Raw genomic sequence first — 115,343 nt, 5'->3', positions numbered from 1 at the left:
CCATGACGATGGCAAGAGGTGTGACCGCGCTGCGACAAAACCTGAACAGAATCCCCGCCAGACTTAGGCCATCGCGGCAAATGCCCTGACGATGGCATCCATGACCGCCCTGACCCGCGCGGCATGCTGCACATCCTGATGGGTCACCAGCCACACATCGTAGGATTGCTGTAACTGCCGCTCGGGCCAGACCCGCACCAACCCGGCTTGCTCGGCAAGCGGAACCGCCACCTCGCCAAGCCCCAGCCCCATCAGCAGGGCCTGACGCAGCATCAGGCTGGTATTGACCCCCGCGGCGACCGTGGCCCCCTCGGCCGCCTCTTCGAGCATCATTGGCGAGCGAGCGCTCTGCCAGTGGGGCTCATACACCACCAGCGAATGGCCCGCAAAACCGGTGCCCGCTTCGGGAATGCCATGGCGAGCCAGATAGTCGGCGGAGGCATACAACCCGACCGGCCAGGAGGCCAGCTTGCGAATAATCAGGTCGGGATTGTCCGGCTTCACCGTCCGGATCGCGATATCCGCTTCCCGCAGGGACAGATTGACCACCTGGGTCGAGGTATTGAGGATGACCCTGATATCGGGATAACGCTGATGCAGCTCGGTCAGGGCCGGTATCAGAAAATCCATCCCCAGGGTGTCTGTGGTCGCCACACTGACCTCCCCAACCAGGCGGTTGTCGACCCCTTGCGCCGCCCGCACAAAATCAATGGCTGCCAGCTCCATCTGCTGGGCGCTGGCCAGCACTATCTCTCCGACATGAGTCAGCACATACCCTTTGGATGTGCGGAGAAACAGCGTGGCCGCCAGACGATGCTCCAGTGCGGCAATCCGCCTGCCAATGGTGGCCTGATCGACCCCGACCACACGGGCGGCGCCCCTCAGGCTCCCTTCCCGATGCAACGCCAGAAAAATTTTCGCATCATCCCAGTTCATCACGACTCCCGGTTGAAATGCATTTTTGCATTACAGGTGAGGGATAATACTGCGTTTATTCATCAGCAATCTCCACTATCTTGGTGCTCATCCCATCCGGGGAACCTCATATCACCTCGTTACAAGGAGCCGCTGATGCATAACGCCTATTCCATTCCCGCCACCATGAGCGCGGTAGAAATTACCCAGCCCGGTGGCCCCGATGTCTTGCAACTGACCACCCGCGCCACACCGGCGCCCAAGCCCGATGAGGTTTTGATCCGGCACTATGCGACCGGCATCAATGGGCCGGATGTGATGCAGCGCAAGGGGCTCTACCCGCCTCCGGCAGGAGCATCGGATATTCCCGGGCTGGAGGTTGCCGGGGTCGTGGTCGCCAAGGGGGAGCAGGTTACCCATCTCAAGGTTGGCGACAAGGTCGCCGCGCTGATTTCGGGTGGCGGCTATGCCGAGTACAGCGTCGCCCACCAGAGCAATGTCCTGCCCCTGCCGCCCGGATTGAGCTTTGTCGAAGCCGCGGCGCTGCCGGAAACCTTTATGACGGTCTGGTCAAATATGTTTGAACGGGGTCAGTTTAAAAAAGGGGACATTATCTTGATCCATGGCGGTGCCTCCGGTATCGGCACGACAGCCACCATGCTGGCCAAGGCATTTGGCGCCGCCAAAATCATCACCACGGTCGGCTCACCCGAGCAGCAGACCGCCAGCATCAAGCTGGGCGCGGATGTGGCCGTACTCTACAAGGAGGAAGATTTTGTCGAGGTCGTGCATGCCGCCACCGATGGGCATGGCGCCGACATCATTCTCGATATCATTGGCGGGGAGTATGTCGCGCGCAACTATGCGGCGGCCGCCATCAATGGCCGCATAGTCCAGATCGGCATTATTGCGGGCGCCGCCCCCAATCTGGATCTGTTTCCCATGCTGCAAAAGCGGCTGACCCATATCGGCTCTACCCTGCGCTCGCGTACTCCTCAGGAAAAAGCCGAACTGATTGCCCAACTGCAAACTCATGTCTGGCCATTTATCGAACGCGGCGAGGTCAAACCGCAGGTTTACCAGACCTTCCCGCTGGATGAGGCCGCTGCCGCTCACCATTTGCTGGATTCAGGCCGTCATATCGGCAAGCTGGTATTAACCATGGCGCCGTTGTCGTCAGATTGATAAAGCCCATCGTGAAGCAGGCCGAGGTGGATGCGGTGATGTCCAACGCGGAAAGCACCCCGCCGCAGGTGTAAGGGTTGCAATAAATAGAGACCGGCTATATGTCGGTCTCTTTTTTGGTAACAGGAGGGAGCATTATTTTTATGGCATCATCTTAATGAACGTGAACGTTCGATTACGCTTCGCTAATTTAACCTACGAACTACGAGCTAGCTCAAATTGATATCGTAACCTTCGATGCGTAAAACAACATGATTCTGTCGTAAGGTTTTCATGATTAACTATCAATCGTCACCCATCATTACATCCTATTTATATTGATGCATTGACAACAATTGTTTAGCAACCCCATCATAACCAGGGAATATACGTGCGGAGTCATAGCCCAACTTATCTAAAATACGACTCCCTTTAGCTGCTTCGCTACACGGTAAAATAAATCTCTTAAAAATATTAGGCACTCTAGTATCATGCTTAATTTGAGAAATTATTAGTTCATCTAATGGTCTTCTATCTGTTAGCGCAGCGACCTGACCCAACATCATAGCTTGTAGCTCTGAAGTATGAGGCTGAACCATAATAGGCCAATGTGTAAATAATCCTTTTTGTGCACTGATATTGGGGTTCGCGGCATAATGAGGGGTTACGAAATTGACATTAATCGAATTAACTGTAGGTTTTAAAAAAGAAAGGTACTCTTTATTTAAAGCCCAAACGCATAACTTTGTATTTTTATTTAATGCTCCTCTAAATGCAAAATATAATGCAACATAAATATCATATGTCCAGTCGAGTAAACGAGTTGGTATCCCATAATGTTGAGCAAGCCCTGCAGTTTCTAATAAATCACTGGGAATCCATGTTTCACTATAATTATTATTTGTCATCCCCATAAAATCAAAATCCTGAGACAAATTTTCTCGAACTCTTGATGATACTGGAACGTCTAAACCACGTTGGTCTGCCAGTCGATAAAATGAACGCAACAGATGATATTCAGCAGAAATTTGCCACCTTTGCCATAGATGCTGTGGCTCTATAGGCTTACCCAAACCGCAAACATGCCAGAATTGATCAATATATTCTAGCCGCAATGCAGTCGGAATTAGTTTATAGTGTTCTTGCCCATGCCCTCGAAAAATATAGCCATTAATATCAGTTTCATTTCCCCAAGGGGATATAAATTCAAAAAGTTCCTCTACCTTTCCAAATTCAACTGTTTCTATCATAGAAAGTCACCACAATCGTATTTTTCACATAACAACCATTCATTGACACTCAATGCAATATAAGTAACTAATTTATTTTTAACAGTTTCCATATTTGTAGGCATCGCAACGATTTTATAAAAAAAGCGCCTCCCGAAGGAGGCGCTTTTCAGTTCTATACACAGCAATTAGCTATTAAAGGGACTCTGCGGTCGCAACCACGTTTTCCACGGTAAAGCCGAATTCCTTGAACAGCAGCTCGGCCGGTGCAGACTCACCGAAGGTGGTCATACCGATGATCTTGCCGCCGAAACCGACGTACTTGTACCAGTAGTCAGCGATGCCGGCTTCGATGGCCACACGCTTGGTGACGGAGGCCGGCAGGACGGACTCTTTGTACTCGGCAGACTGGGCGTCGAACACGTCGGTAGACGGCAGAGAGACCACACGCACGGCACGGCCCTTGGCAGTCAGCTGCTCATAGGCGGCAACGGCCAGTTCCACTTCGGAACCGGTGGCGATCAGGATCAGCTCCGGCGTACCGGCGCAATCCTTCAGCACGTAACCACCCTTGGCGGTATCAGCCAGCTGCTGGGCAGTACGGTCCATCTGAGCCAGGTTCTGACGAGAGAAGATCAGAGAGGTCGGGCCGTCGGTACGCTCGATGGCGTGTTTCCAGGCGATGGCAGATTCAACTTGGTCACACGGACGCCAGGTGCTCATGTTCGGAGTCAGACGCAGGGAGGCGATCTGCTCAACCGGCTGGTGAGTCGGGCCATCTTCACCCAGACCGATGGAGTCGTGGGTGTAAACGAAGATAGCGCGCTGCTTCATCAGGGCGGCCATGCGCAGGGCGTTGCGAGCGTACTCCATGAACATCAGGAAGGTAGCGCCGTAGGGGATGAAACCACCGTGCAGGGCGATACCGTTCATGATGGCGGACATGCCGAACTCGCGTACACCGTAGTGGATGTAGTTGCCGGAGGCATCGTCGTTGGTCAGGGACTTGGAGCCGGACCACATGGTCAGGTTGGACGGAGCCAGGTCAGCAGAGCCGCCCATGAACTCCGGCAGCAGCTTGCCGAAGGCTTCCAGAGAGTTCTGGGACGCTTTACGGGTCGCAATCTTGGCCGGGTTGGCTTGCAGGGTTTCGATGATCTTGGCGGATTCGGCAGCCCAGTTGGCCGGCAGTTCGCCAGCGGTGCGGCGCTTGAATTCGGCAGCCAGCGTCGGGTGAGCGGCTTCATAGGCGGCGAACTTGGCAGCCCAGTCGGCTTCCAGTGCAGCGCCCTTCTCCTGAGCGTTCCACTCGGCAGCGATATCGGCCGGGATAACGAACGGCGCGTGGTCCCACTTCAGGAAGGCACGAGCAGCGGCGATCTCGTCGTTGCCCAGCGGTGAGCCGTGGCAGTCGTGAGAACCGGATTTGTTCGGGGAGCCGTAACCGATGATGGTGCGGCAGCAGATCAGGGTCGGCTTGCCGGTCTCGGCCTTGGCGGCTTCGATGGCGGCATTGATGGCTTCCGGGCTGTGACCGTCAACAGCCGGGATAACGTGCCAGCCGTAAGCTTCGAAACGCTTGACGGTGTCGTCGGTGAACCAGCCTTCTACGTGACCGTCGATGGAGATACCGTTGTCATCCCAGAACGCGATCAGTTTGCCCAGTTGCAGGGTACCTGCCAGGGAGCACGCTTCGTGGGAGATACCTTCCATCAGGCAGCCGTCGCCCATAAAGGCGTAGGTGTAGTGGTCAACGATGTCGTGGCCCGGCTGGTTGAACTGCTCAGCCATGGCTTTCTCGGCGATCGCCATACCAACGGCGTTGGTGATGCCCTGACCCAGCGGGCCAGTGGTGGTTTCCACGCCCGGTGCATAGCCGTACTCCGGGTGACCCGGGGTGCGAGAGTGCAGTTGGCGGAAGTTTTTCAGATCGTCGATGGAGAGGTCATAACCGGAGAGGTGCAGCAGGGAGTACAGCAGCATGGAGCCGTGGCCGTTGGAGAGAATGAAACGGTCGCGGTCGGCCCACTTGGGGTTGTTCGGGTTATGTCTGAGGTGGCTACGCCACAGCACTTCGGCGATATCCGCCATTCCCATGGGGGCGCCCGGGTGACCGGAGTTGGCTTTTTGAACGGCATCCATACTCAATGCACGAATGGCATTGGCAAGCTCTTTACGAGAAGGCATCTGAATCTCCTGCGATTGCTTCATTTGATGGCCAAGATTAAGGCGCGTTATTGTCCCAGCAGGGCGCGCGGCGTGCAAATATTATCTGGATGAATAAAGTGGCTTTGGGAGGACAATCGCTTTTCTTGCCCTCTATTGGCCAAAGCAACCAGAGAAAAACGTTTGATTTCCATCCCTTTCGGGATAGGAGAGCACCGCTTGTGACCCATTGGACACTGCGCGACAAAATAGTGCTGGCAATCGCGGGGGGCGCTAATTAATATAGACGTCCAGATGTAGATACCTCTACACCATCCCATTCACCCGGTTATTGCTGTGGCGATAACCCAGACAAGCTGAGATTCATATCATGGCAAAGCTGTTTACTTCCGAGTCGGTCTCCGAAGGCCATCCAGACAAGATTGCGGACCAGATCTCCGATGCGGTACTGGACGCCATCCTCAAGCAAGATACCAAGGCCCGTGTCGCCTGCGAGACCCTGGTCAAGACCGGTATGGTCATGGTGGCCGGCGAAGTAACCACCTCTGCCTGGGTTGATATCGAAGAGATCGTGCGTGATACCGTGCGTGAAATCGGCTACACCCACTCCGACATGGGCTTCGACGCTGACTCCTGCGCCGTGCTGAACGCCATCGGCAAGCAGTCCCCGGACATCAACCAAGGTGTTGACCGCAGCGATCCGCTGGAGCAGGGCGCTGGCGACCAGGGCCTGATGTTCGGCTACGCCACCAACGAAACCGACGTGCTGATGCCGGCCCCCATCACCTACTCTCACCTGCTGGTGAAGCGTCAGGCTGAAGTGCGCAAGAACGGCACCCTGCCGTGGCTGCGTCCGGATGCCAAGAGCCAGCTGACCTTTGCCTACGACGACGCAGGCAAGATCATCGGTGTCGATGCCGTTGTACTGTCTACCCAGCACGCTGAATCCATCAGCCACAAGGATCTGGTTGAAGCGGTACGCGAAGAGATCATCAAGCCGGTGCTGCCGGCCGAGTGGGTCAACAAGGACACCAAATACTTCATCAACCCGACCGGCCGTTTCGTTATCGGCGGCCCGATGGGTGACTGCGGTCTTACCGGTCGCAAGATCATCGTCGACACCTACGGCGGCATGGCTCGTCACGGTGGTGGCGCCTTCTCCGGTAAGGATCCGTCCAAGGTTGACCGCTCCGCTGCCTACGCCGCCCGCTACGTTGCCAAAAACATCGTGGCCGCCGGTCTGGCCGATCGCTGTGAAATCCAGATCTCCTACGCCATCGGTGTGGCCGAGCCGACCTCCATCAGCGTCGAGACCTTCGGTACTGCCAAGGTTGCCGAGGATCTGCTGGTCAAGCTGGTACGCGAGCACTTCGAACTGCGCCCGTATGGTCTGATCGAAATGCTGGATCTGAAGCGCCCAATCTATCAGGCCACCGCTGCCTACGGTCACTTCGGTCGCGACGAGTTCCCGTGGGAGCAGACTGACAAGGCCGAACTGCTGCGTTCCGCCGCTGGCCTGTAAGGCTCGCTGTTGTGATAAAAGGGGAGCCTGGCTCCCCTTTTGCTTATCCGCCATTTGACGAGATGTTGATGTCTGCCACCCCTGCCCAGCTTGTCGCCCTGCTGCAACAACGCGTAGAAGCCTGCTTTGTGCAAGCCGAGGCGCGCCTTGGCCGCACCTTCCCCCGCCCGCGGATCTACTGCAATATGCGGGGCCGGGCGGCAGGATCGGCGCGGCTGCAAACCTGGGAGCTGCGCTTCAATCCTGCCCTCTATCAGGCCAACCAGCAGGCGTTTCTGGATGAGGTGGTGCCCCACGAGGTGGCCCATCTGCTGGTCTATGCCCTATGGGGTGACGGGCACGGCAAAAACCGGGTGCTACCCCACGGCCGCCAGTGGCAGTCGGTGATGCGGGAGGTATTCGGCCTTGAGCCCAGAACCACCCACAGCTTCGATCTGGCGGTATTGGCCCAGCGCACCGTGCCCTATCGCTGTCACTGCCAGCAGCATCAACTCTCTATTCGCCGTCACAACAAGGTGGTGCGTGGCGAGGCCCGCTATCACTGCCGCCGCTGCAAGCAGCCGCTGGAGCGGGAACGGCCGGAGCCAGAGCAGTAAGCCAGCTTGTGTCGCGCCCCTGTGGTAGGGTGCCCGCCATCGTTCGTCAATCACCCCGTTTGCAAGGAATCCCATGCGTTTCATCTCCTCCCTCGCCCTGACCCTGCTGGCCGGTTTACCGCTGCTCAGCTCCCCCCTGCACGCCCAGACCTTTCGCGAAGCCAAGCAAGATCTGGTGAAGCTCTATCGCAGCCAACCTGCGGTCACCACCTTCTACTGCGGCTGTGACATCGACTATCAGGGCAAGAAAATGAGCCCGGATCTCGCCAGTTGCGGCTATGAGCCGCGCAAGCAGGCCAAGCGCGCCGCCCGCATCGAGTGGGAACACGTGGTCCCCGCCTGGGAGTTCGGCCACCAGCTGCAGTGCTGGCAGGATGGCGGTCGCAAGAACTGCGAAAAAGCGAGCCCCGAGTTCAACAAGATGGAGGGGGACATGCACAACCTCTTCCCCGCCATTGGCGAAGTGAACGGCGATCGGGCCAACTACCGCTTCTCCGACTGGAACGGCAAGCCGGATCAGTACGGCCAGTGTCAGATGCTGGTGGATTTCAAGGATCGTCGGGTGCAGCCGCCCAAGGGGCAGGTACGGGGCCAGATTGCCCGCGCCTACCTCTACATGAGCCAGCAGTATGGGCTGCGTCTGGCAGCGCAACAGCGTAAACTGTTTGAAGCTTGGGACAGGCAGTACCCGGCAGAGGGCTGGGAGTGCGAGCGCAACCGCCGCATCGGCAAGCTGCAGGGCAACACTAATCCCTTTATTGAAAAGCAGTGCCAATAACCCCATTTGACCAGGGAGGGGATCACCCCTCCTATCATGAAGCCCTTCCCTTCTGCCGCGTGAGCCTTGCTCACCGCAGGATATAAAGGGTTTCCAAGCAAGAGACTGACAAGCAGCCATGCGCATTCCACGTATCTATGAACCGGCCACCCTGCAAGTTGGCCAGACCATCGCCCTGTCGGAAGACGGCGCCAACCATATCGGCCGGGTACTGCGCATGCAGCCGGGCCAGCAGCTCGAGCTGTTCAATGGCGATGGCAATCAATATCCCGCCACCATCGCCAACGTCGGCAAGAAGTCGGTGGACGTGACCATCGACAGTTGTGACGCCCAATCGGTGGAGTCACCGCTGGCCATCCACCTCGGTCAGGTGATCAGCCGTGGCGACAAGATGGACTTCACCATCCAGAAATCGGTGGAGCTGGGCGTCACCTGTATCACCCCGCTCTTCTCCGAGCGCTGCGGCGTCAAGCTGCCAGCCGATCGACTGGAGAAGAAGCGCGAGCAGTGGCAGAAGGTGGTGATCAGCGCCTGCGAACAGTGCGGCCGCAACGTGGTGCCCGAAGTGCGTATGCCAATGGAGCTGGACGCCTGGCTGGCGGAAGAGACCAAAGAGCTCAAGCTCAACCTGCACCCGCGCGCCGAGTACAGCATCAACACCCTGCCCGTTCCCGAGCATGGCGTGCGCCTGCTGATTGGCCCGGAAGGGGGATTGTCGAGCGACGAGATCGCCCGTACCGTGCAGGAAGATTTCAAAGAGATGCTGCTGGGGCCGCGGGTGCTGCGCACCGAAACCGCCGCCCTGACTGCGATCACTGCGCTGCAGTGCCGCTTTGGCGATCTCGCTTGAAACCAGTCCAATGTCTTACTGCGAGGTCGTGATCAAGGCTCATGCGCTGCTCGCTTATGTGGAACCAAGAGGCTCACGTATGTCTATACGCTCCGGTTCCTGCGCTGCTCTTTACCTTGCTGACGACCTCTCGTGACAGACTTTGAACAGGTTTTAAGAATCTCACTCGCAATCGAGCCACAAGAAGGATATTCGGATGACCATTAAACTCGGCATCGTGATGGACCCCATCTCGGCCATCAACATCAAGAAAGATTCCAGCTTTGCCATGCTCGAAGAGGCGCAAAAGCGCGGCTATGAGCTCTTCTATCTGGAGATGAAGGATCTCTACATGGAAGCCGGTCGCGCCTTTGGCACCATGCGCCCGCTCACCGTCAAATATGACTATGCCGACTGGTATACGCTGGGCGAGGTGGTGGATCACCCCCTCTCCAACCTCGATGTGATCCTGATGCGAAAGGATCCGCCGTTCGACACCGAATTTATCTACGCCACCTACATGCTGGAGCGGGCCGAGGATGAGGGTTGCCTTATCGTCAACAAGCCGCAGAGCCTGCGCGACGCCAACGAGAAGCTCTACACCGCCTGGTTTGCCGAGCACACCCCGACCACGCTGGTGACCCGCCGCGCCGACAAGCTGCGTGCCTTCCACGCCAAGCACAAAGACGTCATCCTCAAACCGCTGGACGGCATGGGCGGCGCCTCCATCTTCCGCATGAAGGAGGATGACGCCAACGTCGGTGTGATTATCGAGACCCTGACCGCCCACGGTAGCCAGTACTGTATGGCGCAGACCTATCTGCCCGCCATCAAGGATGGCGACAAGCGGGTGTTGGTGGTGGACGGTGAGCCGGTTCCCTACTGCTTGGCGCGCATTCCGGCGCAAGGTGAGACCCGTGGCAATCTGGCGGCCGGTGGCCGTGGTGAAGCGCGTCCCCTGAGCGAAGCCGACTGGGCCATCGCCCGCGCGGTGGGCCCGACGTTGAAAGAGAAAGGCCTCATCTTCGTCGGTCTCGACATCATCGGCGATCGCCTGACCGAGATTAACGTCACCAGCCCGACCTGCATTCGCGAGATTGAAGCGGCCTTCGATGTACACATCACCGGCATGCTGATGGATGCCATCGAGCGTCGGCTGGGCAAATAATCGCCTGGCAGGCTAACCGGCCTGTTCAGGGGTAACCCGCCCCTGACAAGCCCGGAAACAGAGAGGGTGGCCCGGCGCCACCCTCTCTGTTTAAAGGCAATCCGGAAAGGGGCAGGATCTCGCCCTGCCCAAAAAGCGGTTTTTCCCATGGGGATCAACTGCCATAATTGACCTCAAATACCTTTGCACTATTTGGCCTCTATGCAAACACTGCAAAATCACTTCCTGCTTGCCATGCCAAGCCTGACGGATCCCTACTTCGAGCGCTCGCTGGTCTATCTGTGCGAGCACAACGAAGAGGGTGCCATGGGACTGGTAGTCAACATTCCGGTCGAGATGTCGCTGGAAACCATGCTGACCCAACTCAAGCTCAATCCGCCCAACAACCCGGAGCTCAAGCAGCCGGTACTGCAAGGGGGGCCGGTTCACGCCGATCGCGGCTTCGTGCTGCACAGCTTCCGCCCCGGTTTCAACTCCACCCTGCAGGTGGGGGATGAGATGATGGTAACCACCTCCAAGGATATTCTGGAAACTCTGGGTACGAGCGAGGCCCCTGCCCATTGGCTGGTGGCCCTTGGCTATGCCGGCTGGAGCGCCGGGCAGCTGGAGCAGGAGCTGGTGGATGGCGCCTGGCTGGTGATCCCCCCCAATCCGGCTCTGGTGTTCAAGACCCCCATTCACAAACGTTGGCAGCAAGCTGCCGCCAGCATAGGGGTGAACCCGGTTCACCTCTCCAGCGACGTCGGCCACAGCTGATCGGCTGGCCCGCTCCGCTCTCTATTTCGAGGATTTATCAGTTATGTCATCACGCAGCATCATGGGCTTTGACTATGGCACCAAGAGCATTGGCGTCGCCATCGGTCAGGAGCTGACTGGCACTGCCCAGCCTCTGCGCGCCCTCAAGGCCAACGACGGCATCCCCAACTGGGACGAGATTGAGAAGCTGCTCAAGGAGTGGCAACCGGACCTGCTGGTGGTCGGTCTGCCGCTGAACATGGATGGCACAGATCAGGAGATCACGGTACGGGCCCGCAAATTCGGCAACCGGCTGCATGGCCGCTTCGGCAAGCCGGTGGAGTTCAAGGATGAGCGACTCACCACCACAGATGCCCGCGCCCGCCTGTTTGAGCGAGGCGGCTATCGCGCGCTGGAAAAAGGCAGTGTGGACGGGGTCTCGGCGCAGTTGATCGTCGAAGCCTGGATGGAAGAGCAGTACAACTAAACCATCAACAAAAAGGCAAGGGTCGCCGCCCTTGCCTTGTCTCGCACTATCCTCTCATTACGCCTGTGACTGACCTGGCACCAGCCCTTCGGCCTCTGTCGGGTTCGCATTCATCATCCGGTTCAGCCAGGGCACCATCAGCCCCATCACTACCGCAATCAGCAGGGTCGCCATCCCGATCTTGCCAAATACGCCGGTGTAAATGGGCAAAGTTTGCATCGGATCCGTCATCCCTTGCGGCACGGCGGTAAAGGTCGCCACATAGCCACCCAGCAGGGACGCCATCGCCTGAGTCAGGAACCACATTCCGAGAATGAAGCCCATCAGGCGTTGTGGCACCAGCGCGGCGACCATCGCCAGTCCCAGCGCACTGATCATCAGCTCGCCCAGACTCTGGAACAGGTAGATAAGCACCATAAACCAGGGGGAGGTCAGCCCCTGCTCATCGGCAAACCACCAGCCGGATGCCGCCGCCGTCAGAAAGCCCAGCGAGCAGAAGAACATCCCGAGAGTGAACTTGAGCGGCATGGTGAGATCCCGCCCCTTGCTGCCCATCCGGGTATAGATCATCGCGAGTACCGGGCTACCCACCACCACCCAGAAGGGGTTGAGCGCCTGGAAGCTGACCGGGTTAACGCTCATGCCCAGCATTTCGTGGTGCATGTTGTTGATGGCAAAGAAGTTGAGAGACGTCGGCATCTGGGCATACAGCACATAGAAGAGCACCGCCTCCAGCATCAGCACGAAGGCCACATACATCTTGTTGCGGCCCACGGTATCGAGCCTGAATGCCTCGCGAAAAAAGAATATCACCACGGCGATGGTCACCGTCATCAGCACCATGTTGGCGATCACCACGTGGTGCATCAGCCAGGCGCAGAAGAAGACCATGGCTACCGAGCCCAATATAACCAGCAGCAGCTTGCTGTAATTCAGTGGCAGGTGATCCGGCTCGGAGCCAATATCCTTGACCATATTGCGGCAGGCAAAGAAGGTGAGCAGCGCAATAATCAGTCCCACCCCGCACAGGTTATAGGTCACGGTATAGCCGTAGTGATCGGCAATCACCGGAGCGAGCGAGAGGGAAATAAGGGAGCCGATATTGATCGACATATAGAACAGGGTAAAAGCCCCATCCAGCCGCGGATCTTTTGGCTGGTAGCATTTTGAAAGCAGGCTGGCCGGATTGGCCTTGAACAGGCAGTTACCAACTGCAATGGTGCCCAGCGCATAGAAAATCAGGTCGGGATTGTAGATAGAGAGGCCGGTCATAAAGTAGCCTATCACCAGCGCCACGGCCCCCAGCACCATGGTGCGCTTGGTGCCGAGCACATGGTCACCGACATAGCCACCGACCGAGATCAGGCCATATACCAGCGCCGAGAAGGCACCGAAGGTAATAAAGGATTGCTCTTGGGAAAATCCCAGTTGTTGCACAAAGAAGACCGCCAGGATCCCCTGCACGCCGTAATAACCGAAGCGCTCCCAGAGTTCGACGAAAAATATCATAAAGAAGGGTTTGGGCTGTTGTAACAACCCTGTGGGTGCTGTTGCTGGACGCATATCAACCTGCCTTTGCTGAGATTTATTTTTATTAATCTGGTGGTGGCTACCGCACTATTTTTTTGCCCGCCATTGCTATAACGGGGAGCACAGTCAGCCTGCCAATCTGGCTATTTTCGGGTGCACACGCCCCGTTCGATGAAAGGTGTTTTTCATCTAGCCGGTTTCAATTACGGGTTATCGGGGGATGGTGAGTGGCGTCTCCCAGTACAGTTACCGGCTCCAGGTGCTACCTTTGCTGCATCCCTTCACTCAAGCCGGTTTTGCTTATTCCCCTCTGCTCCGTCACTCATGGCTGGTGGCCAGATAGCTGGGGCATGACACGGCCACAGACGACCTGTGGGGCTGGCTCACGCCGCGCTCTACTGGCAGTCACCTACGCAGGCGCTATCTAACCCCGCCACTCCAAGGGGTGTCATGCTATATCACTGCAAATACAGGAACTTAATGGTCGATCACACTTTAAAAGTGACCATCAGTGAAGTTTTCTAATGAAACCACATGAATTTTTTTCGTGAAAAGAGCTTCACTCGAGACGTGCAACCAAGGCCAATCTGTGCATAAAGAGAGTTGAATGGCACACAGTTGAACCCGAACTCGGCACTTAAGTCGTGCAAAAGCCCACTCATCCGGACGCTGCGACAACAAAAAGCCGGAGCAGATGGCTCCGGCTGATCGATGGGCACCGTCACGGCCACATTAGCGTGGCGATTCATCGTTGTAGAGTCGCCGGATCTCGTTGCGCAGCCACATCACCTTGGCATCCTGATTGTGCCGCTTGTGCCACAGCAAGATGAAGGCGATCTCCAGCTGGGCGTAGAGCTTCTCGGGGAGCGGCAGCGGCATGGCGATCAGATTGCCGTGATGCCGACTGGCATAACCACCACAGTAAGAGGGCGCCACCGCTATCAGCTCGTGGCTCGACTGGGAGGCAATATGCAGCGCCTGCTCGAAGCTTGAGACCATGATGGGCACCTCCCGCTTCAGCCCCTCGTCCTCCAGCAGACTGTCGAGGGCCCAGGTATCGTTCGCTTCCCACACCATGCTGATCTGGGGGCAGGCCAGAAAGTTCTCCAGCGACCACTTCTGCTGGAGCAAGGGGTGATCCTTGCGCAGAAAAACCACCGGGCGATCGGTGAACAGCACCTCGTGATCGATGTAGTAGGGCAAGCGGTTGACCTTGGCCCGGGAACGGCCATGGGTCTCGCGGGCACAAAAGCCGAGATCCGCATCGCCATTGACGATATCGTTGAGGGAGTGGTGATCCCACCCCAGCATCCTGACCACCGAGTTGGGGTACTTCTGGTAGATGGTCATGGGCAGATCGCTCAGGAAGCTGATGTAGAAGGGGGACTCCATCACCAGCGTGAAGCGGGCACCGTCGGGGATCGCCTCGCTATTGAGCGAGGTGATGCTGTCGGTGAGCTGGAACCAGACCTTCAGCTCCTCCTCCAGGGTCAGGGAGAGGTTGGTGGGCTGCAATCCCTGCCGCACCCGCACAAACAGGGGATCGTCAAACCACTCCCGCAATTTGGCGAGGGACTTGCTCACCGCCGACGGGGTGACACAGAGCTTTTTGGCCGCCCCTGCCACACTGCGCTCCTGCATCAGGTACTTGAAGACCACCAACAGGTTCAAATCGAGTTCACCCAGATTGCGCATATCCCCTCTCATCTTCCATCAGCCCTGCGACTGCGCTTCACGAAGCGCGAGCCATGGTAACAGCCCTTTGACAGCCAGGTAACTGAGCAGTGCCAGCAGCAAGGCGCAGATCAGCATCTCGGTCGGGGCAAAGCCAAGTTGACCCAGCAGCCAGATGTAGAGGCCGGAGAGGCTGATCTGCATGATGCAGAGCACCGCGCTGGCAAAGGCCACATTGTGCTGACAACCATCGAGCGCCTCCCCCATCGCCACCCCGAAGCCACAGGAGAACCCGACACAGACCAGCGCAAACCCCGACAGCAACAGATGGATATCGCCCCCCGCCTGCCAGCTGCCGATCAGTGAGCAGGCCGCCAGCAGATAGGAGAGATGAGCCACCGCCAGCACCTTCTTTTTGCCCAGCCAGCGCAACAGCAGGGGCGTCAGGAAGGAGGTAGACATGCTCACCCCGGCCATCACCATCATCACGATAGAATACTGCTCGGTGGTGAAACCAAACTCCTTCATCAGGATCAGCGGCGAGACGCTGACATAGACCAGAATGGAGGTCACGCTGGCACTGCTCAGCAGGGAGAGCAGCATAAAGCGCGGCGAGCGCAGCAGGGCAAAGGGCAGCGCAGCGCCACTCCCCGGTTGCCGGGCCGGACGGGTCTCCTTGAGCAGCAACAAATTCACCAGACCGCTGACGGCAGCCACCAGCGCCATCGCCACGAAGATCCCGCGCCAGTCAAAATGGGACAGGATGAGGTAACCGAGCACCGGCGCCAGCACCGGGATCACGCAGATCACCCCGTTAATCATCGAGAGCGCCATCGCCAACCGCTCCTCACTCAGCACATCCCGCAGCACGGTAAAGGTCATGATATAGAGCGCCCCCGCCCCGACTCCCTGCCAGAAACGGCCGAAATAGAACTGGCCAATCCCCTCCGCATTGCCTGCCACCAGCGAGGCGAGGACAAAAATCAGCGCGCCCCCGAGCACCACCCAGCGCCGCCCGAAGTGATCGGCAATCATCCCCCCCAGTAGCACGGTCGCTGCCATGCCAAACAGATAGATAGAGAAGGCGGTGTGGATCTGCGCCTCGCTCGCCTGCAGGGTATCGGCAATCTGGGGCACAGCGACCAGATAGAGATCGATCCCGACCGGATAGAGAATGATCATCAGAAAAGTGCACAACAGGAATACAGGCATGAACGCTCCATAACAGATTGGCGTGCCGATGCCTGCCAGATCACAGTGACAGGCGAACAATGGCGGGGCCAAGGTGGTGACAAAGCTAGCAACGCAGCGCGTCGCAATGGGGCAACTATATGGGTGACCACCACCCTCACCTAGTGAAGAGATGGCGATCGGTACATTCCAATCAGGAAATATTGTATTGAGTTACGTGCCATAGCGGCCATATTGAATCAAGCAGACTCAGCAATAAACCGGGTCACCTCCCGCTCATTACCATCCCTGCGCTGCACTTTACCGCCCGTCTGTTATCTGCCTTCGCCCTTGCGGGCGTATAAGCTGTAGGTGCGACGCAATACAGGGAATGTGTATGAAGGGAATGAAGAGAGAAGAGCAGATTGCCGGGCTGCTGGCGGCACTGGAGCAAGTCATTCTGGGCAAGCCGCTACAGCTGAAAATCGCGCTGGTGACCCTGCTGGCGCGCGGTCATTTGCTGATCGAAGATCTGCCCGGCATGGGCAAAACCACCCTGGCCCACGCCCTGGCGCAGGTGCTGGGGCTGGCATGCAGGCGGATGCAGTTCACCGCCGATCTGCTCCCCGCCGACCTGCTGGGGCTTCAGATTTTTGACCCCCAGCAACAAACATTTCGCTTTCACCCCGGCCCCATCTTCACCCAGGTGTTGCTGGCGGACGAGATCAACCGCGCCAGCCCCAAAGTACAGAGCGCCCTGCTGGAGGCGATGGCCGAAGGCAAGGTGAGCATCGAGGGCCACACGCACCCACTCCCCGATCCGTTTTTCGTCATCGCCACCCAGAATCCGGCGGATCAGGCGGGCACCTATCCACTGCCGGAATCCCAACTCGACCGCTTCGCCGTGCGACTCTCTTTGGGTTTTCCGCCGCGAGAGGCGGAACGCCAGCTACTGCGCGGCCACCAGCCGACGGGCCCTTTGCCCGCCATGCTGGATGCTGCCGGACTCGCCACCTTGCAAAGCGAAGGGGATGCCATCCATGTTTCCGATGCCACCCTCGACTACCTGCTGGCGCTAGTGCACCAGAGCCGCTTTGATGGGGATCTGCCACAGCCCCTCTCCCCTCGGGCAGCCCAGACCTTGCTGGCGGTGAGCCGGGCCTGGGCGATGGTAGCCGGGCGGCGCTTTGTCACGGTAGAGGATGTGCAGGCGGTCTTCCCCTATGTGGCCGAGCATCGGCTGCGGGGCAGCTTTGGCGTACAGCACGGCGAAGCCTGTCCCCTGAGCCAGCGGCTGCTGGCCCGGGTCGATCCGGACAATCCCTGATGAGCGCCTTGCTCACCCGCTGGCGGCAAAAGAGAGAAAAGTGGCAGCGGCGCTGGCTCGATCGCCGTATACCCCCGGCGCGCCAGATCACGCTGGGTACCCGCAGCCTCTTTATTCTCCCTACCCGCATGGGGCTGCTCTATCTGCTGGTGCTGCTCGTCATCTATCTGCTCGGCACCAACTACCAGAACAATCTGGTACTGCTGCTGGCCTACTGCCTCGGCAGCCTGTTTATGGCCGCCATGTGGCTTACCCACCGCAACCTGCTGGGGCTGGAACTGCTGGGTGGCCAGCTGGTACTGGGGGAAGCGGGTAGCCAGCTGCCGATCCGTATCTTGGTGCAGAGCCCTCGCCCGGTGCAGGCGCTCCGGTTTAGCCTCAACGAAGGCACCCTCTGGCTGGCACAGGCCGACGCTGTGCCCAGCACAGTTATCCTGCCAGTATCGGGCTCGCGCCGTGGGCCACTGCCCCTTGGCCGATTGCGGGTCGAGAGCCGCTACCCCCTCGGTCTGTTTCGCTGCTGGTCCCTGCTGGACTTGCAGTTGGAGGGCTGGCTCGCCCCCAAACCGGCGTTCGGGGCGCTAAGAGGGGAACATGCGACCGAAAGCGAGGGGCATCAGGGCCAGCCCGCTCCGGCCACTCTCGGTGACTTTGACTCTCTGCGGACACATCAGGCCGGTGAACCACTGAGCCGGGTCGCTTGGAAGCAACTTGCCCAAGGGCGCGGCCTGCTGACCAAGCAGTTCCATGAACCGCAGCAGGATGAGACTCACCTCACCTTGCAGCGGGTCGCGGGCGGGGATCTGGAGCAGCGGCTGGCGGTGCTGGCCTGGTGGTGCGCCGATTACGGCAAGCGGGGCATCCCCTTTACCCTGACACTGGCAAACCAGACGCTGGGGCCCGATAGCGGTGCCGCCTTTGTGCAGCGCTGCCTGCTGGCACTGGCCCAATTCGATGCAACACCACCGAAGATCACGCCAGATGCTGCTCGATAACCGCCGCCTGCTGCCACTCATCGCCCTGCAACAGCTGCTGCTGGTCGCGGCGCTCTGGCCCCAGTTGCAACTCTGGGTAGTGGCAGTGGGCGCCATCACTCTCGGCGTCCGGGCCATGATGCTGTGGCGCGGCTTGCCGCCCCTGCCTGCCCGCTGGTTGGCGCTGCTGGCCATCACAACCGTGGTGTTGCTGGGGTTGCAGTGGCGCACATTGGGCACCCTGCCCGCCCTGATCAATCTGCTCTGGCTCGGCTATAGCCTCAAGATGATCGAGGTACGGCGCGAGCGGGATATCGAGCAGGTGCTGCTGCTCGCCTTCTTCCTCATCGCGCTGGCGCTGGTACAACGCCAAAGCATCGGCTGGACAGCCGGGATGGCAGTGGCACTCTGGCTGGCAGTGACCGCGCTGGTGACCGCCGTCGTCCCCGAGCAGAAACGGCCTTGGCGCAGTGCGGGGAGCGCCCTGCTGCTGGCGCTGCCCTTGCTTATCACCCTGTTTATACTACTGCCAAGGCTGCCGCCCCTCTGGCAGATGCCCACCACCAGCCGTGCCCTGTCCGGCCTCTCGGAAGAGCTGGCCCCCGGCGATATCAGCGAACTGGTCAACTCCTCCGAACTCGCGTTTCGGGTCACCTTTGCCGATGGCCCGCCCCCTGTCCGCGAGCGCTATTTTCCGGTGATGCGCCAAGAAGTTTTCGATGGTCAGCGCTGGTTGCTGAGCCCCGAGGTCAAAGCATGGCAGCAGACAGTGCCGGTGCAAACCGGGCTCACCCTTCTGGCATCATCTTCACGTGCAAGCAATCAGCTGGCAGATAGTCCATTACCCGCCGGGAGCTACGAGGTGATCGCCGAGCCCCAGCGCCACCGCTGGGCCTTTGCCCTGAGTGAACCGCGCCTGCTGGCGGGTCCGGTGCTGCTTACCCCTCTCGACACCCTCTATCGGCAGGGGAGCGGCGAGGTGGCGATCCGCTATCGCATTGGCCGCGGCGAAGCGCAACCAGAGGACGACAGCCAAGCCGCTCAGCGCAACCTGCAACTGCCTGGCGGGGGCAACCCAAGAGCGCGCGCCCATGGCCAAGAGCTTGCGGCACGCTATCCGGATCGCAGCGCGCTGGTCGCCGCCCTGCTCGCGCAGTTTCGCAGCCAATCCTATTACTACACCCTGACACCGCCACGGCTTGGCAGTGACGGGGTGGATGAGTTCCTGTTCGATACCAGGCGCGGCTTTTGCGGCCACTACGCCATGGCGACTGCCTTCGTGCTGCGCGCCGCCGGTATTCCGGCACGGCTGGTCACCGGTTATCTCGGCGGCGAGTGGAATCCCAGAGGCAACTATCTGACGGTACACCAGTTCGATGCTCACGCCTGGGTGGAGTATCTCGATGAAGGGGGCTTATGGCGGCGAGTTGACCCCACGGCGGCAGTGGCACCGGAGCGCATTGAAGGCGGCGTGAGGGAGGCCCTGAGCGACGAGTTTACCGCCGCCGACCCCCTCGCTCTGCAGCGTTATCGCAACTGGGCCCTGCTCAATCAGCTGCGCTGGTGGGGCAACAATATCGACTACCAGTGGAGTCGCTGGGTGATTGGTTACGATGCGGGCCAGCTCTGGCAGCAAATCGGTCTGCGCTGGCCTGCACTGGCGGGATACACTCCCTGGTTGATCCTCGCCAGCCTGATGCTGGTCGCCCTGCTGGTGAGCTTGCCCCTGCTGTTGCCCGCCCGTCTGCCGCCAGAGCGGCGCATCTGGCAACCCCTGCTCAAACGGGGCAAACGCAGCGGCTATTCCCCAGAGCCTGCCGAGAGCATGGGAGCATGGTGCGAGCGGCTGGCGCGGCTGCGCCCCGACCTTGCCCATCCCCTGCTAAAGAGTGCGTGGCTCTATCGCCGCTGGCGTTATGCCCCCCTCAACGACCGGCAACAAGGGCGCTGCTGGCGCCAGTTGCAACGGCGTGTCAGACAGCTCGCCCAGCGCTGGGATCAGCCGCAGAAGAGCGGCTCATAAAAGAAGGGGGAGCCACCGGCTCCCCCTTCAGGTTTTAATCAAGAGGTTTGACTCACCGCTTGTTATTTTTTGGTCGGATTGTCCCAGATCCCCTCTTCCAGCTGGGAGCGGATCTCGGGGTACTTGTTGGCATCAAAGGTAGGCACCTTGCCCAGCCTGAGCTGGTCGTTGTAATCCTTGGCCAGCTTGATGGCGACGCCGGAGAGCAGCAGGATAGCCACCAGGTTGACGATGGCCATCAACCCCATGGAGACATCAGCCATTGCCCAGACGGTCGGCAACTCGCCCACAGAGCCGAACATCACCATGCCCAGCACAAACATCCGGAACAGCATCAGGCCGCCCTTGTGGTTGTGCTCGAGGAACACCAGATTCGTTTCGGCATAGGAGTAGTTCGCCACGATAGAGGTGAAGGCGAAGAAGAAGATGGCCGCCGCGATAAAGATGTTGCCACCGCTGCCAATCTGGGAGGAGAGCGCCCGCTGGGTCAGCTCGACACCGGTCACGCCGGAGCCCGGCTCAAACTGACCTGACATCAGGATGATGGCGGCGGTACAGCTGCAGATGACGATGGTGTCCATAAAGACCCCCAGCATCTGCACATAACCCTGGGAGGCCGGGTGCGGCGGATAGGGAGTGGCAGTCGCCGCAGCGTTGGGCGCAGAGCCCATCCCCGCTTCGTTGGAGAAGAGACCGCGCTTGATACCGTTGATCATCGCTTGGGAGATGGCATAACCCAGCGCACCTGAGCCTGCCTGCTCAATCCCGAAGGCGGACTTGATGATCAGCATGAAGACATGGGGCAACTCGGTGATGTTCATCGCCACGATCACCAGCGCCAGCAGGATGTAGGCCAGTGCCATAAAGGGCACCACCAGCTCGGCAAAACGGGCGATGCCACGAATGCCGCCGAAGATAATCAGGCCGGAGAGCGCCACCAGCGCCAGACCGCTGACCCAGTCAGGAATGCCAAACGCCACCTTCATCGCCAGACTGATGGAGTTGGCCTGCACCGCGTTGAACACCAGACCAAATGCCAGGATCAGGCAGAGCGAAAACACCACCCCCATCCAGCGCATGCCAAGGCCTTTCTCCATGTAGTAGGCCGGGCCACCACGGTAGTTGCCATCCTCATCCTTGACCTTGTAGAGCTGGGCCAGGGTGCTTTCGACGAAGGCGGTCGCCATGCCGATAAAGGCAATCAGCCACATCCAGAAGATGGCGCCGGGGCCACCCAGATAGATGGCGACAGCCACACCGGCCAGGTTGCCGGTGCCGACACGGGCGGCAAGGCTGGTACAGAGGGCCTGGAAGGAGGAGATGCCCGCGTTGTCCGATTTACGGCTGTTTTTCAGCACGGAAAACATGTGGCCAAAGTGACGGATCTGGATAAAACCCAGGCGGAAGGTGAAAAAGATACCGACCCCGATGAGCAGGTAGATGAGCACGGCTCCCCACATCAGGTCGTTTAGCATCGCAATCAAGGTGTCCATAATTCTCTCGTTGTTATTCACATCCATGGTCAGTCTGCGCTGACCGTTTTCTGTCTGTCGTTTAATTAGCGTTTCGCTAAAGGGGCGGAATCTAGCACAGCGGGAGAGCCCGGAATAGTGATCCCGGTCACGCGAGACACAAAAAACGAACGGTAAAAGCCCATAAAGCTCCATTTAAATCGCAAACTTTCAACAAACTCAATAATTCAATCAGACAGGCCACCATTAAGCCCCATAAGAGAACCATTTTGATATATCCCTGATGAGCTATCCGAAAACGCAAACGCTTGCATGAAATGGCTTTCAAACGGAGATATTTCGCCAAACGTTTTCGCTGTAATTAAATTTCAAGTACGTAGCGAGATAATTTATGTGATCGACGACACAAATATGGATATTGGCTAAAAAAGTTCAACTGAAAGCAAACCGGAGCGAGGTCGGGAGGAAATGTAAAAAACCTTACTAATCATATAGTTTCAAGCCATAAAACGGGATAACTCAACAGCCTGAATGTTTAACAACCAAGCGCCCCTATTGCAGGATGCAGCACATCAGTATTAATTAGGCAGGCAATGACGATGGGCCGCCCCCATCGCGCTTTTCTGAGCCTGAGGCACCAAGATCCTGTAATTTTATTTCAGAACCACCGTCTCAAGCCCGCAACCCAGGGATTACTCCCTCATTAAGAGATGATATTCGCTATGGCCGATAAATTAACCCAGCTGAAAGCCCTGACCACTGTTGTTGCCGACACCGGTGATATCGAAGCCATCAAACGCTATCAGCCCATCGATGCCACCACCAACCCCTCTCTGGTTCTGAAGGCCTCCGAGATCCCCGAGTACGCTCCGCTGATCGAAGACGCCATCAACTGGGCCAAAGCCCAGAGCCAGGACAAGGCACAGCAAATCATCGACGCGGGCGACAAGCTGGCCGTCAATATCGGTCTGGAAGTGCTGAAGATCGTTCCGGGCCGTATCTCCACCGAAGTGGATGCTCGTCTCTCCTTCGATACCGAGGCCAGCATCGCCAAGGCGCGCAAGCTGATCCGTCTCTACAACGAAGCGGGTATCAGCAACGACCGCATTCTGATCAAGCTGGCCTCCACCTGGGAAGGGATCCGTGCCGCCGAGGTACTGGAGAAAGAGGGCATCCAGTGCAACCTGACCCTGCTGTTCTCCTTCGCCCAGGCCCGTGCCTGTGCCGAAGCCGGTGCCTTCCTGATCTCCCCGTTCGTGGGTCGTATCCTCGACTGGTACAAGGCCAAGCACAACCGTGATTACACCGCCAGCGAAGATCCGGGCGTGGTCTCCGTCACCTCCATCTACAACTACTACAAGCAGCACGACTACCCAACCGTCGTGATGGGGGCCAGCTTCCGCAACACCGGCGAGATCCTGGAACTGGCCGGTTGCGACCGCCTGACCATTGGCCCGGCCCTGCTGGAAGAGCTGAGCAAGACCGAAGGCGCCGTGGTACGCAAACTGGACTACACCGGTGAGCGCAAGGCCAAACCGACTCCGATGACCGAAGCCGAATTCCGCTGGGAACTGAACCAGGACGCCATGGCTCACGAGAAGCTGGGCGAAGGCATCCGCATGTTCGCCATCGACCAGGGCAAGCTGGAAACCATGCTGGCAAGCCGCCTGTAATCGGTTCTTTTTTCTGATAAAAACCGGGCCCCTAACAAGGGGCCCGGTTTTTTTTCATGGGCTTTTTTAGCGCTGTCATAGAGTCGTCACGAAAACGTTTTAATTTCAGATTCGTTATGTTATACGGGTGGTGAAAACGATAAAAACCAAGGAGGGAGCCATGGAAATGTTCAACTTCGATTATGACGAGGTGGTTGAACTCGGTTCGCGTAGCCGCGGGACAACGGGAAAAAAACGTAAATGGCGTGAAATCGAGGCGTTGAAAGACAAACATCGCCTGCAGAAGGAGCTGCAATCCATCGATATCGCCTATGAAGGTCTTACAGACGAGATTGAACTGTAATACCGCCAGACACCTGTAAAAGCGCTCCGCACAGTCGGGGCGCTTTTTTATGCCGCAATCGGATGATCACGTGGCTTGTCATGCCATCGCTAGCGATGCCACAGGATGCAGCGGGCAGGCGACAGACAACGCGTTGCCACAGTCCCTGACAGCCCTCACCAACAGCGTGGCATACCAACCCCTGCCCCTCACCCGCGAAGACTGAGCAGTGCCGTTTCAGGGCGCATTGGGGCAATCACCGCAAGACAAGTCATCAGCAATAAAAAGCCCCCGTCGCTGACGGGGGCCTGAATACTCGGGGCAGACGGCTGCTCTTAGCAGTAGCCGTAGCCCAGCAGACGCTGGTAGCGCTGCTCCAGCAGTTGCTCGGTATCGAGCGGACGCAGGGCGTCCAGATCCTGCTTGATGCGAGCCTTGAGGTTTTTGGCCATCTTCTCCACATCGCGGTGGGCACCGCCGAGCGGCTCCTCGACAATATTGTCGATGAGTTTCAGCTCTTTCAGACGCTGGGCAGTGATCCCCATCGCTTCGGCAGCCACAGAAGCCTTATCGGCACTCTTCCACAGGATGGAGGCACACCCTTCCGGCGAGATGACGGAGTAGGTGGAGTACTGCAGCATGTTGACGCGGTCACCCACGCCGATTGCCAGCGCACCACCTGAACCACCCTCACCGATCACGGTGCAGACCACCGGCACGGTCAGACCGGCCATCACTTTCAGGTTGCGGGCAATCGCTTCGGACTGGCCACGCTCTTCGGCACCGACGCCGGGGTAAGCACCCGGGGTGTCGATAAAGGTGATGATCGGCATCTTGAAGCGCTCGGCCATCTCCATCAGACGCAAGGCCTTGCGGTACCCTTCCGGACGCGGCATACCAAAGTTGCGCTTGATTTTCTCTTTGGTCTCGCGACCCTTCTGGTGACCAATCACCATCACAGGCTCACCGTCGAGACGGGCGATGCCGCCGACGATAGCCTTGTCATCGGCATAGGCGCGATCGCCAGCCAACTCGTCAAAATCGGTGAAGATATGCTCGATATAGTCAAAGGTGTAGGGGCGCTGGGGATGACGCGCCATCTGGGATACCTGCCAGGCACCCAGATCACCGAAGATCTTCTTGGTCAGCTCTTCGTTTTTCTTCTCCAGCCGGCGGATCTCGTCTTTCAGATCCACGGCGTGATTGCCTTCACTCACATGTTTGAGTTCATCAATCTGCGCCTGCAACTCGGCAATCGGCTGTTCAAAATCCAGAAAAAGACTCATAGGGCCTTAGAACCTCTAATCAAAAACCAATTCAACCCGCTCTCGTCCAAGCAGGACTCGCAAGTCATCTATCAGTTGATCGGTGGGCGTCACCCGCCACTCGGTACCGAGCGTCAATCGCACCCGGGAGCCGGGGCGACGATAGTTTACCTGAACCGGACAAACTCCGGCACGGGCGGGCTCCAAAATCTCGCACAAACGCGGGAAAAAGCGATCATCAATCCGCTGTTCATCGAGGGAGATGCGAATTGCTCTGGCAAAACGCTCCCTCGCATCGTTGATATCCAGTATTTCACGGGCCGACATTTTAAGGCCACCGGAGAAGTCATCAAAGCTGACCTGTCCAGAAACCACCAAAATACGGTCTTTTTGCATCAACTCTTCGTACTTTTCCAGCGCTTCGCTGAAAAGTGTCACATCGAGACGGCCGGAGCGGTCGTCCAGAGTGAAGATCCCCATCTTGTTGCCGCGCTTGGTCACCATGCTGCGGGCCGCAATCACCAGCCCCGCCGCCGTGGTCACGGTATCGCGGGAGGTGGGATGCAGATCGCACAGGCGACCCGAGGTATAACGACGCAATTCGCTGCTGTACTGGTTGATGGGGTGGCCAGTGAGATAGAGCCCAAGGGTCTCGCGCTCCCCTTCCAGCCACACCTTGTCAGGCCAGTGCGGCACGTTGGCAAACGCCTTCTTGACGTCGTCAATCTCTTCGGTGAGCACGCCGAACATGTCGACCTGCCCCACCGCCTGCGCCTTGGCGTGCTGCTCGGCGGCCCGCATCGCCTCCTCCAGCGTCGCCATCAGGGCGGCGCGGTGGGGGCCGAGCCGATCCATGGCGCCGGAGAGGATCAGCTTCTCCATCACCCGCTTGTTGAGCTTCTTGATGTCGACCCGGTTGCAGAAGTCGAACAGATCGCGGAACGGGCCGTCCTGATCCCGGGCGCTGAGGATAGCATCGATAGGGCCTTCACCCACCCCTTTCACCGCCCCAATCCCGTAGACAATATGACCATCTTCGTTGACCGAGAAGCGATAGCGGCCAGTGTTCACATCCGGCGGGATCACGGTGAGCCCCATCCGCTGGCACTCGTCCACCAGAGTCACGATCTTGTCGGTGTTGTCCATATCGGCGGTCATCACCGCCGCCATGAACTCGGCCGGGAAGTGGGTCTTGAGCCAGAGGGTCTGGTAGGAGACCAGCGCATAGGCGGCGGAGTGGGATTTGTTGAAGCCGTAGCCCGCAAACTTCTCCACCAGATCGAAGATCTTCATCGCCAGTTCGCCGTCGACGCCATTCTTGACGGCGCCCTCCTCGAAACCGGCCCGCTGCTTGGCCATCTCCTCGGGCTTTTTCTTACCCATCGCCCGGCGCAGCATATCCGCGCCACCCAGCGTATAACCCGCCAGGGTCTGGGCGATCTGCATCACCTGCTCCTGATAGAGGATGATGCCGTAGGTGGGCTCCAGAATCGGTTTCAGGCTCTCGTGCTGCCACTTCTCGTCCGGATAGGAGATCGCTTCATTACCGTGCTTGCGGTCGATGAAGTTATCCACCATGCCTGACTGGAGCGGGCCCGGTCGGAACAGGGCCACCAGTGCGATCATGTCTTCGAAGCAGTCGGGGCGCAGCCGCTTGATGAGATCCTTCATGCCGCGGGATTCCAGCTGGAATACCGCTGTGGTCTCATAGCGTTGCAGTAGGTCGAACGACTTCTTGTCATCGATAGGGATGGCGGCGATATCCACCGGCGGCTTGCCCTCTTTGGCAAGACGCGGGTTTATCATGCCGAGCGCCCAGTCGATGATGGTGAGGGTGCGCAGACCCAGGAAGTCGAACTTCACCAGACCTGCGTATTCCACATCGTTCTTGTCGAACTGGGTGACCGGGTGATGGCCTTCGTCATCGCAATAGAGCGGCGCAAAGTCGGTGATCTTGGTGGGCGCGATCACCACGCCACCTGCGTGTTTACCGGCGTTGCGCACCACCCCTTCCAAGCGGCGGGCCATGTCGATGAGGTCTTTGACCTCCTCATCCTGCTCGTAGAGCTCGGGCAGCTTGGGCTCAGCCTCGAATGCCTTGGCGAGCGTCATGCCCGGATCCGGCGGGATCAGCTTGGAGATGCGATCTACAAAGCCGTAAGCGTGGCCCAGCACCCGGCCTACGTCCCGCACCACCGCCTTGGCAGCCATGCTGCCGAAGGTGATGATCTGCGACACCGCCTCCCGACCATACATGTCGGAAACGTGCTCGATCACCTCGTCGCGCCTGTCCATGCAGAAGTCGACGTCGAAGTCGGGCATGGATACCCGCTCGGGGTTCAGGAAACGTTCGAACAGCAGGTCAAATTCCAGCGGGTCGAGGTCGGTGATCTTGAGGGCGTAGGCCACCAGAGAGCCAGCCCCCGAGCCCCGGCCCGGGCCAACGGGGATGCCGTTGTCCTTGGACCACTGGATAAACTCCATCACGATGAGGAAGTAACCCGGGAAGCCCATCTGGTTGATCACTTTGAGCTCGATGTCGAGACGCTCGTCATACTCGGGACGGCGCTCGGCCCGCACCGCCGGATCCGGGAACAGGAATTCCAGCCGCTCCTCCAACCCCTCTTTCGACTTCATGACCAGGAAGTCTTCGGTGGTCATGTCACCGGTCGGGAAGTTGGGCAGGAAGTATTCGCCGAGGCGCACCGTCACGTTGCAGCGCTTGGCGATCTCCACCGTGTTCTCCAGCGCCTCGGGGATGTCGGCAAACAGCTCCGCCATCTCCTCCTGGCTGCGCAGGTACTGCTGCGGGCTGTAGCGGCGCGGCCGGCGCTTGTCCATCAGGGTGTAGCCGTCGTGGATGGCGACCCGGATCTCGTGGGCATCGAAGTCATCGGCGGTGAGGAACACCACCTCGTTGGTGGCCACCACCGGCAGCGCAAACTCGGTGGCAATCGCCACCGCCATGTGCAGGTAGACCTCTTCGTCGGGTCGACCGGTACGCAGCAGTTCGAGGTAGTAGGCATCGGGGAAGTGGGTCTGATAGAAGGCGACACACTGCTCGGTCATCTGCCGGTTGCCCTTGAGCAGGAACTTGCCCACATCCCCCTCGCGGCCGCCGGAGAGGACGATCACCCCCTTGGCATGCTCGGCGAGCCAGCTCTTGTCGATGACCGGCCGCCCCTGCACGTGGCCGCGCTGGTAACCACGGGAAATAAGCAGGGTGATGTTCTGGTAGCCGTCGTTATCCATGGCGAGCAGGGTGAGACGGAACTGCTCGTCGCCGAGCTCATCGCTCTGCACCCAGAAGTCGGCCCCGACGATGGGCTTGATCCCCTTGCCGTGGGCCGCGCCATAGAAGCGCACCAGACCGCACATGTTCATCTGATCGGTCAGCGCCAGCGCCGGCATGTTGTTGGCCGCAGCCGCCCCGACGATGGGGTTGATCTTCTGCAGGCCATCGACCATGGAGAAGTCGGAGTGGACTCGCAGGTGGATAAAACGGGGGTCAGCCATCGTCATCTCCTCTCGCTGCTCAAACTAAATGGCATGGTCTACTCGATCCCCAGTGCGCGGCGCACCGGTTTGAAGCTCTTGCGATATTCGGGCAACGGGCCACGCTCGGCCAGAATGGCGAGGTGATCCGCAGTCGGATAACCCTTGTGACGGGCAAAACCATATTCGGGATGACGGCTGTCCAGCTCGGTCATCTCCGCATCGCGGGTCACCTTGGCGAGGATCGAGGCGGCGCTGATGGCGGCCACCAGGCTATCGCCCTTGACCACGGCACGCGCTTCCATCGGCAATGCAGGGCAGCGGTTGCCATCGATAAAGACCAGCTCGGGGGTGACCTTCAGTCCCGCCACGGCTCGCTGCATCGCCAGCATGGTGGCATGCAGGATGTTGAGCTCGTCGATCTCCTCCGGAGTTGCACGACCGATGGCCCAGGCGAGCGCTTTCTCTTTGATCTCGTCAAACAGGGCGAGGCGCTTCTTCTCGGAGAGCTTCTTGGAGTCGTTGAGCCCTGCGATCGGATTGGCGGGATCGAGAATGACCGCAGCGGTGACCACGTCACCCACCAGGGGGCCACGACCCACTTCGTCCACACCGGCAACCAGCTTGTCGTCAGGAATATCGATCATCATCTTGTAGCCTTGAATCAAAACAGGCCCCGTGGGGCCTGACAGGGGTCGACTGGCGCAGCATTACCGCTCGAAAAGGATGAACGGGTAGCGCGGCGCAATCGACGGTCCGAAATAGCGTTATCTGCCGAGCAGATCCGCCACCGCATCGGCGGCCTGCGAGTCGGCATTGCAGCGGATCAGCTGGTGCAGCTCGGTGAAGGTATTGACCAGCGCACTGTTGTCGTGCTCGAAGTACTTGCTCACCTCTTCCACCAGATTCTCCGGGGTGCACTCGTGCTGGATGAGTTCCGGCACCAGCATGCGACCGGCGAGCAGGTTGGGCAGAGAGACAAATTCGGTCTTCACCAGTCGCTGGGCCAGCCAGTAGCTGAAGGGCTTGAGCTTGTAGCCCACCACCATCGGCTTTTTCACCAGCATGGCTTCGAGCGCTGCGGTGCCAGAGGCCAGCATCACCACGTCGGCGGCGATCATCGCCTCGCGGCCCTGCCCTTCCAGCAGCACCATGTCGAGACCCGGCGCTACCTCGGCCTTGATGGCCATAAACTGCTCACGCCGTTTCTGGTTGACCAGCGGCACGATGAAGCCGAGATCCGGATAGCGCACCGTCAGGTGTTTGCATGCCTCGAGAAACAGGGGAGACATAAAGCCCACTTCTGCGGTGCGGCTGCCCGGCAGCACTGCCAGCCAGCGGCGATTGGCATTGATACCGAGATTGCGACGTACGGCTGCCTGATCCGGCACCAACGGAATATCATCCGCCATGGTGTGACCGACAAAACGGCAAGGGGCGTCGAAGCGGTCGTAGAAGGCTTTCTCGAAGGGCAGGAAGGCGAGCACCATGTCGGTGGCGGCCTTGATCTTGTGAATGCGGTTCTGGCGCCAGGCCCACACAGAGGGGCTGACATAGTGAACCGTCTTGATACCGGCGCGGCGCAGTTTCAGCTCCACTCCGATATTGAAATCTGGTGCATCCACGCCGATGAAGATATCGGGCGGATTGGCAATAAAGTGGCGCAGCAGTTCGCGACGAACCTTGAGGATGCGCGGCAGACGCCCCAGCACCTCGGTGATCCCCATGACGGAGAGCTCTTCCATCTCGAACAGGGCCTTGACGCCCAGAGCCTGCATGCGCGGCCCGGCGATCCCTTCGAACTGCGCGTCCGGGTAACGGACTTGCAGCTCGCGCACCAGACCGGCAGCCAGAATGTCGCCGGAGACCTCTCCGGCGACGATACCGATACGAACCGGATCAGGCACGGATGATCCCGCGCTCGTTGTCTTTGAGGAAGTCCACATAGAGCTGGACGGCCGGCTCGGCTTGCGCCATCTCGATCAGCACCGGCAGCACCTCTTCGATGGTCTTGCCGGAGCGGAAGATCTCTTTGTAGGCACGCTTGACGGCAGAGATGGCCTCGGCGCTGAAACCGCGGCGACGCAGACCTTCGGAGTTCACCCCGAACGGCTTGGCGTAGTTGCCGGCAGCCATCACGTAAGGCGGTACGTCCTTGTTCAGGGCGGCGCAGCCACCGACGAAGGCGTGGGAACCGACGCGGCCGAACTGGTGAATGGCGGAGAGACCACCAAAGATCACGAAGTCACCGATCACCACGTGGCCAGCCAGGGTCGCGTTGTTGGCGAAGATGCAGTTGTCACCAATGATGCAGTCGTGGGCAACGTGGACGTTGACCATGAACAGGTTGCCGCTGCCCACCTTGGTCAGGGATTGATCCTGAATGGTACCGCGGTGGAAGGTGCAGTTCTCGCGAATGACGTTGTTGTCGCCAATCTCGAGGAAAGTGCGCTCACCGGCGTACTTCTTGTCCTGGCAATCCTCACCGATGGAGGTGTGCTGGAAGATCTTGTTGCCGCGACCAATCTTGGTCGGGCCCTTGATCACCACATGGGAACCTACCCAGGTGTTGTCACCGATTTCCACCTCGGCGCCGATGACAGAAAAGGGGCCGATTTCAACCCCTTTACCGATCACGGCAGACTCATGGACGATGGCTGTATCGTGAATGATGGCAGTCTGGTCGATCACGTGTGTTAAACCTCGCGTTTGGCGCACATCAGCTCGGCGGTACAGACCACTTCACCGTCGACGGTAGCGACACCGGTGAACTTGGCAATACCGCGACGCTCTTTCAGGAACTCCACGTCGAGCACCAGTTGATCACCGGGGCCGACCGGACGCTTGAAGCGAGCGTTGTCGATTGAGGCAAAATAGTAGAGTTCATTGGGAGACGGTTTGCCCACCATGGTAAATGCCAGGATACCGGTGGCCTGTGCCATCGCTTCCAGGATCAGTACCCCTGGGAACACCGGCTTGGCCGGGAAGTGCCCCTGGAAGATCGGCTCGTTGAACGAGACGTTCTTGATGGCGCGCAGAGTTTTGCGCTCATCGCTGATCTCGTAGTTTTCCACCCGATCCACCATCAGGAACGGATAACGGTGGGGCAGCAGATCCATGATTTCCTGGATACCCAGGCTCTTCTTTTCAGTAGTCAAAACAGTACCCTATACCAATCGTGATTATTCTTGATCCAGCTTCTTCTCAAGCTTGCTTAACCGCTTGTGCATCTCTTCGATACGCATCACCCGGGCGGCGGTCTTGCGCCACTCTTTATTGGTTTGCAGAGGGATGCCGGAAGAGTAGACACCGGGCTCGGTAATGGGTCGCATCACCATGGCCATACCGGTAACGGTGGCCTGGTCGCAGATCTCCATATGCCCGTTAAAGACGGAAGCGCCGCCAATGATACAGTATTTGCCGACCTTGAGACTACCAGCCATCACGGTGGAACCCGCCACGGCGGTGCCGTAACCGATCTCCACGTTGTGGGCGATCTGGCACTGGTTGTCGATGATGACGTTGTCAGCGATGCGGGTATCTTCCAGCGCACCGCGGTCAATGGTGGTACAGGCACCGATCTCGACCCGGTTGCCAATGGTCACACCGCCGAGCTGGGGGATCTTGATCCACTCGCCACGCTCGTTGGCATAACCGAAACCATCGGCGCCGATCACTGTGCCGGATTGAACCAGACAGTCGGTGCCCATGGTCACATTGTGATAGAGGGTGACGTTGGCCCACAGCCGGGAGCGGGCTCCCAGCCGGGTATTTTTGCCAACAAAACAGCCCGGACCAATGCGTACATCGTCACCCAGCACGACGCCGGATTCGATCACTGCATTGGCGCCGATGGCCACTCTCTCGCCCAGTTGCACGTCAGCCGCGATAACGGCGCTCGGATGGATATCCGTGGCCGGCTGCGGGGTGGTGTCCAGCAGTTGGGCTACCCGGGCAAAGCCCACATAGGGGTCTTTGAGCACCAGGGCATTGGTGGGACAAAATGGCAGATCCGCTTCGGTAATGAGCACGGCGGTCGCCTTGCTCTGCTCCAGATAGTGCCGGTACTTCTTGTTGGACAGGAAGGTAATATCCCCCTCCCCGGCCTTTTCCAGTGTCGCTACCTTGCGGATTTCCAGGGTTCCGTCGCCATGGACCTGGGCCCCCAGTTGCTGGGCCAGCTGTGCGAGAGTGAATGCCATCAATTAGTTGCTCTTGCTTACCTGAGAAATAACCTGGCCGGAGATGTCCAGCTTGCTGGCGGCATACGGGGCGGCATTGCGCTCCAGCACCAGATCGTAACCATTGCTCTTGGCGATGGAATCGATGGCAGCCTGCACCTTGGTCAGGATCTTGTTGCGCTCTTCGGACTGACGGCGGCCGTTGTCCTGCTCAAAGGCTTGACGCTTCTGGTTGAACTCCATCTGCAGCTTGGCCAGCTTCTCCTGGTTCTGCTTCTTCTGCTCGGCGCTCATGAAGGCTTCATCCTTGCGGAACTTCTCGACCAGCTTCTGGCCTTCCTGTTCCAGCTTCTGCAGCTCACGCATGCGCGGCTCGAATTCACCTTTCAGCTTGGCTGCAACGGCTTCACGCTGGGGCAGCTTTTGGAAGACTTCGCCCATATCCACCACGGCGATCTTGGTCTCAGCGAAGGCAGAACCCATGCCGGCAGCCATCAGTGCAAAGCTCAAACCAGCTACTTTCAACGCTTTATTCACACTTACTCCTTGTTCCCTCATGGCGAGGGCTACCTGATTTACCCGATTATGCAAGCGGCGTTAGGACCGTCTTGTTACCTGGTGAGGCACGCATACCGCGCGTCCCATCATTGAAGACCCCCACCGCATGGGTGGGGGCGAAACTCTGCTTAGAAAGTACGACCGATGTTGAAGGAGAAGAACTCGGTGCGATCCCCTTCATATTTCTTGATCGGCTTGGCCAAGGCGAACACCAGCGGCCCCATCGGCGAGAGCCACTGCAGGGAGACACCGGCAGAGACCCGGATATTGCCCGGGTTGGAGTAGTCCTGGCTCAGATAGTTGCAATCAGAACCGGCGGCGCAAGGATATGCTCCGTTGGCAAAATCGGTGCTCCAGACGGTACCTGCGTCCATAAAGACGGTGGAACGGATCTGCGGACGATAGGTCTCGGAGACGAACGGGGTCGGGAAGACCAGCTCCAGTGAAGCGACGGCCAGAGCGTTACCACCCACCGAGGTGTCGGAACCTTCGTAGTAGCCAGTTTCACACGGCTGAGAACCCGTGCAACTACCAGCACCCGGCTTGTTGTAGGTCTTGTAGATCGCCTTGGGACCAATGGTATTGCTCTTGAAACCACGCACCGTATCGAAACCACCGGCATAGTAGTTCTCGAAGAACGGCAGCATGGAGTCATCGCCATAGCCGTTACCGTAGGAGACACGACCCTTGCCGATCATTACCCAACTGTGATCCGCATCGAGCGGGAAGTAGTGGGCATCTTCGGCAGAGAGCTTGTAGTACTGCAGCTCCATGCCCGGCACGGTCACCTTGGCGTTGATACGCTGACGATCGCCAGAAGTCGGGAACATCCCCTTGTTCAGGGTAGAGCGGGTCCAGCCAGCGGTGACATCAACGGTCACAAAGTCGAGGTTGGAACCATCCTGTGAGTAAGCATTCCAGAACTGATCCATCTGTACCGACTGGCGGTTATCATTCCACTGATCCCAGCAGTAGGTATTGCCATCAGTATCCGGATTGTCCTTCAGACACTCCTGATAGTTCTGGGCATTGAATGACGGACGGCTCAGCTTGGTGCTCTCGATACCGGTACTGAAGTCGAGACGGTTGAACTCGTTGACCGGGAAGCCGCTGGAGAGACGGAAACCGATGGTTTCGTTCTCGTAATCGACGATATCGGCATCATCGGCGCGGAACTGGTTGTAGTAGACCCGACCACCCAGGCTGACACCATCCACGGTGAAGTAGGGGTCGTTGTAGCTCAGGTCAACGTTCTTGGAGTAGTCGTTGGTGCTGGCATTGATGGAGACCTTTTTACCGGTACCCATAAAGTTGTCCTGGGAGATCCCCGCCTGCAGGCTCAGACCCGACTCGGTACCGTAACCGATACCGGCATTGATGGAACCCGCTGGCTGCTCCTTGACCTTGAAGTCGAGGTCAACCAGGTCATCGTTGCCCGGCACCCGTTTGGTGTCCACTTCAACGCTCTCGAAGTAGCCAAGGCGGTTGAGACGGCTCTTGGACTGCTCGATATTGTCGGAGGAGAGCCAGGTGCCTTCCATCTGGCGCATCTCGCGACGCAACACCTGATCTTCGGTGGTTGCGTTACCGCTGAAGTTGATGTTGCGCACATAGACACGGGGGCCCGGCTCAACGTTGACGATCAGCTCCACTTCCTTGGTCTTGTCATTGACCTTCGGGAAGGTGACCACTTTCGGATAGGCATAACCGTAACGGCCGAGGAACTTGGAGAGCACCTCTTCGGTATGAGTCACCTGACTGGCAGAGTAGGTGCTGCCGGCAGCAATCGGGATCAATCCCTTCATCTCGCCACTGCGATCGATCAGGTCACCCTTGAGCTGGACGCCGGAGACCTTGTACTGATCCCCTTCCTTGATGTTGAGCGTGACGTAGACGCCCTTCTTGTCGGGGGTCATGGAGACCTGGGTAGACTCCTGCTGGAAGCGGATATAGCCGCGGTCCATGTAGTAGGAGCGCAGGGTCTCGATATCACCGGCCAGTTTCTGCTTCTGATAGCGCTGATCGGCGGTGAAGTTCCACCAGGGCACTTCGTCGCGCAGGGAGAGCTGGGCAATCAGCTTCTCTTCAGGGAAGACGCTGTTGCCGACGATGTTGATCTGCTGGATCTTGGCCGCTTCCCCTTCCACGAAGGTGAACTTGAGGTCGACCCGGTTGCGCGGCAACGGGGTGACGATGGCCTTGACCTTGGCGGAGTATTTACCCACGCCATAGTAGAAATCTTCCAGTCCCTTCTCGAGGGAAGTGAGTACGGTGCGATCCAGCGGATCACCCACACGAATACCGGAGGACTCCAGACTCTGGGTCAGTTGCTCCTCTTTGATATCCTTGTTGCCGGCAAACTCGATGCTGGAGATGGTTGGACGCTCCTTGACCATCACCTGCAGCACCTGGCCATCACGGTAAACCTTCACATCCTCGAAGTTACCCGAGGCATAGAGCTTTTTGATGGCGCTGGCCAGAGCCACGGAGTCGACGGTATCACCGACCCGGATCGGCAGGTTCAACAGTGCGGCACCCAGGGTCACCCGTTGCAGACCTTCGACCTGGATATCTTGCACCACAAAAGAGGCAGGGGCCGCCTGGGCCAGGAAACTGGCACCCAGCAGGCAACTCAACACCAATGCTTTTTTAACAGCCATTTTGTTCTTATGTGTCCTTGTTGATGCTCTGGCCTCAGAGGCGAGCGAAATCGTTAAACAGCGCAATGCCCATCAATAACATCAGAATGGCGGCACCGATCCTGAAACCCACTTCCTGTATTTTCTCTGATACCGGCTTGCCGGTGACCGCTTCGATCAGGAAATAGACCAGATGGCCACCATCAAGCACCGGCAGGGGGAACAGATTGATAATCCCCAGATTGACGCTGATCAGCGCCAGAAAACTCAAGAAATAGACCAGACCATAGTCGGCACTGCTGCCGGCGCCCTTGGCAATGGAGATGGGGCCACTCAGGTTGTCCAGCGACACGATGCCACCAATCAACTTGCCAATCATGTCAAAGGTGAGCGTGATCAGGCTCCAGGTTTTGTCCGCGCCATGCCACAGCGCCTGCAAAGGCCCATACTGTAACAGAATTCGATATTCATCCGGTAATGGAACCAGTTGCGGTGAGAGACCGACGAATCCCACCAGCTTGCCCTGCACCTTGCGGCTATCCGGGGTCAGGGTCACGTTGAGATCACTGTTGTTGCGCTCAACCACCACTTGAAGGGGTTCGCCCGGTGCCTGCTGCACCAGTTCGACAAACTGGGCCCACGCGGTAATAGGCTGATCGCCGACCTGTTTGATACGGTCACCGACCTGCAGCCCCGCCTTTTCACTGGCACTCTTGGCCACCACTGCAGCCACGACTGGCAGCACTTTGCCACTCAGGGGGACGATCCCCAAGCTGCCGATAGGCGACTCTTTATCCGGATCGAAGGTCCAGCCGGTCAGCGACAAGGTTTTATCGGTGGCATAGCTGGTATTGGGTGCCTGCACCTTGAGAGTCACTGCATCATCACCCAGATGACTTATAAGAGCGTAGGTGACGCTCTCCCAGTCACCGGTCAGCTCATCGCCGACCCCGACAATCTCCATCCCGGGCAGCACACCCGCCTCGGCCACGATGGATGCCGGACGCACTTCACCGATCACCGGCTTGACGCTCGGCACCCCGATGATAAACATCAGCCAGAGGGCAAACAGGGCAAAGACGAAGTTGGCCATGGGACCTGCGGCGACAATCGCCATCCGCGCCCAGACACTCTTGTGGTTGAAGGCATACTGCTCGTCACCGGGCTTGAGTTCATCGACCCGGCCATCGAGCATCTTGACGTAACCACCGAGCGGGATCAGCGCCAGCACATATTCGGTGCCATCTTTACCCATCCGGCGCCAGATCGCCTTGCCAAAACCGATGGAGAAGCGCTCAACCTTGACGCCACAACGACGGGCCACCCAGAAGTGACCAAACTCGTGCACCGCGACCAGCAGGCCCAGCGCAACAACAAAAGCACCGATATTCCACAACACACCGCCCATCAGCCAAGCTCCTCAATCAAAGTGTGAGCACGGGCTCTTGCCGCACCGTCCAGGGCAAACAGATCATCGAGCGAGCCGACGGCGCTGCTCTCCAGCGCCAGCATCACTGCCTCGTTGATCCGGGCAATATCCATAAAACCGATGCGCCCGGCCAGGAAGGCGGCAACCGCCTCCTCGTTGGCCGCATTGAGCGCAGTGGTCGCCGCTTGTCCCTTCTGGCAGGCATTGATGGCCAGCGCCAGACAGGGGTAGCGATCATAATCAGGCCGGATAAAGCTGAACTCTCCGACACTGAAGAAATCCAAAGGTTCCACACTGGAGGGGATGCGATTGGGATAAGCCAGCGCATGGGCGATGGGGGTACACATATCCGGATTGCCAAGCTGGGCCAGCACGGAGCCATCCTTATACTGCACCATGGAGTGGATCACCGACTGCGGGTGGATCACCACCTGGATCTGCTCGGGCGCCGCATTGAACAACCAGCGCGCCTCGATGTACTCCAGCCCCTTGTTGATCATGGTGGCGGAGTCGACCGAAATCTTGGCCCCCATCGACCAGTTGGGATGAGCGATGGCCTGCGCCGGCGTCACCTTCGCCAGCTCGCTGATCTCGGTGTAACGGAACGGACCGCCGGAACCGGTCAGCAAAATCTTGCTGATCCCCGCCGCCGCCAGATCGCAAAAACCGGGCTGGCGCTGCACGGCAGTCGGCAGACACTGGAAGATCGCATTGTGTTCGCTGTCGATGGGTAGCAGCTCGGCGCCATGCTCGCGCACGGCCTCCATGAAGAAAGCACCGGACATCACCAGCGCCTCCTTGTTGGCCAGCAAAATACGCTTTCCGGCACGAACCGCAGCCATGGTCGGGGCCAGTCCGGCCGCCCCCACAATGGCGGCCATCACGCTATGGGCGTCGGGGTGAGCGGCAACCTCGCAGAGGGCTGCTGCACCAGACATGACCCGGGTCGCACTGCCGTGCGCTTTCAGACGGGCAGCCAGTTCACGGGCGGCATCCTCATCGACCATCACGGCAAAACGGGGGGAGAATTCGAGGCAGTCCCGCAACATGGCATCCACGTTGCGGGCGGCGGTCAACGCCAATACTTGCCAACTGCCCGGGTTATGGCGCAGCACTTTCAAGGTACTCTGACCAATGGAGCCAGAGGCCCCCAGAATAACCAGTGACTTGTGCATCAAAACTCCTGACTGAGTAGCAGATAACTGAGCAGAAACACCGGCAGGGCGGCGGTCAGGCTGTCGATCCGGTCGAGAATGCCGCCATGACCCGGCAACAGGGTGCCGGAGTCCTTGATGCCCGCCTCGCGCTTGAACATGCTTTCGGTCAGATCGCCGAGTACGGAGGCTAGCACCGCCAGCAGAGAGCAAAACAGCACGGTGATCATCTTGGCAGGAACAAATCCCATCGACCAGGTGACGCCGATGGCCAGCAGGCTGGCGGTAAAGAGCCCACCGCACATCCCTTCAATGGTTTTGCCCGGACTGACGGCCGGTGCCAGCTTGTGTTTACCAAACGCCCTGCCAAAAAAATACGCGCCAGAATCTGCCGCCCAGACCAGCCCCATGACGAAGAGCAGGATCCAGGCTCCCATCATGGGGTCATGGTAAAAGTTGTAACCACGAATGGCGACCAGCGACCAGAAGAAGGGAACCAGGGTCACCAGACCAAACAGGGACTTGAGCCAGATTGACTCCTTCCACAGCTTGGCGCTCTGGGGATAGCGCAGCACCAGCAGCAGACCCAGCAGCCACCAGCTTACCGCGGTCCAGAGCACGCCCATCACCAGCGGATGCAGATGGGGAGTCCAGAGCTGCTCCACCGGCAACCAGAACAGGCTTGCCCCGAGCAACAGGCAGAATACGATGGGTAACCATTGTTGCGGGGCGGCAGAGACAAAGCCGCTCCATTCACGGCTGGCCAGCAAAAAGACCAGCGCAGCCAACAGGGCAAAAAACTTCAATGGCAGAAAGAAAAGCGCCCCCAATACCAGGGGGATCAACATCAAAGCAGTAATAATTCGTTGTTTTAGCAAAAGAAACCTCTCTCTTGGGAGCGGGGTTTAGCCGGTCTGCTGCTCGGCGATCAATTCCCGGATCTGTTCACCCGTGCAGCCGAAGCGGCGTTCGCGGGCAACAAAGGAGGCAACGGCCTCACTGAACTCGGCCTCGTTGAAATCGGGCCACAACACCGGGGTAAAGTAGAGCTCGGCATAGGCGAGCTGCCATAATACAAAGTTGCTGATGCGATGGTCACCACCGGTGCGGATCAGGAGGTCCACCGGCGGCAGGTCGGCCATACACACTTCGCGACCAAGCATGGATTCATCGATGTCATCGGCGGCCAGTTCACCGGCAACAACCGCGCGGGCCAGCTTGCGAGCCGCCTGAGCGATATCCCACTGGCCGCCATAGTTGGCCGCAATATTCAGGGTCAATCCCTTGTTATTGGCGGTCAAGGCTTCCGCCTTGGCGATTTTGGCCTGCAACCGATCACTGAAGCGAGCGGTATCGCCAATCACCCTGAGCCGGATCCCGTGACTGTGAAGTTTGTTCACCTCGCGGCCCAGCACGGTAATGAACAGCTCCATCAAGGCGCTGACTTCCCCTTCCGGACGACGCCAGTTTTCGCTGGAGAATGCAAACAGGGTCAATGCCTCGATCTTGGCTCGCGCAGCAAAGGTAACGGCCTCGCGCACTGACTTGACGCCCGCCTTGTGGCCATAAACCCGCATCTTGCCTCGGTTCTGGGCCCAGCGACCGTTACCATCCATGATGATGGCGACGTGACGGGGTAAAGACGAGTTGGCACAATCACCCAACGCAGCCAAAAGCGACATGGTTTTCTCCCACAAAGACAAAAGCGCCGTGCAGGGGCACTACACGGCGCTCGTAATATACCTTTCAGACGGTTAGATTTCCATTAGCTCCTTCTCCTTTACGGCAAGGGCCTCATCGACCAGCTTGATGTAGGAGTCAGTCAGTTTCTGGATCTCTTCCTGGGCGCGACGGTCGTCGTCTTCGGAGATCTCTTTGTCCTTCAGCAGCGCTTTCAGGTCGGCGTTGGCATCGCGGCGAATGTTGCGCACGGCAACACGGGCGTTTTCCGCTTCGGCACGGACGATCTTGGTCAGGTCGCGACGGCGCTCTTCGGTCAGCGGCGGCAGCGGCACGCGCAGGGTCTGGCCATTGCTGGAGGGGTTCAGGCCCAGATCGGAGGTCAGGATCGCCTTCTCTACCGCCTGGATCATGGAGCGGTCAAAAATGGAGATGGAGAGGGTGCGAGCATCTTCTGCCACGACGTTGGCCAACTGTTTCAGCGGAGTGGCAGCACCGTAATACTCAACCTGGATGCCGTCGAGCAGGCTCGGGTGAGCACGGCCAGTACGGATCTTGGACATCTGGGTCTTGAGTGATTCGACACTCTTGCCCATACGCTCCTTGGCGTCGTTTTTAATCTCGTTGATCACAGCGGTTTTCCTTTTGGCGAACGAGCCGCCATGCGGCTCGCATCTATATTATTTGCTGACGTAATGGATCAGGGTACCTTCCGGCTCACCCATGATAACCCGGCGCAAAGCGCCCGGCTTGTTCATGTTGAACACCCGGATCGGCAGATCATGGTCACGTGCCAGAGTAAAAGCAGCAAGATCCATCACCTTGAGCTCTTTTTCAAGAACTTCATCATAACTCAATTCATGGTACAGCACGGCATCCGGATTCTTGACTGGATCTTCGTTGTATACACCATCAACCTTGGTGGCCTTGAGCACTACATCGGCTTCGATCTCGATCCCGCGCAGGCAAGCCGCAGAATCGGTAGTGAAGAAGGGGTTGCCAGTACCGGCAGAGAAGATCACCACTTTGCCTGCACGCAGCTGGCTGATTGCCTCGGCCCAGCTGTAGGAATCACAAACCCCTTGCAGGGAAATGGCAGACATCAGACGGGCATTCACATAAGCACGATGCAGAGCATCACGCATGGCCAGACCGTTCATCACGGTTGCCAGCATACCCATGTGGTCGCCCACCACGCGGTTCATGCCCGCCTTGGCAAGACCGGCACCACGGAACAGGTTGCCGCCACCGATGACCAGACCGACCTGAACACCCAGCTCAACCAGCTCTTTGATCTCTTGGGCCATCCGCTCCAGCACTGCCGGATCAATGCCGAAACCCTCGGATCCTTGCAGGGCTTCACCACTCAACTTCAGAAGAACACGTCTGTATGCAGGTTTGGGATTGGTACTCATGTCACTGATTCCTGGTCATATAAAGACCGCGACATAAGTCGCGGTCTGGGGAAACGGAAAAACCGGTTCGATTAGGCCTTTTGAGCGGCCGCGATTTGGGCTGCAACTTCAGCAGCGAAATCGGTCTCTTGCTTCTCGATGCCTTCGCCCACTTCGAAACGGGTGAAGGAGACAACGTCAGCGCCTTCTTTCTTCAGCAGCTCGGCAACAGTCATGGAAGGATCTTTCACGAACGGCTGACCAGTCAGGGAAACCTCACCGGTGAACTTCTTCATGCGACCTTCAACCATCTTCTCGGCGATCTCTTTCGGCTTGCCGGAGTTGATGGCGATGTCGATCTGGATTTCGCGCTCTTTGGCAACGACTTCAGCAGATACATCTTCAGGCTTGACGAATTGCGGGCTGTTGGCTGCAACGTGCATGGCCAGATCTTTGGCCAGTTCGTCGGAACCACCGGTCAGCTTGGTGATAACACCGATGCGGGAACCGTGAACGTAGGTGCCCAGGTTGTCACCTTCAACCAGCATCACGCGACGCAGGTTCATGTTCTCACCGATCTTGGCGATCAGGTTGGTGATGGTCAGCTCTACGGATTCGCCGTTGCCAAAATCAGCGGCTTTCAGCGCATCAACGTCTGCGATCTTCTGGGTAGCTGCGATCTCGACGATCTTCTGACCCATGGCCAGGAAACCGGCATCCTTGGAAACGAAGTCAGTCTCGCAGTTCAGCTCGATCATGACGGCAACGTTGCCTTCGGTACGGGCGAAAATCACACCTTCAGCGGCGATACGGCCAGCTTTCTTGGCGGCTTTGGCCTGACCGGATTTACGCATGTTCTCGATGGCCAGCTCGATATCGCCGTTGGCCTCTTCCAGTGCTTTTTTGCAATCCATCATGCCAGCGGCGGTGCGCTCGCGCAGTTCTTTTACCAGGGCGGCAGAAATGTTTGCCATGTCCAGTATCCTCGGTCTTGAATTGACAAGAAACAGGGGCCACAAGGGCCCCTGCTAACCAATTACATCAGCTTGGTTAATAAGGGCTTTGCAGACCTTATCAATTACTCAGCTTCAACGAAGCCATCTTGTTCGGCTTGAACAACGATGTCCTGCTCGCGAGCTTCCAGTACGGTGTCAGCAGCAGCATTCAGGTACAGCTGTACGGCACGGATAGCGTCGTCGTTACCCGGGATGACGTAATCAACGCCGTCCGGGTTGGAGTTGGTATCAACGATGGAAACTACCGGGATACCCAGGTTGTTGGCTTCTTTGATAGCGATGTGCTCGTGGTCGGCATCGACAACGAACAGAACGTCAGGCAGGCCGCCCATGTTCTTGATACCACCCAGGCTCTTCTCCAGCTTTTCCATTTCGCGAGTACGCATCAGCGCCTCTTTCTTGGTCAGCTTCTCGAAGGTACCGTCCTGGCTCTGGGTTTCCAGATCTTTCAGGCGCTTGATGGACTGACGAACGGTTTTCCAGTTGGTCAACATGCCGCCCAGCCAGCGGTGGTTAACATAGAACTGGTCGCAACGCTCAGCGGCTTCTTTTACGGCTTCAGACGCGGCACGCTTGGTACCTACGAACAGTACCTTGCCTTTCTTGGCAGCTACGGAGCTGATGAAGTTCATGGCATCGTCAAACATCGGAACGGTTTTTTCCAGGTTGATGATGTGAACTTTGCTGCGGGCACCGAAGATGTAGGATTTCATTTTCGGGTTCCAGTAACGAGTCTGGTGACCGAAGTGAACGCCGGCTTGCAGCATGTCGCGCATAGAAACTTTAGCCATTTTATACCTCTATATTGGGGTTAGGCCTCCACACATCCCATATAACCGACCCGTTAAGGCACCCCGGCATATGTGTCGATGTGTGTGTGTTGTTTAAGTAAGGGTGATGAAATCGGGACGCAAGTTCCCCATTCCGGCGCGCTTTATACCATAACTTTGTTCAGGACACCACCGGCCGACACCCTAAACAGGTGTAAATATGGATCCCGCCAGAAGATGCTGCGACGCTGATTTGACGTTGTGATGACAATCACACTGGAAGTACGCGGGGGTTGCGGATAAAATTTTGCCCTGATTGCAAACGCATCTATTTTTCATTACCTGTCCTGTCTGCCTTCGCAGGCCCAGCGGCAGGCCGCAAGAGAGATCCCATGTCCATTAAAATCAAGACACCGGAAGAGATTGAAAAGATGCGCGTTGCCGGCCAATTGGCCGCCGATGTGCTGGTCATGATTGCGCCCCATGTCAAAGCTGGCGTCACCACTGACGAACTGAACACCCTCTGCCACGACTATATTGTCGACGTACAACAGGCGGTTCCAGCTCCGCTCAACTACCACGGCTTCCCCAAATCCATCTGCACCTCGGTGAACGATGTGATCTGCCACGGTATCCCGAATCACAAGAAGCTGCGCGATGGCGACATCATCAACCTGGATATCACCGTCATCAAGGATGGCTACCACGGCGATACCTCGGCCATGTTCATCGTGGGTGAAACCACCCCGCTGCGCCGCCAGCTCTGCAAGGTTGCGCAAGAGAGCCTCTACGCTGCCATCAAGAAGGTGCGCCCGGGTGCCTGCATCACCGAGATTGGCGCAGTGATCCAGCCCATCGTCGAGAAGGCCGGTTTCTCCGTAGTGCGTGACTACTGCGGTCACGGCATCGGCGCCGAGTTCCACGAAGAGCCGCAGATCCTCCACTACCGCAACAGTGGCAAGCTGGAGCTGAAAGCGGGCATGTGCTTCACCATCGAGCCGATGGTCAACAGCAAGAAGTATCACTGCAAGGTCAATCCGAAGGATGGCTGGACCGTGACCACCAAGGATGGCGGCGACTCCGCCCAGTGGGAACACACCCTGCTGGTGACCGATGATGGCTGCGAGGTGCTCACCCTGCGCCCCGATGACACTATCGACCGCTTCATCAAACACAGCTAACATCGAACCCCGGCCCTTGTTAAAAGCGCCGGGGTTTTTACTTCTGTTTCAGCCGTTTGCCTGCCACTGTGTGTGAGATGCCATGGACGCCAGCCTGCTTTCCCCCCATTTGTTACCCGATGACCAGCTCACTCGCGACAACTGCAAAGAGTACCTGAGCCGCTTTCTCGGCTGGCTGCACGCCCGTTTCGATGCCGGTGACAACATCATCGAGCTGGTTGCCACCCGCTCCGAATACATGGATCAGCTGCTCTGCCGGCTGTGGCAGAAGTTCAGCTTTGACAAGAGCGATTTGACCCTGATCGCGGTAGGGGGCTATGGCCGTGGCGAGCTGCACCCCCACTCCGACATCGACCTGCTGATCCTCTATGATGGCGACGAACTGGACGAGGTGTTGGGACTGCGCATCGGCGAGTTCATCACCTTGCTGTGGGATCTCAAGCTGGAGGTGGGTCAGGCGGTGCGCAACGTGGCGGAGTGCCTCGAGCAGGGGCGCGCCGATATTACGGTAGCAACCAACCTCATCGAGGCCCGCTACATCACAGGTCGCCAAGAGGGCTTCCAGCAGCTCAAGGAGGCCACCGGCCCCCAGTACTTCTGGCCGAGCGAAGCCTTCTTTCGCGCCAAGCGCCAGGAGCAGGCGGAGCGTCATCAGCAGTTTCTCGGCACAGCCTACAAGCTGGAGCCGGATCTCAAGAGCAATCCGGGCGGCCTGCGGGATATTCAAACCCTCGCCTGGGTCGCCCGCCGCCACTTCGGCGCCACTACCTTGTTCGAGATGACCAGCCACGGCTTTCTCAACCGCGCCGAGTATCGTGAGCTGCTCGACTGCCAGAATTTTCTCTGGAAGGTGCGTTTCGCCCTGCACATGGCCATCAACAAGGGGGATAACCGCCTGCTGTTCGATCGCCAGCGCACCGTGGCCCAGATGTTGGGGTTCGAAGGGGAAGGCAACACTCCGGTCGAGCAGATGATGAAGCGCTTCTACCAGACGGTGCGGCGGGTCTCCGAGCTCAACGAGATGCTGCTGCAGCTGTTTGACGAAGCGATCCTCGGCAACACCGCCATGGATGTGCGCCGCCTCTCCGACGAGTTCCAGCTCCGTGGCCGCCTCATCGATGCGGTGGATGCGGAGCTGTTTAGCCGTGAACCGGCCGCTATCCTGCGCCTCTTCTATCAGATGGCCCAACACCCCGAGATTGCGGGTATCCACTCGGCCACCCTGCGCCAACTGCGCGAGGCGCGCCGCAAACTCAACTGCTGGTTGCAGGACTTGCCTGACTGCCGTCGCCTCTTTATGGCACTGCTGCGCCACCCCAACGGCATCGGCCTGCCGCTCACCCTGATGCACAAATACGGCATCCTCGCCGCCTATCTGCCGCAGTGGAACCTCATCGTCGGCCAGATGCAGTTCGACATGTTCCACGCCTACACGGTGGATGAGCACACCCATCGGCTACTCAAGAACATTCACCAGTTTCCCAATCCGGCCAGTCGCCAGAGCCACCCGCTCTGCCACGAGGTCTTCACCCGGCTGCGCAAACCGGAGCTGCTCAGCATCGCCGCCCTGTTCCACGACATAGCCAAGGGACGGCGCGGCGATCACTCGGAACTCGGCGCCGTCGATGCGCTGGAGTTCTGCCAGCTGCACGGTCTGGATCGCTACGAGAGCCGACTGGTCGCCTGGCTGGTGCGCCACCATCTGCTGATGTCGGTCACCGCCCAGCGCCGCGATATCTACGATCCCGACGTGGTCACCGACTTTGCCCAGAAGGTGCGCGACGAGCAGCATCTCGACCTGCTCTACTGCCTTACCGTGGCCGATATCTGCGCCACCAATGACACCCTGTGGAACGACTGGAAGGGCACCCTGCTGCGGGAGCTCTACTTCGCCACCCAGAAGGCGCTGCGCCAGGGGTTGGAGAACCCGCCCGACATGCGGCTGCGCATTCGCGAAAACCAGCGTCAGGCCAAGCAACTGCTGGCGCAACGGGATGTATCGGAAGAGGCAATCAACCTGCTCTGGGCCGATTTCAAGGCCGACTACTTCCTGCGTCACAGCCCGGAGCAGATCGCCTGGCACTGCCGCCACATCATTGAGCATGGTGACAATCCGGCTCCGCTGGTGATCATCGGCAAACACCCTACCCGCGGCGGCAGCGAGGTGTTTATCTACTGCCGCGATACCCCGAATCTGTTTGCCACCGTGGCCTCGGCGCTGGATCAGAAGAACCTCAACATCCACGACGCCCAGATCATGAACTCGCGCAGCAACTATGTGCTCGATACCTTCGTGGTGCTGGAGCCGAGCGGCGAACCCATCAGCCCCAACCGCACCGCCACCATCAAGAAGGCGCTGGAGAAGGCGCTTCAGGAGCCGGGCAAGCTGGTGCTGCGCAACAAGCCGCTGTCGCGGCGCCACCGCCAGTTCAGCGTGCCGACCCGGGTGGTCTTCCTGCCCCGCTCTTCGCCCACTAAAGGGGAGAGCCGTCACACCCTGATGGAGCTGACTGCCCTCGATACTCCCGGCCTGCTGGCGCGGATCGGTGCCGTTTTCCAGCAGTGTGGACTGTCGCTGCACGCCGCCAAAATTGCCACTTTCGGTGAGAGGGTCGAGGACTTTTTCAGCCTGACCAGCCTCGATGGCGAGCCATTGACCGCCGAGCAGCAAAAACAGCTCGAAGAGCGACTGGTACACCAGCTCAATCCCCAGCAGTCGGTACTTGATTAAGCGAAGAGTGATTCGAAAGAGGCTGATTGTCGGGCGTTTTTTGCCATACCAAACAATTGGTTGGCGCACACCGGATGAAGAAATGGCCGCTGGCTGGAAGAATTCCGGTCAACCCCTTAAAAACAGTCGGAAAAGTGTGATACAACAAACAGAATTTTTTAAAGGAAACCTGTCATGACCGAGTTGCAACAGATCATTGAAGCGGCCTTCGAGCGCCGCGACACCATTACTCCGGGCTCCGTGGATAGCGCCACCAAGTCCGCCATCCTGCAAGCCATCGACCTGCTGGACTCCGGCAAGGGGCGGGTTGCCGAGAAGATCGCCGGTGAGTGGGTTGTCCATCAGTGGTTGAAGAAAGCGGTACTGCTCTACTTCCGCATCAACGACAACGGCATCATCAAGGGCGACGATGCCCAGTACTACGACAAGGTTCCCCTCAAGTTCTCCAACTACACCGCCGAGCAGTTCAAGGAAGCGGGTGTGCGCGTGGTGCCGCCGGCAACAGCCCGCAAAGGCTCTTTTATCGCCCCCAATACCGTGCTGATGCCCTCCTATGTCAACATCGGCGCCTTCGTTGACGAAGGTACCATGGTCGATACCTGGGCCACTGTCGGCTCTTGCGCCCAGATCGGTAAGAACGTCCACCTCTCCGGCGGCGTCGGCATCGGCGGCGTACTGGAACCGCTGCAGGCCAACCCGACCATCATCGAAGACAACTGCTTTATCGGTGCCCGCTCCGAAGTGGTTGAAGGGGTCATCGTCGAGGAAGGTTCCGTCATCTCCATGGGCGTCTTTATCGGCCAGTCCACCCGCATCTATGACCGTGAAACCGGCGAAATCCACTACGGCCGCGTACCGGCTGGCTCCGTAGTCGTCTCCGGCTCCCTGCCCTCCAAGTGCGGCAAATACAGCCTCTACGCGGCGGTGATCGTCAAGAAGGTGGATGCCAAGACCCGTGCCAAAGTCGGCATCAACGCCCTGCTGCGCTCCATCGACGAGTAATCAGCATTGCTGTGATGAAAGGGCGCCTGATGGCGCCCTTTTCATTTTGGCGCCCCTGTCACAGGCAAGCCATGAGGCATCGGTTAAGATGGATGGGACAGGATCGTTTCAAACCGAGGAAGCCTGATGTACGAGAATCTGAAGAGCCTGGGGATCCAGGATCCCACCTCAGTGGACAGCTATACCCTGCGCCAGGAGGCCAACCACGACATCCTCAAGATCTACTTCAAAAAGCAGAAGGGCGAGTTCTTCGCCAAGAGTGTCAAATTCAAGTATCCCCGCCAGCGCAAGACCATGCTGGTCGACTCCGGTACCCATGAGTACAAGGATGTCACCGAGATCAACGCCAACCTCAAGTATGTGGTGGATGAGCTGGACAACCTGACCCAGGGCGTTCATCAGCAGGCCGACCCGGACATCAAGCAGAAGATCCTGCGCGACCTGCGCCATCTGGAAAAAGTGGTGCAGAACAAGATCAGCGAAATCGAGCGGGATCTGGAGAAACTCTAACCCCCCCGACTCGACAAAAGAGCGCACAGGTGGCGCTCTTTTTATTGGCTGACTTTATATGGGTTTATCTGGTGATGACGTGCGATAAGGCGCCGCGAGGCACACCAGCAGTTGTGCCGACAGAGGGCATCCCGTTACATATCGCCCCTTGGGCAACGAGACTCCTGCCGAGATCGATCTACAGCGACTCGCACGCTCCATAACCACAAATAGCAAGAGGGAGGCTTTCGCCTCCCTCTTAAAACACGCTGATATTCAGGCAACAGAATTAGTTGCTCTTCATCCAGATGTCCATGTCGGTTTTCAGGTTGTCGGACTTGGTACCGAAGATGGCTTGAACGCCGGAACCAGCCACTACCACACCGGCAGCACCCAGTTTCTTCAGACCAGCCTGGTCAACTTTGGCAACATCTTTCACGCCAACACGCAGACGGGTGATGCAGGCATCCAGAGAAGCGATGTTCTCTTTACCACCGAAGGCGGCAACCAGAGCAGCAGACATCTCGTCTTTGCCTTGGCCAACGGCCTCTTCAGCAGTCTCGTCTTCACGACCCGGGGTTTTCAGGTTCATGGCACGGATAACGAAGCTGAATACGACGTAGTAGATGGCCGCGTAAACCAGACCCAGACCTACCAGCAGCAGCATGTTGTCGGCACGCGGCGATTGCACCACGAAGTCGATGAAGCCGTTGGAGAAGGTGTGACCGTGTACGATACCCAGAGAGTTGGTCAGCACATAAGCCAGACCAGCCAGTACAGCGTGGATTGCGTACAGAACCGGAGCGATGAACAGGAAGGAGAATTCAATCGGCTCGGTGATACCGGTCAGGAAAGAGGTCAGGGCAGCAGAGGCCATGATACCAACGATCTTGGCACGGTTTTCCGGCTTGGCAGCGTGAGCGATGGCGAATGCAGCAGCAGGCAGACCGAACATTTTGAACAGATAGCCACCAGCCAGCTGACCGAAGCCGTTACCGGCAGCGCGGGACGCGTCATCAGCAGTCAGGAAGCAGGTCATGATACCGTGAACAGTCTCACCGGCACCGTTGACACAGGTACCAGCCTGATAGAAGAACGGTACGTTCCAGATGTGGTGCAGACCGAACGGGATCAGGGAGCGCTCAACCACGCCGTAGATACCGAAGGCCAGTACCGGGTTCTGGTTGGCGGCCCAGTCAGAGAAGGCACCGATAGCACCACCCACTGGCGGCCAAATCACGGACAGGATCACACCCAGACCGATGGAGAGGAAACCGGTAATGATGGGTACGGCACGCTTGCCCGCGAAGAAGCCCAGATACTCTGGCAGCTGGATCTTGTAGAAACGGTTGAAGGCCCAGGCAGCGATACCACCGGCCAGGATACCACCCAGCACGCCGGTTTCGATGGTTTCAACACCCATCACAGGCGCCATGACCTTCAGGGTGGCGACCATGATGCCGTAGCCAACGATGGCTGACAGGCCGGATACGCCGTCGTTATTGGTAAAGCCCAGAGCAACACCCACTGCAAACAGCAGGGCCATCTGGCCAAATACGGAACCACCGGCTTGCTCCATCAATTGGGAGACAATTTCCGGCATCCAGCTGAAGTGGGCAGCACCCACCCCCAGCAGAATACCTGCGACTGGCAAGACTGATACTGGCAGCATCAGCGCCTTACCAACCTTTTGCAGATTAGAGAAAGCATTTTTGAACATTGTGTGCGCTCCTGAATGGATTGTCGTCCCTGAACGATCTATCTGGATGAAATAAGCACTAATTCATTCAGATATCTTCGAGTCGGGCTTGTTTATTTTGACCATCAGAATATAACCCAGCAGGTCATAAATTGCTGCTTTCGAAGGCGGGGGAATATTGAATTTGGAGGGAAGATCACAACTTGTTTAGCGGCTAAAAAACGCCTCTAATATGAGTTAATAATCCGCATTATTACTTTATTACAAAGACATATAAATAGCAGTTTCACTTTGTATTTTAATAATGCTATTTACATCGAAAAGAAACCAATTGTAACCAAGCGTAACGGAGTTACTTTTATTTATTACAGTCTACCGATTAAAAAGGCCTCCAACAAGGGAGGCCTCAACAAATATATCTGACCAGCAAACGGTCGTATTACTCTATTTTTGCGAGCGCTTGACCGCATCAATAAACACGCTTTTTGCCTTGGTTGAACCGGCCCGCTCGGCCTCGTTCACCAGCTTCATCGCCTTGTCGATATCCCCCGCCTTGACCGCTTTTTCGATCTGGCTCTGGTAGAAGGCTTCTGTTTCACTCAGCATGGCAGGAGCAGGTTTGGCTGCGACCGCAGCTGTTGCAGTTGTGGTAACGGCTGCAGTCGTCGCTATCGCGGCAACCTGCTGACCCTGGCTCATGGCCACCTTATCGGCATATTCGGGTTTGAATACCGCATCAAGACCACTTCCACGGGCCATATCTTTGACTTTGATCTGCACCAAACCCCAAGGGGAGTGCGGGATCACCGGATCCTTGATATCAGGCTCAACGGTACCATTAGCACGAGCAAACGCTTTTGATGGATGAAGGATTGTTGTGCTGCCAGAGAGTTGGTCCGCAGGCGCATAGACGATCATGTATGTTTCGCTGGCCGGGTTGCCAGGCATGCTGCGGTCAACAAAGAGACGCCCTTCGATACGGTCGTTATCGAGCAGGTGAGCAGGCTGATAACTGAATACAGACTCACCCAGTACGCGAGTCACCTTGAACTCGGCATCCAGCATAATGACTTTGGGCACCATCACGGTTTTGCTCACCTGTGATGCCAGGCTAATCGCCAGATTACCGGTGTTGGCCGGCAGGCGATAAGCCGCAAAGTAACTCATCCCCTCATCAAACTGAAAAGTGGGTTGCTTGCCATCGATGGCCAGCAAGGTCTCACCTTCAGGCAAGGGGGCATAACTGAAATCTTTAAACGCCACACAGCAGCTGGAGGCTTTGGCCAACGCTTGCTTGGCTTGATCTGCATCGCTCAAGATAGAGCCATGTTCTTGCAGAGGAACAACCATGTTGCCGGCACAACCGGTTAATAGCGCAGTGATTACGGCTGCAATAGACATCTTTACCCGTTTCATTTTTCTTATCTCCATAATCCGGTGGCCGTGATCCGGCGAAACAAAACTGCCCCCATAAGGGGGCAGTCACTAACTTAACTTAAACTTTTGCTTACCACCAAGCTTCTGCTTGCACACCAAACTGGTAGGTGTCTTTGGAGGTATTGCCTTCGAAGACTTTCTTGTCTTCGTCGTTAGCCAGGTAGGAGGCGAACACACGGATTTCCGGACGGGCCCAGAAGCTGGAACCAGCAGACCAGGCTTGAGCCAGGGTCAGCTTGTAGCCGGCATCTTTGTCTTCGCTGCCATTGGTGGACTTGTTGTTGTCCTTGAAGTAACCGCCTTCAAAGATGGTCTTGTTGAAGTCATCCCACTTGTACATCGGGCGAACAACAACAGACATGGTTTCCCACTTGTCGTTGCCGTCCCACATTTCGTTGCCTACACCGTAAACCAGCTGGTGACCCATCTCCCAGGAGTTGCCCATCGGAACAACGCCCCAGTTGATGATACGGAAACCGTCAGCACCGTCTTTGGCTTCAGCGCCGTACCAGGAACCATCGCCATAGAAAGCCATGGTCTTGGAGTAACCTTCGGTACCGTATTGCAGCACGGTTTTGTTGAAACCACCGAGGATGCCAGCGGTCAGTTCAGCAGTCAGCATCACGCCATCTTGCGGATTCTTTTTCAGTGCTTTCTGATCGTTGGTCTCATTGACCAGAGCATAGTCAACGCCCAGTTCCAAGGACGCATCGGTCCACAGCGGGATGCCGGCATAACGCAGATCCAAGGTGTTAACGTTCAGATCTTCATTCTTCTGATAGGTCGGGTTACCGTTGCCATCCACTCCGGTTTGGGTGTACTGGCCAAACACATCGGCAGCGCTGCGATCGTTGCGTACCCATGCGAAAGAAACTTTACCCGGACCAGCCTGGATGCCTTCGATACCAGCACCGGCACCGGAGATGTTCCAGTAGTAGAAGTCGGAGATGTGGATGTCATGGCGTTGATAGTAACGCTTACCAGCCCACAGGGTTGCTTCAGGAGCAAAGTTCAGCAAGCCTTTGGCTTGTACGTTGAACTGACGCAGAGCGAAGTCGGAATCACCATTGCACTGCTTGGCATCGAAGTTACAAACAGTACCGGTACCTTCCCAGTCGTTTGAACCGTTGGAAGCCATGGCAAACATGGAATCAACATAGAAAGTCTTGCCATCTTTGTTGAATACTTCCTGACCCAGTTGCACTTCACCGTAGGTATCATTTTCGTTACCAAGACGGCCAACTTTATTGACGTTGTATTTAACCATGTCGCCGTCGCCGGAAACACCGACGCCGGAGCGGAAATAACCGTGGAAATCTACGGCAAAGGCGGCTTGGGAAGCCAGGGCGGCAGTAACAGCTGCTGCAATCGGGAGCCACTTCATTTTCATTGTCATATTCCTTATTTCCCGCAGTGAGGAGTGTGATCCTGAATATTCAACTTCTTATCACCATGTAATCCTGTCGGTGATAACCGAGGTTGATTATAGGGAGCGTATTTCACGACAAATATGAAGCGACTCACAAAATGGCGACAAATCGCTCGGCAAACGATCGCCACAACAACAACAAGTAAAAAAGCCATTAACCGCGCAATTAAAATCCGAAAAAAAAGAAAAACACACAACAACAGCAACCATGAAAGCGTTATCATTAATTAATTCGCGATAGAACCAAAGTCATTATTTTGTAGTTAGATGACAAAAACATGACTGAGATCGCTTTCAAGATGGAACTTTTATTTGGATGACGGGTCTGCGGTGCGCGTGAAACCATTACGGCAATGGAATGCTAAAAGGGGAAAATACCCCTCCGCCATCAGGGGAAATATGCGTTGCAGAGTGAGATGGTTTTTGTGCAAATAACAATCCCCTGCGACTTAAGGCTCAGGGGATTGATATGGCTCTATTTCAGAGAATATTCAGGGCTGAATATCCCACTTTTTCAGCCAGCTGAGTGCTACCTGTTCGGGTTCATCGTGCACGGTGGCATCCAGCTCCAGCGGGGGCATCACTCGCGTGGCCCCCAACTCTTGCAGCAATCCGTCCAGCCGACGGCCCGCGCCACAAAAATGGTCATAGCTGCTGTCCCCCATGGCAATCAGGGCATAACGCAATCCCTTGAGCCAAGGTGCCTTGTCGGCCAGCTCGCTGGCAAAAGGCTGCAGATTGGGTGGAATATCCCCCTGCCCGGTGGTGGCACTGACCAGCAATAAAAAACGGCCGGGGTCGATGTCCGCCAGCCGTGCTTCTTCGTGCAGAGAACAGTGATGCCCATTGCGTTCCAGCTCATCTGCCAAGGTCTCGGCCACCAACATGGCTGCGCCATAGACAGTTCCTACCACGATATCGATCTGCGCCATTCTCCTCTCCCTGTTTGAGTCACTCTTTTGAGCAACTCTATCAGCAAGCTGGCGTCAGATGCTACCGGTTCAGGGCTGAGGAGCAGGCGCTTAGTAGTCGCTCTCGCTGGCGGGCCAGCCCAGCTCGGCAAACAGGCGCAGCACATCCTGACCGAGCGGAGCCTGGATCCGCATTGGCACCTTGAGCACCGGATGGGTAAAGCTCAGGGTGCGGGCCACCAGCAGCAGCCGCTCGCAACCAAAGTGCTCGCGGAAGAAGCGGTTATGGCGGCCATCGCCGTGGGTGGTGTCGCCCACAATCGGGTGGAACAGATGATCCATATGGCGGCGTAGCTGATGCTTGCGGCCGGTCTTCGGGAACAATCGGACCAGACTGTAACGACTGGTGGGATGCTTCTTGGAGACCGCGTGGGGCAGCTCGACCTGATGCAGGCGCCGGAAAGTGGTGACGGCATCCTGCGCGGGACGATCCGGGTTGCTCATGGCATCGGCAATCTTGTCCAGCTGCTCCTTGAGGGGATAGTCGATCACCCCCTGCTCGGGCGCCCAGCCACGCACCAATGCCAGATACTCCTTGTGCACCTGACGCTGGGTAAAGGCTTCGGTCAGCGCGCGGGCAATCACCGGATCGAGCGCAAACAGCAGCACGCCTGAGGTGGGACGGTCGAGGCGATGCACCGGATAGACATGGCGACCACCGATGAGATCCCGGGTCATCTGCATGGCAAAACGGGTCTCGCCCTTGTCGAGCCAGCTGCGGTGCACCAGCAGACCGGACGGCTTGTTGACCGCCACCAGCCACTCATCCTGATAGAGCAGGGTCAGCTTCAGGTCACTCTCTTCTCGAGTTTGCGCAGGCATCATTGTTCGATCACTTTGCCGGAAAGCAGCAGATCGAAGCGGGCGATCAGGCGCAGCAGCGCTTCTGCCTCGGCCAGATCTTCTTTGTAGACTTCGCTGGCCATGGGATAGAGGGAAACGCTAGTTGGCAGCGGAGCCTGCAACATCACCAGCTGCTCCATGCGCGGGATCAGCACGAACTGCAGCCACTGATCAAAGCTCAGGGTATCGACACAAAAAGGCAGGGTGCTTGCCAGGGCTTCGTCACCGGGATGGTCAGCTTGCCAGCGCTCAAGGCGCTGCAACTCGGCGGTGAGTTCCCCCAACAGGCCAGCTACCAGCAAATATTGATTCATCTCGCTCTCTTCCTTATAACCACAGATTGATCCGCCGACCCGACAGGGTCAGCCAGGATGCCGATACATTCAGTCACGTAGCACCGGCGGTTCAGCCAGCTCGTCGACATACACAGCAGCCAGCGCGGCCTACCGCCTTTAAAAAAGGGCGATACTATACACCTCCCCCCGCATGGCTGCCATGTTGATATCTGCCGCAGCGCACGTCTGCTGCCACTGGCTATCCTCGGCAAGGGCCTTATAATCGGCCCGCATCACCATTAGCCGGATCTCACCATGTCTGTGACGCCTACTGCCATCAATACCTTGACCGAATTTCTGACTCAGGCTGGCACCCAGTTCCAGCTGTTTGACATGGGCCGCCAGGTGCGGCCACTGGCAAGCGACACCTTTGTGCGCATCGAACAGCAGCAGGAGCCCTATCCCTGGCCGCTGCAACAGCACGCCTGGCTCGGTGTACACTTCTTCCAGCCAAGCGAGTCTCGCCACTACCTCTGGTTCCTCAAGTTTGCCCTCGATGAGCGCGGCCTGCTGATGTCAAACGGCCCCAAGCTGTTCATGGATCAGGTGGTGGAGACCCTGGGCTACAAGCTCACCGGCGATCTGGACGAGGAAAAAGCCCAGCGCTTGGCCGACAATCCCTACACCTTCCGCCCGGCGGAGGCCAAGATGGCCAGTCTGCACGCCAAACTGGCGCGCCAGCTGGAACAGGCCCCTTCTGCCTATTACGATGCCCTCTGCCACTATCTGGCCGCCCCCAACGACACTGGTTGGCAGACGCTGGGGCTGCAGGGCTTTGCCGATCTGGCCGAACGACTGCATGATGAGCGCAATCTGGCGCTGATCTGCAAGGCGCTGCCCAAACTGCCGCAAGAGCCGCTCTACGCCCTCTGCCAAAGCCTTGAAAACGCCCCGCTGCCGCCGGCAGTACAAGGCGCCCTGCTTGAGCGGATCGGCAAGGAGCAGGAGTGCGCCGCCCCCAACCCTGAGACCCTGGCCTATCTCTGCCGCGCGATGTCCTCCTGTCCCGGCAGCTCTTTGCGCACCAACAAGCTACTGACCCTGCTGCAAACCCAGCCGAGCCCGGCGCTGCTGCTCGCCATTGCGGGCCGGCTCTGGCCCGACCTGAAAGATGCCAATCTGCTCAGCCACTATCTGGAACAGCTGGCACTGCAACCGACCCAGTTCTTCAATCAGGTTTTTGCCGAGTTGGTCACTTTACCGGCCCTGCGCAATGATATGCTGGCCAGACTGCGTGACCCCGACCGCAGCGATGCGCTGGGCAAGGCCATCGGCCGTCTGTTTGCCTCGGCCTGATCCCTCGCCCCCCCCTCACGCCACTAGGCAACACGGCGGGAAATAGAAAAGGAGATCGGGAGTACCGAGCAGGACTCCCGGTTATCGACATCACGATAAGGAAGCCCGCCTATGGGAGAGATGCTCGGAATTTTGTTGCTGATTGCGATTGCCGGCCTGTTCTGGCTGCAACGCCAACAGGCAGAAGTGGCCTGGCAATACATGCGCCGCTACTGCCAGCACCATGATCTGCAACTGCTGTCGCTGGCCCGCAACCGGCGGGAGCTGGCCCGCAATCCCCTGCGGCTGCTGACCCACTATCAGTTTGAATTCTCCAGCGATGGCGAGAGCCACTATCAGGGCACCCTCAAGATGCAGGGGCTGCACGTCGTAGGCGTTGATCTGCCACCCCATCGCATCCCCTCTGCCTGATCTCCACTCTCGTCTCTGCGCCCGATGGCTGTGCCTGTCTATAATCTCAGGGATTAAACAAAGGGAGAGACGAGATGGAACCCCTTGTCCACGATCTGCCAGCCCTGTTTGCCCAGCTCGGGATGGCCAACGACGAGCTGAGCCTGCACCGCTTTGTGCACGACCATCACCTCGACAATGAGACCCTGCTGCCGGAGGCCGGTTTCTGGAACGCCGCCCAGGCCAGCTTTCTGCGCGACGCCCTGTGGAACGACTCCGACTGGTGTGAAGCGATCGACCAGCTCGATGTGATGCTGCGCCAACCCCGCTAAGCCGCCCTTTCCTCCCCTGCCGGCTTTGGTTAAGATCCCGCCCCGATATCGATCCCCCCTTCTCACCCAGAGCATGCTTATGTCCGCCCACGAGATCATCCGAATTGCCAACGAGCTGGCCGCCAAGGGCCTGACGCCCACCACTGCCATGATCAAGGCCCGCCTCACCCAGCCTGTGCCGATGGCCGAGCTGCTGAAAGTGCTGAGCCAGTGGAAGCAGCAGCCAGTTGCGACCGCCGAGAGCGAGCTCCTGCCAGAGGCTGTGCCTCAGCCAGCACCGGAGCTCACCCTGCAGCAACTCGCCGAACAGCTCGCGCGCATCGAACAGAAGGTGGATCGCCTGACCGACCTGCTCCTCCAGCAGAAGCAAGGCTGAACCATGTATATCATCGAACTCTGCTTTGAGTGCTACCGCGATACCTCCCTTGGCGACGCCGAGCGGGCCATCGTCAACTACCTAGACATGCTGCGTTATCAGGGCCAGATCCTCGGGCGGGAGTTCCCCACCAGCATGCATGAGGGCTATTTCGTCAGTCGGGTGGTCTGCCCAGAGCAGGATAGCCTGCACCCCGACAACCAGAGCGAGCTGGTCAAACTGGCCGAACAGCAGCTCAATCAGGCGGGGTTGCTGGCGCCCAAACTCCAGCTGCAGGGAGCGGATCTGCTCTCCGACAGCACAGATCCTTGCAGCCAGCAGGGCGAGCGGCCGAGCTGGATGATGCTCTACACCAGCTTCCTGCACACCTGCTCGCCGCTGCGCTGTGGCGACCACTTCGCCCCGATTCCGCTCTACCAGCTGCCCGCAGTCGCCAACGGAGATCAGAAGCAGATCATCAAGTGGCAGGAGGATTGGGAGGCGTGCGATCAGTTGCAGATGAACGGCTCCATCGCCGAACATGCGGCGCTGCACGAAATCGGCGAAGTGGGCAGCCACCTCTACCGGCGCGGCACCGATCTGGCCAAACGGCTGGAAGTGCTGAGCGGCATCCCCACCTACTACTACCTCTACCGGGTGGGCGGGCTGAGCGCCGCCGAGGAGAAGGCGCGCCCCTGCCCCAGCTGTGGCGGTGAGTGGGCGCTGGCAGAGCCACTGCACGAGATCTTCGACTTCAAGTGCGACAGCTGCCGTCTGATCTCCAACCTCTCCTGGGATTTCAAGGATTAAGCGCGTTCCCTGTACGCGATGCCATAAAAAAGAGCCTTGCCGCATGGCAAGGCTCTTTTCGTTCCGATGGGTAACCTTGGCTCGAGCAGGTGCTATTGCGGCAACGTCTCCAGCCGTTCCAGAAACGCCGGCAAAGAGGGCGCCAGCGTCAGACGGCGGCCTGAATCGAGCCACTCCAGCCACACCTGACCACTCTCGTTATCCAGCGAGATGAGCGTCATCTCGTTGCGGGTGGTGGCAATAAAGATGGAGGGGGTTCGTTTTAACTTGCGCAGCATCAGCAGGTGGCCGATGAGGTTCTCCCTGAGCAGGTCGAGATCCGCGTCGTTCCATGGCAGGATCAATTCAAGGCGCAGCCCCTTGAAAAGGCAGGGGATGGGGCGGCTGAACCAGTGCCCGAACAGGGCAATGGCGCCGGGATGAATCGTCAGCTCGAGGGCATCGGCCATGGCTGTAAAATCGGCGGGTTCGGGACGATGGTGAGGACGCCAGGCCACCCGACCATCGGCAGGCTCACCAAGCTGGCAGGGGGAACGCCAGTCCGCCTCCCACTCGCACAGGGGCAGGCCTCGTCTGGCCTCGCCATCCCGTTGCCAGCGGGCAAAAAAGTGCTCCAGGGCAGACAAAACTTGATCCGACATCGAAAATCCCCACAATTGCTGGCAAAGTCCGCTATTGCACCACCAAACCCGGTAACAGACAAGGTTGCCAGCCGACCTAGTGACCCGGGAAACAGAACCCGGGATACAGAGAGGCCGACGCCCAAGCCAAGCGGCTGCAACCATCCGGCCCTGCAATGGCCCGTTTCATTCCACTCATCATGAGCACATTACGTGAGCAACCCTGTGAGCAAACAAGATAGATACGCCGGGGCCAGCGCCCTGACCGGCCTGAGCCTGGGCCAGCAATCCGATTACATTAGCCAGTACACCCCCTCCCTGCTGCAGCCGGTTCCACGTAGCCTGAACCGGGATGATCTCAAGCTGGGCGATGACCTGCCCTTTAGCGGTTGCGATGTCTGGACCCTCTATGAGCTCTCCTGGCTCAATGCCAAGGGCAAGCCGATGGTGGCGGTGGGTGAAGTGGCCATTCCGGCCACCAGTGCGAACCTGATCGAATCCAAATCCTTCAAGCTCTACCTCAACTCCTTCAACCAGACCCGTTGCGACTCTATCGAGGCAGTCGCCGCCATGCTGACCAAGGATCTGAGTGCCTGTGCCGGTGAGACCGTCAAGGTGACCCTGTTCCCCCTCGACAAGGCGCCGCACCAGATTGCCCTGCTGCCCGGCGAGTGCATTGATGAGCAGGATATCGAGGTAGACAATTACGAGTTTGATGCGTCCCTGCTGCAAGGGGCGGCCGGCAGCGAGCAGGTTGAAGAGACTCTGCACAGCCACCTGCTCAAATCCAACTGCCTGGTCACCAGCCAGCCCGACTGGGGCTCCGTGGTAATCCGCTACAAGGGGCCGAAACTCGATCGGGAGAAGCTGCTGCGCTACCTCATCTCGTTCCGCCAACACAACGAGTTCCACGAGCAGTGCATCGAGCGGATCTTTATCGACCTCAAGCACTATTGCCAGCCTGAGCAGTTGACCGTCTATGCACGCTATACCCGCCGCGGCGGCCTCGACATCAACCCGTTCCGCTCCGATTTCGAAGCCGTGCCAACCAACCTGCGTCTGATCCGTCAATAAGAGCAGACGTTGATAAAGGGCTTCCCGGTATCACACCCGAGCGCCCTGCTATCTCAACCCTGCTGGCGCCTTGATGCATCCGGCTACAAAGGAGCCTGAGCACACCATCAGTAAACGCTGGACTCGCAGGGGTGGGCTTGGATAACATGCCAACACCTCTGCGCCGTCCTTAATCCAATGAATCAACTGTTTTTTCTGGCTATGATGATGTCTTCTCTGTCCGCTCCGAATCTGGATCTGGACAAGGAGCAACTATCCCTGGATCTGCAACAGGCCCAATCACTGGTGCTGACCGACCCTGCCAGATGTGTTCAGATCACCTCCGCCTTTCTGACGCGTGCGGCCAATAATCCCCAGCAAATCATCAGTAATCGTCAGGAGTTCGGCTATCGCGAGCCTCTGCTCAGCTACAGCACCGTTTCGCAAACCATCGGAGCACACCTGCTTGAAGGGGAGTGCCGAATCCAGCTTGGCCAATATCAAGCTACCCAGCAAACCCTCGACAAGGCGATGGAACTGGCGGAGAGAGAGCGCCAACCCGAACTCAAGGCCCACGCCCTCTATCTCAAAATCCGTAGCCAGGGGCTAAGGCAAGATGGCCAGAACAACAGCCGTATCCTGCTGGAACAATTGGACGAACAGCTGGCCCGTCCCGACCTCAAACAGAGCCAGTTACAGATCTATAGCCGCCTGCAACGCACCAGCTACGAGATTGAAAATCAGCATCTTGAAGACGCCAAGACCCATCTGGCGGATGCAAGGATCTGGGCTGCCAAAGCCACCAATCCTCTTGCCAGCGCCTGGGTCAGCGCCATCAGCGGCGACCTTTATCGTGTGCTGCAACAACCCCAGCTGGCACTGGGTGAATATATCGATGCCCAGCAGCAGGCCAAGAATCTCAACGACCCGCTCTTTCTCGGCTTGCTCTCCAACCAGATAGTCAAACTCTATCAGCAAGAGCAGGAGCCCCAGAAAGCACTGCAATATGCCAATGAAGCGGCCAACTATTTTCACTCCATCGGCAATCCGTCACTGCTATGCGACTCACTTATCGTGCTGGCCCGACTCAACCGCGATCAGGGCGACCTCAATATGGCGCTGGTCTACTTCTTCAATGCGCTGGATTTGCTTGATGAGGGAAGCAGTCGGCCGCAGGCCTCTCTGCTCAAGTACGAGATAGGCAAAACCTATCTGCAAAGCGGTAACCTCTCGCTGGCCGGCAACTACCTCAATGCATCCCGGCAGTCCCACGAGTTGGGCGATGCCAAAGAGCCGCTGATCGATACCCTGCTGTTGCTCGGCGAGCTCTATCTGAAGAAGCAGGAGGCGGCCATCGCCATCCTGCAGCTGGAAAATGCCCGGGCACTGGCCAATCAGGTAGGCGACACTCGCCGCCAGTACGAAGTATTCCGCCTGTTGTCACTTGCGTATGAACAGAAGGGATACCTGCACCAGGCCCTCGACAGTTACAAGCGCTTCCATCGTTTGGGAGAAGAGGTTCGCCAGCAGGAAATTGATCAGGAGCAGGCTGCGATCCGCGACAACTATGTCCAAGTTGAACGGGTACAACACATCAAGGAGCTGGAGCAGCAGCTTAACAACAGCCAGCACCAGCAGGAGCGCTATCTCTGGTCGAGCATTACCACCAGCCTGCTGCTGGCGCTCTTCATCTACCTCTTCTTCACCCTCTGGCTCAAATTGCGTACCGCCCGTCTGCAACTGAAACGCACTGGCGAGGCCCTGCTGATCGAACCCCGTTCCGGACTTGCCAACTGGCAGCGGCTGATGAATCGCTGGCCACGAGAGATGGCAAAACGCCAGCTGAAATCGGAGCGCTGGTATCTGAGCGAAGAGCACAGCGAATTCGATGACAAGCTGCACTACCTGTTGTTCAGGGTGCCCTTTATGGTCAACACCCTCGAGCGCCACGGCTATCAGGTCAGCCGTGAAATCGAGCAGGCGTTCGGCATCTATATGGATACCCTGACCCCGCAAGATGGCCGTATCTATGACTTGCGGGAAGGGCACATGCTGTATGTGGTGCCACAGCGCCACGTGACCAACCTGCATCAACTTGCGGGAGACCTGCTAACCGCAATCGCCGCCTTCCCTTGCCAATACGAGCTTGATCGCCAGATAAGCCTGGGGATTGTCAGCCACCCCTTCCTGCCCAAGGCGGCGACCGCGCTCGATCACAATGGCCTGTTCGACCTCTGCTATCTCGCCCTTTCGGGAGCCATTCAGCTCAGTGAAAAATACCGGCAAAACGCCTGGTTGGAGCTCGCCGCCATCGATTGCCAGCAGGCTGCATTTTTTAATGGGGATGTGTGGCAATGCGGCTTGATGGCAATTGACAAGGGGCTGGTAAAAGTCAATTCTTCTCATGAAAAGCAATGGGTTAACTGGCCCAGCCTCGCAAGGATGCAAGCGGCTGAAGGCCAGCCGGCAAATAATAGATAACAGACGACACTCAACCTCGGGTTCGGCCACTGTTGCTATCCAACACCAAAAACAATAATGACAACAGGGCGACCTGATAATGAATGACATCGCTGCCGTAGCAGGACAATTGGCCAGGCTCAGGGAATCCCTCCAGCAAAAACAGCTGGAGCTCGACGGCGTTCTCTCCTTTTCCGATGCAGAGCGAGCTCGTGGCATCCAGTTTATCAACAAGCTGATGCTCTCTTGCCGCGGCTTCGATCGTGAGCTGGACAATCGCTTCGCCAAGCTCAAGCAGAGACTGGATAGCAATCCCGCATTCACCTCGCTGGATGCAGAGCTACTTGCCATCGAGAAGTTGCTGCAGCAGCACAGCAATGCACTGGAAGAGTCGCTCACCCTGACCCAGGCAGCCATTGATCTTGGCTCAAAACAGCTAAAAACCATCAAGGGCTTCCCGGAAGAGACCCGAAAATCCCTCAAGGAATTTCTGAAAAGCCCCGCCGGCTATGGTATTGCCGATCATCAAAAGAAGGTGATCCGCCTGCTTGAATTCTATCAGCAGGCGATCAAGATCCAGCTGCTGCCAAGCCAGCCACTGTCCGGCTCTTCAGCGCCCCAACAGCAAGAGAGCGAGCCCGGTTGTGAACCCCAACCTGATGTTGAGCCGTTTGACCTCAAAGATCATGCGCGTATCGCAGACGAACTGCAGCGGCTGATCACCGAACTTGATTTCGCCGGTTCAATTGGCGAGAGCCTCGGGGATATCCGCCGTCAACTGCTGATCGGCATCAATCCTGCCCTGCTGGCAGAGACCTGTATGCAGGTCATCGAACTTATCATCGAAGGCACCCGCGAGGAGCGCAAAGCCTCCCGCGCCTTTCTCAGCTCCCTCAACGAGAGCCTGTCAGCAGTGCATGTCGGCTTTACCGAATCCCTCGATGAGGGGCGTGCGCTACAAAATGAAACCCGTGAAACCCGCGAAGCTCTGGTCTGCGAACTGCAGGCGATCGACCACTCCCTGGCCAGCCATAACTCCATCGATGCGCTCAAGCGTGCCATCTCCGGCCATATGGGCGCCATCAATCTGCTGCTGCAAGAACGGGAAAGTACCGCAGCACGGGAACGTCACCTGCTCACCCGCCTCTCCACCATGGAGTCCAAGCTGCGCTTGATGAAGGATGAGACCGCCGAATACAAGAAGCGGCTGACCATTCAGAAGCACAAGCTGTTCCTCGACAGCCTGACTCAGGTACACAACCGGGCCGCCCTCGACGAGCGGCTGGAGCAGGAGTTCAAGCGCTGGCTTCGCTACCGCACTCCGCTCTGCATGGCGATCATCGACATCGATCACTTCAAGAACATCAATGACAATTATGGCCACATGGCCGGCGACAAGGCGTTGAAGGTTGTTGCCAAAGCGCTGCAGAGCGCCCTGCGTGACACTGACTTCATCGCCCGTTTCGGCGGCGAAGAGTTCGTGGTGCTGCTGCCCAATATCAACCCGGACAAGTTCCAGAAGCCGCTGGAAACCCTGCGCCAGACCATCAAGAGCATCCCGTTCCGTTTTCGCGATGCCAAGGTGGAGATCACCATCTCCATCGGCGCAACCCTGTTCAAGGATGGTGACAACCCCTCCGATGTGTTCGAACGGGCGGACAGAGCGCTCTACCACTCCAAGAACGCAGGTCGGGATCAAGTGACACTGGCCTGAGTGGTGACTAAAAAAACAGCGAACAGTCGTCGCCCTATTTCCCTCCCCCCTCCGTTGCCACTACTATCAAACTCAGGGGATGCAACATGGCATCCCTTTTCTCCCCAGGGAAAAAACACAACGATAACAAGTGAGTAAAGGGGAACCTATGATTACGCACATCAATCCCGTTGGCAGCATGGATTTGCTGTCACAGCTTGAGGTGGATCGCCTCAAGCAGACTGCCTCCAGCGATATCTATCAACTGTTTCGCAACTGCTCGCTGGCGGTGCTCAATTCCGGCAGCCATACCGACAGCTCCAAGGAGATCCTGGAGCGCTTCAAATCATTCGACATTCATGTGATCCGGCGCGAGCGCGGGGTCAAGCTGGAACTGTTCAACGCCCCCGAGCACGCGTTCGTCGATGGCGAGATCATTCGTGGTATTCAGGAGCACCTCTTCTCGGTGCTGCGCGACATTCTCTATGTCTCCAACCAGCTTGAATCGAACCGGCTGGTCAACCTCACCAATTCGACTCATATCTCCAACGTGGTGTTCGCCATCCTGCGCAACGCCAAGGTGATCCTGCCTGGCGCCGATCCCAACCTGATCGTCTGCTGGGGTGGCCACTCCATCAACGAGATCGAGTACCAGTACACCCGCGCCGTGGGCAGCGAACTGGGCTTGCGTGAGCTGAACATCTGTACCGGCTGTGGCCCTGGCGCCATGGAGGGTCCGATGAAGGGGGCCGCCGTCGGCCATGCCAAACAACGGGTACGCAACGGGCGCTACATCGGCCTGACCGAGCCCTCCATTATCGCGGCCGAACCGCCCAACCCCATCGTCAACGAGCTGGTGATCCTGCCGGATATCGAGAAACGGCTGGAAGCCTTCGTGCGCCTCGGCCATGGCATCATCATCTTCCCGGGCGGAGTCGGCACCGCCGAAGAGCTGCTCTATCTGCTCGGCATCATGATGCATCCGGCCAACGAGCGGCAGCCGATGCCCATCATCCTGACCGGCCCGAAAGAGAGTGCCGACTACTTCCGTGCCATCGACGACTTCATCAAGGCGACCCTAGGTGAACCGGCGACCAAGCTCTACCGGATCATTGTCGGCGATGCACCGGAAGTGGCCCGGGTGATGAAAGAGGCGATGCCGAAAATCCGCGAATACCGCAAATCGGTCGGCGATGCCTACTCTTTCAACTGGTCCCTCAAGATTGAACCGGAGTTCCAGCTCCCCTTCGAGCCGGATCACGCCAGCATGGCAAGTCTGGATCTGCACCGCAACCAGCCGCCCCAGTTGCTGGCAGCCAACCTGCGTCGTGCCTTCTCCGGTATCGTCGCCGGCAACGTCAAGGAAGGGGGCATTCGCGCCATCGAGAAGAAAGGCCCCTTCAAGCTGCACGGCGACAAGGAGCTGATGCACCTGATGGACAAGCTGCTGGAGAGTTTCGTCAAGCAGCAGCGGATGAAGCTGCCGGGCAGCCAGTATGTGCCCTGCTACGAAATCGTCCGCTAGGGTACAGATACATCATCGACAGAGGGGCGCATCGGCGCCCCTCTTTATTGGCTCAATGCCTTCCCGACTGCCATCAATCCCCCATAAGGCGAGCGGTTTGTTACAATGGGGCGTCCCTACCGCCAAGAGTGCCCCATGTCAGCTATCCGGCCACACCTGCTCATCATCGATGCCCTCAATCTCATTCGCCGTCTGCACGCGGTACAGGCCCAGCAGGCACTGACCCCTGCCCAGGCGCTGGTTGCAACTCGCGCCAACCTTATCAATACCTGCCGCAAGCTGCTGGCCAATAGCGAGCCAACCCATGTCATTGCCGTGTTTGATGGCGAGGTGCATAGCTGGCGCAAAGAGGTCTATCCGGCCTACAAGGAGGGGCGAACCCCCATGCCCCCTGAACTGCGTGAGGGGTTGGCGACCCTGCAGGATGCCTTTTGGGAGTGCGGTGTCGATGCCCTGCTCTCCGAGACCGATGAAGCGGATGACCTTATCGCCACCCTGGCCAGCGGCATCGCCAGCCATGGCCATCAGGCGACCATCATCTCCACCGACAAGGGCTTCTGCCAACTGATCTGCCCGCAGATCCGGGTACGCGACTACTTCAACAAACGCTGGCTGGATGCCGCCTTCGTCCAGCAGCAATATGGGGTAGCCCCTGCTCAGCTGGTCGACTTCTGGGCCCTGACCGGTATCAGCGGTTCCAATATCAAGGGGGTTCCGGGGATCGGCCCCAAGACCGCCACCCAGCTGTTGCAGCAATATGGCAATCTGGCAGCCATGCTCGAAGCCTGTCAGCAAGAGGATGCCGCCAAGCCACTGCTCAAGCTGCGCCAGCATCAGGATGAGGCCCTGCTGGCCCAGCGGCTGGTGCGCTTGCAGCGGGATATTCCACTGGGATTCAACCTGCGGGACATCCGCTACCCGCCCCAGCCGGACTAAATGGCCGAACAAAAATGCAGGCAAGGGGGCGAACCATGACGAGACTCACCCTCGCTGTTGATGAAAGTGAGTAGAATGTAAAGGAATGTGGTTGGTTTGCTGAGTAAATGCTATAAAACAGCCCCATCCTCCCCTATACCCTGGAAGTGGAACCCTCTCATGTCCAAAAGAAAAATTACCGTGATCCCCGGCGACGGCATCGGCCCCAGCATCATTGAATCAGCCATCCAGATCCTGACCCATGCGGGTTGTGACTTTGAGTACGAATACGCTGATGCGGGTCTGGTTGCCCTCGAGAAGCATGGCGAGCTGCTGCCCCAATCCACCCTGGATCTGATTGAGAAGAACAAGGTGAGCCTGAAAGGGCCATTGACCACACCGGTCGGCGGCGGTTTTACCTCCATCAACGTCTCCCTGCGCAAGAAGTTCAACCTCTACGCCAACGTGCGCCCGGTCATCTCCTTCAAGGGCACCAGAAGCCGTTACGACAACATCGACATCATCACAGTGCGTGAAAACACCGAAGGGATGTACTCGGGTGTAGGCCAGAAGCGCAGTGATGACAACAAGAGCGCCGAGGCGATGAGCATCATCACCCGCGAAGGGGCCGAGCGCATCGTCAAGTTCGCCTTCGAGCTGGCCCGTCAGGAAGGTCGCAAGAAGGTCACCATCATCCACAAGGCGAACATCCTCAAGTCGACCTCCGGCCTGTTCCTCGAAGTGGCACGTGAAATCGCCAGCCACTACCCGGATATCCAGAGCGAAGAGATGATCGTCGATGCCGCCTGCATGAATTTGGTGATGTATCCGGAGCGTTTCGATGTCATGGTCACTACCAACCTGTTCGGCGACATCCTCTCGGATCTCTGCGCCGGTCTGGTTGGCGGTCTCGGCATGGCGCCCGGCGCCAACATCGGCGATGGCGCGGCCATCTTCGAAGCGGTCCACGGTTCTGCGCCTGACATAGCTGGCAAGAATATCGCCAACCCGACCTCGGTGATCCTCGCCTCCATTCAGATGCTGGAGTACCTCGGCATGCAGGATAAGGCAGAGCGGATCCGCGAGGCAGTACGAGCCACCATCGAATCCGGTGATCGGGTCACCCGCGATCTGGGTGGCACGGCTTCCACCAGCGAATTCACCCAGGCCATCATCGATCGCCTGTGAGTTAATTAATTGATTTTAAAAGGGAGCTTCGGCTCCCTTTTTTATATTTCCGAATCCTTTGCCACTCCCTAAACAGCAACTATGTTCAATAGAGAAGAAGAACAGGGAGTGTTTTTCATGAAGGGATACGGGTGCTATCTGGTTTCGGGTCTGATGCTGGTGTGTGGTACTGCAAGTGCCTTCGAACAGGATCAACAGACCCAAACTGCCAAACTGCCACAGCAGGAAAAACGGACTGCCACCGAGGTATGGCGTTCAAGCCTGGATACCAACGACCTGCTCAAGGCACCCAAACCCCTGTCATTTGGTATTGAAGTCTCCACCGACAACTTTGGTAATCAAAAGATCACCTCCTACCCGCAGCTTAATCTGACCCCGGAAAAGAGCGTCAGTCTGTCGGTCGAACGCTTCAGACCCAAGGTCAAGTTCAAGGCTGGCGGAATGAACACCGCCCTCAGGCTGAGAGGAGACGGGATAAAGATGCAGTTCAATCCGGTAGACAAAACCATCCCGCTGCAGATAGAGATCAAGGTGACCGACGACGAATCCTCCCTGCGCCTCGATTACCGTTTCTGATATTTTCCGGCAGCCGAATAGCAAAAGGCCGACAGCTTTCCCTGTCGGCCTTGGTATTTATCGTACAGGCAGAACTGCTACATCACGCCTTGGGCTCGAGTTTGGAGACCCAGTACTTGTTGTAAACATGCACGGTGATCTCTTCTCGATCGTGATAGAGCTGCTTGGCCTGGATCACGAACGCGTTGTCGATCTCCTTGAGCATTTCGCGCAACACCTCGATATTGTGTACCGATTCAGCATAACGCTTCTTCATCGGCAGCTTGAGGTTGAACATCGCCTCCTGGCAGTCGCCCTCACGGAACCAGTCTGCAATCATGTGAACGACCCGCGCCGGTTTATCGACCATGTCGCACACCAGCCAGTAGGTGTTCTTCTTGCTCGGACGCCAGACGAAACCGTCATCCCGGATATGCTTGACCTGACCGGTATCCATCAGGGATTGGGCCATCATGCCGTTGTCGACCGCCGTCACCATCATGCCACGACGCACCAGCTGATAGGTCCAGCCACCCGGACAGGCACCCAGATCCACCGCCTTCATGCCTGAGCAGAGACGCACATCCCACTCTTCCCGCGGCACGAACACGTAAAACGCCTCCTCCAGCTTGAGGCTGGAGCGGCTCGGCGCATCGGCCGGGAAGCGCAGGCGCGGGATCCCCATGTGGAATCCGGAGTTGTTGAACGAATAGGAGTAGCCCAGCAAGACATGATCATTGGCCATGAAGAAGGCGTGGAACACCGGACGGTTTGGCGTCTCCTTCTTGGTCAGGATCTCGTTGCTGCGCAGCGCCTGACGAAGCGGCACGGTGAACTTGCGGCAGAAGGCCGACAGCTCTTTCGCTTCGTTGGTGTCCGCGGTTTCGACCCGCAGATCACCGCAAATGGTGTAGTCACTCACCGCCTCAAGGATCGGGGAGATCCTGTCCGCGACATCCAGCTCCTTCAGCTCATGGGTGACCACCAGCATCTGGCGGATGAAGATGAGCTCCCGGAATGGCAGCTTGCGAGCCAGCAGGTCCGCCTGCTCCTCGTCATACAGTTCGAAGATCACATAACCGCTGTCGTCCTTGACCCGGGCGAAACCGTAGCACTGCATGTTACCGGCACGCTCGGTGATCTCTGCAGCCGCCTCTTTCTCAAAACCGGGGCGGCAATAAAGCAGCAGATTATTCATTTTTTCCTCCAAGACGACAGCCAGCCCAGATCAGGGCCGTCCATCCCAACATAAAACAGAGGCCACCGGCCGGGGTAATCAACCCCAGCCCCTTGCTGCCAAGCAGCACCATGGCGTAAATACTGCCGGAGAATCCGATGATCCCCAGCACAAAAGCGGTGCCAGCCAGGTGGATCACCCTGCTGCGCACACCACACCAGCCCAGAACCAGCAGGGCCAATGCGTGAAAAAACTGATATTGCACGGCGGTAGTGAATGCCGCCAGACGCTCGGGCGTAATGCCGGTCGCCGCCAATCCATGGGCGCCATAAGCCCCCAGCATGGTGGCCGTCAACCCGAAGAGACCGGCCAGTATCAGCCAATGTCGATGGATCTGCATCCTCACTCTCCCTCTCTCATCGAGGCTGGCAATAAAGCCAACCCTCTCGTGCTATCCATGCCGGGCCACAAAATGGCTGATGGCCGCCGCTGCATGCTGCATATTCTCCTGCTCACTCACGCCACTGGCTTTACGCGGTTTGAAACCATGATCACCATCGGTCAACCAATGGACCGATACGGCGGGTGAGAAGGGGAAATCGGCCAGTTCGGCGCGACTACCGAAGGTATCGCGCTCCCCCTGCAACAGCAGGGTTGGTACTGCAATGTGCTTGAGTACCTCGCCTCGCCAGCTGTCGGGCTTGGCCGGAGGGTGGAAAGGATACCCGAGAATGAGCAATCCTGCAGCATTCATCTCACCCTCGCCTTCGCTATACAGTTCCGCCGCCATCCGCCCGCCCATCGACTTGCCCGCCAGAAACAGCCGTGGATGGGCAAACTCACGGATCATGTCGCGCCAATGAGCGAGCAGCACAGGCGCCCTGTCAGGCGGGCGGCGCTTGCCATCCTGTGCTCGCTTGGTCATGTAGGGAAAGTTGAAGCGCACCACTTCGATATCCGGCCCGGCCAGCAGGCGTGACAACTCGGCAAGAAAGGGGTGATCCATCCCTGCACCTGCCCCGTGGGCCAGCAAAATGCGAACGGGGGCATCAACTGCCCCCTCGCGGATCACCTCATGCATCGGCGAGCCTTGCCCTGCGACGCGCCTCTTCCTGCTCCACCAGCTCCAGCATCCAGTCGCGGAAGGCAACGATCTTGCCCTGATCCGACTGCTGCTCCTGGCACACCAGATAGAAAGCATTCTTACTCACCAACACCTGCTCGAACGGACAGATGAGGCGACCAGCCTCAATCTCGGGCTGAGCCAGCACGCTGTGACCAAGTGCCACTCCCTGACCGTGGATCGCCGCCTGGATCACCATGGTGGAGTGGCTGAAGATGGGGCCCTGATTGACGTTGGGCGCATCGATGTCGAGCTGGCGGAACCACGCCTTCCAGTCGCGGCGGGAGGTATCGTGCAGCAGGGTATGAAGAGTCAAATCTTGCGGCGTACGCAGCGGTTTGGGCCCGGTCAGCAGCAAGGGAGAACAGACCGGGATCAGGTATTCGGTATGCAGCTTGTCCGAGCGCAGACCCGGCCAGTTGCCGCGCCCGTAATAGATGGCAACATCCACATCGTCGGTAAGCGACCCTTCATCGAGATCAACCGCCTTGATCCGTACATCGATATCGGGGTGGCGCTCGCTGAACTTGACCAACCGCGGCACCAACCACTGGATGGCGAAACTCGGCTGCAAACTGACAGTCAACGCCCCCTTGGCACTGCGGGCCAGCAGCTTGTCGGTCGCTTCCGAGATGGAGGCAAAGATGTCCTTGATATCCAGAAAATAGCCCTGCCCCTCTTCGGTCAGCAACAAGGAGCGGTTTTTGCGGCGGAACAACTTGATGCCAAGATACTCCTCCAGCGCCTTGATCTGGTGACTGATGGCAGCCTGAGTCACAAACAACTCTTCTGCTGCGCGGGTAAAGCTTAAGTGACGAGCCGCAGCTTCAAAGGCCTTGAGGGCATTGAGCGGGGGTAAACGACGAGACATGACACCAGCCGACGATGAGTTTTTCTAATGGGGCGCATTATAATTTGTCGGTTGCGGGTCGACCAGTGAATAAACATAATTCGCCCAGCAATCAGTCGTCATATGGCTCACATTTTCTACTACGTGCTGGTTTACATGTGTTTTTAGTGAGCCTTTCGACTGTGATTGTGGTGTTGTGTTTCTTCCTCTGCGGGAAGAGGGGCTCAAATCTCACCGGTTTGACCCAGTCTGTCATCTGAATGTGTTTGGCGCCTCCAGCTGGATGGCGCCTTTTTTCATCCCTTCTATACCTTGAACTGCCCCACCAGCTGCAGCTGTTTATCCGCCAGCGCAGAGAGCTCGCGACCATTTTCGGCGGAGGTCGCCGCCTCGGCCCGAATGGTGTGGCTCACATCGCGAATGTTGCTGACGTTGCGGTTTATCTCGTCCGCCACCCGGCTCTGCTCCTGCGCCGCCCGGGCAATCTGCTCGTTCATCTGATGGATGGTGGAGACCGACTGGATAATCTGCTCCAGCACCTGCACCGAGAGATCCACCTTGGCGAGCGTCTCGTCAGCCTGACCATGACCATCGCGGATAGCCTTGACCACGGCGCCGGTACCGGATTGCAGTTGGCTGATCAGGGTCTGGATCTCGACGATGGCATTCTGGGTGCGACCGGCCAGATTGCGTACCTCGTCTGCCACCACGGCAAAACCACGGCCCTGTTCACCGGCTCGCGCCGCTTCAATGGCCGCATTGAGTGCCAACAGGTTGGTCTGCTCGGCAATCCCCTGGATTACGATTAGGATGTCATTGATGTTGCCGCTGTTGGCCGAGAGATGCTCGGCTACCGGCTGGGCATCGTTGATGATGGTCATCAGCTTGCGCATCGCCTCCTGGGTGTCGGCAACGACATATTTGCCCTCTTGCGCCGCGCTATCAGTGGTGTTGGCGGCCGCCACCGCCGAGCCGGCATTACCGGAGACCTGCAACGCCGTGGCACTCAGCTCTTCAAATGCCGTCGCCACCAGATCGATCTCCTGATACTGGGCCTGCATGCCGCTGCTGGTGCGCTCAGCCACTTGCGCGGCGCGCTCGGCACTGTTGCGGGTGCCGGAGACGGTATCAATCACCTGACTGATGGTGGATTGCAGCTTGTTGAGGAAGCTGTTGAACCAGGTGGCCAGCTCGCCGATCTCGTCTTGCCGCTGGATCTCGATACGCTGGGTCAAATCCCCCTCACCGCTGGCGATATCCTTGAGGCGGGCAACCACGGCGCGGATGGGCGCCACAATCTGGCGCGCCATCAACCAGATAAAACTCAGGGCCACCAGCGAGATCAGCACCCCGATTGACAGCTGCGAGACTACGCTGCGATTGGCCTCACTGGCCAGCTCATCTTGCAGTTGCTGGGCCGAGGCCAGCACTACGGCCCGTGGCAATTCAATGTAGATGCCCCATTTACGGTCGGTGCCACGCATGGATACCGGGACAAAGGTCTGCAACAAGGTGCCATCGCTGCTCCAGCGAGTCAGCTCCTGACCCTGACTGAGCCAGCCTTTCAGCTCGCTGGCCAGCCCCTGATACTTCTGATCCAGCCCACGCCCCATGGTCACATCGAACTCATCGGCTCCCGCCACACGCCCCTCGTGACTGACCAGCAAGATTCTGCCCTTGCCGTCATAGAGCTCCTTGTCCATGGTACTGACCAGACTCTGCAAAGTGGCCAGCGAGATATCGACCCCGACCATCCCCAGCAAGGTCTCCTGCTCCAGTAGCGGGACCGTCACCGAGGTCATCAATATCTGTTTATCGCCCACATCGTCCAGATAGGGCTCCAGCAGGCAGAGGGCACGGGTGCGAATGCTGCAGCGATACCACTCGTTTTCGATGCCACCAGCCTCGGTCGGGCTCTCATCGGCCAGTACATCCTCATTCTGCACTTCCGGCTCTATCTTGCCGTTGTCATAGGCCCAGTAACTGGAAAAACGCCCCTTGTCATTTGAGCCCAGTTCCGTAGAGCCCTGATAGTTGCTGTCCTCCCCATCCAGCTGATCGGGCTCAAATACCGCATAGACGCCGAGCAGGTTGGTCGATGAGGCTGCCGCATCGTGCAATTGCTGATTGATAGCCCCGCGCAGCGCCTCCGAATGAACGAAGTTGTCGGCCGCATTCTTGCGCTGGAACAGCACGCTCTCGGCCAGCAGACTGGCACGAAAATAGGCTTCATCAAGATAGCTGGTCACCTTGGCGGCCTGCTCTGACCCCATCGCTTTCATCCTGTTTTCGGCTGACAGCTGTGCCTCATGCATGGTGGCTTGCCGCACCTGGGACTGCATCTTGCTCGCGTTATAAATAGAGGAGGTGACCAGCGCAGCGGCCGTGACCAGCAGACAGCAACCGGCGATCAGGGTAATCCGTCCCTGGACAGAAAGAGCATTCATGCCAATATTCCTACTTCATGCAGATACAGGTAGATTATCGACTTTATAAACAAAAACTTAACCATCTCATAGCAAATCCAGCGAGAGTTGGTTTACTTCTCCCTCCTTCGGTAGCCCGACTACCAATCCCAGCAGACGTATCGAACGCCCTTGCGCCCGCAGCAGCCCTTCCTTGAGCAGTGGTGTGAACAATGCGGCCTGATAGCCCCCCTGGCTGCGATAGACGGTAGTCTGATGGAAGTCGGCAAACTTGAGTTTAATCCCCTGGCCCATCACCTGCTCGGCAGGACACGCCAGCTGAAATCGCCGTTCCAGCTCAGGCAGCAGTTGCTGCAATACCTTCAGACAGGCCTCTTCGTCACAGAGATCGCTTGCCAGGGTGGTCTCCACCCCGATGGTTTTGCGGATCCGGTGCGCCTGCACCGGCTGTTCATCCAGCCCCCAGATACGGGTCGTCAGCATTTCGCCCAGCTTGCCAAAGCGACGGCACAACTCCTCTGCCGACAAGGCTCGGGCATCTTCGCAGGTGTATAGCCCCTGCGCCTCCAGCCGCTCGGCAGTCTTGCGCCCCACCCCGGGCAGTTTGCCGAGGGGCAACTGGCAAACAAATTCGGCTACTTCATCGGGACGAATGACAAACAGACCATCAGGCTTGCGCTGCTCCGAGGCGAGCTTGGCGAGAAACTTGTTGGGGGCCACTCCAGCCGAGGCGGTCAATCCCAGTTCGGTGACGATGGCTTGCCGGATCTCTTGCGCCATCAGGGTGGCGCTGCCGCCACAGCAACGACTGTGGGTCACGTCGAGGTAAGCCTCGTCCAGCGACAGTGGTTCAACCTGATCGGTATAGCGCAGGAAAATTGCCCTGAGCTGACGGGAGATATCCTTGTATACCGCCATTCGCCCAGGGATCAGTACCAGCGGCGGGCAGAGTTTTTTCGCCAGTGCGCTCGGCATGGCGGAGCGCACACCGAACCGGCGCGCCACATAGTTGCAGGTCGAGATGACGCCGCGCCGCTCGGAGGCCCCCCCTATCGCAAGCGGAACTTCCCGCAATGCGGGGTTATCCCGCATCTCCACCGCGGCAAAAAAGCAGTCCATGTCGATATGGATGATCTTGCGCATACCACTGTATAAATAAACAGACATGGCATCATCTTACCCCAAGGATAACCACAGCTCTATCTCTCTCGTTACGGCTAAAACGATAGACTCTAAAGAGACCCTCACCACCACAATGACAAGGAGCGTTCGGAATGAAATATCTCTGGCTGGGACTCTGTGTGCTGCCGCTGACCGGCATCGGCAAGAACAACCCGACGGCGGAGTGCCGCTGGCTGTTCGACCGGATTGAGATACTGGAACAGGCCATCAAGAAAGGAGACACGCTGGGCACTCAGGAAGAGCTGGCACGCTGGCGTGAGGAATACAGCAAGAAACAGTGTTCACAATACGACTACTGAGCCGGACAAGATGGCGTGACCGACAACGGCAGATAACAAACGGGCCCCGATCAAGATGACCGGGGCCCGGTTTTCAAAGCATGGCTAGTTTGATTCAGCAACAGAGTGCGCTCAAGGCAGCACCATAGGGCCAACCACGGCGGTAGCCACATCATCCCCACGCAGCACCCGAACCAGTTCAAGCGCAAACTCGATGGCACTGCCCGGCCCCTGGCTGGTGATAAGGCGATGAGCCTCATCCCTGACGACCCGCTCATGTGACAGTTGCGATGTCGGTAGTCGGGACTGAAAGCCGGGATGACAGGTGACGATGGCATCATCCAGCAGAGCGTGATGTTGCAACACCACCACAGGGGCGGCGCAGATGGCTGCGCGCCAGCGACCAAGAGCGGCCTGCTCTTTGAGCCGTTCGATGGCCAGCGGGGTATCGCGGATCACTTCGCTGCCGGGCAAACCACCGGGTACCACGATGGCTTCAAAGTCCCGACGGGTCAGCTCGTCGATATGACAATCAGCCACCAGCTGTACCCCGCGCGATGCCTTCACTTGCCGCGATCCGGCTGGGCAACAAGAGGCCAGCACCACCTCGATGCTGGCGCGCACCAGGGTATCGACAATCGCGACCGTCTCTATCTCTTCCGACCCGGGGGCCACCAGCACCAGTACACTCACGTTCGCCTCCTTGCAGCTTGCTCTGCCATGTAAAAGATCAGACGGCCTGACTCTTCTCTTTAATCGCCTGATAGAGACCCTGATTGACCGGTACGGCAATGCCATGCCGGGCAGCCTTGGCCAACAGGAAGCCGGTGATGGCCTCAATCTCGGTCTCGCGTCCCAGCTCCATATCCTGATGCATGGAGGAGTAATTGTCAGCTGTCAGTTCCACCACTGTCATCACCCGACGCTGCAACTCCTCTGCCGTTGTTGCAACTCCTTCGGCGCACATCACATCCGCCACCTCCACGCAGATCTGCTGCAGGGCATCGGCAAAACGGGGGCCAGCTAGCTCGCCATTTTTCAGCTTGTAGAGGGCCGTCAGGGGATTGATGGCACAGTTGATGGCCAGCTTTTGCCACTGGCGTGCCACTATCTGCTCATCCCAACCCGCCTGACCCAATGCCTGCGCCAACTCATCTGCCAGTGATGCATGAGCCTTGGCCGCCTCGTTAAATGGCCCCAACCAGGTTTCCCCCTTGCCGGTATGACGGAACACGAAATGGCCCGCCTTCATGGCACCATGGCTGGTCACCCCGGCAATCACCGGGTTATGCGGGAACATCTGGACCACCTTCTCGGCAATCCCCATCCCGTTGTGCAGCAGTACGATCGGCACGCCAGCATCCAGATTGCCAGCCAGTGGAGCTAGGGCGCCAACCACCTGACTGGCCTTGGTCATCACCAACAGACGCTGGATTTTTCCCGGCTGGCTGGCAAATGCACGTTCGATATTGAGCAGCTGTACCTGCCCCTCCAGCGAAGTAAAGTCAAATCCGGGGTGCAGGGTAGATTGATGATGCTCACGCAACAAGACTCGAGTGGATTGACCACTGATGGTCAACAGGGAGGCAAAAACGCCGCCGAGAGCTCCGCACCCGAGCAGTGTCCACTTGGGCGCTGCAGGTGGCATAACGGGTTGTCGGGAATTTTTTAATCCGCTTGGCATGATGTGACTCTGTCAGGGTAAGGGTTGCAATCCTCTCAACCTGTTACCGGGAATAAATGAAAAATAGCGCGAACGGACACTAACGGGTCCAATCTTCCTGTGCGCAGGGGATTCTAGCAGAGCACTCCCATCAAAATCAGCAAATTTGCCGTATTTCTGGTAGATTTGGCCCCCGATAACGCAACATGAGGAGCTTCGGCTATGCCGTCATTCGATATTGTCTCTGAAGTCAAAATGAACGAGGTGTTGAACGCTGTCGACAACGCTAATCGTGAACTGGCCACCCGTTTCGATTTTCGTGGGGTAGAAGCCAGCTTCGAGTTGAACAAGGAAGAGGTAAAACTGGAAGCCGATGCCGATTTCCAGCTCAAGCAGATGGTTGAAATTCTGCGCGGCGCCCTGCTCAAGCGCAACATCGAAAACAGCTCCATGGAAGTGGGTGACTCCGTTCACTCCGGCAAACGCTTCCACCTGACCGTCAAGTTCAAACAGGGGATCGAGAAAGAGATCGCCAAGAAGCTGGTCAAGCTGATCAAGGACTCCAAGATCAAGGTACAGGTCGCCATCCAGGGTGATGAAGTACGTGTCACCGGCAAGAAGCGTGACGATCTGCAAGAGACCATGGCACTGGTCCGTGGCGCCGACCTGGGCCAACCGATGCAGTTTCAGAATTTCCGCGACTGATGATGGGAGAGAAGGGCTCTCCCTTCTCCTCTTCTTTAATCGTCCGAGCATAAAAAAACCGGAGCAAATGCTCCGGTTTTTTGTTCCCCAAGTTTTATTAGAACTTGTAGGTAACAGAGAAGTAGTGGCTGAAGCCGGTGCTCTTCCACGGGGTACCGTCGTAGGCTTTGGAGCCATCTTTGGTACCGTAGGCATCCATGAAATACTTCAGGCCATAACCAACCGCGTAGCGATCGGAGTGCCAGTAGATACCGTGGAAGGTGGCCAGGTTGTCGCTGGTACGGTCAGCACGGTCATGGGTATCCAGGCCGAATTGATAATCCAGATAACCCTGGTAGGAGACAAAGCTGCCATTGCCGAAGGTATAGAAAGGCTTGAACCAGTTCATGGAGAACTGATAACCGTTCCACTCACCTTCTTCTTCGGTGAAGAACTGGTTCTCGGTGGCGTGACGTGCATACAGGTTCATGCCAACCTTGCCAAACCAGGGAACCATCACATCGGCACCCAGACCCAGCTGGTTTTCCATCTGCTTGTCACCAACGTTGTTCAGGTTGGCAATGTAAAGCTCTTGCACAGGACCAAAGGAGAGATCTTTACCTGTCAGCGCATCCAGAGACATACGCGGTGCAAACTTCATGAACAGGTTCTGACCATGGTGTTTATTGCTGTGACGGGAGTCGAAAATATCGAATACGTCGACGTAACCGTACAGGTCAAACAGGCCGGAGCGACCACCGAACTCCATCTCAAAATAGGTATCGTTGTAGTCCTCTTCACCGGTAGTGAAAGGGCGCTGGTCGATGGTGTGCATGACGTTGAACTGCATCCACTTGTAGTCATTCTTGTGGATATCACCGCTGTAGTCAGCAGCAAAGGCTGGAGTTGCGGCAGCAGCCAGCAGACCGGTAGCGATCAGAGTCTTGGTAAATTTGGCCATTTTATTGGTCTCTTGTGCGTTAGTTGAGGTTTTCCGTAGCCTGCCCACAAGGAGCGAGAGGAATTCTAATCAAATAAAATTGGGGGTGAAACAACTTCTCGGGAACTTTATCCGGAAGTGTGAATCTAATCACCCCCGATTCTACGCAAACGCTTGCTATTTGTCAGCAACTGAGAACAACTCACCCCCTTTACGGGCGACCAGCACAATCAACAACAACACGGGCAAGCCCAACAAACTGGTGCCGACAAAGAAGGCGCTGTAGCCAATCTGCTCCACCACCTGCCCCGAAAAACCGGCCAACAACTTGGGCAGCAGCAACATCACCGAGCTGAACAGGGCGTATTGCGTCGCTGAAAACGCCACATTGGTCAGGCTGGAGAGATAGGTCACAAAAGCTGCGGTGGCGATGCCGGCGCTGAGGTTATCGAGCGAAATGATCAGGGTCAGCAGCTCCAGGTTGTGACCAACCTGATGGAGCAGGGCAAACAGCAGATTGGTGCTGGCGGTGAGCAGCGCCCCGAGAAACAGGATCCGCAGCGTGCCAAAGCGCATCACCAGCACGCCCCCCAGTGCCGCCCCCACCAGCGTCATGATAACGCCAAACACCTTGGTGATAGTGGCGACTTCGGTCTTGCTGAACTGCATATCCACATAGAAGCTGTTGGACATCACCCCCATCACCACATCCGCAATCCGGTAACAGGCGATAAGCAACAGGATAAGCAGCGCCGAGCGACCATAACGGCGAAAGAAGTCGGCAAACGGACTCCAGACCGCCTCATAACCCCAGGCTCCGGCACTTGCCAAGGGGGCGGGCCACCCCTTTTCCTGCAGCAGTGCCTTGCGCTCTGCCTGTTGTCTGCCCTGACCGGCCAGATCGATATCAGGTTCATGGCAGAACAGCGTGGTAATCACCCCGAGTGACATCAGACCGGCCATCACCAGATAGGTGATCTGCCAGCCACGATAGTCATAGCCGCTGTTGCTGCCAAACCAGGCTGCCAGCGCCAATGCGCCGGCACCGGCGATGATCATCGCCAACCGGTAGCCAGTCATGTAGGAGGCCGCCATCGCAGCCTGCAGTCGCTCGGGCGCGGATTCGATGCGATAGGCGTCGATCACGATATCCTGAGTCGCCGAGGCAAAGGCCACCAGCAGGGCGAACAAGGCCAAATGAGTCAACCCGCTCTTGGGATCACAAAGTGCCATACCGACCAGCGCACCAGCGATCAGCAGTTGGGAGAAGAGCATCCAGCTACGACGACGCCCCAGCAGTCTCGAAAGCAGTGGTAATGGCATGCGATCCACCAGCGGAGACCACATCCATTTAAAGCCGTAGGCGAGCGCCACCCAGCTCATGTAACCGATATCGGTCAGGCTGACATCGGCCTCGCGCAACCAGAATGAGAGGGTGCCAAATACCAGCAACAGCGGCAGACCCGATGAAAAGCCCATGGCAAAGAGAATGAGTACTCGGGCTTCGAGATAAACAGCGAGCGATTCCCGCCAACTCGGTGTGCGGATCATATTCAACTACCTGACGACTTTGGAAAAGTGCGTCATTTTGGCAGGTTGATGGCAGATAGCCAAGGCAAGCAAAGAGATAGGCAAAAGAAGCCCGGATAGAGAAAAGGCCCATCCCGAACGGGATGAGCCTTGTATTGTGATCTGACGAGGCGAGGTGACGAACCGCGTCCGGCGAGAGTTACTTGCCCGCTTTCTTGTCGACTTTCTTGTCTGCCGGAGTTTCTGCCAGCAAGAACACCTTCTTCAGAATGATGGGACTGGTCGGCACATCATTGGCACGCAAAATGGGGCTGTAACCGGTCTGTACCTGGGCCAACTTGTCCAGCACCTCCATCCCCTGCACCACCTGACCGAACACGGTATAACCCGCGGCGCCACCGGCGTTGAGGTTATTGTTGTCGACCAGATTGAAGTAGAACTGGCGAGTAGCGCTGTCGACCGCCTGGGTGCGAGCCATGGCGATGGAGCCACGCTTGTTGGGCAGACCGCCACGCGACTCGTTGACCACCGGCTCATAAGTCGGCAGCTGCTGGAACTGCTGGTTGTAACCCCCACCCTGCACCACGAAATCCTGGATCACCCGGTGGAAGATACTGCCGTCATAGCTGCCATCAGCCACGTAGCGCAGGAAGTTCTTCACCGTCTGGGGCGCCTGCTTAGGAGCCAGCTCCACCACGATATTGCCGTGGTTGGTCTCCATTCTGACTTTCGGGCCTGCGAACGCCAGCGGGGCGATCAGCATGGCCAGCAACCAGAGTTTTTTCATCATCAGACCCCTGCACCGTTCGGTTGACCTTTCAGGTAACCGCGCAGCGCGTCATCCGCCATGATCTGCTGCAGCACGCTACCCAGTTGCAGGTTCAGTGTAGACTCCAGGTCGGCCATGCTTGGCTCGCTCGGGCTCTCCTTGCTGGAGGACATGTTGAACTGCTTGGTCAGACGGTTGCCCTGAAAATCGGCGATCACCTGCAGGCTGACGCGGGATTTGGTGACATAGGTAAAGGTCTTCTCTTCCACATTGACTGCGGCGTTGGAAATCACCAGCGTCAGGTTGGTGGTGCCACTGTTGCCCACTTCCAGACCCTGGCTGCGCAGACCTTCGGCCAGCCGCTCGGCCATCAGCAGGTTGAGCGGACGCTCGCTGTTGACCAGCACGGGCGCTTTCTCTTTATGTTTGATGGAGAAGACGTAGGCAGCCTCACGCTTGTCTACCCCTTCCATGGTGATGCGATTGCCAGAGTAGTATTGCTGGTTGGCGGGGATCACCTGCGGATTGAGCAGCGCTGTCTCCGGCCAATGAGTGGCACACCCGCCCAGCATCAGGGCGGCCAGCAGCAAGAGTGACTTTTTCATCATGGTTTCCTTTGGCTTTAGCGTTTGATGGCTTTCAAAATAACGAATTTGCTGTTCGACGCAACGACTTGTGCGTTGGCAAACAAGCGCTTGAGTTTGTTGTGATAGTCCAGATGACGGTTGCCTACTATCCAGAGTTCACCCCCTTGAGGCAACACCCGGTGCGCATCGCTGAACATCTGCCAGGCGATATGATCGGTGATCGCCTGTAGCTGATGGAAAGGAGGGTTGCAGAGGATCCGATCCGCCGAGCCGACCGCCACCCCGTCGAGACAGTTATTGACCATAAAGCGGGCACGCGGCAGTGCATCAGGCAGATTGTGCTCGACGTTGAGCTGTGCCGAGGCGACTGCCATATAGGATTCATCGATAAAGGTCACCTCCACCTCGCTGTCTTTGGCGAGCAGCGACAGACCCAGCACCCCGTTGCCACAGCCCAGATCGATCACCTTGCGGGCACTGTGGATGGGCAGGTTGTCCAGCATAAAGCGGGCACCGATATCGAGACTGGTGCGCGAGAAGACGTTGGCATGGTTGTGGATGAGCATGCCACTCCCCTCCAGCGGCCAGACAGTCGGGAAGGGGTTGGCCAGCGCGGGACGTTCTGCCTGCGGCTCGCAGTGAATGAGGCGCGCCTTCTTCCAGGCCAGCGAGGTACGGGTAGGCCCCAAATACTTCTCGAACAACTTGAGGGTGGAGGTATGAATATCCTTCGCCTTGCCGGCAGCAATAACGCGGGTTGCCGGTGTCACCACCGCACGCAATGCCAGCAGCTGCTGCTCCAATAGAGCCTGATATTTGGAGACCTTGATCACCACAAGTGCTGGGGCATCGGGCAGCGGTGCCAGCGCATCCTGCAAGCGGATACCACCCGCATCCAGTCCGTTTTCGGCCAAATTGGCCAGGGTCGCCCGCTCACTGATGTAGGAGTCGGTGACGCAGCAGGGGGAGTGCGGATGCAGATAGGCGGCGAGCGCGCCAAAACCGTCATTCATGATGATGACGGGGCCCGCCTGCTCGAGGGGAGACTCCACCAGGGTGTTGATCAGGTATTCGTCAGCCGCATCCCAGGCTTGCAGGGTCTCCTGACTCTGGCGCGGATAGCGGTAGAGCGTGAGCTGGCAATGGGGAGTGTCGAGAAGGGTTTGCATAGGAAGAGTCCAACCTCGGCTTGATTCGTGTATACAGGCGCCAGGGGCGACGCAAAGTGGCGCTATTCTAGCGAGGAGCAGGAATTTCACCAGTTCGATGCGCATCAAGGGGACAACTGACGGGTGATTTCCCTCTTACGGGGGCTTATTCCATCCCGCGACTGCCGATAGAATGGCCAGACATTCACTCTGGAAGCCGATCCGATGACCATCCAACAACTGATTGAAGCCAAGCTGACCGCCGCCCTCTCTCCCTCCGTGCTGGAGGTGATCAACGAGAGCCACATGCACCGTGTGGAACCGGGATCTGAGAGCCACTTCAAGGTGGTGATCGTCAGCGAGCAATTTGCAGGGCAGCGGCTGCTGGCCCGTCATCGTCAGGTCAATTCGGTGCTGGCCGACGAGCTGGCCGGTGCCGTTCATGCACTGGCACTGCATACCTACACAGAGACCGAGTGGCAGGAAAAAGGCCGCGCCCCGCGCACCCCGAGCTGCGTTGGCAAACCGTCACTCTCCTGAAACCGGTTGTACCACAGGATTCCCCTCGAGAACCTGCCAACAAAAATTAAACATATTTCCCCCATTGGCCCCGAAAAGGCTACATCCAAGGGGGTATATTTCGACATCAAGGCTTTTTGCTGATAGTGGAGGCAACGGCAAATACCCCCATCGAGGTATCGAAATAAAAAAACCTTTAAAACCACTACTTACAAGGTGTCAGGGGCTTATTCATTGCAGGTTAATTTTGTGATGGCACGGGGATTTTGCCCATTTGGCATGGCAGAAAATGCACCTTAAGTGGTAAACTCAAGCGCTTTTGAGTGAGCCTGCATGTTGAATAATTGTTGAGCCTGCCCACCTGGCACAACCACAACATCGACTCATTCAACCACCCGTCGTGATGTATTTCTCGGCGCTAACCAACCTCTCCCGTAACGGTAGTGCAAGTAAGTATGATTACAATCAAAAGAGGACTGGACATCCCCGTGCTGGGTGCGCCAGAGCAAGTAATCTACGATGGCCCCGCCATCACCCGTGTTGCGACACTGGGCGAGGAGTTTGTGGGGATGCGACCTACTATGTTCGTCAAAGTAGGTGATCGCGTCATCAAAGGTCAGGATCTTTTTGAAGACAAGAAGAATCCGGGCGTTAAATTCACAGCTCCTGCCACCGGTGTGGTTTCAGAGATCAACCGTGGTGCCAAACGTGTTCTCCAGTCTGTGGTCATCGACCTCGACGGTTCCGATGAACAGGTGACGTTTGAGCATTTTGCCTCTGCCGAGCTGGCCAAGCTCGAGCGCAGCAAGGTGCAAGAGATCCTGGTCGCATCAGGTCAGTGGACTGCGTTGCGTACCCGTCCGTTCAGCAAAGTCCCCGCGGTAGCGTCTGCCCCGCGCGCCATCTTTGTGACTGCAATGGACACCAACCCGCTGGCAGCCGATGCCGAGCTGATTATCAAGGAACAGCCGCAGGCCTTCCTCGATGGTCTGGCCGTATTGACCCGCCTGACCGACGGCGCCGTCTACGTCTGTAAAGGCGAAGGCAGTCTGCCCCACTCTCCGCTGGCTCAGGTCAAGGAAGAGATCTTCGTTGGTCCGCACCCTGCCGGTCTGCCGGGTACCCATATCCACTTCCTGGATCCGGTCAGCAGCACCAAGGTGCAGTGGCACATCAACTATCAGGATGTGATCGCATTCGGCAAGCTGTTCACCACCGGTCAGATCTTCACTGACAAGGTGATCGCGCTGGCTGGCCCGAACGTGCTCAAGCCGCGTCTGCTGCGTACCCGTCTGGGCGCCTGCATCAGCCAGCTCACCAACAATGAGCTGCGTGCCGACGAAAACCGTATCATCTCCGGTTCTATCCTGAGTGGTGCCAAAGCCGAAGGTGTTCACGACTACCTGGGCCGCTACCACAATCAGGTTTGCGTGCTGGGTGAAGGTCGCGAGAAAGAGTTCCTGGGCTGGATCAACCCCAGCGCCAACAAGTTCTCTATCACCCGTACCACCCTCTCTCATCTGATGAAGGGCAAGCTGATCAACTTCACCACCACTACCAACGGTAGTGACCGTTCCATGGTGCCTATCGGCAACTATGAGCGGGTGATGCCACTCGACATCCTGCCGACCCTGCTGCTGCGGGACATGGTCTCCGGCGATACCGACGGTGCGCAAGCACTGGGCTGCCTGGAGCTGGATGAGGAAGATTTGGCGCTCTGTACCTTTGTCTGCCCTGGCAAGACAGAGTACGGCCCGATCTTGCGTGAGTGCCTGACCAAGATTGAACTGGAAGGTTAAGCGATGAGTTTCAAGCAACTTCTTGAAAATATGGAACACCACTTCGAACCGGGTGGAAAGTACGCAAAGTACTATGCCCTGTTCGAAGCGGCGTACACCCTGTTCTACACCCCGGGTAGCGTTACCCGCAACGCCTCCCACGTTCGTGATGCGCTCGATCTGAAGCGCATGATGATCATGGTGTGGCTGGCCGTGTTCCCGGCCATGTTCTGGGGCATGTACAACGTTGGTAACCAGGCGATTGCCGCCATTGCCCACATGGGTTCGGCTGCTGGTGCCAGCAGCTGGCAATATGCCCTGGCTACCATGCTGGGCGCCTCCCTCGATCCGGCTGTTGCCGGTATCGGCAGCAAGATGCTGATTGGCGCCACCCACTTCTTCCCGATCTACATCACCGTCTTCTTTGTCGGTGGTTTCTGGGAAGTGCTGTTCGCCATGGTGCGCAAACACGAGATCAACGAAGGCTTCTTCGTGACCTCCATCCTGTTTGCCCTGATCGTGCCGCCCGAGCTGCCCCTGTGGCAAGCTGCGCTGGGTATCACCTTCGGTGTGGTGATGGCCAAAGAGGTGTTCGGTGGTACCGGCAAGAACTTCCTGAACCCGGCGCTCGCTGGTCGTGCGTTCCTGTTCTTCGCCTACCCGGGCCAGATCTCCGGTGACGCCGTGTGGGTTGCCGTTGACGGCTTCTCCGGCGCAACAGCCCTGAGCCAGTGGGCCCAAGGCGGCCAGATGGCGCTGATCAACGGTGCTACCGGCCAGGCTATCAGCTGGATGGACGCTTTCCTGGGTAACCTGCCGGGTTCCATCGGTGAAGTCTCTACCCTGATGATCCTGCTGGGTGCCGCCATGATCGTCTACATGCGCATCGCCTCCTGGCGCATCATCGCCGGCGTGATGATCGGTATGATCGCCACCTCCCTGCTGTTCAACGTCATCGGTTCCGATACCAACCCCATGTTCAACATGCCGTGGCACTGGCATCTGGTACTGGGTGGCTTCGCCTTCGGTATGGCCTTCATGGCGACCGACCCTGTCTCCGCAGCCTTTACCAACAAAGGCAAGTGGTGGTATGGCGCCCTGATCGGCGTAATGGTCGTGCTGGTTCGCGTGGTCAACCCAGCGTTCCCGGAAGGCATGATGCTGGCCATTCTGTTTGCGAACCTGTTTGCTCCCCTGTTTGACCACTTCGTCGCTCAGGCAAACATCAAGCGGAGGATTGCTCGTGGCGTTTAATAAAGATTCAACCCTCGGCACCGTCAGCGTGGTCACCGGCCTGTGTCTGGCCTGTTCCATCGTGGTATCCGTTGCCGCTGTGGGCCTGCGTTCTACCCAGCAGGAAAACAAGGCGCTGGACAAGCAGAGCAACATTCTCGCCGTAGCCGGTGTGGATGTGAGCGAAGTGGCCAAGCGCGACCTGGCCAAACTGTATGGCGAGAAGATCGAAGCGCGTCTGGTGGATCTGGCGACCGGTGACTTTGTTGACGGCGATGCCGACAACTTCGACACCAAGCAGGCAGCCAAAGATCCGGCCCGCAGCATCCGTCTTGCCGCCGCTGACGACAAGGCCAGCCTGCGTCAGATCTCCAAGCAGATCCCGGTATTCTTCGCCAAGGATGCCGAAGGCAAGATCGACAGCATCATCCTGCCCATCTACGGTCAGGGTCTGTGGTCGACCATGTATGCCTTCGTCGCCGTTGCCGCTGATGGCCAGACCATCAAGGGCATCACCTACTATGACCACGGTGAAACCCCGGGTCTGGGTGGCGAGATCGAAAATCCGGCCTGGCGCGAGCTGTTTGTCGGCAAGAAGCTGTTCGATCAGGATGGCATGCCGGCGCTGCGCGTCATCAAGGGTCACGCTCCGGCGGGCTCCGAGCACGAGATCGACGGTCTCTCCGGTGCTACCCTGACCGGTAACGGTGTACAGCATACCTTTGACTTCTGGATGGGTCCCAAGGGCTTCGGTCCTTTCCTGGCCAAGGTTCGTGCAGGAGAAATCAACAATGGCTGACAAGAGCGAAATGAAAAAGTTGCTGTTGACTCCAGTGCTGGGCAACAACCCCATCGCCTTGCAGGTGCTGGGTGTCTGTTCCGCACTGGCGGTTACCAGCCAGATGAAGACAGCGTTTGTAATGACCCTTGCGGTCATGGCGGTCACCGCCTTCTCAAACCTGTTCATCTCCCTGATCCGCAACCAGATCCCGAACAGCGTGCGGATCATTGCCCAGATGGCGATCATCGCCTCGCTGGTTATCGTGGTTGACCAGGTGCTCAAGGCGTATGCCTATGACATCTCCAAGCAGCTGTCAGTCTTCGTCGGTCTCATCATTACCAACTGTATCGTGATGGGCCGCGCCGAAGCCTACGCCATGAAGAGCGCGCCGCTCCCCTCCTTCCTAGATGGTATCGGTAACGGTCTGGGCTATGGCGCCATTCTGCTGAGTGTCGCGACCGTGCGTGAACTGCTGGGCTCCGGCACCTGGTTTGGCATCGAGCTGCTGCCGCTAGTGAACAACGGTGGCTGGTATGTACCCAACGGCCTCCTGCTGCTGCCGCCGAGTGCATTCTTCATCATTGGTCTGATCATCTGGGGCGTGCGCACCAAGGATCCCAAGCAGGTGGAGGCGAAGGATTAAGGTATGGAACACTATCTGAGTCTGTTGATTAAATCGATCTTCATCGAAAACCTGGCACTCTCCTTCTTCCTGGGGATGTGTACCTTCCTGGCGGTATCCAAGAAGGTCAAGACCTCCATGGGTCTGGGTATTGCCGTTATCGTGGTGCAAACCATCGCCGTACCGGTCAACAACCTGATCTACAACTACGTGCTGAAGGCCGGAGCTCTCTCCCCTGACCTAGATCTGAGCTTCCTGAGCTTCATCACCTTTATCGGGGTGATCGCAGCGCTGGTACAGATCCTGGAGATGGCGCTGGACAAGTACTTCCCGGCTCTCTACAACGCGCTGGGCATCTTCCTGCCGCTCATCACCGTGAACTGCGCCATCTTCGGTGGCGTCTCCTTCATGGTGCAGCGTGACTACACCTTCGTGGAGTCTGTGGTCTACGGCGTGGGCTCAGGGGCAGGCTGGATGCTGGCGATCGTTGCGCTGGCGGGTATCCGCGAGAAGATGAAGTACTCCGATGTTCCGGAAGGCCTGCGTGGTCTGGGCATCACCTTCATCACCGCCGGTCTGATGGCGCTGGGCTTCATGTCCTTCTCTGGTATCTCCCTGTAATCGGCTTTCCTGCAATCAGAAAGGAACGATAGATGGAAATTATTTTGGGTGTGGTCATGTTTACCGTGATCCTGCTGGCACTGGTGGCAGTCATTCTGTTCGCCAAGTCCAAGCTGGTGACCGCGGGCGACGTGACAATCAGCATCAATGGTGACCCGGCCAAGGCTGTGACCAGCCCGGCCGGTGGCAAGCTGCTCGGCGTACTCGCCGGCAACGGTATCTTCGTCTCTTCCGCCTGTGGCGGCGGTGGCTCCTGCGGCCAGTGCAAGGTACGGGTGAAATCCGGTGGCGGCGACATCCTGCCGACCGAACTGGATCACATCAGCAAGGGTGAAGCCCGTCACGGCGAGCGTCTGGCCTGCCAGGTCACCGTGCGTGGCGACATGGACATCGAACTGCCGGAAGAGATCTTCGGGGTGAAGAAGTGGGAATGTACTGTTATCTCCAACGATAACAAGGCCACCTTCATCAAGGAGCTCAAGCTGCAGATCCCCGATGGCGAGAGCGTACCGTTCCGCGCCGGTGGTTATATCCAGATCGAAGCGCCGGCTCACCATGTCTACTACAAGAACTTCGATATTCCCGAGGAGTATCGCGGTGACTGGGATCGCTTCAAGATTTTTGAGCTGGAGTCCAAGGTCGATGAGCCGATCATCCGTGCCTACTCCATGGCAAACTATCCGGAAGAGTTCGGCATCATCATGCTGAACGTGCGTATCGCGACCCCGCCCCCGAGCAACTGGACTGCCCCTCCGGGACAGATGTCCTCCTACATCTTCAGCCTGAAGGCTGGCGACAAGGTGACTATCTCCGGTCCGTTCGGTGAGTTCTTCGCCAAGGATACCGATGCCGAAATGGTATTCATCGGTGGTGGTGCAGGTATGGCGCCGATGCGTTCCCATATCTTCGACCAGCTGCGTCGCCTGAAGTCCAAGCGCAAGATGAGCTTCTGGTACGGTGCCCGTTCCAAACGCGAGATGTTCTATGTCGAAGACTTCGACATGCTGGCGGCCGAGAACGAGAACTTCACCTGGAACGTAGCCCTGTCCGATCCGCAACCGGAAGACAACTGGGATGGCTACACCGGCTTCATCCACAACGTGCTCTACGAGAACTATCTCAAGAACCACGAAGCGCCGGAAGATTGCGAGTTCTACATGTGTGGACCTCCCGTGATGAACGCAGCCGTCATCAACATGCTCAAAGATCTGGGCGTTGAGGACGAAAACATCCTGCTGGATGACTTTGGTGGTTAATCCATGAACAGCGTTGTAAAGACCTGGCTAGCCTTCGGGCTAGCCTTTTTCTTGACAGGGTGCGGTCAGGAAAGCACGGTCCAGTCGAAACCGGAGATCCATATCACCGGCAGCACCATGGGCACTTACTACTCCATCAAGGTGGCGGACAACGTCATCAGCGATGCAGCCAAGTTTCAGGCCGAGGTCGATGTACTGCTGGAGCGAGTCAACGATCAGATGTCCACCTATCGCCCCGATTCCGAACTGTCGCGCTTCAATCAGCACCACAGTTCGACACCGGTAGTGGTATCGCGGGACACCGCGCGGGTCATTACAGAAGCCATTCATATTGGCCGTGAGAGCCAGGGGGCGCTGGACGTCACCGTCGGCCCCTTGGTCAATCTGTGGGGCTTCGGTCCGGACAAACGGCCGACCAAGATGCCATCAGAGGAGCTGATCACCCAGACCCGTCAGAAGACCGGCCTGGGCAACCTGCACGTCATCACTTCGGTCGATGCCGACACCCTGCAAAAGGACATCCCGGATCTTTACGTTGATCTCTCCGCCATTGCCAAGGGCTTTGGTGTCGACAAGGTGGCCGAGTATCTGGAGTCTCTGGGTGCGCGCAACTATCTGGTGGAGATCGGCGGCGAGCTGCGGATCAATGGCGTCAACGGCAAGGGACACCCCTGGCGCGTTGCCATCGAAAAGCCGACAGCCAATGCCGGTTCGGTGCAGGAGGTGATCGTTCCGGGTGACAACGGAGTGGCCACTTCGGGCGAATATCGCAACTACTATGAGATGGATGGCCAGCGCTTCTCCCACACCATAGATCCACGCACCGGCAAGCCAATCCAGCACCGCATGGTGTCGGTCACCGTGATCCACCCCTCCTGCATGACCGCAGACGGGCTGGCGACCGTATTCATGGTAATGGGACCGGAGAAGAGCCTGGCCTATGCCAAAGAGCGCGGCCTGGCGATCTTCGTGATCACCAAGACGGACAACGGCTTTGAAGAGGCCTACTCCGATGCGTTCAAACAGTATCTGGTCAGGAAATAGGGAGGATAGATGCAGGTTTTTCTGATCACCTTCGGGGTATTCATGCTGGTGATAGCCGCCATGGCTATCGGCTATATCTTCCAGAAAAAATCCATCTCCGGCTCCTGTGGCGGTCTGGGAAGCGTTGGCATCGAGAAAGAGTGCGACTGCCCCGAGCCCTGCGACAATCGCAAGAAGAAGATGGCCAAGGAAGAGGCCCGTCGCAAGATGCTGGAAGAGAACCGCATCATCTGATGACTCTGATTGTTCGATAAACAAAAGCGCGCCATCGGCGCGCTTTTTACTGGGCGTTATCTTGCGTTAACGGTCAGGCTGACGTTCGATATAGAGGATCACCTCGCCAAGATGGATACCGAACTTGCTGATCTCGGCACGATTGATCAGACGATCTTCGTCCAGCAGATACATCCAGTCATCGAAGCTCACCCGCACTACCTCGCCATCCGGCAGCGCCAGATCAAGCTGATAATGCCAGTTGAGGGCAAACCCTTGGCTTTTACCCATCGCCTCCCCCACCACATCGGAAGCAGTACCTCGCCAGTGACCGTCAACCCCCTTGCTCAGATACCAGGTACGGGTCTGCTGGCGGCCATCATCAAAGTAGAACTGCTCGAACAGCTCTCCCTTGCCATCCTTCCAACGACCCACCATCTCGACCCGAAAGCGACTGGTCACTTCGCCGCTGCGGTCGGTTACCAGGCCGTGAGCCACTAATTTACCGTTGAAGAAACGGGCGAGATCCCAGCTTGGCCCCTGCCCCCGATAGTCATCGAGACTGGCACCACAGCCGCTCAGCAGCAAAAAAGGGAGCAACAGCAACCAGCGGTATGCACGATAGAAAAACATTGGAAACTCCATGTTCAGGGTTGGCCACGCAGGCGGCGGGTCAGGGCGGGATCGCGGCTGTTGTCAGCCAGCCAGATGGCGAGAAAAGCGGCCGAGAATTGCGGATCGGCCAGAGTGCCGAGGGGTTTTTCCTGCCACCAGAAGTGGCCTGCCCCCTCCTTGTCGACATAGAAGGTGAGCTTGTCGCCTGCCTGCACATCGGGCCAGAGTGCAGCGAGCTGGCCGAGCCAGCGCTGACGCTCGGCGTCAGTGCCAAGACCTAGCCGCTGCCACTCGGCGGCGGTGGCGCTCAGCAGATCTTCCCGCTCGATGGATCGGGCATAGGTGAGAGTCAGAGCCTGTGGATAGTGACCGGGCTGATAGCGCCCGCTCGCGCTGTAGAGGGTGGCATCGTAGAGCTTGAACCAGAGCCAGTTCATCTCCCCCTGCCCGACCGGGCGCAACTGCTGCCAGGGGGCGGCAGAAGCCTGCACTGCGGTTGCAGCAAAGAGCGCAAACGCCAGCATCAGCGGGTTAATTCCACCCCATATGCCAGTGGTTGGGGTCTTCCAGTTCATGCCAGTCCATCTCCTGTTCCTGCAGGGTGTTGATATCCTGCATCACCACCTGCATCAGCTCCCCTTTCGCGTTCCGCTGGCAGGCAACCACCAGATAGAAGCGATCAGCGAGCTCATGCTGGCCCTCTTTGGTCCATTTGGAAAAAAGCAACGAGTCGGTCGAAAAGGTGTTTGTCATGACTCACCCTCCAGCTTGACCATTACCCACAGGAGTACGGGTAACCACCACATCCAGATCACTGCCAGCAGCGCCGTGCTGATCCAGATGCCCCAGGGTAAGTTTACTGCCCCCATGGCGGCCCCCGCCACATAGGAGGAGGTGCCGCCAAATACGCCAAACAGCGCCTGCTGCCAGCGAGGCAAGCTCAGCAGCCAGCGCATACCGTGGGCCAGCGTCAGGGCAAAACCGAGCCAGAGCAGCACCAGCCAGAGGGGAAAACCGGACGGGAACCGGAACAGGCCGAGCTGCCAGAGCAGGGCATCCAGCAGACAGCCGACGACCGCGATGGGAAGCAGCCGCCAGTCACGCTGGCGGCTGGGTGAGAAGAGAAAGTGCAGCAGCAACATTGCCAGCAGCGGGCCCGGCTGCTGCCACTTCACCGCCAGCAACCAGTAGAGGTTGAACCCCAGCAGGTGAGCCCACTGCCACATGGTCAGTGACCGCTTACTGGCACATCACCCGACCAGCCAGCGGGCCCCGGCTTGGCGGCCTCCAGCTGCACCAGACTGATGCTGCGCTCCCAGAATCCCCCCTCGCAATAGGCAAAGTAGAAGTGCCACAGCCGGATGAAATCCTGGCTGTAACCGAGCTTGGGCAGCTCGGGTGCCAACGCCAGAAACCGCTCGCACCAGTGAGCCAGTGTACGGGCATAGTGATGACCGTGATCGTGCAACCGCACCAGCTGCATGTCGGTCTCACGCGCCAGCAACCCCGCCATCTGGGAGACGCTCGGCAGGCAGCCACCGGGGAAGATGTAACGCTGGATAAAATCGACCCCGCGCAAGTACTGGGCATGGCGCTGATCGGCGATGGTGATGGCCTGAATGAGCAGACGGCCACCGGGCTTGAGCAGCCGCGACAGCTGGCGGAAATAGTCGGGCAGGAAGGCGTGCCCCACCGCCTCGATCATCTCGATGGAGACCAGCTTGTCATACGTCCCCTCCAGTTTGCGGTAATCCTCCAGCAGCAAGGTGATGCGATCCCCCAGCCCCTCCCGCGCAATCCACTCCTTGGCGTAGTCATGCTGGGCCCGGGAGATAGTCGTGGTGGTCACCCGGCAGCCATAGTGGTGGGCGGCATAGACGGCGAGGCCGCCCCAGCCGGTGCCGATCTCCAGCAGATGATCGTCAGGGCCCAGCTCCAACCGCTCGCAGATGGTACGCAGCTTGGCCTGCTGCCCCTCTTCCAGAGTGGCGTCGGCGCTCGGGTAGATGGCGCTCGAGTACTGCATATGGCTGTCGAGAAACCCCTGATAGAGGGTATTGCCGAGATCGTAGTGGGCGGCAATGTTGGAGCGCGAGCCGGTCAGGGTATTGCGATTAAGCCAGTGGCGCACCTTATTGAACGGGAAACTGAGCCAGCCGAGGCGCCGCTCAAGGGAGTCGAGCAGGGTCAGGTTGCGGGCCAGCAGCCGCACCAGCGCCACCGGATCCGGGCTGGTCCAGAGCCCCTCCACCCAGGTTTCCCCAGCGGCGATGCTGCCTCCCAGCAACAAGCGACGATAGAAGGCCGGATCCTGCACCACCAGTTCGGCATGCAGATCGGTGCCCGCCACGCCAAAGCTGTGGCGCTCACCGCCATCCCGCAGCAGCAGCTGGCCATGTTCGAGGCGACCCAGCAGATTGAGCAGCAGTTGCCTTGCCCCCTTGTCGATGAAAGAGGCAGAGAGGGTTGATTGAGCAAGTTCCATTAGCGGCTCTCCGGATGGGTAAAAATCGGGGTTCGTTTGATAAAAAGACGCAGGGCCTGCCAGTAGATCCCGAGCAGTACCTTCATGGTCATCCAGGGCCAGCGGGCCAGCAGGGCCACCAGCCCCTTGCGCGACAAGGGTTCGCGAGTGAGCGCCAGGGTTGCGTCAAACAGCTTGGCTTCACCGGATACGGGATGACTCTCGATATGGATCAGTGTCTCCTGCGCGGGCGGCCTGATCCGCCAGTGATAACGCATCGCCAGCCCCATAAAGGGGGAGACGTGAAAATCCTTGTCATGGGGCGCCAGCGCCGCCAGATCCAGCAGGTAGTAGTGACGCTCGTTCCAGGGGGTGTTCGACACCTCCGCCAGCAGATAGCGCGCCTCGCCCTGCCGGTAGCAGAAGTAGAAGTTGACCGGACTGAAGTAGAAGCCCAGACAACGCACATTGCCGAGCAGCAGCACCCGCCCCTCGGGGTCGGCATCGCCCCCCAGTTCGCTCACCTTCTGCCACACCGCCTGCTTGAGGCTCCCCTCGCTGCCCTTGAGATAGTCATGGCGGTGAAACGAGAGCAGCCCCGAGCGCTCCACCCCGAACCAGCGCCCCTGATCGAGCTGCGGCAGCTCGTCGAGATCCAGTCCCAGCATAAAGAGGCTGTAGGAGAAGGCGTGGGGCCGCGGCGCGAAACGGCGGTGGCGCACCGAACCCTGCCAGATGGCGCTGGTAACACCAGCCAGTTCGTCGGCTCCCTCATGTTCGGTGGCCACGGTGGCGCCATTCATAGCTCGGCCCCGAAGCGCCTGGCGACATCCAGCGCGCTGCGCACCCCATCCTCGTGGAAGCCGTTGTACCAGTAGGCACCGCAGAAGTGGGTGTGCTGCTGGCCGCAGATCTCCGCACGCCGCTGCTGGGCGGCGATAGAGGCCTGATTGAACACCGGATGGTGGTAGACGAAGCGGCGCAGCACCTTGCTCTCATCCACCTTGCCCTTGGGGTTGAGGCTGACGCAGAAGGGCTCCGGCGAGTTCACCCCCTGCAGGATGTTCATGTTGTAGCTCACCAGCGGCCGTGTCTCATCGTTGCCATCGAGCTGATAGTTCCAGCTGGCCCATGCCTTGCGACGGGTGGGCAGGCAGCGAGCATCGGTATGGAGCCAGACATCGTTGGCCTGATAGGGCATGTCGCCGAGGATGGCCTGCTCCCGCTCGCCGGGATCCGCCAGCAGCGCCAGCGCCTGATCGCTGTGGCAGGCGAAGATCACCTCGTCAAACCGCTCCTCGCCGTAACTGCTCTGGATCACAACGCCATCCGCGTCCCGCCGAACGCTCTGCACCGGACAGGCGAGTCGGATCTGCGACTGCCAACCCGCGGTAAGGGGGCCGATATATTCCCGCGAGCCACCCGGGATCACGTACCACTGGGGGCGATTGGCCACATCCAGCAGGCCGTGGTTGGCAAAAAAGCGCAGGAAGAAGCCAAGGGGGAAGGCGCGCATATCGGCCAGGGTCGATGACCAGATCGCCGCCCCCATCGGCAAGATGTAGTGGCGGGCGAAGTAGTCGCTAAACTCCCCCGCCAGCAAAAAATCCCCCAGCGTCAGCTCGGGGCCAGCCCCCTGATGCTGACCATCCGCCAGCCAGGCCCGCGCCTCCCGGTTGAACCGCAAGATCTCGGCGACAAAGCCATAGAAGCGCGGACTCAGCAGATTGCTGCGCTGGGCAAACAGGGTATCGAGATTGTGGCCGTTGTACTCCAGCCCCTCCGGGCTCTTTACCGAGAAGCTCATCTCGGCCGGTTGGCGCGCCATGCCAATCCGCGCCAGCAACTTCAAGAAGTTGGGGTAGGTACGATCGTTGAAGACGATAAAGCCGGTGTCGATGGCATAGCTGCGGCCAGCCTGATTCACATCGACGGTGGCGGTGTGACCACCCAGGGTCGGCGCCGCTTCGAACAGGGTGATGTCATGGAGTTTGTGGAGCAGAAAACCGGCGGTGAGCCCCGAGATCCCTGAACCGACGATGGCGATCTTTTTCTTCATGAATGGCTTCCTTTCGATACGAGTGCGCGGCCAAGGCGCAGCCAGAGCCCCACCGGCAGCGCACCAAGTAGGCGCAGCAACCAGATGAAACGGCGGGGAAAGTGGATCTGGTGACGACCAGCGGTCAGCCCGTCCATGATGGCGCGGGAGGCCTGCTCCACCGTCACCAGACAGGGCATGGGAAAATCATTTTTGGCGGTGAGCGGCGTCTGGACAAAGCCGGGGCGGATCAGGGTCACCCCGATCCCTTTGCTGGCCAAATCGAGGCGCAAGGTATCCGCCAGATAGTCGAGGGCCGCCTTGGAGGCGCCATAGGCCTCGGCTCGTGGCAGCGGCAGCCAGCTCACCGACGAACTGACGATGGCCAGCCGTGACCCAGCCCCTAGCAACGGCAAGAAGGCGGCCAGCGCATGGCCGGTAGCGGTCAGATTGGTGTCGATGACACGGGCAAACAGCTCGCTGTCAAACCCCTCGCCGACATCCATGTACTCGCAGTTGCCTGCGTTGAGGATTAGCAGATCGAGGGATGGCAGCGTAGCGGCTATCCCGCTCATTGCGGCCAGATCACGGGCATCGAACTGCAGCGGAGTGACGCCATCCAGCCCCAGCGCCTGCAGCCGTTCGCCATCGCGGCCACAACCCCACACCTGCCAGCCGGCGCGCCGGTAATCCAGCGCCAACTGGCGACCTATGCCGGAGGTCGCGCCTGTGATAAGCACTCGGCCGCTCATGCGCCAAGCCTCATCTTGATGCTGCGAACCACTGGCCCGAGCAACGGCAACTGCTCGTAGAGCATGGCGCCCAGGTCAAAATAGTCCCTGTGCTGGCACACCTTGCCCGCCTCGTCGAATTCGAGGCGGGTGGCCCCCTCCACCGTCACCGGCTCACCACCACGCAATCTGGGGTGAGAGAAGGTCATGGTCCAGCCGAGCCAGGCCTGTGGCCCTTGCTGCTGCTGACTGGTGATGACGAAACGGCAGTAGGCGAGACGCTGATAGAGGGCGGCAAAATAGTCGCCAAGGGCCGCCAGCCCCTCGATACGGTGAGCCGGATCGATAAAGAGCACCTGTTCGGCATAGACCTCGGGCAAGCGATGCAACTGCTGTTTGTCCAGTTGCTGATAGAGGCCAATAAAGCGGGCCAGCGGCTCGTTCATCCTATTTCTCCAGAGAGCGAAACATCTCGATGGCTCTCACCCGGGCAACGGCGTGATCCACCATGGGTGCCGGATAATCCTGTCGCCCCTTGAGTCGCAGCCAGTCGTGGGGCTGATGCACATAAGCGGCAGGAATATCGGCAAGTTCAGTTACCCAGGTACGGATAAACTCCCCTTGTGGATCAAATCGTTGCCCCTGAGTGGTGGGGTTGAAGATCCGAAAGTAGGGGGCGGCATCGGCACCGGTGCCTGCAGCCCACTGCCAGCCACCGTTGTTGGCTGCCAGATCCCCGTCGATCAGTCGACTCATGAAGTAATCCTCCCCGAGCCGCCAGTGGATATGGAGATCCTTGGTGAGAAAGCTCGCCACTATCATTCGCAGCCGGTTGTGCATCCAGCCGGTGGTGTTGAGACAACGCATCGCTGCATCAACGATGGGGTAGCCGGTACGGCCCTCGCACCAGGCGGCGAAGGCATCCGGGTCCCAGCTCCACGGCAAGGCTGCCGTCTCTGGTTTGAAGGGGCGATTCATGGAGAGGGTCGGGATCAGCACCAGCAGGTGGCGATAGAACTCACGCCAGATGAGCTCATTGAGCCAGACAAAGCCGGGCTGGGCCTTGGACTGGGGCCGATAGCCAAGCCGCTGCTGAAGCGCCGCCACACACTGACGAGGACTGATGATGCCCGCCGCCAGATAGGGGGAAAGCACAGAGGTGCCCGCGATGGCAGGAAAATCCCGGGTCTCGCCATAGTCGAGCACCGCCTGCTCCAGAAAAATGTTCAAACGACGCAGAGCTTCCACCTCGCCCACAGGCCAGCGGGGGTCTGCCGTCAGTTCGCCAAGGGCGGCATCGACGAAGTCCCGCTCGGCCAGCGGCTGCCACGGCAGCGGCTCACCACGAGCAGTGGGCGCGCGATGAATGACAAACCCCTCCTCGTCGAGGGCCTTGAGCCAGGCACGGCTAAAAGGAGTGAAGACCTTGAACATCTCACCCGAGCCGGTCAGCACCCGCCCCGGCGGCAATACGCAACAGCCGTTGAGCCAGTGACAACTCACCGCCTGTTCTGCCAGCGCGGCGCTGACAGCGTGGTCGCGACGCTGCTCGTCGATCTCGATAGCCTGATTGGCATAGAGCTGGGTCACCCCCTGCTCGCGGCATAGGTCTGCCAACGCAGCGGGCGCCTCGGCAAAAGTCTCCACTCGCAGCAGATGGAGCGGGATGCCGAGGGCCGCCAGCTCGCGGCCCAGCACATCGACCTGCGCCAACATAAAGCGCTGACGAATCGGGGCCATTTTGTGCTGCCGCCACTGGGTGGGAGAGATGATAAAGAGCGCGGCCACCGGCTCATCACCGGCGCAGGCATGCCGTAGCGCCGGGTTGTCGGCAAGGCGCAGATCGTTGCGCAACCAGACCAGCTTCATGATTTTTTCCTCCCGCGTCCGCTGGCACCAGCCGCAGCAGGTGCGTCCACCATCAGCTCGGCAAGGCTCGCCTGCCAGCCGTGGGCTTTAAGCCACTCATCATCGTAGAGACGGCCCAGTTCGCCAAACAGGCGCGTGCCTGCAGGCCACCCGGCGGCCAGCTCCGGTTTGCCAAGACCAGCTCCCAGCAGTACCAGCCAGGGGGTAACGGCACGCCCCTCCAGCAAGCTGGCATGGCGAGGCTCTACCGCTCCCAGCAGTTGCACCTCATAGCCTTGACCGATCAGCTCGTAAGCGGCCCACACCAGATCGAGGGGGCCGACCTGTCCCCAGCTCACCAAGGTGATCGGCACGCCCTTCTCCTGCTCGATCAGGTGGCGGGCGAAGCGGGTATGGAACCAGCCCAGCCACACCTGTTGCAGCAGCTCGCCATCGGGCCGCTCGCGCCACAACCCCAGCAGCCGCTCCACCAGCGGTTGCAGTACCCGGCTGCGCACCAGCTCGAACGGGTAGCTAGCCAGCAAATCGTTGAGCTCAGCCTCCGCCTTGCGCTGGTTGAAGGCGAGTAACGCCTGACTGAACTGCTCCAGAGTCTGCTGCCAGTGATCGCTCACCGGCTCGGAATGGGGTTCGCTCAGGAGCCCCTTCACCTGCCCGATACTCACACCCCGCTCCAGCCAGCTCAGGATCTCGCCGATTTGGCGGATATCCTGCTCGCTGTAGAGGCGGTGGCCCTTTTCGGTGCGGGCCGGTTGCACCAGACCATAGCGGCGCTGCCAGGCACGCAGGGTCACGGCGTTGACGCCGGTGAGACGGGAGACCTCGCGAATGGGGTAGATCCCCTCATCAGCCAGAGGAGCAACTTCTTGCGATAAATCAGACATGACAACGTCCATCAAACAGAGGTGTAAAGCGCCCCGATGCAAACCATGCGCCGGGGCAACAGAACGGATTCAGAGCCCGTAACGCAATTTGAGCGTATCGGGGTGCGGATTGAGATAAACCTGCTCGGCGAGATAGGGATTGGGGTACTCGCGCAGGTAGTGGCGGATCAAGGTGAGCGGCACCAGCAAGGGGAAGATGCCGGTGCGGTACTTGTCGATGGTATCGGCCAGCTCCTGCTTCTGGGCCGGGGTCAGCACCCGCTTGAAGTAGCCCTGCAGGTGCATCAGCACATTGGTGTGGCTGCGACGGTTGGCCCGCAGGGTCAGCGCGGTCATCAATCCCTTGATGTAGTTGTCGGCCACCTCCTGCAAATTGGTGGACTTGCCCAGATTGCCGAGCAGCTTGCCGAGCGCCCTGTAGTGGGTGGTGGCGTGGGAGAGCACCAGATACTTGTAGCGGGAGTGGAAGCGGATCAGCGCAGAGGCGGTGATACCACGCGCACAGAGCTGCTGCCAGTCGTGGTAAGCGAAGACCCGCAGCACGAAATTCTCCCGCAGGATGGGATCACAGAGCCGGCCATCCTCTTCCACCGGCAACAGGGGGTTGGCCTCCATCAACGCCTTGGCAAAGAGGCCGATCCCCTCCTTGGCGCTCCCCTCATTGTTGGCGCCATAGACCTTGACCCGCTCCATACCGCAGCTGGGTGATTTGGCACAGAGGATATAGCCGGAGATGAAGTCGAGCTGGCGTGCCTTCTGCTCGCTGAACGCAATCAGCTTTTCAGTGACATCGAAGCTACCATTGCTCGCCTCGGCACGGATCTCGCCGTTGCGCTTGACCAGCCGGATGGCGGCGCGAGGCGCCCCCAGACCGATAGCCATCTCGGGACAGACGGGGTGATAGTCAAAGTGAGCGCCAAGATCCCGTTCGCAGAAGCTGGAGCGCTTGTGGCCCCCGTCGAAACGCACCTCTTGTCCCAGCAGGCAAGCACTGATACCGACTTTAATCTTGTACATGATGGCACTCCTTGTATAAACCTTGATTCAGTTATAGCAGTTATACAAAAAAATGGAAGTTGTATAACTATCGCCGACTGATACGACACAAGGAGAAAAAAGAGATCACTGGAAAACGAAAAAACCCATGGCGAACGCCATGGGTAAAAATCAAGACACTACGGACTACTGGAAGGGGGATTAGAAACTGTATTTCACACCCAGGCTGGAGATGGAGCCTTTCTGCAGATCCCAGCTGCGATAGGTGTAGTCGGCAGTCAGCGCCCAGTTCTGGTTGAGCTTGTAAGCACCGCCTACCTTGAAGTCATGCATATCATCGGTCATGTTGGCGTAACGGTAAGCCGTGGAAAGCTCGATGTCGCCGATGTCGTAGCGCAGACCCACTTCACCGTACATGCTGCCACTATCCTTGCGAGCCACTTCGTCCCATCCCTTGTTGTTCTTGGCCAGCTCACGCTCAAGTTGATAGCCCATCAAACCGGTTTCGCCATAGAGATTGAGTCCTGTGCTCAGCGGGGTAAAGACACCGATACCCAGGCTGGAGATGGACATGCTGTCATTGCCGTCGTTGCGGGAGGTGAATTCGGTTCCGGCACGACCGTAGAAGTTGGAGCCAAAGCTCTTTGAGAGGTCCAGGCTCAGACCACCAAAATCACGGGTACCTTTGCTGGCAGCATCACGGGGAAATGCAGCGCTGTCTTGGCTAAGGTAATCAGACTTGGTGTGCGCCCAGGTCAAACCGCCCTTTGCGTAGCTGAACGCATCCTGTGCCAGAGCGGAAGTAGAGGCGAAACCGGCCAGAACCAGAAGAGATACAGTTGCTTTTTTCATGATGATAACTCCATGTGATTGGGCCCGTTGCTAGCGAGCTGGTATGGAGTCATTGTGCGGTCAGCATCCCGGCTTGCCGAGCGGCAAGCTGTTGCAAAACCATGTCAGATGTAAGCAGATATTTCCCGAGATGTCAGGGGTAACAAATTGCCGGCCCAATCGGTTTGCATGGGCCGGACAACACCAAATCAGCGGAAGACCACCTCATCAATTTCGACCCTGACCAAGGGCTGCCCGGTCAATCCGGCAGGACGGGGGATCTCGAGGGCCAACGACGGACGGACTTGCCCCTTGCGCAGATAGGTCTCCGGCAGGCGGTTCTCGGCAACCCAGAAACGGGCCTCCTGACGGCTCAGCTGCACTCCATCAGCACTGAACAGGGTCACCATGCCACGCACCCCGACCACATTGCGGGTGCCGGTATTGCTCACCATAAAGGTCAGCACCAGCGGGTCAGATCCCTCGATCTTGTCCAGCTTGACCACCACACCGTCGCGTGCCATCTGGGCAAGCAGCTCCGGATTGGCCTTGGCCTGATCGGTCAGCACCGGAGCAGCAACGGCCACCACGGCCCCAGCCTTCCCATCAGCAGCCACGCCCTGTACGGACTCGGCCGGTTTGACCACCAGATACTCCCAGGTAAAGTCATCGTTGAGCTGAACCTGCCGACCATCGGGCAGCGTCACCTGAGAAAGAGGGGCTGCCTGCGCCAACACGGGGGAGAGGCACAGGGCAATCAGCAGACGGGAGAAGGGTTTCATAGGGCGAAGCTCGGCAACAGGTGAAAGGGCGACAGTATAAACAGTCCCGCCACCCCTTGCCTATGACAGCACTCACGTTCTGGCTCCGGCGTCGCTTGCCCACGGGCTAGATGGCAAGATCGTGCCGCTCTTTGTGCGCCATATCCAGAGTCACCAGATCGAACTCGGTCCTCTTGAGGGCAGAGAGAATATCCGATTGCATATCAAAGGCCTGAGCACGCTGATGCTCGGGCAGACGCACCCGGGCCAGGGTGGTGGAGCAGTCGCACAGGGTATGGAAAAAGACCTGCGCCTCATCCAGCCCCATGTCGGCCAGCATCTGTTCGGCCTGATCCACCATTCGTAGATAACGTTGCTTCAACTGCCGTGGATTGGTGAAGCGATTGCTGAGGCAACCGTTGCTCCCTTTGCCCCAACGACCGAGCTGACGCTTGTTGAAGCCATAGCGAAAATCACGGCTCATCACCCCGTTATCGGCAAAAAACCAGATGGTGTTGGCAGGCAGTGAGCCGAACTGGGCAAGATAGTCATCACGCTCCTCCACCGCGGCCGGAACCAGCAACGGCAGATGAGCCCATTCCGGACGAGCCTGCACATACTCACCAATGCGGCGAACCGGATCGATCAACCCCTCCATATTCGGCAGGCGATCGCAAAAGATGATTTCGTCACTCTTGATGACCCAGTGATCGATGCCATAACGCTGGCAATAACGGCGGGCTCGGGCCACTTCGCTGCGGCTGCGGGTCGGATTATCGAGGGTAATTGCGTGGATTTTCACACCGGCAGCACGGCACAAATCGATGCTGTAACAGGATTCCAACCGTCCCGAAAAAGAGACTATCAGCTCGTCAAAATTTGCCAGTCGCTCAATCAGCTGCAGCTCCCTAGCTTGAAAAGAGTGATCATATCCCTGATTCAAGACAACAACATTGGCATCCATTAAACAGCTCCGGATGATAAACAGGTGGCTTATTGTGCGGGAAATAAGCTGAATAGGCCCTTACAGTGTCAGGTTAAAATTAAAACTTGATGATTATTTCCCGTGATTCATCCATAAAATCAATACCTTGAGCGTCATACACTCGCAATCTGGCCTGATGTACCCGATGGGCTCGCAAAAAGCCCTGCGCCTGATCCAGCGAGGTGAAGGTCAGGTGCTCCCCCTCGCTGTCGGTCAGACAGAGGTACTCCCCTTCCGCCTCGATACAGAGCTGATAACCACTGCCATCCTTGCAGGCGATGATCAGGGTCGCCTCGGGATAATGACTGAGCCAATTGCGAAACCGGCCATGCTCCATAGTGCTCCTGAAGGGGCATCACCCCTTGCCGGTGGCGGGCAAACAGCCCAGCTCACCCAGTTGCTGACGACAACTCGCCGCGTCGGTAAAAACGATCCCCCTGATACCGAGGGCCTCGGCGGCCGCGATGTTGGCAGGACTGTCATCGATGAAGATGCACTCTGCCGGTTTCAGATCGAACGACACCAGCAGATAGCGGTAGATATTCGGCTCCGGCTTCATCATCCGCACCCGCGCCGAGACCACCTTGCCGCTGAAGAAGCGCCAGAAATCCTGATGCTGCTCCAACCAGTCGATGCTGGCATGACCCATGTTGGAGAGGGCATACAGAGTGTGCCCCGCCCCGTGCAGCTCGGCTATCAGGGTTAGCATAGCGGGATCTGGCAGCAGGGAAGCGGGAACTGCCTGTAAAATGGCCAGATTCTGTGCCGCCGAGAGGCCTGTGCGCGCTTGCGCTTCCCGGGCCATGGTGTGGAGCGACATGGTGCCTCTGTCTACCTCCAGCCAGTCCGGGTGGTTAAAGAGCCGCTCGGCCAACTGTTCGGCCCCTTGCGGGCCACGCACGGAACGCACTATGTCTACCGGATCCCAGCTCACCACCACCCGTCCCAGATCGAAAATAATCGCCATCGTCTTTACCTCCCCCACTGGGTGTCAGTCATCAAAACAGAGTCAATAGAACATCGCTCATACGCCATTTTCTTAACCGGATACCCTGCCCCCATCCCCGCCCGCGGGCAAGTTTTACTTGCATCAGACCGGCAAATCCCTTAATGGTTATGACGTTACTTCAAGGACACACCTATGCACGCACCATTCTTCTTTGCTTTCTCGTTTATCCGGCCCGCTTGAGGGAAGGCCTGTCGTCGTGTGAACAGAAAGCAAAGACGAATCGAGCCTCCCCTAGCGGAGGCTTTTTTTTGCATTAATATCAATCGATTACTTGGATAGGGAACAATCATGGCAACGCTCGACGAGATCAGACAAGACATCACCCGGTTGGATCAGGAGCTGCTTGCCCTGCTGGCGAAACGCAAGACCCTCAGCATCGAGGTCGCCCGTGCCAAGCAAGCCAACCCGCGTCCCATCCGTGACCACCAGAGGGAGCAGGAGCTGCTGGTCGCCCTGATCCAGAAAGGGCGCGTGCTGGGGCTGGATGCCCAGTACATCACCCGTATCTATCACACCATCATCGAAGACTCAGTGCTCTCCCAGCAGGCCTATCTGCAGAGCCTGCTCAACCCGGAGCAGCAGGAGCCGATGACCAGCGTCGCCTATCTTGGGCCGCGCGGTTCCTACTCCAGCCTGGCCGCCCGCAAATATCTGGCGCGCTACAAGGATCAGGTGATCGAAGTAAACTGCCAGAACTTCCGTGAAGTACTGGATGCGGTGGAGTCGGGTCGCGCCGCCTTCGGCGTGCTGCCCATCGAAAACACCAGCTCTGGCTCTATCAACGAAGTCTATGACGTGATGCAACACACCAGCCTCTCCATCGTCGGCGAGCTCACCTACCCCATCGAGCACTGCATCCTCACCGCCGTGCCGACCGAGCTGAGTCGCATCAAAACCTTCTATGCCCACCCGCAGGTGTTCCAGCAGTGCTCCCACTATCTGAGCAAATTGGAAGGGGCACGCCACGAGATCTGCGACTCCTCCTCCAGTGCCATGATGAAGGTGAAAGAACTGGCCAGCCCGGAGGCCGCCGCCATCGGCAGCGCCGCCGGTGGCGAACTGTATGGTCTGGATGTGCTGGCCGAGCAGCTTGCCAACCAGAAAGAGAACTACAGCCGCTTCATCGTGGTGGCGCGCAAGCCCATCGATGTGGCACCGCAGATCCCGGCCAAGACCACCCTCATCATGTCCACCTCCCAGAAGCCGGGTTCGCTGGTCGAGGCGTTGCTGGTACTGCGCAGCCACGAGATCAACATGACCAAACTGGAGTCCCGTCCGGTGCAGGGCAACCCGTGGGAAGAGATGTTCTATCTCGATGTCTCCGCCAACCTGCAAACCCCGGCGATGCAGGCCGCACTGGTGGAGCTGACCAAGATCACCCGCTATATCAAGGTGCTTGGCTGCTACCCGAGCGAGGATGTGAAACCCACCGCAGTGCCGCCGGTGCTGATGGGGAGCTAACCAGCCCACAACGACAAAAGGCGAGCACACTGCTCGCCTTTTGTTTTGATGCCTGTGTTGATGCCTGTTTTCAGGTCAGGCAATCAACTCAGAACTGACCCGCCATCAACTGATTGATGTTGTAGAGGGCGCGGGTATCGAGCTCCATCTCGGTGGCATAGGTATTGCCGCGCGGATAGGAGGCCACCACCCGGGCACCACGCACCACACCGGCGACCGACACATCCAGCGAGTTGGAGGTCTGGGTCAGGTCACGATAGCTGCTCTGGCCGCGCACCTGCTGACCATTGAGCTGCTCGGCCAGCTCGCGATAGGCATCCATCTTGGAAGCGCGAATGGCTTGCAGCATCTTCTCCGACTGGGAGGGACCGGGCTGGATGTCGATCACCGCATAGCCCACCGCCTTGAGCACCGGAAAATCATCGGGTTTGCCACCCTGGGTGTAATCCACCACCCGGTTGCCGCTGCAACCGGTGAGCAAGAGTGCCAACAGGCAACCAAACAGGATCTTCATGACTCGCTCCTCACGGGGTCAGGTTGACCAGATGACCGCCCGGCCGGGCCTGACTGTCACGCATCAGATAACCGCGATTGATCGATGCCCGACCAAACGAGTTGTTAGCACCGAACAGATATTTTTGCGGGATCAGGCTCTGGGCCGTGGTCTCAACCATCTTGGTGCGCATGTCGATAACGCGGGCATTGACCAGGATCCCCTTGCTGTTGCGGCTGAAGGTGCCGACCAGAATGCGGGAGATCGGCAAACGGGAAGAGAGCTCCTTATAGTTGCGGCTCAGCACGAAGTCCCCCTGCGGCGTCACCTTGATGCTACCGGTCAGCTTGAAGTCCACCACCACCTCGCCGCGGCGGTTGAGCTCGTAGATAAAGCTCTCCTCAATCTGCTGCCCCATCCAGTTGGTATCCTGCAGGGTATCGAGATCGACGAAAGAGGCCACCGCGATGGGCTCGGTCAGGGTGGTCAGTGATTTGCGCTCCATCAACTGATCGGTCATGCGCGCCACCAGCCAGTTGAGCTCCATCCCCTGCGCCGCCTGGCGGGGGTCACCCAGATCCCGATTGATAGGGTCGGAGCCGCATCCGGTCAATGCCAGGGCGAGCGCCAACGCCGTGATGAGTTTGTTCATGGATACCTTTCCTGTATCTGCACCTGATTTGTTATCGGACGCGCCGGACAAAGCTTGAGCCGGGAATGAGGCATGATTCTTGCTGAAACACTCGTTGTTAAGCCAATCTCTGGCGGATGGTCAGAAAAACGCCATCGAACAACTGTTGTGATCCATGTCGGCCCGCCATGATCTCTTCAAGAGAAGAGGCTGCGAGTCGCCTAATCAAGGTATCTGCTATGAAATTACCGCTGCTGTTGACCCTGCTGCTGGCCAGCCTGAGCGCCCGAGCCGAGCTTATCGAAGCGCAGGGCAGCGCCGCCATTCTGGGGGGCGATGAGGTCTATGCCCGCGAGCAGGCGACCCGCGACGCCCTGCGTCAGGCGCTGCTGGCCAGCGGCGCGGCCGTTTCCAGCGTCCAGCGTCTGGAAAATGGCAGCCTGCGATCCGAGCAGATCCAGATCCGCTCCGGCGGCGACATTCGCCAATACCGGCTCAAGCGGGAAGAGGTGCGCAACGGCCGCATGTACATCACGCTAGTGGCCGACATTCAGGCCGAACGCCAGATCTGCCAGACCCAGCACTTCGCCAAGGATTTGACACTGGTCAGGCTGCGAATGCGCTATCCGGACCAAGCCAGCTACGGCGCCATGGACGACATGCCGGAAAACCTCTCGCGACGACTGTTCGAGACCCTCGCCAATGCGCCGCAAGGGGTCGCGGTGCGCCAGTGGCTGGATGAAAACCTGCGCATCGATCCGCTCCATCTGCAACAGGGAGATCGCAGCGCCCTCGAGGAGATCAAGGCGCTCAGCCTGCGTACCGACAGCCAGTATCTGGTGCTCGGCAGCATCGACGATCTCTCCATAGAGCCGCAGGGCAACCAGCTGACCAGCTGGTATGAGGATCCGGTGCGCAACTTTCGCATGCAGCTCTACCTGTTCGACGGTATTAACGGCAGTCTGATCAACCGCAAGGTCTACGAAGGACGTGCCACCTGGACCTTTGGCAAGCGGGAACAGGTGGGCAGCAGCAGCGGCCAGTTCTGGCAATCGAGCTATGGCCAGGAGGTCAACTACCAGTTGCAGCAGGCGGCTCAAGATCTGGTAGCCCAGCTCACCTGCGCCCCGGTCACCGCCCGGGTGGTAGGCCAGAACGAACGTGGCCCCTACATCAATCTGGGGCGGCGCAACGGCGTCAAACTCGGCGACCAGTTCAGGATCCAGCACAACGCCGACTTCATCGACTCCTACGGCAAGTCCCGCATGATGCGCAACCCAGCCGACGGCCTGTTCGAAGTGGTGCAGGTATTCGACGATGGCGCCATCATCAGCAGCCAGAACAAATATTCGCCGTTTAACATCCAGAATGGGGATTTGGCAGTATTGGAATAGGTGCCAGAGAGTTACCGGCGCTTACGGCATCTCCCGAGCTTCCCGTTGTTATGGTTCACCAGTGGATTGGTATCGGTCAGTTTCCCAACACCTGACGCAACCTCTCCTGCGCAACGCCCACCAGCAGGTCGGGCTGGAACTTGGAGATAAAGCGATCACAACCCACCTTCTTGACCATGGCTTCGTTGAAGTTGCCGCTCAGGGAGGTATTGAGGGTGATAAAGAGATCGGACATGCGCGGATCACTGCGCACCTCGTGGGTCAGCCGGTAGCCGTCCATCTCAGGCATCTCGGCATCGGTGATCATCAGCAGGATCTCGTTGGTCACCTTCTTGCCAGCATCGCACCACCCCTTGAGCAGGGTCAGCGCCTGCAAGCCATCCTGACACTCGATAACCTCGAGTCCCAGCTGGCCAAGAGTCTCACGCACCTGGGTACGGGCGGTGCTGGAATCATCGACGATCAGCACTTTGCGTCCATGCATCTCGGGCAGGATCTCCCGGTCCAGCACCTCCTCGGAGATGCGGATGTCATAGGTGATGATCTCCGCCAGCACCTTCTCCACATCGATGATCTCGACGATCTGCTCCACTCCATCTTCGGGAATGCGGGTGATGGCGGTGAGGTAGTTGGCGCGCCCGGCGGAGCGCGGCGGCGGCAGTATATCCTTCCAGGTCATGTTGACGATGTTGGCCACCTGCCCCACCAGAAAGCCCTGAATGGTACGGTTGTATTCGGTGATGATGAGGTTGGATTCACTGTCGATGGGCATGGGACGCATGCCGATGGCGCTGCGCAGGTTGATCACCGGGATCGAGGTACCGCGGATATTGGCCACCCCGCTGATATTGTGATGGGAGCCCGGCATCTTGCTCAGATGGGGCAACTTGACCACTTCCCGTACCTTGAAGACGTTGATGGCGAACATCTGACGGGTGCCGAGACGAAACATCAACAACTCGAGGCGGTTTTCCCCCACCAGTTGAGTTCGTTGATCAACGGAATCCAATATACTCGCCATACGCTGATATCCATCTGATTATTAATCGACTCTATTATAGAGGCTGCCCGCCAGGAAAGGCAGGCGCATTTTCAACCAGAGCGACCAACCAGACAAAAAAAGTGAGGCCGAAGCCTCACTTATCTCATTGATTTTAAAATCAATAGCTACAGACAGACTTCCAGCTGCCATCGGTTGCCTTGGGCTCGCTGCTGGTCCACCAGTTTGCTTGCCACACCATCTTGTTATGGGTGATGCGATCTCCGCCATTGGCATGATCCCCCTGCGGCCAGCTCGGATAGGCCTTGTAGGCCGCCGGATTGACGTTCTGGCTGCTGCAGCTGGTGCCCGGATTCTCGCCACCACCCGAGCCCAGCACGGCCTCCGGCAGGGTAGGGAACTCGGCCTTGAGACCAATGGTCTGGCTGCCGCTGATGATGCGCATACCGCTTGGCACGCCAGCGGCGGGCAGGTAGTAGGTCATGGCGACTTCAATCTCGGCCCCCGGTGCCAGGGTCTGCCATCCCGGCAGGTTCATGGCGACCTTGTGGAAGTCCTTCTCATTGGCAATGCCTTCCGAGTTGTCGTTGCCACCGCTCTCCACCACTTTCAGGCCCATGCCACTCTGATCCGTGATGGTGTCAGAGGTAGAGGTGGGCACCAGAAACTCGATGCGCGCGCCGCCCGGAATGGTCTGGGTCGACTTGTTGACCAGCTTGAGTTTCGGGTTGATCGGATAGTTGGAGTCCCCTTCCTTGAAGCCGGAGAGGCTGACCTGGATGTCGAGCTGGGCGCTCGGCGCGGCCAGATCGTTTTGCTTGGTGTTGTACGGAGTTGCCTTGGCAAACTTCTCATAAGCCAGGGTGGTCAGGGTACTGCCCATGCCGTACTCGTTCTTGGCCGGATCGAAGGCGTAATCACCCGCCATCTCCCAGAACATCACGCCACCCAGACCGCGCTTGATGATGTAGTCGAGCTTGTGGCCCATGGACTCTTCATCTTCGGTTGAGAGGAACACCTTCTTCTCTTCGTTCCACAGCCAGGGCGCGTGGGCCTTGTCATCGTAGTAACGCACATACTTGCCCTGCATCACGTGAGCCGGATTGTTGGGATCCAGACCCCAGGCAGTGCCATAACTTGGCAATGTGGTGATGCCGAGGCTGGCCGCATGCTCCAGGTTCTTGGCATGCCACATGGGCACGGCGCCACCGCCGATCTCTTTGCCGTTCTTGTCGAGATCATGCCAGATGTTGTCGATGCCGACCGCCCCGTTGCCGCACGGAATGGTGCTGCCACCTGTGCCCGGCTGGCACTCGTTCTGGCTCGGCAGGGCTGCCTTGCCACCCAGCCCATGACTGCCACCGCTCACCCCCTGCCAACCGCGGGTGTAATAGGGCACGCCAACGTTGATCTTGCCAGCCGCCAGCGCACCGCGGAAGTAGTGGGCAGACCAGGCCGCGTTGAGGTAACCGATACCGCCAAACTGGGTCTGGGTATAGACGCCCCAGTGGGAGAGCTCGGGGTCGGCATTGTTGTCGAACAGGGCCGCGTTGTGACCGACAAAGTGGTTCCAGGCACCGTGGAAGTCATAGGTCATCAGGTTGACGTAATCGAGGTACTGGGTGACCTGGAAGTTCTCCATCCCGCGCAGCAGATAGGCCGAGGCCGGTGAGGCGATGGTCAGCATATACTTGCGGCCATCTTCGTTACCGGCGTTGTCGAGCCGCGCCCGCAAGGTCTTCATCAACACCTCGTAATTGGCAAACAGCTTGGCCCGGCACTGGTTGGAGAGCGGGAAATCGTTGGGGTTGCCCGCATCTTTCATCGAGGTGGGGTATTCGTAGTCGATATCGACCCCGTCAAAACCGTACTGGCGGATAAAACTCACCGCCGAGTCAGCCAGGGTGTTGATACCGGCAGTATTGACCGAGCAGTCGCCTTTGGTAGTGGCGGTGTAGAAGCCGCGGGTATCGGCCCAGCCGCCGACCGAGATCAGGGTCTTCACGTCCGGATACTGCTTCTTGTACTTCGACAGCAGGTTGAAGTGGCCCTTGTAGGCGAATTCAGGATCCATCTCGGCACCCGGCACGCCATCCCAGGTCATCTTGGTGGCTGCATCGTCCACCTTGATGGTGTGGCTCTGCTCGTCCACCGCCGCGAAGGCATAGTTGATGTGGGTGATCTTGTCCCAGGGAATGTCGCTCACCAGATAGGAGGGCAAGCCGTTCTTGCCGGTACGCCAGGAGGTGAAATAACCGATGACCCGACGGGCGTGGTCATCCCCCATGCACTCGTAGCCGTCCGGGCGGTAGATCTGGCGAATGTCGCAGGAGAGGTTGCCGCCGGTGGGCGGCAGGGCTGCCTCTTCCACCTGTACGTCGACCTGGCTCGATTCGCCGCTCAGGTTCTCCTTGTCGGTCGCCACCAGCTTGAGGCCGGCCAGCCCCTTGCTCTGGGGCGTCCAGTTCACCTGCCAGGGGGCACTGGTGTCTTCGCCCACCTTCTTGCCATCGACGAACAGCTCGACCTTGGCGACGTCGTTGTTGGCATCGGTGACGTTGCCGCTCACCGCCACGCTGCGACCCAGGGTCACCTTGGCGCCGCTGGCCGGACTGCTGATGCTCACCTTGGGCGCCTCCGGCGCCACCACGGCGGCGACGTTGAAGCTCGAATCCGCCTCGCTCAGCACCTTGCCATCTTTATCCAGTGCCCGTGCCTTGAGGGCATGGGCGCCGACACCGGCGGCACTCCAGCTGCCGTTCCAGGGCGAGGCGCTCGCCGTGGCGACCAGCTTGCCGTTGATGAGGTATTCCACCCGAACCAGCGCCGTCACCGGGCCGCTCAGGGTCACCGCCAGCGCGACGCTGGCCCCCTCGTTGAAACTGGCGCCGGCAGCTGGCGAGCTGACGGCTACGCCGAGTGCCGGTGGCGGCACGTCCCCGCCATACAGCTTCCAGGCATCGGCCCAGACCACACCCACTCCGGGAGCGTAGTGATAGGGCGAGGCCCCGCACCAGCCGGAGTAGGGAAATTCTTTGCACTCATAGAGATTGCCGACGTTGCTGACGATGTCGCCGGCCTTGTAGGCAGTACCGGCCTGATAGGCGGGATAGGCGGCCTGTGCCCAGGCGGGCATGGCAGCCAAAGCCACCAGCATGGCAAGCCTGCTGGGCCTTAGGGTCTGTTGCATATTGTTATCTTCCTTGTTTTGTCTTGGCATTGGTCACCAAGGCAAAGAACAAGCGCAACCTGCGTGATGGGCGCAGACAACTGGCAATGGACCTGCCACAAACGTCACCCTCACCCTGGGAAGCCCCGCTATCTGGATCGCACGCTCTGAAGACCGGAGGCATTGCGTCCCGGCATCTCGACCGGTTTGCCCTTTACCTGGGTTCCGTGAGGAACAAGCCGAGTATAGGAATCAACCAGCTGAGTCTCAATCTTCATTCTCGAAGAAAAATATGTGGTTGCCGGCAGGATCACACTTTCTCACCGACGCACTTGATAGGTCTTTTATCAGTAACTTCAAGATGTTAGCCAAGTCAAAAAAAGCTGCTTTGCGCTCGTTTGTATCCCTGGAATGTGCGTTGGCTCACTGGTATGACATGCCAGAAATGTGACAATGCGCGCCCTTGGTCAACGAGCCAAGGCTATGGAATCACTGGCAAAAATAAAAAAGGAACACCTATGAAAGGTACTCGTACCCTGCTGTCGCTGGCCGTGGGGCTGGCACTTGCATCCTCAGGTGCCCATGCGGCATTTGTCTGCCCGTCCGATCCGGCTCAACTCACCCCCATCCCGACCATTCAGGGCACAGGCTCCGCCAGCGCGCTGGCCACCCAGACCGTGACCGACAAGAACGGCAATGTGACCGGTAAAATCAGCACGGGCACCTTCAACGTTCGCGGTATCGTGACAACGCTGGGCCAAAGTCTGACCAAGGGTTTCTATCTGACCGACCCGGTGGGTGATGGCAATCCGGCCACCTCTGATGGCATCTTTGTCTATCTGAACGACAAGGAGTTTGCGACCAACTATGCCGACATCAAACCGGGGGCAGAACTCTGCCTTGAAGCCAAGGTCGAGGAGTATTACGGCGGCACCCAGCTCAAACCCACCTTCGAATCCAGCAAAGCCCGCCTGCAGGTCACAGCGCAAGGACTGGCGGTGCCGACCAGCGTACTGCAGGTCAATGAAGGGGAGACGCTGGCTCAAGCGCTCAATCGCCACGAAGGGATGCGGGTACGTCTCGACAGCAGCAGTGACCTGCACCTGACCCGCAACTATGGCTTCGACTACAAGGTCTATCGCAACAACGTAGAGTTGGCCCACAAAACCCCGCTGATCAAACCGACCCAACTTCATGTTGCCAACAGTGCGGACGCTGTCGCACTGGCCACCCAAAATGGCAGCAACCGTCTGGTGGTTGAGTCTGATTACAAAGCACCGGATGGCGTACTGCCCTGGTTCCCGAGCTGGGATGCCGATCAGGGATATCTGCGCATCGGTGATCAACTGACCGGGCTGGAGGGGGTCATCGTATACAACAAGGATGCCTTCCGTCTGGTAGTACCGAGCGATATCACCCTGACTGCCGGTGCTCTGCTGCGTAGCCCTGAAGAGGATCGTCAAGACGCGCCAGCTCGCCTCGCTGGCAGCGATCTGCGGATCGGCAGCTTCAACGTACTCAACTACTTCACCAGTCACTCCAGCATTGGCGGCGCACTCAATATCCTGTGCAAGGATCAGGCGGATGCCGACAACGCCAAAGGTTGCAACCGGGGTGCCAAGAGCCAGCCCGAGTTCGAGAAGCAGCGCACCAAGATCGTCAATGCCATTACCGCAATGGATGTCGATCTGCTCGGCCTGATGGAGATGGAGAACAACGGCTTCGAGGATAACTCGGCCCTCAACAATCTGGTGACCCGCCTCAACGAACAGCAGAAGGATGCGAGCAAACACTACGCCTATGTGCGTCTGCCGGTCACTACCCTTACCGATGGCAAGTTCTTCGGCGGAGACGCCATCATGGTGGCGATGATCTACCGTCCTGCCCTGCTCACCCCCAGCGGAGATGCCAGCGTCATCAAGCTGCCGGAGCAGCGCTACACCACAGGTGGTGTGGCCAAGACAGCCGGTCAGCGCGATTCTCTGGTTCAGACCTTCACCCTCGCCAAGAGCAAGGAGCCGCTGACGCTAGTGGTCAACCACCTCAAATCCAAGGGGTCAGGCTGCTACGAAAATGGCGATGGCAAGACAGAACCGGCCGACCTGCAGGGCAAGTGCACCGAGTTCCGGGTCTCTGCCGCCAAGGTGCTGGGTGAGGCGGTCAGCAAACTGCCGGGCCAGGTGCTGCTGGTGGGCGACTTCAACTCCTACGCCAAGGAAGATCCGATCCGGGTGCTGACCGACTACAACCCGGCCACCAGCGAGCGGAAGATCGTATCGGCCTCCCACACCTTTATCGGTGAGCAGCCCTATGAACAGCTCGGTCGCGAAGTGACTCGCAGCTACGGCCTGATCGATCTCAACGTCAAATTCAACAAGGAGAAAGCCATCTCCTACAGCTACGACGGGGAGCTGGGCACCCTGGACTACGCCCTCGCCAACCCGGCGCTGGCCAGCAAGGTGGCAGGTGTCGCCGACTGGCACATCAACTCCTTCGAGAGCTCCCTGTTCGAATACGGCAGCCAGTACACCGGCACATTGCTCAAGTCTGACAACCCCTTCAGTGCCTCCGACCATGATCCCATCATCGTCGACCTGAGACTGGAGAGCGATGCCACCAAACCGGACACCTCCTCAGGCGGTGGTGCGCTGGGACTCGGCCTGCTAGCCCTGTTGCCACTGGCCTGGCGACGTCGCCGTTAACCACAGGCGCATTTGAATAGTGCAAGCAAAGCCCGCGACTCTCGCGGGCTTTTTCATTCAGGTCATTGGATTTACAAATGAAAGGCGCGGACGTATGGAGAAAATAAATGATGGAGAAAACAAAAAGGCCACCGCGATGCGGTGGCCTTATTGCTTCTTGTAACAAGAATTTGGTGGAGCTACGCGGGATCGAACCGCGGACCTCTTGCATGCCATGCAAGCGCTCTCCCAGCTGAGCTATA

At 58.3% G+C, this 115,343-nt stretch carries 108 protein-coding genes, 1 riboswitch and 1 other annotated feature; of the genes, 43 read left to right on the top strand and 65 right to left on the bottom strand.

Going from position 1 to position 115,343, the window contains the following annotated elements:
• Positions 1-63: 63 nt before the first annotated feature.
• A complete protein-coding gene (locus G5182_RS12205; RefSeq protein WP_042055160.1) occupies positions 64-936 on the bottom strand; it encodes a LysR family transcriptional regulator in 873 nt (290 codons plus the stop codon).
• A 135-nt stretch (positions 937-1,071) separates the two neighbouring features.
• Here G5182_RS12205 and G5182_RS12200 point away from each other — a divergent pair, with 135 nt between their 5' ends.
• A complete protein-coding gene (locus tag G5182_RS12200; protein WP_376888696.1) occupies positions 1,072-2,100 on the top strand; it encodes an NAD(P)H-quinone oxidoreductase in 1,029 nt (342 codons plus the stop codon).
• Between the two features lie 308 nt (positions 2,101-2,408).
• Here G5182_RS12200 and G5182_RS12195 read toward each other — a convergent pair whose 3' ends face one another.
• Together G5182_RS12195 and tkt are read right to left on the bottom strand one after the other, a co-directional pair.
• Positions 2,409-3,329: an FRG domain-containing protein gene (locus tag G5182_RS12195; protein WP_376888698.1), complete on the bottom strand. Its 921-nt coding sequence runs from the start codon at positions 3,327-3,329 to the stop codon at positions 2,409-2,411.
• A 174-nt stretch (positions 3,330-3,503) separates the two neighbouring features.
• A complete protein-coding gene (gene tkt / locus G5182_RS12190) occupies positions 3,504-5,495 on the bottom strand; it encodes a transketolase (RefSeq protein ID WP_149153405.1) in 1,992 nt (663 codons plus the stop codon).
• Positions 5,496-5,844: 349 nt separating this feature from the next.
• Here tkt and metK point away from each other — a divergent pair, with 349 nt between their 5' ends.
• The 7 genes from metK (at position 5,845) to ruvX (ending at position 11,589) form a co-directional block, all read left to right on the top strand.
• Complete coding sequence (gene metK, locus G5182_RS12185; RefSeq protein WP_005343827.1) at positions 5,845-6,996, top strand: methionine adenosyltransferase; 1,152 nt, start codon at positions 5,845-5,847, stop codon at positions 6,994-6,996.
• Between the two features lie 68 nt (positions 6,997-7,064).
• Positions 7,065-7,592 carry a SprT family zinc-dependent metalloprotease gene (locus G5182_RS12180; RefSeq protein ID WP_266134109.1) on the top strand — a complete coding sequence of 176 codons (528 nt, stop codon included), beginning with the start codon at positions 7,065-7,067 and terminating at the stop codon, positions 7,590-7,592.
• A 73-nt stretch (positions 7,593-7,665) separates the two neighbouring features.
• A complete protein-coding gene (locus G5182_RS12175; RefSeq protein WP_421231384.1) occupies positions 7,666-8,370 on the top strand; it encodes an endonuclease in 705 nt (234 codons plus the stop codon).
• A gap of 118 nt (positions 8,371-8,488) precedes the next feature.
• Positions 8,489-9,220 (top strand): 16S rRNA (uracil(1498)-N(3))-methyltransferase, encoded by a 732-nt coding sequence (rsmE, locus tag G5182_RS12170; protein ID WP_058058894.1) that lies wholly within the window; start codon positions 8,489-8,491, stop codon positions 9,218-9,220.
• Between the two features lie 196 nt (positions 9,221-9,416).
• Entirely contained in the window at positions 9,417-10,367 is a 951-nt protein-coding gene (gene gshB, locus G5182_RS12165; RefSeq protein ID WP_159158357.1) for a glutathione synthase, read from the top strand.
• 201 nt (positions 10,368-10,568) lie between these two features.
• Positions 10,569-11,123 carry a YqgE/AlgH family protein gene (locus tag G5182_RS12160; protein WP_266134113.1) on the top strand — a complete coding sequence of 185 codons (555 nt, stop codon included), beginning with the start codon at positions 10,569-10,571 and terminating at the stop codon, positions 11,121-11,123.
• A 43-nt stretch (positions 11,124-11,166) separates the two neighbouring features.
• Positions 11,167-11,589: a Holliday junction resolvase RuvX gene (gene ruvX / locus G5182_RS12155; RefSeq protein ID WP_005343821.1), complete on the top strand. Its 423-nt coding sequence runs from the start codon at positions 11,167-11,169 to the stop codon at positions 11,587-11,589.
• A 57-nt stretch (positions 11,590-11,646) separates the two neighbouring features.
• Here the strand turns inward: ruvX and dtpB are convergent, their stop codons facing one another.
• From dtpB to G5182_RS12140, 3 genes are all read right to left on the bottom strand, one after another.
• Positions 11,647-13,152 carry a dipeptide/tripeptide permease DtpB gene (gene dtpB / locus G5182_RS12150; protein ID WP_274160236.1) on the bottom strand — a complete coding sequence of 502 codons (1,506 nt, stop codon included), beginning with the start codon at positions 13,150-13,152 and terminating at the stop codon, positions 11,647-11,649.
• A 699-nt stretch (positions 13,153-13,851) separates the two neighbouring features.
• The gene (yidZ, locus tag G5182_RS12145; protein WP_139735835.1) at positions 13,852-14,814 is read right to left on the bottom strand and encodes an HTH-type transcriptional regulator YidZ; all 963 of its coding nucleotides are present in this window, start codon (positions 14,812-14,814) and stop codon (positions 13,852-13,854) included.
• 18 nt (positions 14,815-14,832) lie between these two features.
• Positions 14,833-16,005, bottom strand: coding sequence for an MFS transporter (locus G5182_RS12140; RefSeq protein ID WP_421231386.1), 1,173 nt, complete (start codon positions 16,003-16,005; stop codon positions 14,833-14,835).
• A gap of 355 nt (positions 16,006-16,360) precedes the next feature.
• Between G5182_RS12140 and G5182_RS12135 the strand changes: the two genes are divergently transcribed.
• Genes G5182_RS12135 through G5182_RS12125 form a run of 3 tightly spaced genes read left to right on the top strand, consistent with a single transcriptional unit; the run spans position 16,361 to position 20,287 of the window.
• Positions 16,361-17,290, top strand: coding sequence for an AAA family ATPase (locus tag G5182_RS12135; RefSeq protein ID WP_408082963.1), 930 nt, complete (start codon positions 16,361-16,363; stop codon positions 17,288-17,290).
• Positions 17,290-18,285: a DUF58 domain-containing protein gene (locus G5182_RS12130; protein ID WP_421231387.1), complete on the top strand. Its 996-nt coding sequence runs from the start codon at positions 17,290-17,292 to the stop codon at positions 18,283-18,285. The genes G5182_RS12135 and G5182_RS12130 overlap by 1 nt, the downstream gene beginning before the upstream one ends.
• The gene (locus G5182_RS12125; RefSeq protein WP_421254412.1) at positions 18,272-20,287 is read left to right on the top strand and encodes a transglutaminaseTgpA domain-containing protein; all 2,016 of its coding nucleotides are present in this window, start codon (positions 18,272-18,274) and stop codon (positions 20,285-20,287) included. Before G5182_RS12130 ends, G5182_RS12125 begins: the two co-directional genes overlap by 14 nt.
• 62 nt (positions 20,288-20,349) lie before the next feature.
• Here the strand turns inward: G5182_RS12125 and G5182_RS12120 are convergent, their stop codons facing one another.
• Positions 20,350-21,780, bottom strand: coding sequence for an alanine/glycine:cation symporter family protein (locus tag G5182_RS12120; RefSeq protein ID WP_042055130.1), 1,431 nt, complete (start codon positions 21,778-21,780; stop codon positions 20,350-20,352).
• A gap of 701 nt (positions 21,781-22,481) precedes the next feature.
• Here G5182_RS12120 and tal point away from each other — a divergent pair.
• Positions 22,482-23,432: a transaldolase gene (tal, locus tag G5182_RS12115; protein WP_139409993.1), complete on the top strand. Its 951-nt coding sequence runs from the start codon at positions 22,482-22,484 to the stop codon at positions 23,430-23,432.
• A 160-nt stretch (positions 23,433-23,592) separates the two neighbouring features.
• Positions 23,593-23,775, top strand: coding sequence for a DUF3545 family protein (locus G5182_RS12110; protein WP_005338547.1), 183 nt, complete (start codon positions 23,593-23,595; stop codon positions 23,773-23,775).
• 314 nt (positions 23,776-24,089) lie between these two features.
• Here G5182_RS12110 and accA read toward each other — a convergent pair whose 3' ends face one another.
• The 17 genes from accA to rpsB form a co-directional block, all read right to left on the bottom strand.
• Positions 24,090-25,040 (bottom strand): acetyl-CoA carboxylase carboxyl transferase subunit alpha, encoded by a 951-nt coding sequence (accA, locus tag G5182_RS12105; protein WP_204483984.1) that lies wholly within the window; start codon positions 25,038-25,040, stop codon positions 24,090-24,092.
• A 15-nt stretch (positions 25,041-25,055) separates the two neighbouring features.
• Positions 25,056-28,535: a DNA polymerase III subunit alpha gene (gene dnaE / locus G5182_RS12100; protein ID WP_216951876.1), complete on the bottom strand. Its 3,480-nt coding sequence runs from the start codon at positions 28,533-28,535 to the stop codon at positions 25,056-25,058.
• Between the two features lie 38 nt (positions 28,536-28,573).
• The gene (gene rnhB / locus G5182_RS12095) at positions 28,574-29,164 is read right to left on the bottom strand and encodes a ribonuclease HII (protein ID WP_216951877.1); all 591 of its coding nucleotides are present in this window, start codon (positions 29,162-29,164) and stop codon (positions 28,574-28,576) included.
• Between the two features lie 117 nt (positions 29,165-29,281).
• Positions 29,282-30,421, bottom strand: a complete 1,140-nt coding sequence (lpxB, locus tag G5182_RS12090; RefSeq protein WP_216951878.1) for a lipid-A-disaccharide synthase — start codon at positions 30,419-30,421, stop codon at positions 29,282-29,284.
• Positions 30,414-31,205, bottom strand: a complete 792-nt coding sequence (lpxA, locus tag G5182_RS12085) for an acyl-ACP--UDP-N-acetylglucosamine O-acyltransferase (RefSeq protein ID WP_005338557.1) — start codon at positions 31,203-31,205, stop codon at positions 30,414-30,416. The genes lpxB and lpxA overlap by 8 nt, the downstream gene beginning before the upstream one ends.
• A 5-nt stretch (positions 31,206-31,210) precedes the next feature.
• On the bottom strand, positions 31,211-31,672 hold the full coding sequence (gene fabZ / locus G5182_RS12080; protein ID WP_184155768.1) for a 3-hydroxyacyl-ACP dehydratase FabZ: 462 nt from the start codon (positions 31,670-31,672) through the stop codon (positions 31,211-31,213).
• A gap of 24 nt (positions 31,673-31,696) precedes the next feature.
• Positions 31,697-32,716, bottom strand: a complete 1,020-nt coding sequence (gene lpxD / locus G5182_RS12075; RefSeq protein WP_005338561.1) for a UDP-3-O-(3-hydroxymyristoyl)glucosamine N-acyltransferase — start codon at positions 32,714-32,716, stop codon at positions 31,697-31,699.
• Positions 32,717-32,719: 3 nt separating this feature from the next.
• Positions 32,720-33,232 carry an OmpH family outer membrane protein gene (locus G5182_RS12070; protein WP_005338563.1) on the bottom strand — a complete coding sequence of 171 codons (513 nt, stop codon included), beginning with the start codon at positions 33,230-33,232 and terminating at the stop codon, positions 32,720-32,722.
• Between the two features lie 149 nt (positions 33,233-33,381).
• Positions 33,382-35,913 carry an outer membrane protein assembly factor BamA gene (gene bamA, locus G5182_RS12065; RefSeq protein WP_421254411.1) on the bottom strand — a complete coding sequence of 844 codons (2,532 nt, stop codon included), beginning with the start codon at positions 35,911-35,913 and terminating at the stop codon, positions 33,382-33,384.
• Between the two features lie 34 nt (positions 35,914-35,947).
• Entirely contained in the window at positions 35,948-37,300 is a 1,353-nt protein-coding gene (rseP, locus tag G5182_RS12060; protein ID WP_266134120.1) for a sigma E protease regulator RseP, read from the bottom strand.
• The gene (ispC, locus tag G5182_RS12055) at positions 37,300-38,496 is read right to left on the bottom strand and encodes a 1-deoxy-D-xylulose-5-phosphate reductoisomerase (RefSeq protein WP_005338569.1); all 1,197 of its coding nucleotides are present in this window, start codon (positions 38,494-38,496) and stop codon (positions 37,300-37,302) included. The genes rseP and ispC overlap by 1 nt, the downstream gene beginning before the upstream one ends.
• The gene (locus G5182_RS12050; protein ID WP_421254410.1) at positions 38,496-39,353 is read right to left on the bottom strand and encodes a phosphatidate cytidylyltransferase; all 858 of its coding nucleotides are present in this window, start codon (positions 39,351-39,353) and stop codon (positions 38,496-38,498) included. Before G5182_RS12050 ends, ispC begins: the two co-directional genes overlap by 1 nt.
• Before the next feature lie 27 nt (positions 39,354-39,380).
• A complete protein-coding gene (gene uppS, locus G5182_RS12045) occupies positions 39,381-40,157 on the bottom strand; it encodes a polyprenyl diphosphate synthase (RefSeq protein WP_216951881.1) in 777 nt (258 codons plus the stop codon).
• Positions 40,158-40,229: 72 nt separating this feature from the next.
• Positions 40,230-40,787, bottom strand: a complete 558-nt coding sequence (gene frr, locus G5182_RS12040; protein ID WP_421172796.1) for a ribosome recycling factor — start codon at positions 40,785-40,787, stop codon at positions 40,230-40,232.
• A 48-nt stretch (positions 40,788-40,835) separates the two neighbouring features.
• Positions 40,836-41,570: a UMP kinase gene (pyrH, locus tag G5182_RS12035; RefSeq protein ID WP_005343782.1), complete on the bottom strand. Its 735-nt coding sequence runs from the start codon at positions 41,568-41,570 to the stop codon at positions 40,836-40,838.
• A gap of 71 nt (positions 41,571-41,641) precedes the next feature.
• The gene (tsf, locus tag G5182_RS12030; RefSeq protein ID WP_005343781.1) at positions 41,642-42,523 is read right to left on the bottom strand and encodes a translation elongation factor Ts; all 882 of its coding nucleotides are present in this window, start codon (positions 42,521-42,523) and stop codon (positions 41,642-41,644) included.
• Positions 42,524-42,627: 104 nt separating this feature from the next.
• Positions 42,628-43,356, bottom strand: a complete 729-nt coding sequence (gene rpsB, locus G5182_RS12025; RefSeq protein ID WP_204385178.1) for a 30S ribosomal protein S2 — start codon at positions 43,354-43,356, stop codon at positions 42,628-42,630.
• Positions 43,357-43,727: 371 nt separating this feature from the next.
• Between rpsB and map the strand changes: the two genes are divergently transcribed.
• The 4 genes from map (at position 43,728) to G5182_RS12005 (ending at position 48,759) form a co-directional block, all read left to right on the top strand.
• The gene (gene map, locus G5182_RS12020; RefSeq protein WP_021229216.1) at positions 43,728-44,516 is read left to right on the top strand and encodes a type I methionyl aminopeptidase; all 789 of its coding nucleotides are present in this window, start codon (positions 43,728-43,730) and stop codon (positions 44,514-44,516) included.
• 82 nt (positions 44,517-44,598) lie between these two features.
• Positions 44,599-47,247 (top strand): bifunctional uridylyltransferase/uridylyl-removing protein GlnD, encoded by a 2,649-nt coding sequence (glnD, locus tag G5182_RS12015; RefSeq protein ID WP_421254409.1) that lies wholly within the window; start codon positions 44,599-44,601, stop codon positions 47,245-47,247.
• Positions 47,248-47,421: 174 nt separating this feature from the next.
• Complete coding sequence (gene dapD / locus G5182_RS12010; protein ID WP_245131536.1) at positions 47,422-48,249, top strand: 2,3,4,5-tetrahydropyridine-2,6-dicarboxylate N-succinyltransferase; 828 nt, start codon at positions 47,422-47,424, stop codon at positions 48,247-48,249.
• 126 nt (positions 48,250-48,375) lie between these two features.
• Complete coding sequence (locus G5182_RS12005) at positions 48,376-48,759, top strand: DUF3461 family protein (RefSeq protein ID WP_258720866.1); 384 nt, start codon at positions 48,376-48,378, stop codon at positions 48,757-48,759.
• A gap of 268 nt (positions 48,760-49,027) precedes the next feature.
• On the opposite strand, the gene ptsG is transcribed toward G5182_RS12005, so the two are convergent.
• The 6 genes from ptsG to G5182_RS11975 form a co-directional block, all read right to left on the bottom strand.
• On the bottom strand, positions 49,028-50,458 hold the full coding sequence (gene ptsG / locus G5182_RS12000; RefSeq protein WP_005338586.1) for a PTS glucose transporter subunit IIBC: 1,431 nt from the start codon (positions 50,456-50,458) through the stop codon (positions 49,028-49,030).
• 423 nt (positions 50,459-50,881) lie between these two features.
• Entirely contained in the window at positions 50,882-51,853 is a 972-nt protein-coding gene (locus G5182_RS11995; protein WP_421254408.1) for a MalM family protein, read from the bottom strand.
• Positions 51,854-51,944: 91 nt separating this feature from the next.
• Entirely contained in the window at positions 51,945-53,264 is a 1,320-nt protein-coding gene (locus G5182_RS11990) for a maltoporin (RefSeq protein WP_302054505.1), read from the bottom strand.
• 530 nt (positions 53,265-53,794) lie between these two features.
• On the bottom strand, positions 53,795-54,235 hold the full coding sequence (locus G5182_RS11985) for a flavodoxin (protein ID WP_201991790.1): 441 nt from the start codon (positions 54,233-54,235) through the stop codon (positions 53,795-53,797).
• 90 nt (positions 54,236-54,325) lie between these two features.
• A complete protein-coding gene (gene truC / locus G5182_RS11980) occupies positions 54,326-55,099 on the bottom strand; it encodes a tRNA pseudouridine(65) synthase TruC (protein ID WP_019445213.1) in 774 nt (257 codons plus the stop codon).
• Complete coding sequence (locus G5182_RS11975) at positions 55,096-55,431, bottom strand: YqcC family protein (protein WP_005338596.1); 336 nt, start codon at positions 55,429-55,431, stop codon at positions 55,096-55,098. The genes truC and G5182_RS11975 overlap by 4 nt, the downstream gene beginning before the upstream one ends.
• A 276-nt stretch (positions 55,432-55,707) precedes the next feature.
• Here G5182_RS11975 and G5182_RS11970 point away from each other — a divergent pair, with 276 nt between their 5' ends.
• The 5 genes from G5182_RS11970 to G5182_RS11950 all read left to right on the top strand — a co-directional run bounded on the left by G5182_RS11970 (position 55,708) and on the right by G5182_RS11950 (position 58,635).
• The gene (locus G5182_RS11970; protein ID WP_421231391.1) at positions 55,708-56,748 is read left to right on the top strand and encodes a DUF3549 family protein; all 1,041 of its coding nucleotides are present in this window, start codon (positions 55,708-55,710) and stop codon (positions 56,746-56,748) included.
• A gap of 111 nt (positions 56,749-56,859) precedes the next feature.
• Positions 56,860-57,159 (top strand): DUF3301 domain-containing protein, encoded by a 300-nt coding sequence (locus G5182_RS11965; RefSeq protein ID WP_042657215.1) that lies wholly within the window; start codon positions 56,860-56,862, stop codon positions 57,157-57,159.
• Between the two features lie 74 nt (positions 57,160-57,233).
• On the top strand, positions 57,234-57,470 hold the full coding sequence (locus G5182_RS11960) for a DUF2789 family protein (protein ID WP_005338602.1): 237 nt from the start codon (positions 57,234-57,236) through the stop codon (positions 57,468-57,470).
• Positions 57,471-57,549: 79 nt separating this feature from the next.
• Positions 57,550-57,846, top strand: coding sequence for a DNA-binding protein (locus tag G5182_RS11955; RefSeq protein ID WP_421231392.1), 297 nt, complete (start codon positions 57,550-57,552; stop codon positions 57,844-57,846).
• A 3-nt stretch (positions 57,847-57,849) separates the two neighbouring features.
• Positions 57,850-58,635, top strand: a complete 786-nt coding sequence (locus G5182_RS11950; protein WP_421254407.1) for a Zn-ribbon-containing protein — start codon at positions 57,850-57,852, stop codon at positions 58,633-58,635.
• 92 nt (positions 58,636-58,727) lie between these two features.
• Here G5182_RS11950 and syd read toward each other — a convergent pair whose 3' ends face one another.
• Positions 58,728-59,276 carry a SecY-interacting protein gene (gene syd / locus G5182_RS11945; protein WP_201943214.1) on the bottom strand — a complete coding sequence of 183 codons (549 nt, stop codon included), beginning with the start codon at positions 59,274-59,276 and terminating at the stop codon, positions 58,728-58,730.
• Between the two features lie 204 nt (positions 59,277-59,480).
• On the opposite strand from syd, the gene queF reads away from it, so the two are divergent.
• The 7 genes from queF to G5182_RS11910 all read left to right on the top strand — a co-directional run bounded on the left by queF (position 59,481) and on the right by G5182_RS11910 (position 68,665).
• Positions 59,481-60,329, top strand: a complete 849-nt coding sequence (queF, locus tag G5182_RS11940; protein WP_101530823.1) for an NADPH-dependent 7-cyano-7-deazaguanine reductase QueF — start codon at positions 59,481-59,483, stop codon at positions 60,327-60,329.
• A 177-nt stretch (positions 60,330-60,506) separates the two neighbouring features.
• Complete coding sequence (locus tag G5182_RS11935) at positions 60,507-62,789, top strand: hypothetical protein (RefSeq protein ID WP_421254406.1); 2,283 nt, start codon at positions 60,507-60,509, stop codon at positions 62,787-62,789.
• 79 nt (positions 62,790-62,868) lie between these two features.
• Complete coding sequence (locus G5182_RS11930; RefSeq protein WP_421254405.1) at positions 62,869-64,482, top strand: diguanylate cyclase; 1,614 nt, start codon at positions 62,869-62,871, stop codon at positions 64,480-64,482.
• Positions 64,483-64,630: 148 nt separating this feature from the next.
• Positions 64,631-65,986 carry a nucleotide 5'-monophosphate nucleosidase PpnN gene (gene ppnN, locus G5182_RS11925; protein ID WP_019445906.1) on the top strand — a complete coding sequence of 452 codons (1,356 nt, stop codon included), beginning with the start codon at positions 64,631-64,633 and terminating at the stop codon, positions 65,984-65,986.
• 135 nt (positions 65,987-66,121) lie between these two features.
• Positions 66,122-66,922: a flap endonuclease Xni gene (gene xni, locus G5182_RS11920; protein WP_216958970.1), complete on the top strand. Its 801-nt coding sequence runs from the start codon at positions 66,122-66,124 to the stop codon at positions 66,920-66,922.
• Positions 66,923-67,081: 159 nt separating this feature from the next.
• The gene (locus tag G5182_RS11915; protein ID WP_421231396.1) at positions 67,082-68,089 is read left to right on the top strand and encodes an isocitrate dehydrogenase; all 1,008 of its coding nucleotides are present in this window, start codon (positions 67,082-67,084) and stop codon (positions 68,087-68,089) included.
• 117 nt (positions 68,090-68,206) lie between these two features.
• The gene (locus G5182_RS11910; RefSeq protein WP_043819010.1) at positions 68,207-68,665 is read left to right on the top strand and encodes a hypothetical protein; all 459 of its coding nucleotides are present in this window, start codon (positions 68,207-68,209) and stop codon (positions 68,663-68,665) included.
• An 82-nt stretch (positions 68,666-68,747) separates the two neighbouring features.
• Here G5182_RS11910 and rlmM read toward each other — a convergent pair whose 3' ends face one another.
• From rlmM to dinB, 6 genes are all read right to left on the bottom strand, one after another.
• Positions 68,748-69,842 (bottom strand): 23S rRNA (cytidine(2498)-2'-O)-methyltransferase RlmM, encoded by a 1,095-nt coding sequence (gene rlmM, locus G5182_RS11905; protein ID WP_139405780.1) that lies wholly within the window; start codon positions 69,840-69,842, stop codon positions 68,748-68,750.
• On the bottom strand, positions 69,835-70,221 hold the full coding sequence (locus G5182_RS11900) for a DUF423 domain-containing protein (RefSeq protein WP_421252002.1): 387 nt from the start codon (positions 70,219-70,221) through the stop codon (positions 69,835-69,837). Before G5182_RS11900 ends, rlmM begins: the two co-directional genes overlap by 8 nt.
• A 51-nt stretch (positions 70,222-70,272) precedes the next feature.
• The gene (locus tag G5182_RS11895; protein WP_227341196.1) at positions 70,273-70,902 is read right to left on the bottom strand and encodes an alpha/beta family hydrolase; all 630 of its coding nucleotides are present in this window, start codon (positions 70,900-70,902) and stop codon (positions 70,273-70,275) included.
• Entirely contained in the window at positions 70,895-71,815 is a 921-nt protein-coding gene (locus G5182_RS11890) for a transcriptional regulator GcvA (RefSeq protein ID WP_005338622.1), read from the bottom strand. Before G5182_RS11890 ends, G5182_RS11895 begins: the two co-directional genes overlap by 8 nt.
• Before the next feature lie 284 nt (positions 71,816-72,099).
• Positions 72,100-74,241 carry a methyl-accepting chemotaxis protein gene (locus G5182_RS11885; protein WP_421252003.1) on the bottom strand — a complete coding sequence of 714 codons (2,142 nt, stop codon included), beginning with the start codon at positions 74,239-74,241 and terminating at the stop codon, positions 72,100-72,102.
• 66 nt (positions 74,242-74,307) lie between these two features.
• Positions 74,308-75,363 (bottom strand): DNA polymerase IV, encoded by a 1,056-nt coding sequence (gene dinB / locus G5182_RS11880; protein ID WP_421231409.1) that lies wholly within the window; start codon positions 75,361-75,363, stop codon positions 74,308-74,310.
• A 131-nt stretch (positions 75,364-75,494) separates the two neighbouring features.
• Here dinB and G5182_RS11875 point away from each other — a divergent pair, with 131 nt between their 5' ends.
• Positions 75,495-75,701, top strand: a complete 207-nt coding sequence (locus G5182_RS11875; protein ID WP_245131523.1) for a hypothetical protein — start codon at positions 75,495-75,497, stop codon at positions 75,699-75,701.
• A 111-nt stretch (positions 75,702-75,812) separates the two neighbouring features.
• On the opposite strand, the gene G5182_RS11870 is transcribed toward G5182_RS11875, so the two are convergent.
• Together G5182_RS11870 and G5182_RS11865 are read right to left on the bottom strand one after the other, a co-directional pair.
• Entirely contained in the window at positions 75,813-76,373 is a 561-nt protein-coding gene (locus tag G5182_RS11870) for a DJ-1 family glyoxalase III (RefSeq protein WP_421252004.1), read from the bottom strand.
• A 37-nt stretch (positions 76,374-76,410) separates the two neighbouring features.
• Positions 76,411-77,364 (bottom strand): ketopantoate reductase family protein, encoded by a 954-nt coding sequence (locus G5182_RS11865; protein WP_421254404.1) that lies wholly within the window; start codon positions 77,362-77,364, stop codon positions 76,411-76,413.
• A gap of 201 nt (positions 77,365-77,565) precedes the next feature.
• Between G5182_RS11865 and G5182_RS11860 the strand changes: the two genes are divergently transcribed.
• Positions 77,566-78,048, top strand: coding sequence for a YajQ family cyclic di-GMP-binding protein (locus tag G5182_RS11860; protein ID WP_216951900.1), 483 nt, complete (start codon positions 77,566-77,568; stop codon positions 78,046-78,048).
• A 97-nt stretch (positions 78,049-78,145) separates the two neighbouring features.
• Here the strand turns inward: G5182_RS11860 and G5182_RS11855 are convergent, their stop codons facing one another.
• The 5 genes from G5182_RS11855 to G5182_RS11835 form a co-directional block, all read right to left on the bottom strand.
• Positions 78,146-78,988 (bottom strand): outer membrane protein OmpK, encoded by an 843-nt coding sequence (locus G5182_RS11855; protein ID WP_216951901.1) that lies wholly within the window; start codon positions 78,986-78,988, stop codon positions 78,146-78,148.
• A 156-nt stretch (positions 78,989-79,144) separates the two neighbouring features.
• Entirely contained in the window at positions 79,145-80,524 is a 1,380-nt protein-coding gene (locus tag G5182_RS11850; protein ID WP_421205914.1) for an AmpG family muropeptide MFS transporter, read from the bottom strand.
• A gap of 172 nt (positions 80,525-80,696) precedes the next feature.
• Entirely contained in the window at positions 80,697-81,284 is a 588-nt protein-coding gene (locus G5182_RS11845) for a peptidylprolyl isomerase (protein ID WP_335830618.1), read from the bottom strand.
• Positions 81,285-81,286: 2 nt separating this feature from the next.
• Positions 81,287-81,871, bottom strand: a complete 585-nt coding sequence (locus G5182_RS11840) for a YajG family lipoprotein (protein ID WP_005349692.1) — start codon at positions 81,869-81,871, stop codon at positions 81,287-81,289.
• A 17-nt stretch (positions 81,872-81,888) separates the two neighbouring features.
• Positions 81,889-83,022, bottom strand: coding sequence for a methyltransferase (locus G5182_RS11835; RefSeq protein WP_421172781.1), 1,134 nt, complete (start codon positions 83,020-83,022; stop codon positions 81,889-81,891).
• 204 nt (positions 83,023-83,226) lie between these two features.
• Here G5182_RS11835 and G5182_RS11830 point away from each other — a divergent pair, with 204 nt between their 5' ends.
• The 9 genes from G5182_RS11830 (at position 83,227) to nqrM (ending at position 91,089) form a co-directional block, all read left to right on the top strand.
• Positions 83,227-83,541: a BolA family protein gene (locus G5182_RS11830; protein WP_421172780.1), complete on the top strand. Its 315-nt coding sequence runs from the start codon at positions 83,227-83,229 to the stop codon at positions 83,539-83,541.
• Positions 83,542-83,975: 434 nt separating this feature from the next.
• Positions 83,976-85,319: a Na(+)-translocating NADH-quinone reductase subunit A gene (locus tag G5182_RS11825; RefSeq protein WP_005349684.1), complete on the top strand. Its 1,344-nt coding sequence runs from the start codon at positions 83,976-83,978 to the stop codon at positions 85,317-85,319.
• A 3-nt stretch (positions 85,320-85,322) separates the two neighbouring features.
• Positions 85,323-86,552: an NADH:ubiquinone reductase (Na(+)-transporting) subunit B gene (locus tag G5182_RS11820; RefSeq protein WP_005338642.1), complete on the top strand. Its 1,230-nt coding sequence runs from the start codon at positions 85,323-85,325 to the stop codon at positions 86,550-86,552.
• Positions 86,542-87,330: a Na(+)-translocating NADH-quinone reductase subunit C gene (locus tag G5182_RS11815; RefSeq protein WP_421172778.1), complete on the top strand. Its 789-nt coding sequence runs from the start codon at positions 86,542-86,544 to the stop codon at positions 87,328-87,330. Before G5182_RS11820 ends, G5182_RS11815 begins: the two co-directional genes overlap by 11 nt.
• Entirely contained in the window at positions 87,323-87,955 is a 633-nt protein-coding gene (locus G5182_RS11810) for an NADH:ubiquinone reductase (Na(+)-transporting) subunit D (protein WP_033114212.1), read from the top strand. The genes G5182_RS11815 and G5182_RS11810 overlap by 8 nt, the downstream gene beginning before the upstream one ends.
• A gap of 3 nt (positions 87,956-87,958) precedes the next feature.
• A complete protein-coding gene (nqrE, locus tag G5182_RS11805; protein WP_227341212.1) occupies positions 87,959-88,555 on the top strand; it encodes an NADH:ubiquinone reductase (Na(+)-transporting) subunit E in 597 nt (198 codons plus the stop codon).
• Between the two features lie 32 nt (positions 88,556-88,587).
• Positions 88,588-89,811 (top strand): NADH:ubiquinone reductase (Na(+)-transporting) subunit F, encoded by a 1,224-nt coding sequence (nqrF, locus tag G5182_RS11800; protein WP_216951907.1) that lies wholly within the window; start codon positions 88,588-88,590, stop codon positions 89,809-89,811.
• A gap of 3 nt (positions 89,812-89,814) precedes the next feature.
• The gene (locus G5182_RS11795; protein WP_216951908.1) at positions 89,815-90,855 is read left to right on the top strand and encodes an FAD:protein FMN transferase; all 1,041 of its coding nucleotides are present in this window, start codon (positions 89,815-89,817) and stop codon (positions 90,853-90,855) included.
• Between the two features lie 9 nt (positions 90,856-90,864).
• Positions 90,865-91,089: a (Na+)-NQR maturation NqrM gene (gene nqrM, locus G5182_RS11790; protein ID WP_216951909.1), complete on the top strand. Its 225-nt coding sequence runs from the start codon at positions 90,865-90,867 to the stop codon at positions 91,087-91,089.
• A gap of 66 nt (positions 91,090-91,155) precedes the next feature.
• On the opposite strand, the gene G5182_RS11785 is transcribed toward nqrM, so the two are convergent.
• The 17 genes from G5182_RS11785 to G5182_RS11705 all read right to left on the bottom strand — a co-directional run bounded on the left by G5182_RS11785 (position 91,156) and on the right by G5182_RS11705 (position 104,209).
• Entirely contained in the window at positions 91,156-91,701 is a 546-nt protein-coding gene (locus tag G5182_RS11785; RefSeq protein WP_421231401.1) for a DUF3833 domain-containing protein, read from the bottom strand.
• Positions 91,702-91,715: 14 nt separating this feature from the next.
• Positions 91,716-92,258 (bottom strand): chalcone isomerase family protein, encoded by a 543-nt coding sequence (locus G5182_RS11780; RefSeq protein ID WP_421231402.1) that lies wholly within the window; start codon positions 92,256-92,258, stop codon positions 91,716-91,718.
• Entirely contained in the window at positions 92,215-92,436 is a 222-nt protein-coding gene (locus tag G5182_RS11775) for a TIGR02450 family Trp-rich protein (protein WP_421231403.1), read from the bottom strand. The genes G5182_RS11780 and G5182_RS11775 overlap by 44 nt, the downstream gene beginning before the upstream one ends.
• Positions 92,433-92,909: a DUF2878 domain-containing protein gene (locus G5182_RS11770; protein WP_421236219.1), complete on the bottom strand. Its 477-nt coding sequence runs from the start codon at positions 92,907-92,909 to the stop codon at positions 92,433-92,435. Before G5182_RS11770 ends, G5182_RS11775 begins: the two co-directional genes overlap by 4 nt.
• Positions 92,910-92,911: 2 nt before the next feature.
• Positions 92,912-94,168 (bottom strand): class I SAM-dependent methyltransferase, encoded by a 1,257-nt coding sequence (locus tag G5182_RS11765; protein WP_421249724.1) that lies wholly within the window; start codon positions 94,166-94,168, stop codon positions 92,912-92,914.
• A complete protein-coding gene (locus G5182_RS11760) occupies positions 94,168-94,950 on the bottom strand; it encodes a DUF1365 domain-containing protein (RefSeq protein WP_421252008.1) in 783 nt (260 codons plus the stop codon). Before G5182_RS11760 ends, G5182_RS11765 begins: the two co-directional genes overlap by 1 nt.
• Positions 94,947-96,206, bottom strand: a complete 1,260-nt coding sequence (locus tag G5182_RS11755; protein ID WP_216951914.1) for an NAD(P)/FAD-dependent oxidoreductase — start codon at positions 96,204-96,206, stop codon at positions 94,947-94,949. Before G5182_RS11755 ends, G5182_RS11760 begins: the two co-directional genes overlap by 4 nt.
• Positions 96,203-96,937, bottom strand: coding sequence for an SDR family NAD(P)-dependent oxidoreductase (locus tag G5182_RS11750; protein WP_201945729.1), 735 nt, complete (start codon positions 96,935-96,937; stop codon positions 96,203-96,205). The genes G5182_RS11755 and G5182_RS11750 overlap by 4 nt, the downstream gene beginning before the upstream one ends.
• Complete coding sequence (locus G5182_RS11745; protein WP_128816284.1) at positions 96,934-97,362, bottom strand: nuclear transport factor 2 family protein; 429 nt, start codon at positions 97,360-97,362, stop codon at positions 96,934-96,936. Before G5182_RS11745 ends, G5182_RS11750 begins: the two co-directional genes overlap by 4 nt.
• Position 97,363: 1 nt before the next feature.
• Positions 97,364-98,785: a deoxyribodipyrimidine photo-lyase gene (gene phrB, locus G5182_RS11740; RefSeq protein WP_335875243.1), complete on the bottom strand. Its 1,422-nt coding sequence runs from the start codon at positions 98,783-98,785 to the stop codon at positions 97,364-97,366.
• Positions 98,782-99,669: a MerR family transcriptional regulator gene (locus G5182_RS11735; RefSeq protein WP_421252010.1), complete on the bottom strand. Its 888-nt coding sequence runs from the start codon at positions 99,667-99,669 to the stop codon at positions 98,782-98,784. The genes phrB and G5182_RS11735 overlap by 4 nt, the downstream gene beginning before the upstream one ends.
• Before the next feature lie 69 nt (positions 99,670-99,738).
• Positions 99,739-100,686 (bottom strand): YbgA family protein, encoded by a 948-nt coding sequence (locus G5182_RS11730; RefSeq protein WP_005343644.1) that lies wholly within the window; start codon positions 100,684-100,686, stop codon positions 99,739-99,741.
• A gap of 180 nt (positions 100,687-100,866) precedes the next feature.
• The gene (locus G5182_RS11725) at positions 100,867-101,517 is read right to left on the bottom strand and encodes a porin family protein (protein ID WP_216979351.1); all 651 of its coding nucleotides are present in this window, start codon (positions 101,515-101,517) and stop codon (positions 100,867-100,869) included.
• 188 nt (positions 101,518-101,705) lie between these two features.
• Positions 101,706-102,278, bottom strand: a complete 573-nt coding sequence (locus tag G5182_RS11720) for a DUF3157 family protein (RefSeq protein ID WP_216979352.1) — start codon at positions 102,276-102,278, stop codon at positions 101,706-101,708.
• A 106-nt stretch (positions 102,279-102,384) separates the two neighbouring features.
• Positions 102,385-103,221 (bottom strand): hypothetical protein, encoded by an 837-nt coding sequence (locus G5182_RS11715; protein WP_216979353.1) that lies wholly within the window; start codon positions 103,219-103,221, stop codon positions 102,385-102,387.
• Between the two features lie 79 nt (positions 103,222-103,300).
• Complete coding sequence (locus G5182_RS11710; RefSeq protein ID WP_216979354.1) at positions 103,301-103,579, bottom strand: DUF6482 family protein; 279 nt, start codon at positions 103,577-103,579, stop codon at positions 103,301-103,303.
• Between the two features lie 18 nt (positions 103,580-103,597).
• Complete coding sequence (locus G5182_RS11705) at positions 103,598-104,209, bottom strand: HAD family hydrolase (RefSeq protein ID WP_216979355.1); 612 nt, start codon at positions 104,207-104,209, stop codon at positions 103,598-103,600.
• A gap of 170 nt (positions 104,210-104,379) precedes the next feature.
• Positions 104,380-104,501, top strand: a sequence feature (Phe leader region).
• Positions 104,502-104,539: 38 nt separating this feature from the next.
• Between G5182_RS11705 and pheA the strand changes: the two genes are divergently transcribed.
• Positions 104,540-105,712, top strand: a complete 1,173-nt coding sequence (pheA, locus tag G5182_RS11700) for a prephenate dehydratase (RefSeq protein WP_005343631.1) — start codon at positions 104,540-104,542, stop codon at positions 105,710-105,712.
• Between the two features lie 88 nt (positions 105,713-105,800).
• Here pheA and G5182_RS11695 read toward each other — a convergent pair whose 3' ends face one another.
• The gene (locus tag G5182_RS11695; RefSeq protein WP_005338717.1) at positions 105,801-106,226 is read right to left on the bottom strand and encodes an LPP20 family lipoprotein; all 426 of its coding nucleotides are present in this window, start codon (positions 106,224-106,226) and stop codon (positions 105,801-105,803) included.
• Between the two features lie 10 nt (positions 106,227-106,236).
• Entirely contained in the window at positions 106,237-106,857 is a 621-nt protein-coding gene (locus G5182_RS11690; protein ID WP_216979356.1) for a FlgO family outer membrane protein, read from the bottom strand.
• A gap of 218 nt (positions 106,858-107,075) precedes the next feature.
• On the opposite strand from G5182_RS11690, the gene G5182_RS11685 reads away from it, so the two are divergent.
• A complete protein-coding gene (locus G5182_RS11685) occupies positions 107,076-108,230 on the top strand; it encodes a flagellar assembly protein FlgT (protein ID WP_421254403.1) in 1,155 nt (384 codons plus the stop codon).
• A 76-nt stretch (positions 108,231-108,306) separates the two neighbouring features.
• On the opposite strand, the gene G5182_RS11680 is transcribed toward G5182_RS11685, so the two are convergent.
• Both G5182_RS11680 and G5182_RS11675 read right to left on the bottom strand, forming a co-directional pair.
• Positions 108,307-109,251, bottom strand: a complete 945-nt coding sequence (locus G5182_RS11680; RefSeq protein ID WP_421254402.1) for a chemotaxis protein CheV — start codon at positions 109,249-109,251, stop codon at positions 108,307-108,309.
• 139 nt (positions 109,252-109,390) lie between these two features.
• Positions 109,391-112,420, bottom strand: a complete 3,030-nt coding sequence (locus tag G5182_RS11675; protein WP_421254401.1) for a glycosyl hydrolase family 18 protein — start codon at positions 112,418-112,420, stop codon at positions 109,391-109,393.
• 115 nt (positions 112,421-112,535) lie between these two features.
• A riboswitch (cyclic di-GMP riboswitch) is annotated at positions 112,536-112,621 on the bottom strand.
• 296 nt (positions 112,622-112,917) lie between these two features.
• On the opposite strand from G5182_RS11675, the gene G5182_RS11670 reads away from it, so the two are divergent.
• A complete protein-coding gene (locus G5182_RS11670) occupies positions 112,918-115,101 on the top strand; it encodes an ExeM/NucH family extracellular endonuclease (protein WP_421209776.1) in 2,184 nt (727 codons plus the stop codon).
• The last annotated feature ends 242 nt before the right edge of the window (positions 115,102-115,343 follow it).

Source organism: Aeromonas sp. 600948 (assembly GCF_049174875.1).
In the GTDB taxonomy this organism is placed as follows: Bacteria; Pseudomonadota; Gammaproteobacteria; order Enterobacterales; family Aeromonadaceae; genus Aeromonas; species Aeromonas veronii_A.
This window is presented reverse-complemented; position numbering and strand designations above follow the sequence as displayed.

Bases quoted from the DNA above. Each gene is read 5' to 3' on its own strand.
- truC (WP_019445213.1), bottom strand. From the start codon at position 55,099: ATGATGCCTGCGCAAACTCGAGAAGAGAGTGACCTGAAGCTGACCCTG.
- G5182_RS11855 (WP_216951901.1), bottom strand. From the start codon at position 78,988: ATGGCCAAATTTACCAAGACTCTGATCGCTACCGGTCTGCTGGCTGCT.
- G5182_RS11670 (WP_421209776.1), top strand. From the start codon at position 112,918: ATGAAAGGTACTCGTACCCTGCTGTCGCTGGCCGTGGGGCTGGCACTT.
- G5182_RS12180 (WP_266134109.1), top strand. From the start codon at position 7,065: ATGTCTGCCACCCCTGCCCAGCTTGTCGCCCTGCTGCAACAACGCGTA.
- G5182_RS11765 (WP_421249724.1), bottom strand. From the start codon at position 94,168: ATGGAACTTGCTCAATCAACCCTCTCTGCCTCTTTCATCGACAAGGGG.
- G5182_RS11965 (WP_042657215.1), top strand. From the start codon at position 56,860: ATGGGAGAGATGCTCGGAATTTTGTTGCTGATTGCGATTGCCGGCCTG.
- G5182_RS11845 (WP_335830618.1), bottom strand. From the start codon at position 81,284: ATGAAAAAACTCTGGTTGCTGGCCATGCTGATCGCCCCGCTGGCGTTC.
- G5182_RS12140 (WP_421231386.1), bottom strand. From the start codon at position 16,005: ATGCCTGTATTCCTGTTGTGCACTTTTCTGATGATCATTCTCTATCCG.
- G5182_RS11755 (WP_216951914.1), bottom strand. From the start codon at position 96,206: ATGAAGAAAAAGATCGCCATCGTCGGTTCAGGGATCTCGGGGCTCACC.
- G5182_RS11950 (WP_421254407.1), top strand. From the start codon at position 57,850: ATGTATATCATCGAACTCTGCTTTGAGTGCTACCGCGATACCTCCCTT.
- G5182_RS11680 (WP_421254402.1), bottom strand. From the start codon at position 109,251: ATGGCGAGTATATTGGATTCCGTTGATCAACGAACTCAACTGGTGGGG.
- G5182_RS11810 (WP_033114212.1), top strand. From the start codon at position 87,323: ATGGCTGACAAGAGCGAAATGAAAAAGTTGCTGTTGACTCCAGTGCTG.
- rnhB (WP_216951877.1), bottom strand. From the start codon at position 29,164: ATGATGATCGATATTCCTGACGACAAGCTGGTTGCCGGTGTGGACGAA.
- G5182_RS11900 (WP_421252002.1), bottom strand. From the start codon at position 70,221: ATGCAGATCCATCGACATTGGCTGATACTGGCCGGTCTCTTCGGGTTG.
- G5182_RS11685 (WP_421254403.1), top strand. From the start codon at position 107,076: ATGAAATTACCGCTGCTGTTGACCCTGCTGCTGGCCAGCCTGAGCGCC.
- nqrM (WP_216951909.1), top strand. From the start codon at position 90,865: ATGCAGGTTTTTCTGATCACCTTCGGGGTATTCATGCTGGTGATAGCC.
- pheA (WP_005343631.1), top strand. From the start codon at position 104,540: ATGGCAACGCTCGACGAGATCAGACAAGACATCACCCGGTTGGATCAG.
- G5182_RS11895 (WP_227341196.1), bottom strand. From the start codon at position 70,902: ATGCATGAGGTGATCCGCGAGGGGGCAGTTGATGCCCCCGTTCGCATT.
- G5182_RS12120 (WP_042055130.1), bottom strand. From the start codon at position 21,780: ATGGACACCTTGATTGCGATGCTAAACGACCTGATGTGGGGAGCCGTG.
- dinB (WP_421231409.1), bottom strand. From the start codon at position 75,363: ATGCGCAAGATCATCCATATCGACATGGACTGCTTTTTTGCCGCGGTG.
- G5182_RS11915 (WP_421231396.1), top strand. From the start codon at position 67,082: ATGTCCAAAAGAAAAATTACCGTGATCCCCGGCGACGGCATCGGCCCC.
- uppS (WP_216951881.1), bottom strand. From the start codon at position 40,157: ATGTCGCTTTTGGCTGCGTTGGGTGATTGTGCCAACTCGTCTTTACCC.
- rsmE (WP_058058894.1), top strand. From the start codon at position 8,489: ATGCGCATTCCACGTATCTATGAACCGGCCACCCTGCAAGTTGGCCAG.
- G5182_RS11785 (WP_421231401.1), bottom strand. From the start codon at position 91,701: ATGTTTTTCTATCGTGCATACCGCTGGTTGCTGTTGCTCCCTTTTTTG.
- glnD (WP_421254409.1), top strand. From the start codon at position 44,599: ATGGACGCCAGCCTGCTTTCCCCCCATTTGTTACCCGATGACCAGCTC.
- dapD (WP_245131536.1), top strand. From the start codon at position 47,422: ATGACCGAGTTGCAACAGATCATTGAAGCGGCCTTCGAGCGCCGCGAC.
- G5182_RS12125 (WP_421254412.1), top strand. From the start codon at position 18,272: ATGCTGCTCGATAACCGCCGCCTGCTGCCACTCATCGCCCTGCAACAG.
- G5182_RS11710 (WP_216979354.1), bottom strand. From the start codon at position 103,579: ATGGAGCATGGCCGGTTTCGCAATTGGCTCAGTCATTATCCCGAGGCG.
- G5182_RS11955 (WP_421231392.1), top strand. From the start codon at position 57,550: ATGTCCGCCCACGAGATCATCCGAATTGCCAACGAGCTGGCCGCCAAG.
- G5182_RS11890 (WP_005338622.1), bottom strand. From the start codon at position 71,815: ATGTCTCGTCGTTTACCCCCGCTCAATGCCCTCAAGGCCTTTGAAGCT.
- G5182_RS11960 (WP_005338602.1), top strand. From the start codon at position 57,234: ATGGAACCCCTTGTCCACGATCTGCCAGCCCTGTTTGCCCAGCTCGGG.
- pyrH (WP_005343782.1), bottom strand. From the start codon at position 41,570: ATGAGTACCAATCCCAAACCTGCATACAGACGTGTTCTTCTGAAGTTG.
- G5182_RS11760 (WP_421252008.1), bottom strand. From the start codon at position 94,950: ATGAATGGCGCCACCGTGGCCACCGAACATGAGGGAGCCGACGAACTG.
- rlmM (WP_139405780.1), bottom strand. From the start codon at position 69,842: ATGAATAATCTGCTGCTTTATTGCCGCCCCGGTTTTGAGAAAGAGGCG.
- G5182_RS11865 (WP_421254404.1), bottom strand. From the start codon at position 77,364: ATGCCAAGCGGATTAAAAAATTCCCGACAACCCGTTATGCCACCTGCA.
- tsf (WP_005343781.1), bottom strand. From the start codon at position 42,523: ATGGCAAACATTTCTGCCGCCCTGGTAAAAGAACTGCGCGAGCGCACC.
- G5182_RS11820 (WP_005338642.1), top strand. From the start codon at position 85,323: ATGAGTTTCAAGCAACTTCTTGAAAATATGGAACACCACTTCGAACCG.
- ppnN (WP_019445906.1), top strand. From the start codon at position 64,631: ATGATTACGCACATCAATCCCGTTGGCAGCATGGATTTGCTGTCACAG.
- metK (WP_005343827.1), top strand. From the start codon at position 5,845: ATGGCAAAGCTGTTTACTTCCGAGTCGGTCTCCGAAGGCCATCCAGAC.
- G5182_RS11750 (WP_201945729.1), bottom strand. From the start codon at position 96,937: ATGAGCGGCCGAGTGCTTATCACAGGCGCGACCTCCGGCATAGGTCGC.
- G5182_RS11725 (WP_216979351.1), bottom strand. From the start codon at position 101,517: ATGAAAAAAGCAACTGTATCTCTTCTGGTTCTGGCCGGTTTCGCCTCT.
- G5182_RS12200 (WP_376888696.1), top strand. From the start codon at position 1,072: ATGCATAACGCCTATTCCATTCCCGCCACCATGAGCGCGGTAGAAATT.
- rseP (WP_266134120.1), bottom strand. From the start codon at position 37,300: ATGGGCGGTGTGTTGTGGAATATCGGTGCTTTTGTTGTTGCGCTGGGC.
- G5182_RS11780 (WP_421231402.1), bottom strand. From the start codon at position 92,258: ATGAACTGGAAGACCCCAACCACTGGCATATGGGGTGGAATTAACCCG.
- G5182_RS11745 (WP_128816284.1), bottom strand. From the start codon at position 97,362: ATGAACGAGCCGCTGGCCCGCTTTATTGGCCTCTATCAGCAACTGGAC.
- G5182_RS12005 (WP_258720866.1), top strand. From the start codon at position 48,376: ATGTACGAGAATCTGAAGAGCCTGGGGATCCAGGATCCCACCTCAGTG.
- G5182_RS11995 (WP_421254408.1), bottom strand. From the start codon at position 51,853: ATGAAACGGGTAAAGATGTCTATTGCAGCCGTAATCACTGCGCTATTA.
- G5182_RS11690 (WP_216979356.1), bottom strand. From the start codon at position 106,857: ATGAACAAACTCATCACGGCGTTGGCGCTCGCCCTGGCATTGACCGGA.
- G5182_RS11775 (WP_421231403.1), bottom strand. From the start codon at position 92,436: ATGACAAACACCTTTTCGACCGACTCGTTGCTTTTTTCCAAATGGACC.
- ruvX (WP_005343821.1), top strand. From the start codon at position 11,167: ATGTCATCACGCAGCATCATGGGCTTTGACTATGGCACCAAGAGCATT.
- lpxD (WP_005338561.1), bottom strand. From the start codon at position 32,716: ATGGCATTCACTCTCGCACAGCTGGCCCAGCAACTGGGGGCCCAGGTC.
- G5182_RS12175 (WP_421231384.1), top strand. From the start codon at position 7,666: ATGCGTTTCATCTCCTCCCTCGCCCTGACCCTGCTGGCCGGTTTACCG.
- G5182_RS11705 (WP_216979355.1), bottom strand. From the start codon at position 104,209: ATGGCGATTATTTTCGATCTGGGACGGGTGGTGGTGAGCTGGGATCCG.
- nqrF (WP_216951907.1), top strand. From the start codon at position 88,588: ATGGAAATTATTTTGGGTGTGGTCATGTTTACCGTGATCCTGCTGGCA.
- ptsG (WP_005338586.1), bottom strand. From the start codon at position 50,458: ATGTTCAAAAATGCTTTCTCTAATCTGCAAAAGGTTGGTAAGGCGCTG.
- tal (WP_139409993.1), top strand. From the start codon at position 22,482: ATGGCCGATAAATTAACCCAGCTGAAAGCCCTGACCACTGTTGTTGCC.
- G5182_RS11990 (WP_302054505.1), bottom strand. From the start codon at position 53,264: ATGAAAATGAAGTGGCTCCCGATTGCAGCAGCTGTTACTGCCGCCCTG.
- G5182_RS11770 (WP_421236219.1), bottom strand. From the start codon at position 92,909: ATGTGGCAGTGGGCTCACCTGCTGGGGTTCAACCTCTACTGGTTGCTG.
- nqrE (WP_227341212.1), top strand. From the start codon at position 87,959: ATGGAACACTATCTGAGTCTGTTGATTAAATCGATCTTCATCGAAAAC.
- map (WP_021229216.1), top strand. From the start codon at position 43,728: ATGTCCATTAAAATCAAGACACCGGAAGAGATTGAAAAGATGCGCGTT.
- yidZ (WP_139735835.1), bottom strand. From the start codon at position 14,814: ATGCGCAATCTGGGTGAACTCGATTTGAACCTGTTGGTGGTCTTCAAG.
- G5182_RS12135 (WP_408082963.1), top strand. From the start codon at position 16,361: ATGAAGGGAATGAAGAGAGAAGAGCAGATTGCCGGGCTGCTGGCGGCA.
- G5182_RS11930 (WP_421254405.1), top strand. From the start codon at position 62,869: ATGAATGACATCGCTGCCGTAGCAGGACAATTGGCCAGGCTCAGGGAA.
- G5182_RS11885 (WP_421252003.1), bottom strand. From the start codon at position 74,241: ATGAATGCTCTTTCTGTCCAGGGACGGATTACCCTGATCGCCGGTTGC.
- G5182_RS11910 (WP_043819010.1), top strand. From the start codon at position 68,207: ATGAAGGGATACGGGTGCTATCTGGTTTCGGGTCTGATGCTGGTGTGT.
- phrB (WP_335875243.1), bottom strand. From the start codon at position 98,785: ATGAAGCTGGTCTGGTTGCGCAACGATCTGCGCCTTGCCGACAACCCG.
- G5182_RS11985 (WP_201991790.1), bottom strand. From the start codon at position 54,235: ATGGCGCAGATCGATATCGTGGTAGGAACTGTCTATGGCGCAGCCATG.
- ispC (WP_005338569.1), bottom strand. From the start codon at position 38,496: ATGCACAAGTCACTGGTTATTCTGGGGGCCTCTGGCTCCATTGGTCAG.
- G5182_RS12110 (WP_005338547.1), top strand. From the start codon at position 23,593: ATGGAAATGTTCAACTTCGATTATGACGAGGTGGTTGAACTCGGTTCG.
- G5182_RS11840 (WP_005349692.1), bottom strand. From the start codon at position 81,871: ATGAAAAAGTCACTCTTGCTGCTGGCCGCCCTGATGCTGGGCGGGTGT.
- G5182_RS12160 (WP_266134113.1), top strand. From the start codon at position 10,569: ATGCAAACACTGCAAAATCACTTCCTGCTTGCCATGCCAAGCCTGACG.
- G5182_RS11795 (WP_216951908.1), top strand. From the start codon at position 89,815: ATGAACAGCGTTGTAAAGACCTGGCTAGCCTTCGGGCTAGCCTTTTTC.
- accA (WP_204483984.1), bottom strand. From the start codon at position 25,040: ATGAGTCTTTTTCTGGATTTTGAACAGCCGATTGCCGAGTTGCAGGCG.
- dnaE (WP_216951876.1), bottom strand. From the start codon at position 28,535: ATGGCTGACCCCCGTTTTATCCACCTGCGAGTCCACTCCGACTTCTCC.
- G5182_RS11695 (WP_005338717.1), bottom strand. From the start codon at position 106,226: ATGAAGATCCTGTTTGGTTGCCTGTTGGCACTCTTGCTCACCGGTTGC.
- gshB (WP_159158357.1), top strand. From the start codon at position 9,417: ATGACCATTAAACTCGGCATCGTGATGGACCCCATCTCGGCCATCAAC.
- G5182_RS11970 (WP_421231391.1), top strand. From the start codon at position 55,708: ATGTCTGTGACGCCTACTGCCATCAATACCTTGACCGAATTTCTGACT.
- G5182_RS12130 (WP_421231387.1), top strand. From the start codon at position 17,290: ATGAGCGCCTTGCTCACCCGCTGGCGGCAAAAGAGAGAAAAGTGGCAG.
- G5182_RS11825 (WP_005349684.1), top strand. From the start codon at position 83,976: ATGATTACAATCAAAAGAGGACTGGACATCCCCGTGCTGGGTGCGCCA.
- G5182_RS12205 (WP_042055160.1), bottom strand. From the start codon at position 936: ATGAACTGGGATGATGCGAAAATTTTTCTGGCGTTGCATCGGGAAGGG.
- G5182_RS11975 (WP_005338596.1), bottom strand. From the start codon at position 55,431: ATGAATCAATATTTGCTGGTAGCTGGCCTGTTGGGGGAACTCACCGCC.
- tkt (WP_149153405.1), bottom strand. From the start codon at position 5,495: ATGCCTTCTCGTAAAGAGCTTGCCAATGCCATTCGTGCATTGAGTATG.
- rpsB (WP_204385178.1), bottom strand. From the start codon at position 43,356: ATGGCTAAAGTTTCTATGCGCGACATGCTGCAAGCCGGCGTTCACTTC.
- dtpB (WP_274160236.1), bottom strand. From the start codon at position 13,152: ATGCGTCCAGCAACAGCACCCACAGGGTTGTTACAACAGCCCAAACCC.
- G5182_RS11675 (WP_421254401.1), bottom strand. From the start codon at position 112,420: ATGCAACAGACCCTAAGGCCCAGCAGGCTTGCCATGCTGGTGGCTTTG.
- G5182_RS12195 (WP_376888698.1), bottom strand. From the start codon at position 3,329: ATGATAGAAACAGTTGAATTTGGAAAGGTAGAGGAACTTTTTGAATTT.
- G5182_RS11720 (WP_216979352.1), bottom strand. From the start codon at position 102,278: ATGAAACCCTTCTCCCGTCTGCTGATTGCCCTGTGCCTCTCCCCCGTG.
- bamA (WP_421254411.1), bottom strand. From the start codon at position 35,913: ATGGCTGTTAAAAAAGCATTGGTGTTGAGTTGCCTGCTGGGTGCCAGT.
- xni (WP_216958970.1), top strand. From the start codon at position 66,122: ATGTCAGCTATCCGGCCACACCTGCTCATCATCGATGCCCTCAATCTC.
- G5182_RS11715 (WP_216979353.1), bottom strand. From the start codon at position 103,221: ATGGATGCCAATGTTGTTGTCTTGAATCAGGGATATGATCACTCTTTT.
- G5182_RS11875 (WP_245131523.1), top strand. From the start codon at position 75,495: ATGAAATATCTCTGGCTGGGACTCTGTGTGCTGCCGCTGACCGGCATC.
- G5182_RS11935 (WP_421254406.1), top strand. From the start codon at position 60,507: ATGAATCAACTGTTTTTTCTGGCTATGATGATGTCTTCTCTGTCCGCT.
- G5182_RS11730 (WP_005343644.1), bottom strand. From the start codon at position 100,686: ATGTACAAGATTAAAGTCGGTATCAGTGCTTGCCTGCTGGGACAAGAG.
- G5182_RS11835 (WP_421172781.1), bottom strand. From the start codon at position 83,022: ATGCAAACCCTTCTCGACACTCCCCATTGCCAGCTCACGCTCTACCGC.
- syd (WP_201943214.1), bottom strand. From the start codon at position 59,276: ATGTCGGATCAAGTTTTGTCTGCCCTGGAGCACTTTTTTGCCCGCTGG.
- G5182_RS11735 (WP_421252010.1), bottom strand. From the start codon at position 99,669: ATGTCTGATTTATCGCAAGAAGTTGCTCCTCTGGCTGATGAGGGGATC.
- G5182_RS11830 (WP_421172780.1), top strand. From the start codon at position 83,227: ATGACCATCCAACAACTGATTGAAGCCAAGCTGACCGCCGCCCTCTCT.
- G5182_RS11860 (WP_216951900.1), top strand. From the start codon at position 77,566: ATGCCGTCATTCGATATTGTCTCTGAAGTCAAAATGAACGAGGTGTTG.